Annotated in this window: 105 protein-coding genes and 1 pseudogene (1 of these 106 only partly in view); 43 read left to right on the plus strand and 63 right to left on the minus strand. The window is 71.2% G+C overall.

Annotation, left to right across the window (positions count from 1 at the left end; all coding sequences use genetic code 11):
* The 4 genes and pseudogenes from ACZ4O3_RS15895 to ACZ4O3_RS15910 form a co-directional block, all read right to left on the minus strand.
* Positions 1–285, minus strand: partial view of a dihydrodipicolinate synthase family protein gene (locus tag ACZ4O3_RS15895; RefSeq protein WP_467722536.1) — the 5' end (the start) only. The gene continues 627 nt to the left of window position 1, outside the view; the window shows 285 of its 912 coding nt (coding positions 1–285); it begins with the start codon at positions 283–285; its stop codon lies beyond the left edge, outside the window.
* A complete protein-coding gene (locus tag ACZ4O3_RS15900; protein WP_467722538.1) occupies positions 282–938 on the minus strand; it encodes a GntR family transcriptional regulator in 657 nt (218 codons plus the stop codon). Before ACZ4O3_RS15900 ends, ACZ4O3_RS15895 begins: the two co-directional genes overlap by 4 nt.
* Before the next feature lie 179 nt (positions 939–1,117).
* Positions 1,118–1,859: pseudogene (locus tag ACZ4O3_RS15905) on the minus strand (MBL fold metallo-hydrolase); the annotation flags it as partial.
* A gap of 74 nt (positions 1,860–1,933) precedes the next feature.
* Positions 1,934–2,515, minus strand: coding sequence for a TIGR03086 family metal-binding protein (locus tag ACZ4O3_RS15910; RefSeq protein ID WP_362732880.1), 582 nt, complete (start codon positions 2,513–2,515; stop codon positions 1,934–1,936).
* 165 nt (positions 2,516–2,680) lie between these two features.
* Between ACZ4O3_RS15910 and ACZ4O3_RS15915 the strand changes: the two genes are divergently transcribed.
* Positions 2,681–3,907 (plus strand): MFS transporter, encoded by a 1,227-nt coding sequence (locus ACZ4O3_RS15915; protein ID WP_467722539.1) that lies wholly within the window; start codon positions 2,681–2,683, stop codon positions 3,905–3,907.
* Here the strand turns inward: ACZ4O3_RS15915 and ACZ4O3_RS15920 are convergent.
* Both ACZ4O3_RS15920 and ACZ4O3_RS15925 read right to left on the minus strand, forming a co-directional pair.
* Positions 3,850–5,007 (minus strand): hypothetical protein, encoded by a 1,158-nt coding sequence (locus ACZ4O3_RS15920; RefSeq protein ID WP_467722541.1) that lies wholly within the window; start codon positions 5,005–5,007, stop codon positions 3,850–3,852. The genes ACZ4O3_RS15915 and ACZ4O3_RS15920 overlap by 58 nt on opposite strands.
* A complete protein-coding gene (locus ACZ4O3_RS15925; protein ID WP_362731324.1) occupies positions 5,004–5,945 on the minus strand; it encodes a 5-dehydro-4-deoxyglucarate dehydratase in 942 nt (313 codons plus the stop codon). The genes ACZ4O3_RS15920 and ACZ4O3_RS15925 overlap by 4 nt, the downstream gene beginning before the upstream one ends.
* Before the next feature lie 224 nt (positions 5,946–6,169).
* On the opposite strand from ACZ4O3_RS15925, the gene ACZ4O3_RS15930 reads away from it, so the two are divergent.
* The 7 genes from ACZ4O3_RS15930 (at position 6,170) to ACZ4O3_RS15960 (ending at position 13,522) form a co-directional block, all read left to right on the plus strand.
* Positions 6,170–6,979: an NAD-dependent epimerase/dehydratase family protein gene (locus tag ACZ4O3_RS15930; protein ID WP_467722543.1), complete on the plus strand. Its 810-nt coding sequence runs from the start codon at positions 6,170–6,172 to the stop codon at positions 6,977–6,979.
* Positions 6,980–7,233: 254 nt separating this feature from the next.
* Positions 7,234–8,004 (plus strand): DeoR/GlpR family DNA-binding transcription regulator, encoded by a 771-nt coding sequence (locus ACZ4O3_RS15935; protein ID WP_467722545.1) that lies wholly within the window; start codon positions 7,234–7,236, stop codon positions 8,002–8,004.
* Positions 8,005–8,126: 122 nt separating this feature from the next.
* Positions 8,127–9,497: an ABC transporter substrate-binding protein gene (locus ACZ4O3_RS15940; RefSeq protein WP_467722546.1), complete on the plus strand. Its 1,371-nt coding sequence runs from the start codon at positions 8,127–8,129 to the stop codon at positions 9,495–9,497.
* Positions 9,494–10,435: a carbohydrate ABC transporter permease gene (locus tag ACZ4O3_RS15945; protein ID WP_467722547.1), complete on the plus strand. Its 942-nt coding sequence runs from the start codon at positions 9,494–9,496 to the stop codon at positions 10,433–10,435. Before ACZ4O3_RS15940 ends, ACZ4O3_RS15945 begins: the two co-directional genes overlap by 4 nt.
* The gene (locus ACZ4O3_RS15950; protein WP_362725150.1) at positions 10,432–11,268 is read left to right on the plus strand and encodes a carbohydrate ABC transporter permease; all 837 of its coding nucleotides are present in this window, start codon (positions 10,432–10,434) and stop codon (positions 11,266–11,268) included. Before ACZ4O3_RS15945 ends, ACZ4O3_RS15950 begins: the two co-directional genes overlap by 4 nt.
* Positions 11,265–12,254 (plus strand): zinc-dependent alcohol dehydrogenase family protein, encoded by a 990-nt coding sequence (locus tag ACZ4O3_RS15955; RefSeq protein WP_362725147.1) that lies wholly within the window; start codon positions 11,265–11,267, stop codon positions 12,252–12,254. The genes ACZ4O3_RS15950 and ACZ4O3_RS15955 overlap by 4 nt, the downstream gene beginning before the upstream one ends.
* A 104-nt stretch (positions 12,255–12,358) precedes the next feature.
* Positions 12,359–13,522 (plus strand): TerD family protein, encoded by a 1,164-nt coding sequence (locus ACZ4O3_RS15960; RefSeq protein ID WP_467722549.1) that lies wholly within the window; start codon positions 12,359–12,361, stop codon positions 13,520–13,522.
* A 63-nt stretch (positions 13,523–13,585) separates the two neighbouring features.
* Here ACZ4O3_RS15960 and ACZ4O3_RS15965 read toward each other — a convergent pair whose 3' ends face one another.
* The 3 genes from ACZ4O3_RS15965 to ACZ4O3_RS15975 form a co-directional block, all read right to left on the minus strand.
* Positions 13,586–15,172, minus strand: a complete 1,587-nt coding sequence (locus tag ACZ4O3_RS15965; protein ID WP_362727785.1) for a TROVE domain-containing protein — start codon at positions 15,170–15,172, stop codon at positions 13,586–13,588.
* Positions 15,173–15,622: 450 nt separating this feature from the next.
* Positions 15,623–17,077 (minus strand): alkaline phosphatase PhoX, encoded by a 1,455-nt coding sequence (locus tag ACZ4O3_RS15970; RefSeq protein ID WP_467722551.1) that lies wholly within the window; start codon positions 17,075–17,077, stop codon positions 15,623–15,625.
* A gap of 238 nt (positions 17,078–17,315) precedes the next feature.
* A complete protein-coding gene (locus tag ACZ4O3_RS15975) occupies positions 17,316–18,746 on the minus strand; it encodes a hypothetical protein (protein WP_467722553.1) in 1,431 nt (476 codons plus the stop codon).
* 311 nt (positions 18,747–19,057) lie between these two features.
* On the opposite strand from ACZ4O3_RS15975, the gene ACZ4O3_RS15980 reads away from it, so the two are divergent.
* On the plus strand, positions 19,058–20,884 hold the full coding sequence (locus ACZ4O3_RS15980; RefSeq protein ID WP_467722555.1) for an endonuclease/exonuclease/phosphatase family protein: 1,827 nt from the start codon (positions 19,058–19,060) through the stop codon (positions 20,882–20,884).
* A gap of 10 nt (positions 20,885–20,894) precedes the next feature.
* Here the strand turns inward: ACZ4O3_RS15980 and ACZ4O3_RS15985 are convergent, their stop codons facing one another.
* The 3 genes from ACZ4O3_RS15985 to ACZ4O3_RS15995 form a co-directional block, all read right to left on the minus strand.
* Entirely contained in the window at positions 20,895–21,632 is a 738-nt protein-coding gene (locus ACZ4O3_RS15985) for an SRPBCC family protein (protein ID WP_362723343.1), read from the minus strand.
* A gap of 17 nt (positions 21,633–21,649) precedes the next feature.
* Positions 21,650–22,288: an ArsR/SmtB family transcription factor gene (locus tag ACZ4O3_RS15990; protein WP_467722557.1), complete on the minus strand. Its 639-nt coding sequence runs from the start codon at positions 22,286–22,288 to the stop codon at positions 21,650–21,652.
* A gap of 86 nt (positions 22,289–22,374) precedes the next feature.
* Positions 22,375–22,857, minus strand: a complete 483-nt coding sequence (locus ACZ4O3_RS15995) for a DUF3618 domain-containing protein (protein WP_467722559.1) — start codon at positions 22,855–22,857, stop codon at positions 22,375–22,377.
* Between the two features lie 208 nt (positions 22,858–23,065).
* Here ACZ4O3_RS15995 and dapA point away from each other — a divergent pair, with 208 nt between their 5' ends.
* Complete coding sequence (dapA, locus tag ACZ4O3_RS16000) at positions 23,066–23,986, plus strand: 4-hydroxy-tetrahydrodipicolinate synthase (RefSeq protein WP_467722561.1); 921 nt, start codon at positions 23,066–23,068, stop codon at positions 23,984–23,986.
* Here the strand turns inward: dapA and ACZ4O3_RS16005 are convergent, their stop codons facing one another.
* The gene (locus ACZ4O3_RS16005) at positions 23,987–25,204 is read right to left on the minus strand and encodes a WD40 repeat domain-containing protein (protein ID WP_467722563.1); all 1,218 of its coding nucleotides are present in this window, start codon (positions 25,202–25,204) and stop codon (positions 23,987–23,989) included.
* Positions 25,201–25,761 (minus strand): SigE family RNA polymerase sigma factor, encoded by a 561-nt coding sequence (locus tag ACZ4O3_RS16010; RefSeq protein ID WP_467722842.1) that lies wholly within the window; start codon positions 25,759–25,761, stop codon positions 25,201–25,203. The genes ACZ4O3_RS16005 and ACZ4O3_RS16010 overlap by 4 nt, the downstream gene beginning before the upstream one ends.
* A gap of 141 nt (positions 25,762–25,902) precedes the next feature.
* Between ACZ4O3_RS16010 and ACZ4O3_RS16015 the strand changes: the two genes are divergently transcribed.
* Positions 25,903–26,412 (plus strand): hypothetical protein, encoded by a 510-nt coding sequence (locus tag ACZ4O3_RS16015; protein ID WP_362723753.1) that lies wholly within the window; start codon positions 25,903–25,905, stop codon positions 26,410–26,412.
* Between the two features lie 49 nt (positions 26,413–26,461).
* Here the strand turns inward: ACZ4O3_RS16015 and dapD are convergent, their stop codons facing one another.
* The 7 genes from dapD to ACZ4O3_RS16050 form a co-directional block, all read right to left on the minus strand.
* Positions 26,462–27,451 (minus strand): 2,3,4,5-tetrahydropyridine-2,6-dicarboxylate N-succinyltransferase, encoded by a 990-nt coding sequence (gene dapD, locus ACZ4O3_RS16020; protein ID WP_362723750.1) that lies wholly within the window; start codon positions 27,449–27,451, stop codon positions 26,462–26,464.
* A 132-nt stretch (positions 27,452–27,583) separates the two neighbouring features.
* A complete protein-coding gene (locus tag ACZ4O3_RS16025; RefSeq protein ID WP_362723747.1) occupies positions 27,584–27,766 on the minus strand; it encodes a hypothetical protein in 183 nt (60 codons plus the stop codon).
* A 559-nt stretch (positions 27,767–28,325) separates the two neighbouring features.
* Positions 28,326–28,472: a hypothetical protein gene (locus tag ACZ4O3_RS16030; protein WP_467722566.1), complete on the minus strand. Its 147-nt coding sequence runs from the start codon at positions 28,470–28,472 to the stop codon at positions 28,326–28,328.
* Positions 28,460–29,062, minus strand: coding sequence for an RNA polymerase sigma factor (locus ACZ4O3_RS16035; RefSeq protein WP_467722567.1), 603 nt, complete (start codon positions 29,060–29,062; stop codon positions 28,460–28,462). Before ACZ4O3_RS16035 ends, ACZ4O3_RS16030 begins: the two co-directional genes overlap by 13 nt.
* Positions 29,063–29,132: 70 nt before the next feature.
* Entirely contained in the window at positions 29,133–29,669 is a 537-nt protein-coding gene (locus tag ACZ4O3_RS16040) for a TetR/AcrR family transcriptional regulator (protein WP_384988110.1), read from the minus strand.
* Entirely contained in the window at positions 29,669–29,989 is a 321-nt protein-coding gene (locus ACZ4O3_RS16045) for a DMT family transporter (protein WP_362721396.1), read from the minus strand. The genes ACZ4O3_RS16040 and ACZ4O3_RS16045 overlap by 1 nt, the downstream gene beginning before the upstream one ends.
* A gap of 442 nt (positions 29,990–30,431) precedes the next feature.
* The gene (locus tag ACZ4O3_RS16050) at positions 30,432–30,647 is read right to left on the minus strand and encodes a hypothetical protein (protein WP_467722568.1); all 216 of its coding nucleotides are present in this window, start codon (positions 30,645–30,647) and stop codon (positions 30,432–30,434) included.
* Positions 30,648–30,774: 127 nt separating this feature from the next.
* Between ACZ4O3_RS16050 and ACZ4O3_RS16055 the strand changes: the two genes are divergently transcribed.
* The gene (locus ACZ4O3_RS16055; RefSeq protein WP_467722570.1) at positions 30,775–31,143 is read left to right on the plus strand and encodes an AbfB domain-containing protein; all 369 of its coding nucleotides are present in this window, start codon (positions 30,775–30,777) and stop codon (positions 31,141–31,143) included.
* A 55-nt stretch (positions 31,144–31,198) separates the two neighbouring features.
* Here the strand turns inward: ACZ4O3_RS16055 and ACZ4O3_RS16060 are convergent, their stop codons facing one another.
* Genes ACZ4O3_RS16060 through ACZ4O3_RS16095 form a run of 8 tightly spaced genes read right to left on the minus strand, consistent with a single transcriptional unit; the run spans position 31,199 to position 37,765 of the window.
* Positions 31,199–31,531 (minus strand): metal-sulfur cluster assembly factor, encoded by a 333-nt coding sequence (locus tag ACZ4O3_RS16060; protein ID WP_037743875.1) that lies wholly within the window; start codon positions 31,529–31,531, stop codon positions 31,199–31,201.
* Positions 31,528–31,998, minus strand: a complete 471-nt coding sequence (sufU, locus tag ACZ4O3_RS16065; protein ID WP_362721405.1) for a Fe-S cluster assembly sulfur transfer protein SufU — start codon at positions 31,996–31,998, stop codon at positions 31,528–31,530. Before sufU ends, ACZ4O3_RS16060 begins: the two co-directional genes overlap by 4 nt.
* A gap of 18 nt (positions 31,999–32,016) precedes the next feature.
* Positions 32,017–33,273, minus strand: coding sequence for a cysteine desulfurase (locus ACZ4O3_RS16070; RefSeq protein ID WP_362721408.1), 1,257 nt, complete (start codon positions 33,271–33,273; stop codon positions 32,017–32,019).
* On the minus strand, positions 33,270–34,034 hold the full coding sequence (gene sufC, locus ACZ4O3_RS16075) for a Fe-S cluster assembly ATPase SufC (RefSeq protein ID WP_467722571.1): 765 nt from the start codon (positions 34,032–34,034) through the stop codon (positions 33,270–33,272). The genes ACZ4O3_RS16070 and sufC overlap by 4 nt, the downstream gene beginning before the upstream one ends.
* Before the next feature lie 8 nt (positions 34,035–34,042).
* Positions 34,043–34,372 carry a non-heme iron oxygenase ferredoxin subunit gene (locus ACZ4O3_RS16080; RefSeq protein WP_351326261.1) on the minus strand — a complete coding sequence of 110 codons (330 nt, stop codon included), beginning with the start codon at positions 34,370–34,372 and terminating at the stop codon, positions 34,043–34,045.
* Positions 34,369–35,553 (minus strand): Fe-S cluster assembly protein SufD, encoded by a 1,185-nt coding sequence (gene sufD / locus ACZ4O3_RS16085; protein ID WP_362721414.1) that lies wholly within the window; start codon positions 35,551–35,553, stop codon positions 34,369–34,371. Before sufD ends, ACZ4O3_RS16080 begins: the two co-directional genes overlap by 4 nt.
* A gap of 59 nt (positions 35,554–35,612) precedes the next feature.
* Positions 35,613–37,034: a Fe-S cluster assembly protein SufB gene (sufB, locus tag ACZ4O3_RS16090; protein WP_467722573.1), complete on the minus strand. Its 1,422-nt coding sequence runs from the start codon at positions 37,032–37,034 to the stop codon at positions 35,613–35,615.
* Entirely contained in the window at positions 37,031–37,765 is a 735-nt protein-coding gene (locus ACZ4O3_RS16095; RefSeq protein WP_362721417.1) for a helix-turn-helix transcriptional regulator, read from the minus strand. Before ACZ4O3_RS16095 ends, sufB begins: the two co-directional genes overlap by 4 nt.
* A 172-nt stretch (positions 37,766–37,937) precedes the next feature.
* Between ACZ4O3_RS16095 and ACZ4O3_RS16100 the strand changes: the two genes are divergently transcribed.
* From ACZ4O3_RS16100 to ACZ4O3_RS16115, 4 genes are all read left to right on the plus strand, one after another.
* Positions 37,938–38,741, plus strand: a complete 804-nt coding sequence (locus tag ACZ4O3_RS16100) for an AAC(3) family N-acetyltransferase (RefSeq protein WP_384988099.1) — start codon at positions 37,938–37,940, stop codon at positions 38,739–38,741.
* A 46-nt stretch (positions 38,742–38,787) separates the two neighbouring features.
* Positions 38,788–39,711 carry an ABC transporter ATP-binding protein gene (locus tag ACZ4O3_RS16105; protein ID WP_384988097.1) on the plus strand — a complete coding sequence of 308 codons (924 nt, stop codon included), beginning with the start codon at positions 38,788–38,790 and terminating at the stop codon, positions 39,709–39,711.
* Positions 39,708–40,478 carry an ABC transporter permease gene (locus ACZ4O3_RS16110; protein ID WP_467722576.1) on the plus strand — a complete coding sequence of 257 codons (771 nt, stop codon included), beginning with the start codon at positions 39,708–39,710 and terminating at the stop codon, positions 40,476–40,478. Before ACZ4O3_RS16105 ends, ACZ4O3_RS16110 begins: the two co-directional genes overlap by 4 nt.
* Positions 40,479–40,693: 215 nt before the next feature.
* On the plus strand, positions 40,694–41,716 hold the full coding sequence (locus ACZ4O3_RS16115) for a COX15/CtaA family protein (protein ID WP_362729420.1): 1,023 nt from the start codon (positions 40,694–40,696) through the stop codon (positions 41,714–41,716).
* Here ACZ4O3_RS16115 and ACZ4O3_RS16120 read toward each other — a convergent pair.
* The 4 genes from ACZ4O3_RS16120 to ACZ4O3_RS16135 all read right to left on the minus strand — a co-directional run bounded on the left by ACZ4O3_RS16120 (position 41,665) and on the right by ACZ4O3_RS16135 (position 45,057).
* Positions 41,665–42,408 (minus strand): nucleotidyltransferase, encoded by a 744-nt coding sequence (locus ACZ4O3_RS16120; RefSeq protein WP_467722578.1) that lies wholly within the window; start codon positions 42,406–42,408, stop codon positions 41,665–41,667. The genes ACZ4O3_RS16115 and ACZ4O3_RS16120 overlap by 52 nt on opposite strands.
* A gap of 18 nt (positions 42,409–42,426) precedes the next feature.
* On the minus strand, positions 42,427–43,533 hold the full coding sequence (locus tag ACZ4O3_RS16125; protein ID WP_467722580.1) for an amidohydrolase family protein: 1,107 nt from the start codon (positions 43,531–43,533) through the stop codon (positions 42,427–42,429).
* A gap of 173 nt (positions 43,534–43,706) precedes the next feature.
* The gene (locus tag ACZ4O3_RS16130; protein WP_467722582.1) at positions 43,707–44,045 is read right to left on the minus strand and encodes a hypothetical protein; all 339 of its coding nucleotides are present in this window, start codon (positions 44,043–44,045) and stop codon (positions 43,707–43,709) included.
* Between the two features lie 58 nt (positions 44,046–44,103).
* Complete coding sequence (locus tag ACZ4O3_RS16135; protein WP_467722844.1) at positions 44,104–45,057, minus strand: heme o synthase; 954 nt, start codon at positions 45,055–45,057, stop codon at positions 44,104–44,106.
* A gap of 379 nt (positions 45,058–45,436) precedes the next feature.
* On the opposite strand from ACZ4O3_RS16135, the gene tkt reads away from it, so the two are divergent.
* The 5 genes from tkt to pgl are packed head-to-tail and all read left to right on the plus strand — an operon-like array spanning position 45,437 to position 52,101.
* A complete protein-coding gene (gene tkt, locus ACZ4O3_RS16140) occupies positions 45,437–47,524 on the plus strand; it encodes a transketolase (protein ID WP_467722584.1) in 2,088 nt (695 codons plus the stop codon).
* Positions 47,525–47,557: 33 nt separating this feature from the next.
* Positions 47,558–48,676, plus strand: coding sequence for a transaldolase (gene tal / locus ACZ4O3_RS16145; RefSeq protein WP_362720268.1), 1,119 nt, complete (start codon positions 47,558–47,560; stop codon positions 48,674–48,676).
* A 1-nt stretch (position 48,677) separates the two neighbouring features.
* Entirely contained in the window at positions 48,678–50,201 is a 1,524-nt protein-coding gene (gene zwf, locus ACZ4O3_RS16150) for a glucose-6-phosphate dehydrogenase (protein ID WP_384988081.1), read from the plus strand.
* A complete protein-coding gene (opcA, locus tag ACZ4O3_RS16155) occupies positions 50,198–51,322 on the plus strand; it encodes a glucose-6-phosphate dehydrogenase assembly protein OpcA (protein WP_362720273.1) in 1,125 nt (374 codons plus the stop codon). Before zwf ends, opcA begins: the two co-directional genes overlap by 4 nt.
* On the plus strand, positions 51,319–52,101 hold the full coding sequence (gene pgl, locus ACZ4O3_RS16160; protein ID WP_467722587.1) for a 6-phosphogluconolactonase: 783 nt from the start codon (positions 51,319–51,321) through the stop codon (positions 52,099–52,101). Before opcA ends, pgl begins: the two co-directional genes overlap by 4 nt.
* Before the next feature lie 78 nt (positions 52,102–52,179).
* On the opposite strand, the gene pgi is transcribed toward pgl, so the two are convergent.
* The 12 genes from pgi to uvrC form a co-directional block, all read right to left on the minus strand.
* Positions 52,180–53,832 (minus strand): glucose-6-phosphate isomerase, encoded by a 1,653-nt coding sequence (pgi, locus tag ACZ4O3_RS16165; protein WP_467722588.1) that lies wholly within the window; start codon positions 53,830–53,832, stop codon positions 52,180–52,182.
* Positions 53,833–53,904: 72 nt separating this feature from the next.
* The gene (locus ACZ4O3_RS16170; RefSeq protein ID WP_467722590.1) at positions 53,905–55,164 is read right to left on the minus strand and encodes an MFS transporter; all 1,260 of its coding nucleotides are present in this window, start codon (positions 55,162–55,164) and stop codon (positions 53,905–53,907) included.
* A gap of 121 nt (positions 55,165–55,285) precedes the next feature.
* Positions 55,286–55,621: an RNA polymerase-binding protein RbpA gene (locus tag ACZ4O3_RS16175; protein ID WP_003976875.1), complete on the minus strand. Its 336-nt coding sequence runs from the start codon at positions 55,619–55,621 to the stop codon at positions 55,286–55,288.
* Positions 55,622–55,831: 210 nt separating this feature from the next.
* Positions 55,832–56,068, minus strand: coding sequence for a preprotein translocase subunit SecG (gene secG / locus ACZ4O3_RS16180; protein WP_351694907.1), 237 nt, complete (start codon positions 56,066–56,068; stop codon positions 55,832–55,834).
* A gap of 94 nt (positions 56,069–56,162) precedes the next feature.
* On the minus strand, positions 56,163–56,918 hold the full coding sequence (gene tpiA, locus ACZ4O3_RS16185) for a triose-phosphate isomerase (RefSeq protein WP_362722272.1): 756 nt from the start codon (positions 56,916–56,918) through the stop codon (positions 56,163–56,165).
* A 41-nt stretch (positions 56,919–56,959) separates the two neighbouring features.
* Complete coding sequence (locus ACZ4O3_RS16190; protein WP_362722266.1) at positions 56,960–58,171, minus strand: phosphoglycerate kinase; 1,212 nt, start codon at positions 58,169–58,171, stop codon at positions 56,960–56,962.
* A gap of 151 nt (positions 58,172–58,322) precedes the next feature.
* A complete protein-coding gene (gene gap / locus ACZ4O3_RS16195) occupies positions 58,323–59,333 on the minus strand; it encodes a type I glyceraldehyde-3-phosphate dehydrogenase (RefSeq protein ID WP_467722592.1) in 1,011 nt (336 codons plus the stop codon).
* A 274-nt stretch (positions 59,334–59,607) separates the two neighbouring features.
* Positions 59,608–62,562, minus strand: a complete 2,955-nt coding sequence (locus ACZ4O3_RS16200) for a M14 family metallopeptidase (protein ID WP_467722593.1) — start codon at positions 62,560–62,562, stop codon at positions 59,608–59,610.
* 167 nt (positions 62,563–62,729) lie between these two features.
* Positions 62,730–63,719 (minus strand): DNA-binding protein WhiA, encoded by a 990-nt coding sequence (gene whiA, locus ACZ4O3_RS16205; protein ID WP_360481844.1) that lies wholly within the window; start codon positions 63,717–63,719, stop codon positions 62,730–62,732.
* Positions 63,710–64,777: a gluconeogenesis factor YvcK family protein gene (locus ACZ4O3_RS16210; RefSeq protein ID WP_362720347.1), complete on the minus strand. Its 1,068-nt coding sequence runs from the start codon at positions 64,775–64,777 to the stop codon at positions 63,710–63,712. The genes whiA and ACZ4O3_RS16210 overlap by 10 nt, the downstream gene beginning before the upstream one ends.
* Positions 64,774–65,820, minus strand: a complete 1,047-nt coding sequence (gene rapZ, locus ACZ4O3_RS16215; protein WP_362720344.1) for an RNase adapter RapZ — start codon at positions 65,818–65,820, stop codon at positions 64,774–64,776. Before rapZ ends, ACZ4O3_RS16210 begins: the two co-directional genes overlap by 4 nt.
* Complete coding sequence (uvrC, locus tag ACZ4O3_RS16220; RefSeq protein ID WP_362720341.1) at positions 65,817–67,973, minus strand: excinuclease ABC subunit UvrC; 2,157 nt, start codon at positions 67,971–67,973, stop codon at positions 65,817–65,819. Before uvrC ends, rapZ begins: the two co-directional genes overlap by 4 nt.
* A gap of 741 nt (positions 67,974–68,714) precedes the next feature.
* Here uvrC and ACZ4O3_RS16225 point away from each other — a divergent pair.
* Complete coding sequence (locus ACZ4O3_RS16225) at positions 68,715–69,662, plus strand: hypothetical protein (RefSeq protein WP_362720338.1); 948 nt, start codon at positions 68,715–68,717, stop codon at positions 69,660–69,662.
* A 26-nt stretch (positions 69,663–69,688) separates the two neighbouring features.
* Here the strand turns inward: ACZ4O3_RS16225 and ACZ4O3_RS16230 are convergent, their stop codons facing one another.
* Complete coding sequence (locus ACZ4O3_RS16230; RefSeq protein ID WP_384988062.1) at positions 69,689–70,120, minus strand: Rieske (2Fe-2S) protein; 432 nt, start codon at positions 70,118–70,120, stop codon at positions 69,689–69,691.
* A gap of 26 nt (positions 70,121–70,146) precedes the next feature.
* Between ACZ4O3_RS16230 and ACZ4O3_RS16235 the strand changes: the two genes are divergently transcribed.
* The 3 genes from ACZ4O3_RS16235 (at position 70,147) to ACZ4O3_RS16245 (ending at position 72,611) form a co-directional block, all read left to right on the plus strand.
* Positions 70,147–70,326: a hypothetical protein gene (locus tag ACZ4O3_RS16235; RefSeq protein ID WP_467722596.1), complete on the plus strand. Its 180-nt coding sequence runs from the start codon at positions 70,147–70,149 to the stop codon at positions 70,324–70,326.
* A 186-nt stretch (positions 70,327–70,512) separates the two neighbouring features.
* Positions 70,513–71,703 carry a LacI family DNA-binding transcriptional regulator gene (locus ACZ4O3_RS16240; protein ID WP_467722597.1) on the plus strand — a complete coding sequence of 397 codons (1,191 nt, stop codon included), beginning with the start codon at positions 70,513–70,515 and terminating at the stop codon, positions 71,701–71,703.
* Positions 71,700–72,611 carry a carbohydrate kinase family protein gene (locus tag ACZ4O3_RS16245; RefSeq protein WP_362720331.1) on the plus strand — a complete coding sequence of 304 codons (912 nt, stop codon included), beginning with the start codon at positions 71,700–71,702 and terminating at the stop codon, positions 72,609–72,611. The genes ACZ4O3_RS16240 and ACZ4O3_RS16245 overlap by 4 nt, the downstream gene beginning before the upstream one ends.
* A 206-nt stretch (positions 72,612–72,817) precedes the next feature.
* Here the strand turns inward: ACZ4O3_RS16245 and uvrA are convergent, their stop codons facing one another.
* A complete protein-coding gene (uvrA, locus tag ACZ4O3_RS16250; RefSeq protein ID WP_467722598.1) occupies positions 72,818–75,847 on the minus strand; it encodes an excinuclease ABC subunit UvrA in 3,030 nt (1,009 codons plus the stop codon).
* 224 nt (positions 75,848–76,071) lie between these two features.
* Here uvrA and ACZ4O3_RS16255 point away from each other — a divergent pair, with 224 nt between their 5' ends.
* The 5 genes from ACZ4O3_RS16255 (at position 76,072) to ACZ4O3_RS16275 (ending at position 80,463) form a co-directional block, all read left to right on the plus strand.
* Entirely contained in the window at positions 76,072–76,758 is a 687-nt protein-coding gene (locus ACZ4O3_RS16255) for a maleylpyruvate isomerase family mycothiol-dependent enzyme (RefSeq protein WP_362727508.1), read from the plus strand.
* A 44-nt stretch (positions 76,759–76,802) separates the two neighbouring features.
* Positions 76,803–77,459, plus strand: a complete 657-nt coding sequence (locus tag ACZ4O3_RS16260; protein ID WP_362727506.1) for an MBL fold metallo-hydrolase — start codon at positions 76,803–76,805, stop codon at positions 77,457–77,459.
* 453 nt (positions 77,460–77,912) lie between these two features.
* Entirely contained in the window at positions 77,913–78,797 is an 885-nt protein-coding gene (locus tag ACZ4O3_RS16265; RefSeq protein WP_362732870.1) for an ABC transporter substrate-binding protein, read from the plus strand.
* Positions 78,794–79,714 carry an amino acid ABC transporter permease gene (locus ACZ4O3_RS16270; RefSeq protein WP_467722600.1) on the plus strand — a complete coding sequence of 307 codons (921 nt, stop codon included), beginning with the start codon at positions 78,794–78,796 and terminating at the stop codon, positions 79,712–79,714. The genes ACZ4O3_RS16265 and ACZ4O3_RS16270 overlap by 4 nt, the downstream gene beginning before the upstream one ends.
* On the plus strand, positions 79,711–80,463 hold the full coding sequence (locus ACZ4O3_RS16275) for an amino acid ABC transporter ATP-binding protein (protein ID WP_362731055.1): 753 nt from the start codon (positions 79,711–79,713) through the stop codon (positions 80,461–80,463). The genes ACZ4O3_RS16270 and ACZ4O3_RS16275 overlap by 4 nt, the downstream gene beginning before the upstream one ends.
* Before the next feature lie 4 nt (positions 80,464–80,467).
* On the opposite strand, the gene aroQ is transcribed toward ACZ4O3_RS16275, so the two are convergent.
* Positions 80,468–80,941, minus strand: a complete 474-nt coding sequence (aroQ, locus tag ACZ4O3_RS16280) for a type II 3-dehydroquinate dehydratase (protein ID WP_362731057.1) — start codon at positions 80,939–80,941, stop codon at positions 80,468–80,470.
* Positions 80,942–81,080: 139 nt separating this feature from the next.
* Between aroQ and ACZ4O3_RS16285 the strand changes: the two genes are divergently transcribed.
* Positions 81,081–82,385: an MFS transporter gene (locus ACZ4O3_RS16285; RefSeq protein WP_467722602.1), complete on the plus strand. Its 1,305-nt coding sequence runs from the start codon at positions 81,081–81,083 to the stop codon at positions 82,383–82,385.
* A gap of 9 nt (positions 82,386–82,394) precedes the next feature.
* Here the strand turns inward: ACZ4O3_RS16285 and ACZ4O3_RS16290 are convergent, their stop codons facing one another.
* The 6 genes from ACZ4O3_RS16290 to ACZ4O3_RS16315 all read right to left on the minus strand — a co-directional run bounded on the left by ACZ4O3_RS16290 (position 82,395) and on the right by ACZ4O3_RS16315 (position 90,906).
* Positions 82,395–83,495, minus strand: a complete 1,101-nt coding sequence (locus ACZ4O3_RS16290) for a calcium:cation antiporter (RefSeq protein ID WP_362719120.1) — start codon at positions 83,493–83,495, stop codon at positions 82,395–82,397.
* Between the two features lie 381 nt (positions 83,496–83,876).
* The gene (locus ACZ4O3_RS16295; protein ID WP_362719114.1) at positions 83,877–84,875 is read right to left on the minus strand and encodes a TerC/Alx family metal homeostasis membrane protein; all 999 of its coding nucleotides are present in this window, start codon (positions 84,873–84,875) and stop codon (positions 83,877–83,879) included.
* A gap of 222 nt (positions 84,876–85,097) precedes the next feature.
* Positions 85,098–87,059: a TerD family protein gene (locus tag ACZ4O3_RS16300; RefSeq protein WP_467722604.1), complete on the minus strand. Its 1,962-nt coding sequence runs from the start codon at positions 87,057–87,059 to the stop codon at positions 85,098–85,100.
* 55 nt (positions 87,060–87,114) lie between these two features.
* Positions 87,115–87,693, minus strand: a complete 579-nt coding sequence (locus tag ACZ4O3_RS16305) for a TerD family protein (protein ID WP_362714946.1) — start codon at positions 87,691–87,693, stop codon at positions 87,115–87,117.
* A 158-nt stretch (positions 87,694–87,851) separates the two neighbouring features.
* The gene (uvrB, locus tag ACZ4O3_RS16310) at positions 87,852–89,999 is read right to left on the minus strand and encodes an excinuclease ABC subunit UvrB (protein ID WP_362714949.1); all 2,148 of its coding nucleotides are present in this window, start codon (positions 89,997–89,999) and stop codon (positions 87,852–87,854) included.
* Between the two features lie 40 nt (positions 90,000–90,039).
* A complete protein-coding gene (locus tag ACZ4O3_RS16315) occupies positions 90,040–90,906 on the minus strand; it encodes an MHYT domain-containing protein (protein WP_467722606.1) in 867 nt (288 codons plus the stop codon).
* Between the two features lie 276 nt (positions 90,907–91,182).
* Here ACZ4O3_RS16315 and ACZ4O3_RS16320 point away from each other — a divergent pair, with 276 nt between their 5' ends.
* Positions 91,183–92,052, plus strand: coding sequence for a glycerophosphodiester phosphodiesterase (locus ACZ4O3_RS16320; protein ID WP_362714955.1), 870 nt, complete (start codon positions 91,183–91,185; stop codon positions 92,050–92,052).
* Between the two features lie 49 nt (positions 92,053–92,101).
* The gene (locus ACZ4O3_RS16325; protein ID WP_467722608.1) at positions 92,102–92,656 is read left to right on the plus strand and encodes a methylated-DNA--[protein]-cysteine S-methyltransferase; all 555 of its coding nucleotides are present in this window, start codon (positions 92,102–92,104) and stop codon (positions 92,654–92,656) included.
* A 22-nt stretch (positions 92,657–92,678) separates the two neighbouring features.
* Here ACZ4O3_RS16325 and ACZ4O3_RS16330 read toward each other — a convergent pair whose 3' ends face one another.
* Positions 92,679–93,098 (minus strand): VOC family protein, encoded by a 420-nt coding sequence (locus ACZ4O3_RS16330; RefSeq protein ID WP_467722610.1) that lies wholly within the window; start codon positions 93,096–93,098, stop codon positions 92,679–92,681.
* 99 nt (positions 93,099–93,197) lie between these two features.
* Here ACZ4O3_RS16330 and ACZ4O3_RS16335 point away from each other — a divergent pair, with 99 nt between their 5' ends.
* Both ACZ4O3_RS16335 and ACZ4O3_RS16340 read left to right on the plus strand, forming a co-directional pair.
* On the plus strand, positions 93,198–94,106 hold the full coding sequence (locus ACZ4O3_RS16335; protein ID WP_362731940.1) for a pseudouridine-5'-phosphate glycosidase: 909 nt from the start codon (positions 93,198–93,200) through the stop codon (positions 94,104–94,106).
* The gene (locus tag ACZ4O3_RS16340) at positions 94,103–95,017 is read left to right on the plus strand and encodes a carbohydrate kinase family protein (protein WP_467722612.1); all 915 of its coding nucleotides are present in this window, start codon (positions 94,103–94,105) and stop codon (positions 95,015–95,017) included. Before ACZ4O3_RS16335 ends, ACZ4O3_RS16340 begins: the two co-directional genes overlap by 4 nt.
* Positions 95,018–95,080: 63 nt before the next feature.
* Here ACZ4O3_RS16340 and ACZ4O3_RS16345 read toward each other — a convergent pair whose 3' ends face one another.
* The gene (locus ACZ4O3_RS16345; RefSeq protein ID WP_467722614.1) at positions 95,081–95,875 is read right to left on the minus strand and encodes a methyltransferase domain-containing protein; all 795 of its coding nucleotides are present in this window, start codon (positions 95,873–95,875) and stop codon (positions 95,081–95,083) included.
* A 289-nt stretch (positions 95,876–96,164) separates the two neighbouring features.
* Between ACZ4O3_RS16345 and ACZ4O3_RS16350 the strand changes: the two genes are divergently transcribed.
* On the plus strand, positions 96,165–97,292 hold the full coding sequence (locus ACZ4O3_RS16350) for a magnesium and cobalt transport protein CorA (RefSeq protein WP_362731568.1): 1,128 nt from the start codon (positions 96,165–96,167) through the stop codon (positions 97,290–97,292).
* 119 nt (positions 97,293–97,411) lie between these two features.
* Here the strand turns inward: ACZ4O3_RS16350 and ACZ4O3_RS16355 are convergent, their stop codons facing one another.
* Positions 97,412–98,044 carry a nucleoside/nucleotide kinase family protein gene (locus ACZ4O3_RS16355; protein WP_362729822.1) on the minus strand — a complete coding sequence of 211 codons (633 nt, stop codon included), beginning with the start codon at positions 98,042–98,044 and terminating at the stop codon, positions 97,412–97,414.
* A gap of 159 nt (positions 98,045–98,203) precedes the next feature.
* On the opposite strand from ACZ4O3_RS16355, the gene ACZ4O3_RS16360 reads away from it, so the two are divergent.
* From ACZ4O3_RS16360 to ACZ4O3_RS16370, 3 genes are all read left to right on the plus strand, one after another.
* Positions 98,204–98,905 carry a DUF2293 domain-containing protein gene (locus tag ACZ4O3_RS16360; RefSeq protein ID WP_467722616.1) on the plus strand — a complete coding sequence of 234 codons (702 nt, stop codon included), beginning with the start codon at positions 98,204–98,206 and terminating at the stop codon, positions 98,903–98,905.
* Positions 98,906–99,049: 144 nt separating this feature from the next.
* Positions 99,050–99,529 (plus strand): anthrone oxygenase family protein, encoded by a 480-nt coding sequence (locus ACZ4O3_RS16365; RefSeq protein WP_467722846.1) that lies wholly within the window; start codon positions 99,050–99,052, stop codon positions 99,527–99,529.
* 253 nt (positions 99,530–99,782) lie between these two features.
* Positions 99,783–101,270 (plus strand): glutamate synthase subunit beta, encoded by a 1,488-nt coding sequence (locus ACZ4O3_RS16370; protein ID WP_362726564.1) that lies wholly within the window; start codon positions 99,783–99,785, stop codon positions 101,268–101,270.
* A 168-nt stretch (positions 101,271–101,438) separates the two neighbouring features.
* Here the strand turns inward: ACZ4O3_RS16370 and ACZ4O3_RS16375 are convergent, their stop codons facing one another.
* The 3 genes from ACZ4O3_RS16375 to ACZ4O3_RS16385 form a co-directional block, all read right to left on the minus strand.
* The gene (locus ACZ4O3_RS16375) at positions 101,439–102,221 is read right to left on the minus strand and encodes an SAM-dependent methyltransferase (RefSeq protein WP_467722618.1); all 783 of its coding nucleotides are present in this window, start codon (positions 102,219–102,221) and stop codon (positions 101,439–101,441) included.
* A gap of 84 nt (positions 102,222–102,305) precedes the next feature.
* On the minus strand, positions 102,306–102,581 hold the full coding sequence (locus ACZ4O3_RS16380; protein WP_362726559.1) for a DUF397 domain-containing protein: 276 nt from the start codon (positions 102,579–102,581) through the stop codon (positions 102,306–102,308).
* Complete coding sequence (locus tag ACZ4O3_RS16385; protein ID WP_384988012.1) at positions 102,582–103,442, minus strand: helix-turn-helix domain-containing protein; 861 nt, start codon at positions 103,440–103,442, stop codon at positions 102,582–102,584.
* Between the two features lie 378 nt (positions 103,443–103,820).
* Here ACZ4O3_RS16385 and ACZ4O3_RS16390 point away from each other — a divergent pair, with 378 nt between their 5' ends.
* From ACZ4O3_RS16390 to ACZ4O3_RS16400, 3 genes are all read left to right on the plus strand, one after another.
* Positions 103,821–104,519: an ATP-binding protein gene (locus tag ACZ4O3_RS16390; RefSeq protein ID WP_467722620.1), complete on the plus strand. Its 699-nt coding sequence runs from the start codon at positions 103,821–103,823 to the stop codon at positions 104,517–104,519.
* The gene (locus ACZ4O3_RS16395) at positions 104,516–104,950 is read left to right on the plus strand and encodes a hypothetical protein (protein WP_467722622.1); all 435 of its coding nucleotides are present in this window, start codon (positions 104,516–104,518) and stop codon (positions 104,948–104,950) included. Before ACZ4O3_RS16390 ends, ACZ4O3_RS16395 begins: the two co-directional genes overlap by 4 nt.
* Positions 104,951–105,390: 440 nt before the next feature.
* A complete protein-coding gene (locus ACZ4O3_RS16400) occupies positions 105,391–107,259 on the plus strand; it encodes an ABC transporter ATP-binding protein (RefSeq protein WP_467722848.1) in 1,869 nt (622 codons plus the stop codon).
* 137 nt (positions 107,260–107,396) lie between these two features.
* Here ACZ4O3_RS16400 and ACZ4O3_RS16405 read toward each other — a convergent pair whose 3' ends face one another.
* Entirely contained in the window at positions 107,397–107,576 is a 180-nt protein-coding gene (locus tag ACZ4O3_RS16405; RefSeq protein ID WP_362721692.1) for a hypothetical protein, read from the minus strand.
* Positions 107,577–107,730: 154 nt separating this feature from the next.
* A complete protein-coding gene (locus ACZ4O3_RS16410; protein ID WP_467722623.1) occupies positions 107,731–108,375 on the minus strand; it encodes a DUF899 domain-containing protein in 645 nt (214 codons plus the stop codon).
* Positions 108,376–108,650: 275 nt separating this feature from the next.
* Between ACZ4O3_RS16410 and ACZ4O3_RS16415 the strand changes: the two genes are divergently transcribed.
* On the plus strand, positions 108,651–109,535 hold the full coding sequence (locus ACZ4O3_RS16415; RefSeq protein ID WP_467722625.1) for an endonuclease/exonuclease/phosphatase family protein: 885 nt from the start codon (positions 108,651–108,653) through the stop codon (positions 109,533–109,535).
* Here ACZ4O3_RS16415 and ACZ4O3_RS16420 read toward each other — a convergent pair.
* Positions 109,452–111,500 (minus strand): FUSC family protein, encoded by a 2,049-nt coding sequence (locus tag ACZ4O3_RS16420; RefSeq protein ID WP_467722626.1) that lies wholly within the window; start codon positions 111,498–111,500, stop codon positions 109,452–109,454. The genes ACZ4O3_RS16415 and ACZ4O3_RS16420 overlap by 84 nt on opposite strands.
* Positions 111,501–111,775 lie beyond the last annotated feature (275 nt).

The raw sequence follows: 111,775 nt of genomic DNA on the forward strand, positions 1-111,775 counted from the left end.
GGCGGTCGGCACGTCGTGACCCACCCCGACGAGGATCACGGCCCGCTCCCCGGCCTCCTCGACGGTCAGCTCGGTGACCAGACGCCGTTCCTCGGGGGTGAGGGCGTAGAACTCGCCGGTGTTGCCGTTGGGGGTGAGCGTGCGGATCCCGCCGTCGAGGAGGCGGCGCAGCAGGGCCCGGTGCGCGTCCTGGTCGAGGCTGCCGTCCGGGGCGAAGGGGGTCACCGGGATGGCCACCACGTCGGCCAGGGCCGCCCGTCGGGTCTCCAACGCCACGCTGTTCATGCCTGTCCCTCCGTTGCCCGGGCTTCGGGGTACGCGCGCTCGACGAAGGACGCGATGTGGTCGCGCAGGGCACCGGCGGCGCCGTCGGCGTCGCCCGCCACGGCCAGCCGCAGGATCTCGCGGTGCTCACCGGCCTCCTGTTCCCAGGAGGGGGAGGCGGCCCAGGCGACGGCGGAGACGAGGGCGGCCTGGTCACGGACCTCGTCGAGCATCCGGCCGAGCAGCGGGTTGCCGCACTGGAGGTAGAGGGCGCGGTGGAAGTCCCGGTTGGCGAGGGAGCGTTCGGCGGTGTCGGTCGCGTGGTCGGCCCGGGTGAGGGCCGCGCGGGCGGCGTCCAGGGAGGCGCCCTGGCGGACGGCCCGGTGCAGCGCCTCGGGTTCGAGCAGGAGCCGTACGTCGTAGACCTCGCGTGCCATGTCCGCGTCCACCATGCGTACCGTGACGCCCTTGTACTGGCTCATCACGACCAGTCCGGTCCCCGCGAGGGTCTTGAGCGCCTCCCGCACGGGGGTCTTCGACACCCCGAACTGCGTGGCCAGCTCGGTCTCCACCAGGGGCTGACCCGGCGTCAGCCGCCCGGTGAGGATGCGGTGCTTGATCGCGTCCAGCACATACTGCGTCCGGGACGGAATCGGTATGGGCACAGAGGTCATGCGCGCCTCTCGGGGTCACCGGCCGGCTCCGGCGAGCCGATCCGACGTATCTGATCTCGCGTATCACGTCTCATATATGACGTACGAAGTACGACGCGGATGAAGGTAGGAGGACTTCCGTGGTCCGTCAATGCTTCTGACAGAGACCTCCTGCCGGACGAGCCCCGGGTTCGGAGACCCCGGGCCTCGCCCTCCCGGGCCACGCCGGTGGGCCGTCCCGACACCGCGCCCGCCCGTGCCGCCGCCTCCCGGGTCGGCGTCGGCCCCACGTGCGTCACCAGCAGCTCCCGCACGCCGGCCTCCCGGGCGATCCGCCCCGCGTCCTCGGGGGTCAGATGCACACGTTCGCCCTCGCGATGCTCGTCGAGATCGGCCTCGCCCAGGAAGACGTCCGCGCGGGCGGCCGGCCCGGTCAGCGCGTCGCAGGGCCCGCTGTCCCCGGAGTACGCCAGCACACTCCCCCTGGCACTCGGCGCGCAGGCCGTAGGCCTCGGCGCCGTGGGCCACCGCCCGCGCGGCGAGCCGCAGGTTCCAGTGCTGGACCATGTGGCCGTCGTACAGCGGCCGGAAGTCCAGCACTCCGTCCAGGAAGCCCAGGTCCGGCCGGCCGAGGAAGCCGGCCGGCCGCTGCGCGCAGGCCTGCGGCGCGTACACCGGGCTCGGCGCGGCCGGCGTCATCCCGCCGAAGGCGTACGCGTAGGCCGCGGCCAGCAGATCCGCACAGGGGTTCGCGTGCAGGTGCGAGATCCACATCGCCGTGAGCCGGGCCGGATCCGTGTGCTGCTGCAATTCCGCGAACGTCCCCGTCCCGGCGTCGACCCACACCTCCGCGCCCCCGCCCCGCAGCAGACAGCCGGAGCACGGGCGGCCGGGCCGGGGGTGCGGAGAGGCGGTGCCGAGGACGGTGAGGCTCAGCGCCACGGCCAGGCCCGTACGGATCCGGCACCCCGCCCGCTCACGGTTCGAGTGGATCTACGGCTTTGGGCCCGGTACCGTCACGGCTTCCAGCCGGGGTCCCGGCCGCTCAGCCCGACCGTCCGCGCCAGCAGCGGCGCGCTCTCCGGCACCGCAACCAGCGGGCCGAAGGGGCCCCGGTCGGCCTGCGCAGCCGCCCGCAGGAAGCCGTACGCCGCCTCCAGCGCCGCCGGGTCCGGGGTGTACTCCTGCCCGGTGGCCCGGGCCAGGTCCCAGCCGTGGACGACCAGTTCGTCGGCGGCGACGGCCGCGGCCACCTCCCCCGGCAGGTCGATCCCGCCCGCCCGGGTCATCCCGCCCCACGCGGACGGCTCCCGCCAGGCCCGCGCCAGGGCGTCGAGCGCCTCGGGCAGCTCCCGCCGCCACCCCGGGTCCAGTCCCGGCAGGCCCGCTGAGCGGCTGCCGTCGGTCGAGGCCCCGAGGTCCTTGCGGGCCGCGTCCCGGAAGGCCACGGACAGGCCCGCCACATGGCCCAGCAGATGGCGGACCGCGTACTCCGGACACGGGGTGGCCCCCGTGAGCTGCTCGTCCGTCACCCGTTCCGCGAGCCTCGCCACGATCCTCGCCTGCGGGCCGAGGTCGATCATGGTGCTTCCGGTCATTCCCGCCGCCTCCCAGTTCCGTTCCGGTGATCCCCGTCGGGGGGGGGTGGACCTCACCGCGGCCGCGAACTCATCGCTGCGCCCGCGGCCGGGCGGATTTCCGCCGTCCTTCTAGGGCACCTTCCCGATCCCCGCGCCCCGGCCTTAGACCCACGATGACCAGGCATGACCACCTCCTGGGCCGTCACCCGGCTGCTCCGTGACCGCAATGCCGGCCTCTGTCTGGCCGGTGTCGTGGTGTCCGGCTTCGGCACCTCGGCGCTCTGGCTGGTGTCGGGCGTCTGGGTCAAGGACCTCACCGGCTCCGACGGCCTCGCCGCCCTGTGCACCGCCGCGCTGTGGGCGCCCACCGTGCTCGGCCCCGCTCTCGGCACCCTCGCCGACCGGGTCCGCCGCAAACCCCTGCTCGTCCGCCTGAACCTCGTCCTCGCCGCTCTCCTGCTCCCCCTCTGGACGGTCGGCTCGCCCGGCTCCGTCTGGCTCCTCTTCACCGTCCTGGTCCTGTACGGCGCGGCGGGCGTCGTCGAGGACGCGGCCGGCTCCGCCCTGGTCGCCGCCGCCGTCGACCCTGCCCTCCGCGGTGACTTCAACGGGCTGCGGACGACCGCCCGCGAGGGCATGAAGCTGGTCGCCCCGCTGACCGGCGCCGCGCTCTACACGGCGTACGGCGGGCCGGCCGTGGCGCTGCTGGACGCCGGCACCTTCGTGCTGGCGGCGGGCGTGTGCGCGCTGCTGCGGGTGCGGGAGGAGCGCCCGCGGCCGGCCACCGGGAGCCGGCGGCGGGAGACCGCCGAGGGCGTCCGGCTGGTGTGGGGCCACCCGGCGCTGCGTCCGCTGGTGCGGGCGGGCGGCGCCACGATGTGTCTCGCCTCGCTCGGCAGCAGCCTGAACTACGCGGTGGTGGACGCACTCGGCCACGCCCCCGCCTGGACGGGCGTGATGTACACCGTCCAGGGCGCCGGCTCGGTCGCGGTCGGGCTGGTCTCCGGGCCCGCCCTGCGGCGGCTCGGAGAGCGCCGGTTCGCGGCGTACGGCATCGCGCTGACGGGGGTCGCGGTGGCCGCGCGGGCGGTGCCCTGCGACGCGGTGGTGCTGGCGTGCAGCGCGGTGGGCGGGCTCGGCCTGCCGTGTGTGCTGATCGCCGCCCACACCGCCGTACAGCGCGAGATCCCGGCGGCGGCGCTGGGCCGGGCCACCGCGACCGCCGACACCTTGATGTTCACGCCGAACGTGATCGGCCTGGCCGTCGGGGCCGCCCTCGTGGAACTCGTCGACCACCGGCCGCTGTTGGTGGTCCTCGGCGGCGCGCTGCTGGCCACCGCCCGGTCACTGGCTCAGCGCAGCGCCTCCCGCACCGCCGCCAGGTCCGAGTCGGACGCCAGCCCGGCGTGATACAGCCGCACTTCGCTCGCGCCCAGCGCATGCGCCCGGGCCGCGTCGGCCGCCAGTGTGCCGGGGCTGCCGCCCATCCCGGAGACCACCGTGAAGTTGGCGGCCAGGACGGTGTGCTCGCCCGCGTGCTCCGCGAAGGGCGCCAGCAGGGCCGTACCGCCCGCGCAGGGCACCACGACACCGTCCGCGACCGTCAGCACGTGGGCGGGGTCCACGCCCGCGTTGGCTCCGCAGTGGTAGGCCACCGGGTCGGCGTGCAGCAGGACCTGGAAGCCCTCGGGGGCCGCCGCGCGCACCGCGGCCACGGCCGCCTCCTGGAGCGTGCGGGCCTGCCCGTCGCGCCACGCGCGGGTGGCCGCCGCCACCGGTTCACCGAGCAGCTTCTCGACCGTCGGCCACCCGCCGTCGTCCGCGGCGCCCCGCCACAACGGCTCCAGGGCCTCACGGACGGCCGCGGCCAACTCGTCCGCGTCCAGACCCTGTTCGCCGTACCCGGCCCGGCAGGCCGGGCAGAAGCAGAGCGCCATCAGGTACTGGCCGGCGTCTGCCAGGCCGACCCCGGCGGTCTTGTCGTGGGCGTGCAGATGCTGCAGGCCGTACCAGCCGAGGGACTCCAGCTCGGTGCCGGCCGCGCCCGGGCGGACGGCGGCCTCGGCGGCGAGGCCGGTCAGGTAGGCGCGCGTCGCCGGCTGGGCGATGCAGGGCGCCCAGGGGTAGCGGTCGCCGTAGGCGTTGACGACCGAGGTGTCCGGGTGCTCGGCGCCCAGCCGGGAGCTGTGGGCGAGGACCACCCAGGTGTGGACGTCGAGGCCGGCGCCGGCCAGGGCTTCGGCGGCTTCCCCGTAGGCGTCGCCGGGGGCCCAGTCTCCCGCCGGGCAGGGGCGCAGCCGACGGCCCGCCCAGTGGTCGCCCGACGGGTAGTAGACGGCCGCGTACTCGGCGGTGACGATGCGGTGGCGCGGGTGCCGGGGGGTCAGCGCGCGGGTCGAGTGGTAGGCCGAGGCGAGGGTCACCTGGCGCACGCCGAGCGCGGCGATCCGTTCCGGGGCCCCGGGATCCCCGTTCACGTCCCAGGGGTAGACGAACGCCGACGCCTTCACGCGCCCGCCTCCAGCAGCGCGTACCCGCGCTCGATCAGCTGGGCGAGCTGCTTCACGTGGTCCTCGCCGGGTTCGTGCAGCGGGGGCCGGACCTCGCCGACGTCCAGGCCCCGCAGCCGTACGCCCGCCTTCACCAGGGAGACGGCGTAGCCCCGGCCCTGGGCGCGCAGTTCGACGAACGGGCGGTAGAAGCCGTCCAGCAGGCGCTCCACCGTCGGCCGGTCCCCCTCGCGCAGGGCGGTGTGGAAGGCGAGGCCGATCTCGGGGACGAAGCAGAAGACGGCCGAGGAGTAGAGGGAGATACCGATGGCCTGGTAGGCGAGCTGGGTCTGTTCGGCGGTGGGCAGGCCGTTGAAGTAGAGGAAGTCGCCGGGGACCTCGGTGCGCACGGCGCTGACGACGCGCTGCATCAGGTCCAGGTCGCCGAGGCCGTCCTTGAAGCCCATGATGCCTTCGGTGCGGGCGAGTTCGACGACCGTGGGCGGGGTGAACACCGCGTTGTCGCGCTGGTAGACGATCACCGGGAGACCGGTCGCCGCCGCCACCTCCCGGTAGTGCCGCAGCAGGCCCTCCTGGCCGGCGACCACCAGGTAGGGGGGCATGGCGAGCAGGCCGTCGGCGCCGGCGTCCGCGGCGAGACGCGCGTAGCGCACGGCGAGCGCGGTGCCGTAGCCCGCGCCCGCGATCACCGGTACCCGGCCCTCGGTGGCCGCCACGGCCTCGCCCACGCAGGCCTCGAACTCCTCGGGCAGCAGCGCGTGGAACTCCCCGGTGCCGCAGCACGCGAACACGGCCGCGGCACCGGCCTCGACGCCCCGGCGCACATGCTCGCGGTAGACGTCGAGGTCGAGGGAACCGTCGGCGCCGTAGGCCGTGACGGGGAAGAAGAGCGGCCCGCGCGGGTCACGGAGCCGCGCGGCGAGAGGGACTGGCGTCACGGGCGCTCCCTGTTGATGCATGTGTCTGATCAGCGTCCATATTCATGAACGCGACCACGTTACGATTCCCCATTGGCGGCGGTCAAGCCGTGAAACGGGCAACACGAAGGCGGATTACCGCACTCCACGGCACACTTGACCCAGTACGCCCCCGCTCCCTAGCGTGTCCATGGATGTGAATGCCACCCATGTACGCGATCGGTGTCGAATCAAGGAGACCGCGGATGCCCACTCCCCGCACGCTACTGCTCACCGGCGCCGCAGGCGGGCTCGGCACCCTGATGCGGTCCCTGCTCCCGGCGTACGGCTACGAACTGCGGCTCTTCGACATCCGCCCGATCGACGGCGAGCCGGACGCGATCACCGCCGACCTCGGCGACCGGGACGCGCTGCGGGAAGCGGTGCGGGGCGTGGACGCGGTCCTCCATCTCGCGGGGATCTCCCTGGAGGCGCCCTTCGAGAAGATCCTCCGCTCCAACATCGAGGGCACCTACCACCTGTACGAGGCCGCCCGTGAGGCAGGTGTGCCGCGCGTCGTCTTCGCCTCCTCCAACCACGCCGTCGGCTACACCCCGGCCCCGCGCGCGGGCGACCCGCTGATCCCGGTCGACACCCCTCGCCGCCCCGACACCTTCTACGGCCTGTCCAAGTCCTTCGGGGAGGATCTCGCCCAGCTCTACTGGGACCGGCACGGCCTGGAGACCGTCTCCGTCCGCATCGGCTCCTGCTTCGCCGAGCCTGCCGACGTGCGCATGCTCTCGGTGTGGATGAGCCCGGCCGACGGCGCCCGCCTCTTCCACGCGGCCCTGACCGCCGAGGAGGTCGGCCACACCGTCGTCTACGGCTCCTCCGCCAACACCCGTCTGTGGTGGGACCTCACCGGCGCCCGGGCCCTCGGCTACGAGCCGCGCGACGACTCCGAGCGGTTCGCGGAGAAGCTGATCGCCGAGCACGGCGAGCTGGACCCGGAGAACCCGGCCCACACCCATCTGGGCGGCCGGTTCGTCAACGACCCGCCCATCTGGCCCTACTGACGGCGTACGGGATGCCGGACACGGCGGCGGGCGGGCACCGAACGGGCCCGCCCGCCGCCGCATTCGGGCACCGGTCATGCCCGATCTCACGTCCCGCACAGCAGCGCCCCAGGTCCGAGACGGGCACGCCCCGGCACAACCGGGCACATGCGGGCAGCATCGGGTTGGCAACAGGCCTGGTCAGCGACGTGCGCCGGAGGTACAACTTCCCCCATGGCCCGAACGGGCAGTTCCACAGGGAGGTGGGTGCCGGCATGAGCACCAGGACGGCGGAAGAGCGCCAGCGCGAGATCGTGCGGGCCGCCCGGACCACCGGTTCCGTGGACGTCACCGCGCTCGCCGCCGAACTGGGCGTGGCCAGGGAGACCATCCGGCGCGACCTGCGCGCCCTGGAGGACCACGGGCTGGTGCGGCGCACCCACGGCGGCGCCTACCCGGTGGAGAGCGCCGGTTTCGAGACCACACTCGCGTTCCGGTCGACCAGCCACGTCCCGGAGAAGCGCCGGATCGCCTCCGCCGCCGCCGAACTGCTGGGCGACGCGGAGACCGTCTTCGTCGACGAGGGCTTCACCCCCCAGCTCATCGCCGAGGCGCTGCCCACGGACCGGCCGCTGACCGTGGTCACCGCGTCCCTGCCGGTGGCGGGCGCGCTCGCGGAGTCCGAGAACGCCTCCGTCCTGCTGCTCGGCGGCCGGGTCCGCTCCGGCACCCTCGCCACCGTCGACCACTGGACGACGAAGATGCTCGCCGGCTTCGTCATCGACCTGGCCTACATCGGCGCCAACGGCATCTCCCGCGACCACGGCCTGACCACGCCCGACCCGGCGGTCAGCGAGGTGAAGGCGCAGGCGATCCGGGCCGCGCGCCGCACCGTGTTCGCCGGCGTGCACACCAAGTTCGGAGCGGTCAGCTTCTGCCGGTTCGCGGAGATCGCCGAGCTGGAGACCATCGTCACCAGCACCCTGCTGCCCGCCTCCGAGGCCCACCGCTACTCGCTCCAGGGCCCGCAGGTCCTCCGCGTCTGACACCGAGCCGACCGAACCGTCCGTCCGACCACAGCCCCCCAACGGCACCCGCCCGCCCCGGTGCGCCCCTTATGTACCCATAAGTCCTTCAGATCTCCCCATCAGTTCTCCAGGAGTACCCCATGCGAACCCAGAGCCGACGAACGCCCCGCGCCCTGTTTGCGGTGGCCGCCGCAGGAACGCTGACCACCTCGCTGCTCGCCGGCTGCTCGGGCGCCGGCGCCGGCGGCGGTTCCTCCGCCCACTCCATCAATGTCCTGATGGTGAACAACCCGCAGATGGTGGAGCTGCAGAAGCTCACCGAGGCCGGCTTCACCAAGGACACCGGGATCAAGGTCAACTTCACCGTGCTGCCCGAGAACGACGTCCGCGACAAGATCAGCCAGGACTTCGCCAACCAGGCCGGCCAGTACGACGTCGCCACCCTCTCCAACTACGAGATCCCGATCTACGCCAAGAACGGCTGGCTGGAGCCGATCGACTCGTACGTCGAGAAGGACACCGCCTTCGACCAGCAGGACATCCTCAAGCCGATGCGGCAGGCCCTCACCGCGGCGGACGGCAAGCTCTACGGCGAACCCTTCTACGGCGAGTCGTCCTTCCTGATGTACCGCAAGGACGTCTTCCAGAAGAAGGGGCTGACCATGCCGGCCCATCCCACCTGGCAGCAGGTCGCCGACCTGGCCGCCAAGGCGGACGGCGCGGAACCGGGGATGAAGGGCATCTGTCTGCGCGGGCTGCCCGGCTGGGGCGAGATGCTGGCGCCGCTGACCACGGTCGTCAACACCATGGGCGGCACCTGGTTCGACAAGGACTGGAAGGCCCGGCTGGACGCCCCGGAGTTCAAGAAGGCCACGCAGTTCTACGTCGACCTGGTCCGGCAGCACGGTGAGGCCGGCGCCGCGCAGTCCGGCTTCGCCGAGTGCCTGAACGACACGACCCAGGGCAAGACCGCGATGTGGTACGACGCCACCTCCGGCGCGGGTTCGCTGGAGGCCGCCGGCTCCCCGGTGAAGGGCAAGATGGGCTACGTCCCGGCGCCGGTCGACAAGACCGACAGTTCCGGCTGGCTCTACACCTGGGCGTGGGGCATCCAGAAGGCCTCCAAGAACCCCGACGACGCCTGGAAGTTCATCTCGTGGGCGTCGAGCAGGGACTACGAGAAGCTCGTCGGCGAGAAGGCGGGCTGGGCCAACGTGCCGGCCGGCAAGCGCACCTCGACGTACGACATCCCGCAGTACCGCAAGGAGGCGGCCGCCTTCGCGGACGTCACCCGGGACGCCATCGCCGGTGCCAAGCCCAACGACCCGGGTGTGCAGCCGCGGCCCGCGCCCGGCATCCAGTTCGTCGACATCCCCGAGTTCACCGACCTGGGCACCAAGGTCTCCCAGGAGATCAGCTCCGCCGTCGCCGGCCAGCAGTCCGTGGACGACGCGCTGAAGAAGGCCCAGAAGCTCGCCGAGGCCGTCGGCAAGAAGTACGAGGGATCATGACCGCCACCGCCTCCCCCCGGGTCGCCGCCGCCTGCGCGCGGCCGGCGCCCCGGCCCCCGTCCGACCGTCTGCGGGCCTGGGCCACCCGGGCGCCGCTGCTGCCCGCGCTGGTCTTCATGATCGTGGTGACCCAGCTGCCGTTCGTGGCGACCGTGGTGATCTCGTTCTTCGACTGGAACGCGCTCTACCCGAAGGACCGCCACTTCACCGGTGTCGACAACTACCGCCAGGTCCTGACCGACCCGGACCTGCGCCATTCGGTGTGGACGACGGTCCTGCTGACGGTCACCGTGGTGCTGGTCAGCCTGGTCCTGGGCCTGGTGGTGGCGCTGCTGCTGAACCGCAGGTTCCGGGGCCGCGGCGTGGTCCGCACCCTGATGATCGCGCCGTTCCTGATCGTCCCGGTCGCGGCCGCGCTGCTGTGGAAGCACGTCCTCTACAACCCCGAGTACGGCCTGCTCAACGGCCTGCTGCACTACGTCGGCGGCCCCCAGCCGGACTGGATCTCGGACAACCCGCTGCTCGCGGTCGAAGCCGCACTGGTGTGGCAGTGGACGCCGTTCATGATGCTGATCCTGCTGGCCGGACTGCAGAGCCGCGACCAGCAGCAGCTGGAGGCGGCCCGGGTGGACGGCGCGAGCGACTGGCAGGTCTTCCGCTACCTGACCCTCCCGCATCTGCGCCGGTACCTCGAACTCGGCGGCCTGCTGGGCTCGATCTACATCGTGCAGAACTTCGACGCGGTCTTCACGATCACCTCCGGCGGCCTGGGCACCGCCAACCTCCCTTACACCGTCTACCAGAGCTTCTACCAGGCCCACGAGAACGGCCTCGCCTCGGCCGCCGGCGTCGTGGTGGTCATCGGCTCGATCATCATCGCGACCTTCGCCCTGCGTGTGGTGTCGTCGCTGTTCCGCGAGGAGGTGGCGCGCGCATGAACACCGCCCTGAACGTCGTACGACGAGGCGGACTCGGGCTGCTCGCGTGGCTGACCGGGATCGTGTTCTTCCTGCCCATCGCCTGGATGGCGCTGACGTCCTTCCACTCCGAGTCGGACGCGGCGGCCAACCCGCCGTCCTTCACCGCCGCCCTCACCCTGGACAGCTACCGCGAGTTCTTCGGCGTCGGCGGTGGCGCGAGCCCGTGGCCCGCACTGATCAACTCGGCGATGGCGTCGGTGGTCTCGACGCTCTTCGTCCTGTTGCTGGCCTTCCCCGCGGCGTACGCGCTGTCGATCCGGCGGGTCAGGAAGTGGACGGACGTCCTGTTCTTCTTCCTCTCCACGAAGATGCTGCCGGCCGTGGCGGGCCTGCTGCCGATCTACCTCTTCGCGAAGAACGCCGGGATGCTCGACAACATCTGGCTCCTGGTCATCCTCTACACCTCCATGAACCTCCCGATCGCGGTGTGGATGATGCAGTCCTTCCTCGCCGAGGTCCCGGTCGAGGTCGTCGAGGCCGCGCGGGTGGACGGGGCCCGGCTGCCGACGATCCTCGCGCGCGTGGTCGCCCCCATCTCCCTCCCGGGCGTCGCCGCCACCGCGCTGATCTGCTTCATCTTCAGCTGGAACGAACTGCTCTTCGCACGCGTGCTGACGGGCGTGGTCGCCGAGACCGCCCCCGTCTTCCTGACCGGCTTCATCACCAGCCAGGGCCTGTTCCTGGCGAAGGTGTGCGCCGCGTCGCTCGTCGTCTCCCTGCCGGTGCTCGCCGCAGGGTTCACCGCCCAGGACAAACTGGTCCAGGGCCTGTCGTTGGGAGCCGTGAAATGAAGGCCGCCGTCATCGAGTCCGTGGGCCGTGCCGTCGTCACCGAGGTCCCGGACCCGACCCCCGGCCCCCGCGAGGTCGTGGTGGAAGTGGCCGCGTGCGGGCTGTGCGGCACCGACCTGCACATCCTCCAGGGCGAGTTCGCCCCCAAGCTGCCGATCGTGCCCGGCCACGAGTTCGCCGGCGAGGTGGTCGGCGTCGGCACCCAGGTGACCGAGGTGGCGGTCGGCGACCGGGTCGCGGTCGACCCGTCCCTGTACTGCCACGAGTGCCGGTACTGCCGGGACGGCCACAACAACCTCTGCGAACGCTGGGCCGCCATCGGCGTGACCGTGCCGGGGGGCGCCGCGCAGTACGCGCTCGCCCCGGTCGCCAACTGCGTGAAGCTCCCCGAGCACGTCCGCACCCAGGACGCGGCCCTGGTCGAGCCGCTGTCCTGCGCGGTACGCGGCTACGACGTGCTCAACTCCCGCCTGGGCGCGCACGTCCTGATCTACGGCTCCGGGACCATGGGCCTGATGATGCTGGAACTCGCCAAGCGGACCGGCGCGGCGAGCATCGACGTGGTCGACCTGAACCCGGCCCGGCTGGAGACCGCCCGCGCGCTGGGCGTCTCGGCGTCCGCCGCGAACGCCGACGAACTGGACCGGCCGCGGGGCTGGGACGTGGTGATCGACGCGACCGGCAACGCGGCGGCGATCCAGGACGGCCTGGAGCGGGTCGCGAAGGCCGGCACCTTCCTCCAGTTCGGCGTCGCCGACTACGCGACCCGGGTGACGATCGACCCGTACCGCATCTACAACCAGGAGATCACCATCACCGGCTCCATGGCCGTCCTGCACAGCTTCGAGCGCGCGGCGGAGCTGTTCGCGAACGGAGTCCTGGACCCGGAGGTCTTCATCAGCGACCGCCTGCCGCTGGACAGCTATCCGCAGGCGCTGGAGCAGTTCGCGGCGGGGGTGGGCCGGAAGATCGTCGTCGTCCCCTGAGCCGGATCGCGGGCTTGCCTGGGCCGATCGGGGGACACCGGGAGGGCCGCCCGACGGTAAGGGAACGGTAAAGCGGTGTTGTTCGTTCACGCGGCATGACAGCTATGACCCCTGGCTCGAACATCCCTCTTCCCGTCTCCCGGGTGGCGGTGGACGTCGCCGCCCCGGTGCGGCTCGACGTGTCGGGCCTGCTGCTCACCGGCGACGGCAAGGTGCGCTCCGACGACGACTTCATCTTCTACAACCAGCCCGCCGGCCCGGGTGTGACGTACCGCTCCGGCGGCGGTACGTCCCCGGACGCGATCACCGTCGACACGTCGGCCGTGCCTCCCGGCATCGAGAAGATCGTCGTCACCGCGAGCCCCGACGCCGCAGGTCAGACCTTCCAGGGCATCGAGCCGACGGCGACCATCCGCAACGCGGACGACGGCTCGGTGCTGGGCACGTTCACGCCTCCGCGGCTGGGCACCGAGACGGCCCTGGTGGTCGTCGAGATCTACCTGCGCAACGGCGCGTGGAAGGCCCGCGCGGTCGGCCAGGGGTACGCCGACGGCCTGGCCGGCATCGCGACGGACTTCGGCGTGACGGTGGAGGAACCGGCGGCGGCCCCGGCCCCGCAGCCCACCGCTCCCCCGGTCGTGGCCCCGCCCGTCCCCGCAGCACCGCCCGCGCCGCCCGCGCCGGGCGCCGGGAAGATCAACCTCGACAAGGGCAGGGTCAGCCTCCAGAAGAACCAGACCGTGTCCCTGGTCAAGGGCGGCAGCCCGCTGCTCTCCCTGGTCCACATGGGCCTGGGCTGGGAGCCGGCGTACCGCGGCAAGGACATCGACCTGGACGCCTCGGTCATCGCCTACGGTCCGCAGCGCGACCACGTCGACAGCTGCTACTTCGGCAAGCTGTCCATCCTCGGCGGCGCCATCAAGCACTCCGGCGACAACCTCACCGGTGAGGGCGGCGGCGACGACGAGGTGATCGTGGTCGACCTCGGCCGGATCCCCCCGCAGGTCACCGGCCTGGTCTTCACCGTCAACTCCTTCTCCGGCCAGAAGTTCACGGAGGTCGCCAAGGCCTACTGCCGGCTCCTGGACGCCGCGACCGGCGAGGAACTGGTCCGCTTCGACCTCACCAGCGCGGAGGCGCAGACCGGCGTGATGATGGCCAAGCTGGTCCGCCAGTTCTCCGGCGAGTGGGACATGACGGCACTGGGCGAGTTCGTGAAGGCCCGGACGGTACGGAACATGGTGAAGCCCGGCGCGCAGGCGCTGTAGCGGGCAGGGGTGTGGCCCGCATCCCCCGTGCGGGTGCGGGCCACGCTCATGGGCCGACGACGGTCAGGCGGCCGTCGCCCACGGCCAGTCGGCGTCCCGGGCGGACTCCAGCAGCGGCACCATCCGGAAGGACGCGTCCGAAAGACCCCCGAAGGTGTGCCGGCCGGCGCTGCCCGACGGGCCGTGGCCGACCCGGTAGCCGGCCAGGTTCCAGGTGTAGACCGGGATGTGCGCCGGGACCTGCCGGGTGGGGTCGCCGTCCCGGTGGTGCGCGTACTGCTCGTCGGTGACGATCAGCACCCGGTCCTGCCCCCGGTAGTGGGAGCGGATCGCCGAGGTGGTGTCGGTACCGCCCAGCGAGCCGAACCGGCCGAGGACCCTCAGCACCGACTCGCCCCTGCCGAACGCCAGCCGCCTGCTCGTGGTACCGAACTCGACGAGGTCCGCGTCCGCCGCCCGCAGCGCGAGCGCCGTACCGAAGATCGCCGCCGCGTCGGCCCGGTTGAGCCGCGAGCGGTCGGACAGCGGGCCCCACATCGAGCCGGACCGGTCGACCAGCACCAGTGTCCGCCCCGGCAGCGCGGGCACGTTGGCCAGCGAGTGGCCGAGCGCCCGCTCCAGCGGACAGGACCAGCGCAGCGACGGGGCGTGCCGGTAGGCGGCGAGGTACCGGAACGGGAACTGCCGCGAGCGCGCCACCTCTGCCGGGTCACTGATCCGGGCCGCGACCTGGGCGGCCACCTCGTCGCAGACTCCCGCCTCGTCGAAGTTCCGCAGGTTGCGCACGAGCGCCATGGCCCCCATGGACGGGATGACCGCCTCCCAGGCCGCCCGGTCCATCGGTCCCTGGAGCCAGCCGGCCAGCGCCTCCCAGGTGATCCCGGCCGCCGCGAGCCGCTCGGCGCCACCGGGCTCGGTGACGACCGCGCGCCGCCGTGCGACGGGCAGCGCCATCAGTTCGCGGTGCGCGGCGAGCACCGGGCTCGACGCGGGCGGTACGGCCGTGTCCGGGTGGTGCCGCCGGTCCAGCGCGTACCGGAACAGCTCGCCCTGCCACGGCTTGTCCGGGTCCGGCGCCGCGTGCACCAGGTTCAGGATGTCGCCGAAGCGGTACCCCTTGGCCGCGGTGTCGTACTTGAGCAGCGACTGGCCGTGGTAGAGCCGCCGTACGGCGTCGGCGATCCCCCGCTTGACGGGCTTGGGGACGGCTCGGCCGTAGGTCGCCGTCCAGTAGGCGAGGAACTCGCCGGGCTCGTCGGGCCGCCGCAGCACGGAGGCGACGACCCGCCGGTTCGCGGGGCCCTCGGTGGCGCCCGTGGTCAGGCGTGCGTGCACGTACTCGGCGGCGCCCACGAGGGAGGCGGTCCGCATGCTGCCCTCGCCGCGCAGCCAGCCGAGCAGGCCCGCGGTCCAGGCCGGATCGGTGACGGCGAGCTCACGGACGAGCTTCGCGTACCGGTCGTCGCGGTCGGCACCGTTCTCGTAGAAGGTCTGCTGCGAGACGAGGTTGGCGAGGGCGAGCAGGAAGAGCTCGGAACGCGCGTCCCGCTCCCGGCCGCGGCCGCCCTGGTAGGTACGGAGTACGTTTCCGGTCGAGGTGACCCGCGAAACGGGCTGTGCCCGGGCCGCCTTCGTGTTGAATCGCGCCATGGTGAATCCCCCGAATTCATGGGAGCCCGGGAAAAGGCGCGGCAAGTGGAGGGTGCCCGAGATCAGGATTCGGCGACGGGACGTCGACCTGGCGCGTCTTCCTTTCCGCCACATCGGCCCTGAGCCGACGACGGGATTCGAACCCGCACCCTCTTTCGAGGACCAGGGCCCTGAAGTATCCGCTGCCTGCGCACCGGGCACCCACCACTGGCTGCGCCTCCCGAGTCCAGTGACACACGCACCGGGAGGTGCATGAAGTTCTTGGTGTCCAGAGTTCAAGGCCGGCGGAACCGACGTAGGTGCTCTGGCCCCTGAGCTACACCGGCGCGTTGTACCGGTGGCGGGACTCGAACCCGCGGCCGCCCCATTATGAGTGGAAGTAGGTCCTGCCTTCGCACCTGGACGTTCATCACCTTAGGAGGCGTGCCGCGGGTCGGGCGAGCGAATTAGTCATCCGCGCTTCTGCCGCTTCCAGGGCCCCGTGATCGCGAGCATGATGCCCGGGGTCTGGATGTTCGCGTAGAGGGTCCTGCCGTCGGGCGAGAAGGTGACGCCGGTGAACTCGCTGTATTCCGGTTCCTCTTCGGTGCCGGCGTTCAGTTCGTTGCGGGCGATGGGGTAGGTGCGGCCGCTCTCGGTGGCGCCGAACAGGTGCTGGATCCCCTCGCCGTCCTCGGCGATGACCAGGCCGCCGTACGGGGAGACGGTGATGTTGTCCGGGCCGTCGAAGTCGCCGTCCGCGGACGGGTCGGGGTTGACGCCGATGAGGACCTTCAGGGTGAGGGTGCGGCGCTTGGGGTCGTAGAACCAGACGGCGCCGTCGTGCTGGACGGGGCTCTCCGCGCGGGCGTAGGAGGAGACGATGTACACGCCCCCGTCACCCCACCACATGCCCTCCAGCTTGCGGGCGCGGGTGACCTGGCCGGCGGTGAACTGCTTGCGGACCGAGGTGGTCTTCGCGTCGCGGTCCGGGACCTCGGTCCAGTCGACGCCGTACACGGTGCCGATCTTCGTGGCCCGGGAGAGGTCGTCGACGAACACCCCGCCGGAGTCGAAGCACTTGAAGGCCTGGAGCGTGCCCGCGTCGTCGGCGAGGGTGCGCAGCCGGCCGCGGCCGTGGTGGAAGTGCTCGGGCGGGGTCCAGCGGTAGAGCAGACCGTTCGGGTTGGACGCGTCCTCCGTCAGGTAGAGGTGGCCGCGCTTGGGGTCGACGACGACGGCTTCGTGCGCGTACCGGCCCAGCGCCCTGATCGGCCTGGGGTCGCGGTTGGCCCGGCGGTCCTGGGGGTCGACCTCGAAGACGTAGCCGTGGTCCTTGGTCATGCCGTTGACGCCGGCCCTGTCCTCGGTCTCCTCGCAGGTGAGCCAGGTGCCCCAGGGAGTGTTGCCGCCCGCGCAGTTGGTGGCGGTGCCGGCGATGCCGACCCACTCGGCGACCTTGTCGTGGCGCACCTCCACCACGGTGCAGCCACCGGCGGCCGCCGGGTCGTAGACGAGCCCCTCGGTGAGCGGCACCGGGTGGGTCCAGTTGGCGCGGGGGCCGGCCAGTTCGTGGTTGTTGACGAGGAGGGTGGCGCCGCGCGGGCCGTCGAAGGTGGAGGTGCCGTCGTGGTTGGAGGGGGTGAACTCGCCCGTCTCCAGCCGGGTCCTGCCGCTGTACGTGATGACGCGGTACGTGAAGCCGGCGGGGAGGGCGAGGATGCCGTCGGGGTCGGGGAGCAGCGGTCCGTAGCCGACGCCGCCGTGTCCGTGGCCGTGCCCCGCCTCGGCCGCGCCGGGCGCCTCGGTCTCGGTGGAGGCGAGGGCGTTCGGGGCGGTGGCGAGGGCGCCGACGCTGCCGGCCAGCGCCACTCCGGCACCGGTGATCGCGGTCTTCCTGGCGAAGTCCCTGCGGGTGAGCGACATGGTGTCTCCTGTGACGGTCGTGGGGCCGTGGCGGGTGGCGGACCTCAAGTCGGCGCACACGCTCCCGTCCACACCTGAACTCCGCCTGAACGGAGGGCGACATCGGCTTCGCGTCTTCCACGAATCCGTATGCGCCGTCCCGCGGAACCCAAAAGTCACACCCGGCAGCCCGCCGGGAACCCGCCGCGGACCGTGCCGGCCGTCGGCGACCGCACTCCCTCCCGGCCGCCCGGGGCCGCTACCCCCCTTGCTGCGACCGGGCCTTGAACGCCGCCTTACGGGCCTCCTTGGCGACCTTCTTGTCCGGGTGCAGGCGTCCCATGGCCTCCAGGACGTCAGCCGTGTCCGGGTGCTCGACCCGCCAGGCCTCGGCGAAGAACCCGGCGTGCTGCTGGGCCAATCCCTCGACCAGGGCCTGCAGTTCCTCGGAGTTGCCCTCGGCCGCCAGCTGCGCCGCGACCGTGTCGATGGTCAGCCAGAAGATCATGTCCGGCGAGGGCGCCGGCACGTCGGCGGCGCCGCGTTCGGCCAGCCAGACCCTGGCCAGCCCGCCCAGCTCGGGGTCGCCGAGGACCTCGCGGAGCGCCGGTTCGGCCTCGGCGCCGACCAGCGACAGCGCCTGCTGGCAGCGGAGTCTGCGCAGCGGCGCGCCCGCGTCCTCGCCGCGCGCGGCGGCCAGCAGCTCCCGGGCGGCGGCGAGGGATTCACGCCGGTCCAACCACTGCTCGATCTCGGCCTGCGCGGCCCCCTGCGGATACGCGGCCATCCCGTCGAGCAGGGCGTCCGCGCCCTTGTCGGCGAGTTCCCCGACCGCCGGCGCCTCGAACCCGGCTTCCAGCAGTCGCGTCCGCAGCCCGTACGCGCCGAGCGGGGTGAGCCGCACCATGCCGTACCGGGTGACGTCGCTCTCGTCGACCGGCCCGGCGGCCGGCTCCTCCTCGGCGTCGGCCATGAGCGCCTCGTCGACCGGCTGGTACGCGACGAGTCCGACCGGCTCCAGCATCCGGAACTGGTCGTCGAGCCGCATCATCGCGTCGGAGACCTGTTCGAGCACGTCGTTGGTCGGCTCCCCCATGTCGGTGGGCACGATCATCGACGCGGCGAGCGCGGGCAGCGGCACGGGCGCCTCGCCGGGACCGTCCTCGCTCACCGTCAGCAGGTACAGGTTGCCGAGGACGCCGTCGAGGAATTCCGCCTCCGCCTCGGGGTCCCAGTCGAGTGACGAGAAATCGACCTCGCCGCCCTCGTCGAGCGCGTCGACAATTCCGTCCAGGTCGGGCACGCTCGCGTCACCGATCACGGTCTCCAGCACGGCCAGCCAGACCGCGAGGACGTCGTGCGGCGAGCCCGCGGTGAGCAGCGTCAGCTCCTCCCCGGCCGCCACCGTCCCGGCCTCCTCGTCGACGATCTCGACGAGCCCGGAGTCCAGGGCGATCCGCCAGGCCTCGGCGGCGTACGCGGCGGCGTCGTCCCCGGTGAGCCCGAGCAGCTCGGCCGCGGCCGGGAGCTGCTCCTCGGCCAGTCCGCCACCTGCGTCGACGCGGGTGTCGGGGCCGGCCCAGCGGGCGAGCCGGGCCGCCCGGGAGAGCAGCGGCGTGGCCAGCGCGGCGCGTGCCAGCTCCGCTTCGGGACGCAACCGCAGCGGCGGCAGGGGGGAGCTGTCTGACATCGGGTGGTTCTCCTCGGACGCCTCTACGGTCGTACGACGACATGGACTCCGTACGACGGCCGTACGACCATCGGGACGCCGTACGCCTCAGCCGCTCAGCCTAGACGGATTTCGACCCATGCCGCCCGGTTCATCTCCCGGCCGGGTTGCCCGCATGGCCGAAACCTTGACAACTCCCCTGCGCAGGTACGAGATTGACGCGCGTAGAAATCAGGGGGACAAGTGTTCACTCGTGGTCTACGCGTGTCATGCCCATTTCATGACGCACGCCCCCTCGTCCCGGCACCGTTCATGTCCCCGGAGGGATTTCCTTGCCGAGCAGGTCTTCCGCGCGTCTCGCCGCGCTCGCCGTCGCCGCCGTCTGCAGCGCGGCGTCCACCGTCGCCCTCACCTCGCCGGCCCAGGCCGACGGGCTGCGCATCCATGACGTCCAGGGCGCCACGCGCGTATCGCCGTACGCCGGGCAGAAGGTGACGGACGTTCCCGGCATCGTCACCGCCACGCGCACCTACGGCTCCTCACGGGGTTTCTGGCTCCAGGACCCGGCTCCGGACGCCGACCCGGCCACCAGCGAGGGCGTCTTCGTCTTCACCAGCTCCACCCCGAAGGTCGCGGTGGGCGACTCCGTCACCGTCACCGGCACGGTCTCCGAGTACGTCCCGGGCGGTGCCGCCACCGGCAACCAGTCGCTGACCGAGATCACCAAGCCGACGGTCACCACGGTCTCCACCGGCAACGCGGTCCCCGCACCGGTCGTGATCGACAAGAAGTCGGTGCCGGCCGAGTACACCCCGGCGGGCGACACGGCCGCGGCCGGCTCGGTCAACGGCCTCACCCTCCGGCCCACGAAGTACGCCCTGGACTACTACGAGTCCCTGGAGGGCATGAACGTCCAGGTCCGCGACACCCGCGTGATCACCGCGACCGACCCGTACGCCGAGCTGTGGGTCACGGTCAAGCCGCACGAGAACCGCACGGTCCGCGGCGGCTCGCTGTACCGCTCCTACGACGACCAGAACACCGGCCGCCTCCAGATCCAGTCCCTGGGCGCGACCGCCGGCTTCCCGGTGGCGAACGTCGGCGACACGCTGGCCGGGCCCACGACCGGTCCGATGGACTACAACCAGTTCGGCGGCTACACCCTCGTCGCGAGCGAGCTGGGCGCCCTCAGGAGCGGCGGCCTGCAGCGCGAGACGACGACGAAGCAGTCGAAGAACGAGCTGGCCGTCGCCACGTACAACGTCGAGAACCTCGACCCCTCCGACGGTACCTTCGCCGCCCACGCCGCCGCGATCGTGAACAACCTGCAGTCGCCCGACATCGTGTCCCTGGAGGAGATCCAGGACGACAACGGCGCCACGGACGACGGCACGGTCGCCGCCGACGTGACGGTGAACAAGCTGATCGACGCCATCGTCGCGGCCGGCGGCCCGAGGTACGACTGGCGTTCCATCAACCCGGTCAACGACCAGGACGGCGGCGAGCCCGGCGGCAACATCCGCCAGGTCTTCCTCTTCAACCCCGAGCGGGTGTCCTTCGTCGACCGCGCGGGCGGCGACTCCACCACCGCGGTCGGCGTCACCGAGGTGCACGGCCAGGCGCGGCTGACCGCCTCGCCGGGCCGCATCGCCCCGGCGGACTCCGCCTGGACCGCCAGCCGCAAGCCGCTGGCCGGCGAATTCGCCTTCCGCGGCAGGACCGTCTTCGTGATCGCCAACCATCTGAACTCCAAGGGCGGCGACCAGGGCCTGACCTCGCAGTACCAGCCGGTGGCCCGGAGCTCGGAGGTCCAGCGCCACGCGCAGGCGACGCTGGTCAACGCGTTCGTCAAGAGCATCCTGGACGTCCAGAAGGACGCGAACGTCATCGCGCTCGGTGACATGAACGACTTCGACTTCTCCGGCACCACCAAGATCCTGGAGAGCCACGGCGCGCTCTGGTCGGCGATCCGGTCGCTGCCGACGAAGGAGCGCTACACCTACGACTACCAGGGCAACGAGCAGGTCCTGGACCAGATCCTGATCAGCAAGGAGATCCGCCGGGGCGGCGACTTCGCGTACGACAGCGTGCACGTCAACTCGGAGTTCCACGACCAGATCAGCGACCACGACCCGCAGGTGCTGCGCTTCCGCCCCTGACGACCGCGGTTCAGGACTGGCTGAACACCCCCTTCAGCCAGTCCTGCCAGGCGCTCCCGTTCGCCTCGGCGTCGGCGTCCGGTGCGAAGTCGTGGATGCTGATGCCGACCGGGGCGCCCCAGTGGTTGCGCCCGAAGAACCGGACGAGGGCGTCGTCGGTGCGCAGCCCGATGAAGTACGGGTTGCGGTAGTCGACCACCGCCTCCAGAGTCCGCCCGCCGGGCCCCCGGACACTCGCCTTCGCGCCCTCGGCCAGGTCGTCCGGCAGGCCGAGCGCGCGGCCCACGGCCTCGAAGGCGTCCGGCGCCTGGGCCGCCCGCCCCCCGTCGAGCTGCGCGAAGGTGACCGGGCGGGGCGCGAAGTGGACCAGGTACTCGCGCAGGGTGTGCAGATAGAAGTCGGTGTGCCGGCTCGCACCGTCGTACTGGTTGTCCCAGTCGTCGGTGAAGATCCCGCTGTGGACGTAGCGCACCCAGGCCCGGCGGCCGCCGTCCCGCGGCTCGATCACGTGCTCCAGCTGGTTGGCGCTCTGCGTCGGGAACCCGACGTCCTCACTGCGGACGATCAGGTGGTGCGGCGGCTCGTAGGCGGTCACGGTCGAGCCGAAGGCCGCCGCGCCGCCCACCCGGGGCTCGGGCGGATCCATCGGCCACAGGTAGGCGCCGGAGCCGTTGGTGATCGCCTCCCACACCTCCTGGGGCGTGGCGTCGACCTCGAACTCGCGGGCGATCTCGAATTCCTTGGACATGTCTGGGCTCCTGCTGCCTACTGATCCGGTTCGGGGGTGGCCGTGGGCCGGTCCACGGCCACGGGGTGCGGGTCGGCCTTGACCGTGGGGTGGAGGGCGACGACGATCCGGTGGTCCCGGCCGCCCTCCGTGCCGGGTGCGTCGTACTTGCGGATGAGCGCGCTCACGCCCGCCGTCAGCTCCTGCACGAACGCCGCGCGGTCTGCGGCGGAGGCGAAGCGCACCTCGCCGTCCAGCGCGTAGGTCGCCAGCCGCCTGCGGGCCTTGGCGGCACCACTGATCAGGGTGCCGACGTCGCGCACCAGACGGGCGCCGACCGCGAGCAGCCAGCGCGCGGAGAGCTGGTCGCGGAAGCGGTCCGGGTCCGGCTGTACGGCGGGCAGGGCGGCCGGCGAGATGACGTACGACGCGGCGGTCGCGCGCATCAGCCGCTCGGTGACATTGCCCTTGCGCCGCTCGCCCGCCAACTCGACCAGGCCGTGCCGTTCCAGCGTCTTGAGGTGGTAGTTCACCTTCTGCCTGGGCAGCCCGACCCGGCCGGCCAGCATCGCGGCCGACGCGGGCGCGCCGGCCAGTTCGGCGAGCAGCCTGGCCCGTACAGGGTCCAGCGACACCGCCGCGGCCTCGGGGTCCTCGATCACGGTCACGTCCAACATGACTCCACCCTCCCACCGAAAACTTTTCTTGTCCAGACGGATCTGGTTTTCGGTGAGAGGGCGGAGAGAGAGCCGCCGAGCCGCCCTCAGCGGCGTCGGGCCCGGCTCATCACGCCGGCCACGACGGCACCGGCGACGGCGAGGGCGGCGCCCGCGATCAGCATCGGACGGGAGGAGCTCCGGGTCGACCGCAGGGCGCCGCGCGCGGACCGCGGGAGGTGCTCCTCCGCTGCGCGGCCCGCCTCGACGGCCTTCTCGGAGGCCACGTGGCCGGCCCGCTCCGCCTGCTCCTGGACGACGTGTCCGGCCCGCAGCGCCCGCTCCAGCAGCACGTGCCGCGCCTTCGTCAACTGCTCCTGGGTACTGTGGCCGCCCTTCGCCGCCCGGTCCTGGGCGTGGTGGCCGGCCCGGGTGGCACCCGCGCGCAACTGGACGGTCAGCGCACCGGCCTTGTCCTTGAGGTCGGCCGCGCGGGCCTGGGTACGCCCCCTGAGGTCGGCCTTCGCCGCCAACGCACCCGCGGAGTCGGCGAGTCGGGCCCCCGTTCCGTGTGCGGTCCTCTTCGTCATGGCTACTGCCTCTCCTGGTCTCGTCGGCGTCCGCTCGTACCTGCGGACCTTCCGGGTACCCGGATCGCCGACGGTCAGGCGGGGCGGGCGGCACGGCCGGCCCGCGCACGCAACGACTTAGCGTTCCTAAGACGTACAGCACAGAAGAATTAAGTGGAGCTAAGCCATCGCGCTGCCGAGACTAACCCCCATGACACCCATGACACCCATGACACCCGTCACGAACCCACCCGGCACCGCCGGCCCGCGCCGTCCCTTCGGCCGCACCCTCTGTGCGATGGTCACGCCGTTCACCGGCACCGGCACGCTGGACCTCGACGGCGCCCGGCGGCTGGCCGCACGGCTGGCCGCGGACGGCTGTGACGGCCTGGTGCTCAACGGCACCACCGGCGAGTCGCCGACCACCACGGACGCCGAGAAGAGCGAGCTCATCTCAGCCGTCCGGGAGGCGGTCGGCGAGGGGGTGGTGCTGGTGGCGGGCGTGGGCACCGCGGACACCCGGCACACCGTGGAGCTCACGCGCGCGGCCGAGAAGGCGGGCGCGGACGGCGTGCTGGTGGTGTCGCCGTACTACAGCAGGCCGCCGCAGGACGCGCTGGAGGCGCACTTCCTGGAGGTGGCGGGGGCGAGCGGGCTGCCGGTGATGCTGTACGACATCCCCGGCCGCACCGGCACCCGCATCGAACCGGAGACGCTGGTCCGGCTCGCCGCGCACCCCGCGATCGTGGCGGTGAAGGACTGCTCTTACGACTTCCTCGGCACCCAGAAGGTGCTGGCGCGCACGGAACTGGCCTACTACGCGGGCTGCGACGAGCACATCCTCGCCCTGTACGCGGTGGGCGGCGCGGGCTGTGTCAGCACGGTCGCGAACGTGGTGCCGGACCGGGTCGCCGCGATCCTCGACGCGTTCGACGCCGGTGACACCGCCCGCGCCGCCGAACTGCAGCGGCGGGCCGTGCCGTTGATCGAGGCGATGACGGCCGCGGGCCTGCCGGGCACGGTCACCTCGAAGGCGCTGCTCAACGCGCTCGGCCGGCCGGCGGGCCCGGTACGGGCACCGCTGCGGTCCGCCGGCCCGGAGGCGGCCGACGGACTGCGGGCGGTGTACGAGGAGTTCGCGGCCGGCTGATCAGCGGCGGGCGAAGACGGGCTGCCAGGCCTTCAGGTCGTCGTACATCTCCTTCTGGACACCGCTCAACGGCACGGTCCTGTCGCTGCCGATCGTCACCAGCACGAGCCGGGCGCGGTACGGCTCGTCCAGGCCACTGGCCCGCTCCCAGGCGATGAGCCGCCGGTCGTCGGCCCAGGCGAGCAGGTGGCCGCCGCGGACCTTGGTGATCTCCTTGCCGGTGCGGGCATCGCGGATCGAGGAGTACGACTTCCCGGGGGCGACCTCCCTGGTCAGACCGAGCGCGGCGAGCCGCCCGTTCGGCGACAGCCGTGCCTCGACGTCCGTCCGCAGGTACCGCTCGTCCGCCGGCGCGGCGATCCTGCCGCCGTCGAGGCCGTAGAACTGCTGCTTCCCGTCCCGGTCCCCGATGACCTGGGCGTACACCTGGCCGCCGGTGCGGCTGTAGGAGAAGTCCGCGCGCGGGAGGGTGTCGCTGCCGGACGCGACACCCGTCCAGGTGCCCTCGCCGGAGGCCACGTCGATGTCGTAGAAGCCCGTCCGGCCGGACGTGGTGAACGCCGGCCCCCAGCCCCAGCCGCCCTTGAAGTTCCGGACCTTGGCGCGCGCGTCGGGGTTCGCGTCGTACGTCGTCGCCAGCAGCCTGGTCCCGTCCTGCGAGAAGGCCAGTCCGCCGACCCCGTGCCCGACCGGGATCCACCGCTCGACCTTCCTCGTCGCGAGGTCGAGCAGGCCGATCCGGCGCACGGGCAGGGTCTGCTCGAGCACGGCGGCCGACCGCAGGCCCGGCGCGACCGCGACGAAGGCCCACCGGGGGTCCTTCACGTAGGTGCCGGTCGCCTGGTCGAGCAGCCGGTACGTGCGCACGCCCACACCCTTGTCGTCCGTCAGCGGCACGGTCCGCCAGGTGTAGTACGCGGCGAGCGCCGTCCGCCCCGCCGCGATGAACTCGCGCGGCGGCGACTGGTCCGGGTGCCCGGTGATCCCGTCCCGCTGCACGACCCCGGACGGACGCACGTCGCTCTTCCCGGAGTCCAGCAGCGGCACCGCCACCGCGACCGCGACCACGGCGGCCGTCGCGGCGGCCACGGAGGCGAGCCTGCGGGTGCGGCGGCGCCGGCGGACGGCCAGCACCCGGTCGGCGAAGCCCGGTCCCGGGGGCGGCTGTTTAACGGCCAGCTCCCGCAGGGAGTCCCGCACGAGTTCCTCGACGTTCACGGCCGCACCTCCACGGGCGAGTAGTCACGGGACGGCGGCTGCGCGCGGCCGGGGTCCGGGTCGAGGGCGGCCAGTTCGGGTGCAAGGGTGCGCAGCCGGGCCAGGGAGCGGTGGGTGGTGGACCGTACGGTGCCGACGGAGCAGCCGAGCAGCCGGGCCACGTCGGCCTCCGGCAGGTCCTCGAAGTAGCGGAGCACCAGCACGGTGCGCTGGCGAGCGGTGAGCCGGGCCAGGGCCGCGCGCAGTACGAGCCGCAGTTCGGCGGTGGACGCGGCGTCGGGGGCCGACGGGCTCTCCGGGGGTTCGGCGACGCTGAGTTCACGCCGCCGCCACTTCAGGCGCCAGCGGCTGATCTGCTGCCGGTAGAGGATCTGCCGTACATAGGCCTCGGGTTCGTCGATCCGCCGCCAGCGGCCGGCCGCCTTGATCAGCGCGTTCTGCAGCAGGTCCTCGGCCGCGTGCCGGTCGCCGCCGGTCAGCAGCACGGCGGTTCTCAGCAGCGCCGGGGACCGGCCGTCCACGAACTCCCGGAAGCTCTCGCCCAGTTCCGCATCCATCGTCACCTTCTCTTCCCCCGGGCCCACCTCGTGTCCGGGCCCCGCACCCGTGGTGACGCGTGCGGAGCGGCCCCGCTATGCCTGTCCGGCGCGGATTTTATTCACCGGTGTCACGGCCGCCCGCTGCCCTACGTTGTCCCCATGAGCCGCCCCCTGTTGTTCCTGGACGTCGACGGCCCCCTCAACCCGTACGCGGCACAGCCGGAGCGGCGCCCGGAGGGCTACACGACGGTCCGGGCGACCGTCCGCCCCGGGCGTCCGCTGCGGGTGTGGCTGAACCCGTCCCACGGCCCGGCACTCATCGCCCTCGGCTACGACCTGTGCTGGGCGACCACCTGGATGGCCGAGGCGAACCACTGGATCGCCCCGGTCGTGGGCCTGCCCGAGCTGCCGTACGTCGACTTCGGCAAGGAACTGCTGGCGCATCGGCCCGACGGGGTGCACTGGAAGACGGCGGCGATCCTCGCGTACGCCGGGGGCCGGCCGTTCGCCTGGGTGGACGACGAGCAGACCCCGGCGGACACCCGCTACGTCCACGCCCACCACCCCGGGCCGGCCCTGCTCCACCACGTCGATCCCCGTGTCGGCCTGCGGGCGGGCGACTTCACCGCGCTGACGGAGTACCGGAATTCCCTCCCCCACGACGGCTGAGCGCCCCTCCGGTCCCCCGGAAGGACGCTCGGCCCGGCGAGGGCTTCCGTCAGTTGTGGCTGTGCAGGATCTCGTTCAGGCCGTCCCAGACCGCGTTGTTCGGGCGGGCCTCGACGCTGCCGGTGACCGAGTTGCGGCGGAAGAGGATGTTGGAGGCGCCGCTCAGTTCGCGGGCCTTGACGATCTGGCCGTCGGGCATGGTGACCCGGGTCCCGGCCGTGACGTACAGGCCGGCCTCGACCACGCACTCGTCGCCGAGGGCGATGCCGACGCCCGCCTCGGCGCCGACCAGGCAGCGCTCGCCGATGGCGATGATCACGTTGCCGCCGCCGGACAGAGTGCCCATGGTGGACGCGCCGCCGCCGATGTCGGAGCCGTTGCCGACCACGACACCGGCCGAGATGCGGCCCTCGACCATCGAGGTGCCGAGCGTGCCGGCGTTGAAGTTGACGAAGCCCTCGTGCATGACGGTCGTGCCCTCGGCGAGGTGCGCGCCGAGGCGGACCCGGTCGGCGTCGGCGATGCGCACGCCCTTGGGGACGACGTAGTCCGTCATCCGCGGGAACTTGTCGATCGAGGTCACCTGGAGGTGCAGGCCCTCGGCGCGGGCGTTCAGCCGGACCGTCTCGATCTCGTCGACGGCGACCGGGCCGAGGGAGGTCCAGGCGACGTTGGCGAGGAAGCCGAACTGGCCGTCCAGGCTCAGGCCGTGCGGCTTGACCAGACGGTGCGAGAGCAGGTGCAGACGCAGGTAGACGTCGTGCGCGTCGATCGGCTTCTCGTCGATCGAGGCGATGACCGTACGGACCGCGACGACCTCGACGTTGCGGCGGGGGTCCGGGCCGACCGCCTTGGCCGCGCCCTCGCCGAGGAGTTCCACGGCCTGCTCGGCGGAGAGCGTCTCGGTGCCGGCCGGGCCGGGCTCGGCGACCAGCGCGGGGGCGGGGAACCAGGTGTCGAGAACGGTGCCGTCGGCGGCGACGGTGGCGAGCCCGGCGGCCACGGCGCCGGTGGGACGAAGAGCAGTCGTGTCGGTCATGAGGGCAACCTAACCGGCCGGGGGCCGGGGAGGCGAACCAGCGTGCGGGGCGTCTCGGCGGCCGGGCCGTGAAGACCGGCCGGGCGGCCCGCACTCCCCTGCGGTGCGGGCCGCCCGGGAGCGCGGGTGGGGTCAGGAACACTCGCCGGCCTTGTCCACCACCGCCGTCGTGACCAGTTCGTCGGTGCCGGCGACCTTGCCGTCCACGAACCGGCGCCGGCCCACGACGTGGTAGGTCCGCGGGTCGATCAGCGTCTGTTTCACCAGACTGGGCCTGAGCTCGGCCTTGTTCCGGGGCAGTTCCGGGTCGTCCACGGCGAGACAGTTGGTCAGGGCGACGGCTTGCGGCCGGTGACCGTGTCGACCAGGTGGTCGGTGACGTTCCCCTTGACCGGCAGCGCGAGCGCGCGGTACAGCGAGGCCAGCGCCGCGGGCGGCATGGGTCTGTAACCGAGGAGGACGCTGATCTCCCTGTACGTCCCACGCCTGGCCCCCGGGCCCCTTCATTCCGTCGTCGCTGACGGCGTTCCAGTCACGGAGTGCCCGCAGCGTCCCCTCGCCGTCGGCCGGTCTGGTGTCGCCGGCCGCCGGGTGACAGGCCTGTGGTTCGCCGTTGCACCGGACCAAGCGCTCACTCGTCCGTCCGTCGGGGACCGGCACCACGTTCGTGGAGATCCACTGCTTCCCGGTGGGCTCGGTGCCCGCAGGCTGCTTGTCCAGCGCGTCGGCGGCCCGTTCCAGGAAGTGGTGCGCGCTCAGCCCCTTCGGGTCGATGTCCGGCGCCGCGGGCCGCACCCTGCGTCCCGTGCCGCCCCCGCCCACCAGCAGGGCCGCGGTGAGGCAACGGCGGTCACCGCGGCGACGACCGCGACGATCACGACTCCGGTCGCCACCGGCCGTTTCGCCGCCGTTCCCGGGCCCCTGCCGCGTCGGCCAGCCGGGCGCGTCCCGCCGCCAGCCGGGCCCGGACCGGTACCGGCGTGGGGGCGCGCAGGGCGCGCACCTCGGTCATCTCGTCCATCGCTGGAGCACCTCCACGGTGTCGACCACGAACGCCGGATCGGCGCCCAGCGCCGTACGTACCTTGCGCCGGGCCCGGTTGAGCCGGGAGCGGACCGGGCCGACCGGGATGTCCGGCGCCTCGGCGACCTCCTGGTAGGCGAGGTCGGCCCGGGCGGCGGGCAGCAGGACGTGCCGGTCGCCCGCCGACGGCGCGGCCGGCGCGCCGGCGAGCGGGCCCTGCGCGTCGATCCGGTTGTCCGCGTGCTCGACCCAGGTCTCGCTCCAGGACGCGGCGACGGGGTCGTTGCCGGTGCGGGCCAGCGCCCTGAGCGCCCGCGCCCCGGTCCGGCGTTGCTTGCCGATCAGGTTGCCCGCGATGCCGTCCAGCCACGGGCGCGCGAGGTCGTAGCGGGAGCGGATCCGGAAGATGTCCGCGGTGGTGTTGATGTCGTCGGCCGCGGTGTTGCCGAGCCTGCGTGCCGCGGACCGGTGGATGTCGGGCGCGTGGCGATCGTAGAGCCCGGCGGAGAGCTCCGGTTGTTCCAGTGACTGGGCGACGGTCTCCGCGTCGTGCCCCGCCTGTGCCGTGGCCGGCGGCGGTCCGCCCACGAGGGCTCTCCCTGATGCGTCGGTGCGTGCGGGTCGCCGGGAAGGGGGCGGCGGACGCGTTCCGTCCGGCTCAGGGAATCACGCGGCCCAGCACCTCTCGCGCGTACCGCTCGTCGTAGGGGGTCCCGGTCAGCAGCACCTGGAGGCAGATCCCGTCCATCAGCGCGACCAGTGCCCGCGCGGTGACCGGGTCGGTGCGCCGGGCCAGCCGTTCGGCCAGGTCGTCGGCCCACTCGGCGGCGACCGGTCGCAGCGCCGGGCGTCGCAGGGCGGCGAGGTAGAGCTCGTACTCCAGCTCCACGGCGGTACGGTCCCCGCTCAGCCAGTCGCCGAGGATCCGGGCGAGGGCGGTGACGAGATCCGCCGCGGGGTCGTCCAGGCCGCCGTACGCGGCGACCACCTTGGCGAAGCCCTCGTTGGCCTGCCGCAGCGCGGCGACCATCAGTTCGTCGAGGGTCGTGAAGTGGTACGTCGTGGAGCCGAGCGGCACGTCCGCGGCGGCTGCGACGGAGCGGTGGGAGAGCCCGGCGAGCCCTTTCTCCCCCACCACGCGGATCGCCGCCTCGATGATCCGCTGCCTGCGGTCGGGATCGTAACGGCGTGGCATCAGTGCGCGCCTCCCAGGTTGAGGACCACCACTCCACAGACGATGAGCACGATCCCGGCGACCTTGACCAGGCTCAGCCCTTCCCCGAACAGCAGCAGGCCGAGCACGGCGATGGCCGCGGTGCCCACGCCGGACCAGATCGCGTACGCCGTGCCGATCGACACGGTCTTCAGCGTCGCGGCCAGCAGCAGGAACGACAGGAGGTATCCCAGTGCCGTCACGAGCGAGGGCCAGAGCCTGCTGAAGCCCTCGCTGTACTTCAACGCCGTCGTCGCGGCGACCTCGGCGGCTATGGCGCCGGCGAGCGTCAGGTATCCCATGTGTACGAGTGTACGCACCGTTGTGTACGGCCGTACACAACACCCGTGTCGCGCTGCGGGCACGGGTGCGCATCGGGATCCGCGGCCGAACTCCCCCACGTCACGCAAAGATGTTCAACTCTCATAGAAACCGCTCACTGAAACGACTCCCCGCGGCCGCGCGACTCCACTAGTGTGTGCACCTCGGTGACCCACCGTCACTTCACACTCCATCCACACCACCCTCACACCCCCGGCCGCCGCTGCCCTGGCGCCGCTGGAGGAAAAAGCGCATGCCACAAACCACCCCCCAACCCCCGCCGCACCCCTCCTGGGAGAACGGCTGGGTCCCCGACACCTCCCGGTCTCCCGGGACCCGGAGGCTCTGGCTGGCCGGCACGCTGGCGATAGCCACGGTCGTCGCCTGCGTCACCGCGACAGCCGTCGGCCACCACCCATCTGATCAGACGTCAGCCGCCCCGTCGGCCGGCGCGGCCCTCGACCACGGCCCCGGGCTGCTCTCCTTCGCCTCGCCGACGGCGCCGGGACCGGCCGTACCCGGCAAGGACAAGTCGAGCATGCCGACGACCTCGCCGACCGTGTCCGCCTCCGCCACGGCGTCGGCCACGGCACCCGGCACCACCGCGAAGACCTCGCCGTCCAGCACGAAGCCGACCAAGTCCGCCCCTTCTAAGGGAAGTTCGGGCGGTCCAGGCGGCTCGGGCGGGTCCGGCGGCGGGTCCGCACCGCAGTCCCCCACCCTCAGGTCGGTCCGCTCGGTCAACTACCCGGACCGCTACTGGCATGTGAGCGACGGTTACGTGAAGCTCGACCCGGTCGGCGGCTCGGAGTCCCGCGGGGACTCCACGTTCACCGTCGTCAACGGCCTCGCGAACAGCTCCTGCTACTCGTTCCGGACGTCCGACGGGAAGTACCTGCGCCACCGCGACTTCGTGCTGCGCGCCGACCGCAGCGACGGCTCGCCCCTCTTCCGCCAGGACGCCACCTTCTGCGCCCGTACCTCGGCCTACTCCGGCGCGGTCCTGCTGGAGTCGGTGAACTACCCGGGCCGTTTCCTGCGCCACCAGAACTTCCAGCTGAAACTGGTCTCCTACCAGAACAGCGACCTCTACCGAGCGGACTCGGCGTTCCGCCTGGTGGATCCCCTGTCGTGAAGCACGCGAAAGCGGCGGCACCAGACCGGTGCCGCCGCTTTCGTGTGTGCGGGTCTCAGACGTTGAACCCGAGCGCCCTCAGCTGCTCGCGGCCGTCGTCGGTGATCTTGTCGGGGCCCCACGGGGGCATCCAGACCCAGTTGATGCGCAGTTCGTTGACGAGGCCGTCCGTGGCGGACTTGGCCTGGTCCTCGATCACGTCCGTCAGCGGGCAGGCCGCCGAGGTCAGGGTCATGTCGATCGTCGCGATGTTCGCGTCGTCGATGTGGATGCCGTAGATCAGGCCGAGGTTGACCACGTCGATGCCCAGCTCGGGGTCGACGACGTCGTACAGGGCCTCGCGGAGTTCCTCCTCGGAGGCCGGCTTCATCTCAACGGTCTCGCTCATGCCGTCTTCCTTTCGGCGTCGGCCGCGCCGCCCAGCGCCTGAGCCGTCGCGTCCTTCCACGCCATCCAGCTCAGGAGGGCGCACTTGACCCGGGCCGGGTACTTGGAGACACCGGCGAACGCGACCGCGTCCTCCAGCACCTCCTCCATCGAGTCATCGGGTTCGAGCTTGCCCTTGGACTGCATCAGCTCCAGGAAGGTCGCCTGGATCCGCTGCGCGTCGGCCAGCTCCTTGCCGACCAGCAGGTCGTTCAGTACGGAGGCGCTCGCCTGGCTGATCGAGCAGCCCTGGCCCTCGTACGAAACGTCCTCGATCGTCGTGCCGTCGTACTTCACGCGGAGGGTGATCTCGTCGCCGCACGTCGGGTTCACATGGTGCACCTCGGCGTCGCCATCCCTGAGACCACGCCCGTGCGGGTGCTTGTAGTGGTCCAGGATGACTTCCTGGTACATCGAGTCCAGCTTCACGGTCTCAGTTCACGCCCTTCAGCCGAAGAAGTTCCGTACGTGCTCCAGCCCCTCGACCAGTGCGTCGATCTCGGCCGGCGTGGAGTACAGATAGAACGACGCTCGCGTGGTCGCAGGAATTCCGTACCGCAGGCAGACCGGACGCGCGCAGTGGTGGCCGACCCGGACCGCGATGCCCTGCTCGTCGAGGACCTGGCCCACGTCGTGCGGGTGGATGTCGCCGAGGGTGAAGGAGATCGCGGCGCCCCGGTCCTCGGCCGTGGTGGGGCCGATGATCCTCAGATCGGGGACCTCGGCGAGCCGCCGCACCGCGTAGTCGGTGAGTGCGTGCTCATGGGCGAGGACCTTGTCCATGCCGATGGCGTTCAGGTAGTCGATGGCCGCGCCGAGACCGACCGCCTGGGCGATCGGAGGGGTGCCCGCCTCGAACTTGTGCGGAGCGGGAGCGTAGGTCGACGAGTGCATCGACACGGTCTCGATCATCTCGCCGCCGCCGAGGAACGGAGGCAGGTCCTCCAGGAGTTCCTGGCGGCCCCACAGGACACCGATGCCGGTCGGGCCGCACATCTTGTGGCCGGTGAAGGCGACGAAGTCGGCCTGCAGGGCCTGGACGTCGAGAGGCATGTGAGGTGCGGCCTGGGACGCGTCGATGCAGACCAGCGCGCCGACCTCCTGGGCGCGGCGGACTATCGCCTCGACCGGGTTGACGGTGCCCAGGATGTTCGACACCAGCACGAAGGAGACGATCTTCGTCTTCTCGGTGATGATCTCGTTGATGCCGGACAGGTCGAGGCGGCCGTCGTCGGTGAGGCCGAACCACTTCAGCTTCGCGCCCGTGCGCTGCGCGAGCAGCTGCCACGGCACGATGTTGGAGTGGTGCTCCATCTCCGTGATGACGATCTCGGTCTCGTGGTCCACCCGGTAGGGCTCGTCGGCCCAGCCGAGCATGTTCGCCACGAGGTTCAGGGACTCGGAGGCGTTCTTCGTGAAGATCACCTCGTCGCGGCTGGGCGCGTTGATGAACTCCGCGACCTTGTCACGCGCACCCTCGTACAGCGCCGTGGCCTCCTCGGCGAGCACATGCACACCGCGGTGGACGTTGGCGTTGTGACGCTCGTAGTACTCGCTCAGGGCGTCCAGCACCTGGCGCGGCTTCTGCGAGGTCGCCGCGTTGTCCAGGTAGACGAGCTTCCGGTCGTCGTGGACCAGTCGGTCCAGGACGGGGAAGTCCTTGCGGATCGCCTCGGTGTCGAGGAGGCCCGGCAGCTGTGTCACGCGGATGCGCCGCCCTTCGTGTATGCCTCGTAGCCCTCGTTCTCCAGCTTGTCGGCGAGTTCGGCGCCGCCGGACTCGACGATCCGGCCGCCGGAGAAGACATGGACGTAGTCGGGCTTGATGTAGCGCAGGATGCGCGTGTAGTGCGTGATCAGCAGGGTGCCGACCTCACCGGTCTCGCGGACGCGGTTGACACCCTCGGAGACGATGCGAAGGGCGTCGACGTCGAGGCCCGAGTCCGTCTCGTCGAGAATCGCGATCTTCGGCTTGAGCAGTTCGAGCTGAAGGATCTCGTGGCGCTTCTTCTCACCGCCGGAGAAGCCCTCGTTGACGTTGCGCTCGGCGAAGGACTGGTCCATGTTCAGGCGCTCCATGGCCTCCTTGACCTCCTTCACCCAGGTGCGCAGCTTGGGGGCCTCGCCGCGGATGGCGGTGGCGGAGGTGCGCAGGAAGTTGGAGACCGACACGCCGGGGACCTCGACCGGGTACTGCATCGCCAGGAACAGGCCCGCGCGGGCGCGCTCGTCGACGGACATCTCCAGGACGTCCTCGCCGTCGAGGGTGACGGTGCCGTCGGTGATCGTGTACTTCGGGTGACCCGCGAGCGAGTAGGCGAGGGTCGACTTGCCGGAGCCGTTGGGGCCCATGATGGCGTGCGTCTCGCCCTGCTTCACGGTCAGGTCGACGCCCTTGAGGATCTCCTTCGTGGCGTTGTCGGCCTCGACGGTGACGTGCAGGTCTCGGATTTCAAGCGTTGCCATGGATAGCCTCAGGACTCCTGGGTGAGGGAGACGAGCACGTCGTCCCCTTCGATCTTTACGGGGTATACGGGGACGGGGCGGGTGGCCGGGAGGCCGGACGGCTTGCCGGTGCGCAGGTCGAAGCTGGAGCCGTGCAGCCAGCACTCGATCTGGCAGTCCTCCACCTCGCCCTCGGAGAGCGAGACGTTGGCGTGGGAGCAGATGTCGTAGATCGCGAACACCTCTCCCTCGGTGCGGACGACCGAGACCGGCGTGCCGTCGAGTTCCACCCGCTTCGGGGTGTCGTCCTCCAGCTCGCTCAGGCCGCAGGCGCGTACGAACGCTGTCGGGGCTGTCATGCGACCGCGGCCTCCAGCTCCTCCTCGATCTTGGCGAGCAGCCGCTCCTCGATGTCCGGGACACCGATCTGCTGGACCAGCTCGGCGAAGAAGCCGCGGACCACCAGGCGGCGGGCCTCGTGCTCCGGGATGCCGCGCGCCATCAGGTAGAAGAGCTGCTCGTCGTCGAAACGGCCGGTGGCGGAGGCGTGGCCGGCGCCGACGATCTCGCCCGTCTCGATCTCCAGGTTCGGCACCGAGTCGACGCGCGCGCCGTCCGTGAGGACCAGGTTGCGGTTCATCTCGTAGGTGTCGGTGCCCTCGGCCTTGGCCTCGATGAGGACGTCGCCGATCCAGACCGCGTGTGCCTGCTCGCCCTGGAGCGCGCCCTTGTAGGCCACGTTCGACTTGCAGTGCGGGGTGTTGTGGTCGACGAGCAGCCGGTGCTCCTGGTGCTGGCCCGCGTCGGTGAAGTACAGACCGAACAGCTCGGCCTCACCGCCGGTGCCGGCGTAGGCGACGCGCGGGTGCAGGCGTACGACGTCGCCGCCGAAGGTGACCACGAACGACTTGAAGGTGGCGTCCCGGCCGATCAGCGCGTTGTGCTGGCCGACGTGCACGGCCTTGTCGTCCCAGTCCTGGACGGAGATGACGGTCAGCTTGGCGCCGTCGCCCAGCAGGTAGTCGACGTTGGCGGCGAGCACGGCGTCACCCGTGTGGTCGATGACGACGACGGCCTCGGCGAAGGCTCCCAGCTCGATCACCTGGTGGCCGTAGGCGACCCCGCCCTCACCGTGCACGGCGATGCGGATCGGGTCGGTGAGGACGGTCTCCTTGGGGACCGTGACCACACCGGCCTGCTCGAACGCGGAGTAGGCCTGGGCGGCGACGCGGTCCACGGGGGTACCGGCCCGGCCGAGCCGGGGGTCGTCGCGGCCGACCAGCTCGACGGTGACGCCCTCGGGGGCCTCGACGGCGACCTTGACGCCCTCACCGGTCGCGACGGCGGTGCCGTCGTGCAGACCGCGCAGGCGCTCCAGCGGGGTGAACCGCCACTCCTCCTCGCGGCCGTGCGGGACCGGGAAGTCCGCCACGTCGAAGGAGGGCGGCGCGCTCGTGCGCGTGGCGACGGTCGACTCGGCGGCGACCGCGATCGAGCCGGCGGTGGTGGAGCCCACCGGTGTGTACTGAGCCTCAGCCATGGCTGTCGTAGTGCTCGCTTTCCGTTCCGTAAGTGGCTTGCGGGGAGGGGGCGGTGGGGTCAGCCGACCGCGCCTTCCATCTGCAGCTCGATCAGCCGGTTGAGCTCCAGCGCGTACTCCATCGGCAGTTCCTTCGCGATGGGCTCGACGAAGCCGCGCACGATCATGGCCATCGCCTCGAACTCGGAGAGACCGCGGCTCATCAGGTAGAAGAGCTGGTCCTCGGAGACCTTGGAGACGGTCGCCTCGTGGCCCATGGACACGTCGTCCTCGCGGACGTCGACGTACGGGTAGGTGTCCGAGCGGGAGATGGTGTCGACGAGCAGCGCGTCGCACAGCACGTTCGACTTGGACCCGGCCGCGCCCTCGCCGATCTCGACCAGGCCGCGGTAGGAGGTACGGCCGCCGCCGCGCGCGACCGACTTCGAGACGATGTTGGACGACGTGTTCGGCGCCATGTGGACCATCTTGGAGCCGGCGTCCTGGTGCTGCCCCTCGCCCGCGAAGGCGATGGAGAGGGTCTCGCCCTTGGCGTGCTCGCCCATCAGGTAGACGGCCGGGTACTTCATCGTCACCTTGGAGCCGATGTTGCCGTCGATCCACTCCATGGTCGCGCCCTCGTAGGCGACGGCGCGCTTGGTGACCAGGTTGTAGACGTTGTTCGACCAGTTCTGGATGGTCGTGTAGCGGCAGCGGGCGTTCTTCTTGACGATGATCTCGACGACCGCGGAGTGCAGCGAGTCCGACTTGTAGATCGGGGCGGTGCAGCCCTCGACGTAGTGCACGTAGGCACCCTCGTCGACGATGATCAGGGTCCGCTCGAACTGGCCCATGTTCTCGGTGTTGATCCGGAAGTAGGCCTGGAGCGGGATCTCGACGTGCACGCCCTTCGGCACGTAGATGAAGGAGCCGCCCGACCACACCGCGGTGTTCAGGGAGGCGAACTTGTTGTCACCGACCGGGATGACCGTGCCGAAGTACTCCTTGAAGAGCTCCGGGTGCTCCTTCAGCGCGGTGTCGGTGTCCAGGAAGATGACGCCCTGCTCCTCCAGGTCCTCGCGGATCTGGTGGTAGACGACCTCGGACTCGTACTGGGCGGCGACACCGGCGACCAGGCGCTGCTTCTCCGCCTCCGGGATGCCCAGCTTGTCGTAGGTGTTCTTGATGTCCTCGGGCAGGTCCTCCCAGGAGTCCGCCTGCTTCTCCGTGGAGCGCACGAAGTACTTGATGTTGTCGAAGTCGATCCCCGACAGGTCGGAACCCCAGTTCGGCATCGGCTTCTTCTCGAAGAGGCGCAGGCCCTTGAGGCGGAGCTTGGTCATCCACTCCGGCTCGGACTTCTTCGCGGAGATGTCCCGGACGACATCCTCGTTGATGCCGCGCTTGGCGGAGGCGCCGGCGGTGTCGGAGTCGGCCCAGCCGTATTCGTACTTGCCCAGGCCCTCGAGTTCGGGGTGGGCAGTCTCCGTGGGGAGAGTCATGCGGGGTTCCTCCCGGCCGTGCTAGCAGATGCGTCAGTGGAAATCTTGGGGATGAACGTCGTGCAGACGCCGTCGCCGTGCGCGATGGTCGCCAGCCGCTGGACGTGCGTTCCGAGCAGTTCGGCGAAGATCTCCGTCTCCGCCTCGCACAGCTGGGGGAACTGCTCCGCGACATGGGCGACCGGGCAGTGGTGCTGGCACAGCTGTTCGCCGACCGGTGCGGTGCGCGCCGTTGCAGCGTACCCGTCCCGGCTCAGGGCCTTGGCCAGCGCTTCCGTGCGGTCGTCGGGGCTCACGGCCTCGATCGCCTTGCGGTAGGCGCTCGCCTGCGCGGCGATCCTGGCCCGCGCGAAGGCGGCGACGGCGTCCTGACCGCCTCCCTGCTCGGCGATCCAGCGCAGCGCGTCGGCGGCGAGGGTGTCGTAGGACTGGTCGAAGGCGTCGCGGCCGCAGTCGGTGAGGACGAAGACCTTGGCGGGGCGGCCACGCGTCCGCGCTCCGTACACCCGCTGCTCGCGAGGCTCCACGACATCGTCGGCGACCAGGGCGTCCAGGTGCCGGCGTACGGCCGCCGGGGTCAGGCCCAGGCGTCCGGCCAACTCGGTGACGGTCGACGGCCCGTGGTCCAGGATCGACCGCGCGACCCGGTTGCGCGTCGAGCGCTCACCGGTCGCGAGTTCCTCCTGCGGGGTCCCCGTGGGGGTCTCCCGAGCCTCGCCGACGTTTTTCACAACGCCATTGTTGCGTAATTCCTCAGAGCCAGGCAAGCGGCGTCCGGACCGCCGGACGGTGCCCTGCGTCACTTAGGCATACCTAATCTGACCTGCGCAAACGATCTCCGACCGATCACCCCCCAGGCAATCCGGTGGCGTCCGGCGGCCCCGTCCGCAACACTCCACACTCATGCCCACACCCCCTCCGACCGGCCCTCTTGTCACCCGGGACACCCTCGCGAAGCAGCTTCGGCAGCTCGGTGTCGAGGCCGGCGAAACCCTCCTCGTGCACACCTCGCTCAGCTCCCTCGGATGGGTCAACGGCGGAGCCGTTGCGGTCGTCGAAAGTCTTCTCGACGCGCTCGGTCCGGACGGCACCCTGGTGGTCCCCACCCAGACCGGCGACCTCTCGGACCCGGCGGTCTGGCGCGACCCGCCCGTCCCCGAGGAGTGGTGGGCGGACATCCGGGCGACCATGCCGGCGTACGACCCCCGGATCACCCCGGCGCGCGGGGTCGGCGTGCTCCCGGAGACCGTGCGGACCTGGCCGGGCGCTCTGCGCAGCGCACATCCGCAGACCTCCTTCGCCGCCGTCGGCCCCCGGGCGGCCGAGATCGTCGGCGGCCACGCCGCCGACTGCCGGCTCGGCGAGCGGAGCCCGCTGGGCCGCCTGGAGGCACTGGACGCACGTGTGCTGATGCTCGGCACCGGCTATGCCACCTGCACCGCCTTCCACCTCGCCGAGTACCGGATACCGTCACCCCGCGTCCGGGTCGGCCGGCCCGCCGCGGGCGGCGGCTGGGAGGTGGTGACCGAGGTGTCGATCACCTCCGACCGCTTCGACGAACTGGGTCACGACTTCGAACGCGACCGGCCCGCCGTCGTCCGCGCGACGGTCGGCGCGGCCGCGGCCCGGCTCTTCCCGGTGCGTGAGGCGGTGGCCTATGCCGAGCGATGGCTGGCCGTGCACCGACCCCGTGAGGAGGAGATCTAGTACCCGGCCGTCCGGGTGACGGCTGCCGTACCTAGACTCTGTCTCCATGCGAAGTGAGCCCGTGGTCCAGGTGCGGGACCTGGTGAAGCGGTACGGTACGAAATCCGCCGTGGACGGCCTCGACCTGGTGGCCCGCCCGGGGGTGACCGCCGTGCTCGGCCCCAACGGAGCGGGCAAGACGACGACGATCGAGACCTGCGAGGGGTACCGCCGACCGGATTCCGGGTCGGTGCGCGTCCTGGGCCTCGATCCCGTGCGCCAGTCCGCCGAGCTGCGCCCCAGAGTGGGCGTGATGCTCCAGTCCGGCGGTGTCTACTCGGGCGCCCGCGCGGACGAGATGCTGCGGCACGTGGCCAGGCTGCACGCGCAGCCGCTGGACGTGGACGCGCTGATCGAGCGGCTGGGCCTCGGCGGCTGCGGCCGTACCTCCTACCGCCGGCTCTCCGGTGGCCAGCAGCAGCGCCTCGCGCTCGCCATGGCCGTGGTCGGCCGCCCGGAACTGGTCTTCCTCGACGAGCCGACCGCCGGCCTCGACCCGCAGGCCCGCCGGGCCACCTGGGACCTGGTGCGGGACCTGCGCACCGACGGCGTCTCGGTGATCCTCACCACCCACCACATGGACGAGGCCGAGCAGCTCGCCGACGACGTCGCCGTCATCGACGCCGGACGGGTGATCGCCCAGGGCTCCCCCGAGGAGCTGTGCAAGGGCGGCGCCGAGAACACCCTGCGCTTCTCCGGCCGCCCCGGTCTCGACGTCGGCTCGCTGCTCAAGGCGCTGCCCGCCGACTCCTCGGCCGCCGAGCTGACCCCGGGCTCCTACCGGGTCATGGGCAAGGTCAATCCCCAGCTGCTGGCGACGGTGACCTCGTGGTGCGCCCAGCACGGGGTGATGCCCGACCGCATCTCGGTCGAACGGCACACGCTGGAGGACGTCTTCCTGGAGCTGACCGGCAAGGAGCTGCGCTCATGACCACCGCGACGGGCACCTACACCCCGAAGCCGGGTGCCGCCCCGCTGCCCCGCATGATCGCGACGCAGGCCGCCCTGGAGACCAGGATGCTGCTGCGCAACGGCGAGCAGCTGCTGCTGACGGTCGTGATCCCGACACTGCTGCTCGTCCTGTTCAGCTCGGTGGACATCGTGGACACCGGCGCCGGGAAGTCGGTCGACTTCCTGGCCCCGGGCATCCTCGCCCTCGCGGTGATGTCCACCGCCTTCACCGGCCAGGCGATCGCGACCGGCTTCGAGCGCCGCTACGGCGTCCTGAAGCGGCTCGCCTCCTCGCCGCTGCCCCGCTGGGGCCTGATGGCGGCGAAGACGGCGTCGGTCCTGGTCACCGAGACCCTCCAGGTGATCCTGCTGACGGTGATCGCGCTGGCCCTCGGCTGGTCCCCGCACGGCAGCCCGCTGGCCGTCCTGCTCCTCCTGGTCCTCGGCACGGCCGCGTTCTCCGGCCTCGGGCTGCTGATGGCGGGCACCCTCAAGGCGGAGGCGACGCTCGCGGCCGCCAACCTGGTCTTCCTGCTGCTGCTCGTCGGCGGCGGGGTCATCGTCCCGCTGGACAAGTTCGGCGGCGCCCAGGACGTGCTCGGCCTGCTCCCCGTCTCCGCCCTCTCGGACGGCCTGCGCGACGTCCTGCGCCACGGCGCCGGAATCCCGTGGGGCGACCTGGGGATCCTCGCGGTGTGGGCGGTGCTGGGGCTGGGGGCGGCGGCACGGTTCTTCCGCTGGGAGTGACGAGGGGATGACGCGGTCCGGTCCTGCGCGGCGCGACGGGTGACGCCCTGCTGTCACCCGTACGAATGAGAGGCGCACGCGGCGGGAAGACCACCTCCCGTGTTCGGATCGAAGAGGTGCTCGGCAGCGCGCCGCCGCTCGCGTCACAGCCGGCGGTCGCGCCCGGCGGGGCACCCACGTGAATTCGTGCACAAGCGTCCCCCTACGATGGTCCCGTGCCAAAGCTGACCCTCGCCGATGCCGTAGCGGCCGTGCGCAACCCGCTCGCCTTCATCGCCGGCCGCTGGACCCCGGATCCCCCAACCGTCCGGCGCGCGGCCCTCGCCGCACTCGTGATGTCGGTGGTCATCGTGGTCACCGGCGGCGCGGTCCGGCTCACCGGATCCGGCCTCGGGTGCCCGACCTGGCCCGAGTGCACCGACGGCTCGCTGACCCCGACGACCGCGCTGAGCTACCACAGCGCCATCGAGTTCACGAACCGCATGCTGACCTATGTGCTGTGCGCGGCGGTCGGCTGGGCGATCATCGCCGCCCGCTCCGAGAAGCCGTACCGGCGCGGCCTGACCCGGCTGGGCTGGGCGCAGTTCTGGCTCGTGATGAGCAACGCGGTCCTCGGCGGCATCGTGGTGCTCGTCGGCCTGAACCCGTACACCGTCGCCGCGCACTTCCTGCTGGCGACCGCCCTCATCACGGTCGCCGCCCTGATGTGGCAGCGCACCCGCGAGGGCGACGGCGAGCCGCGTCTGCTGGTCGGCAAGGCCGTGCAGCAGCTGGTGTGGGCCCTGGTGGCCGTGTCGCTGCTGCTCATCGCGGTGGGCACGGTGGTGACCGGGGCCGGCCCGCATCCGGGCGACTCCGGCGAGGTGGAGCGCATCGACGTCAGCTGGGAGGGCGTCGCCGAGCTGCACGCGGTGCTGGCCTGGATCGTGGTGTCGCTGACGTTCGCCCTGTGGTTCTTCCTCAAGGGCGTCGGCGCGCCCCAGGGGCCGCGTGACCGCGTCCGTGACCTGTTCCTGATCCTGCTCGGCCAGGGCGTGATCGGATACGTCCAGTACTTCACGCACCTGCCCACCGTCCTGGTGGGCCTGCACATGTTCGGCTCCTGCCTGGTGTGGATCGGCGTGCTGCGGGTGCTGTTCTCCCTGCGGGAACGCGCCGGCGTGGCGGCCGACCCCGGCCTGCCCGCTCAGTCGTACGACACCGACGCCGTGAGCGCGTCGATCGCCGGCCCCAGGTAGTCCCGGGTCAGCCGGGCCCTGCGCGCCGTCCACTCCTCGGTGGGCGGCGCGGGGGCGCCGTAGCGGCGGCCACGGATGTCCTCGACGACCTCGACGGGCGCCCCGAGCCCCGGCAGCAGGTCCAGCGCCTCGCGTTTGGAGATCAGCCGGCCCTCGCGCGCGGTGACCGTGGCTCGGGCGAACGTGGTCATCCCGACGTCGACCCAGACGTGCCGGGTCCACAGCGGGGCCCTGTCGACGGCGGGCCGCCAGTAGTCCCGCTGGTCGCGGACGACGAAGTCGGCCAGTTCCCGGTCCGAGACCGGTGGCAGCAGCGCCCCGGGCGGCCGCCCCTGCAGCACCCGCCCGCAGGTGTGCAGCTCACGCCGGGCCACCGGGGTGACCGGCCGCCTGAACAACTGCTCGTGCGCCCAGGTCAGGTGGCGACGGGTGGCGTCGTCCGCGGTTCCCGGGGTCAGATAGGTGCAGTGCAGGCCGGCGGCGAGCGGCAGCGCGCGCAGGCGGGCGTGTGCCACGGCGACCCGCCATGCGACGGCCGGGGTCACCGGTCCCGGCAGCACCGCGATCAGGTCCAGGTCGCTGCGGCCCTCCTGGTAGTCACCGGCGGCGAGCGAGCCGTGTGCCCAGGCGGCGACCGGGTCCAGCACCGACAGTTCGCCGACGAACCGGGTCAGTAACGTCTCCGTGTCCATGCGCTCAGTCTGTACAGGTCACTCCAGCCCGTACACCCGTCTCGCGTTGCCCGCCGCGATCAGCTTGGCCACGCGCTGCGCGTCGCCCAGTGACCAGGCGCCCTCGGCGACCCAGCCGCCGAGCACCCGGGCGAGGGAATCGCGGAAGAGGCGGGCGCCGACGACGTGCAGTTCGGGCAGGCCGTGGGCGCCGCTGGAGAAGAGGATCTTGCCGAAGGGGGCCAGTTCCAGGATCTCGGCGAGGATCGTCGCGGCCCGGGCGCCGGTGCGCACCAGGGCCGCGCCCGAGTCGGCGTACACGTGCGGGAAGACGCCGGCCAGGTGGGCGGCGTGCCGGTGGTAGGGATAGCCGTGCAGCAGGACCAGGTCGGTGCCCAGGCCGGCGGTGGCCCGGACGAAGTCGGTCAGCAGGACGGGGTCGGTACGGTCGATCCGGGCGCCGGGCTCGCCGAGGCCCGCGTGCAGCTGGAGCGGGAGACCGGAGGCCACGGCGATCCACAGGAGGTGCCGCAGCACGACCGGGTCGGTCAGCTCGCCGCCGACCCGGCGGCCCGCCAGCCAGCGGCCCGCGGCGCCTCTCACCTCACCGGGTCCGGGCGGCTCGGGGGCCAGGGCGAGGCCGTGCCGCAGTCCGGCGACCGAGGTGAAGGCCACCGCGTTCGCCGCCGCGCCGTGCACCGACTCGGCGAGGTTGGCGAGGAACGACTCGACGGTGCCGGAGGTGTCGGCGACCTGTTCGGCCAGGAGCTCCAGGCGGACGATCTCCCGGGCCTCGGCGGCCCCGGTGGAGGCCATCTCGGCGGTGCCGGTGAGGTCGCCGGGAAGGCCGGTGTCGACGAGGTAGGTGGTGATGCCGGTGCCGCGCAGCAGCCGGCGGGCCGCCTCCAGCACGCCGAGTTCACGGCGTCGGGCCAGGTAGCGGGCGGGCGGGCAGTGCGGCTCCAGGCCGAGGAGCGGGGGGCACCAGCGTCGTACCGCGAAACCGGTCTGGGTGTCGAAGAGGGTGGTGCCGGGGGCCGGAGGGCCTTCGGTGCGGGCGAGCTGGGCCTCGAAGGTGCCCAGGCCCAGCTCGGTGCGGAGCACTCCGTGGCAGTACTGGTCCACCAAGGACGGCGTCTCGATCATCCGGGCTCCCCCGTGGACGGCTACTTGACCGTCTTAACGGGTGAACAGGACTGAGGTCGCGGTCGGAAGTGGGTGGTACCGGTTGCACGGCGGCCGGGGACCACGTGCGGCTGGTCGCGCCCGCGCGGCGGAGCCGCATGTCGACACAGCCCCGCGCCCCCGAAAACAGCCGGTCAGCCGCCGATCTGGATACCGGCCATGCGCTTCCACTCGTACGGGCCCGTCGTCACCTTCGCCGCGAACTCGCCGTCGAAGGACTCGTGGACGGTGATGCCGGCCTTCTCGACCGCCTGCCGGGCGATCTCGGTGCTCGGGGCCACCAGGTCGCCCCAGCCGCCGTCCTCGCCGACGAGGACGATGCGGGCGCCGCGTTCGCCGATGTGGGCCACCTGGCCCTCGGCACCGCCGTGGGCCTTGGCGAAGCCGCCGATCTGCCTGGCGAGGCGCGCGACCCTGCGCTCGGCCCTCTGGTCCGCCTTCTGGTCCGCCTCAACCTGCTGCGTGTCTGCCATGGACAGGATGCTACTCACGAGTAGATCGACTGGCGAGGGCAGGGCCGTGTGACCTGTGTCAGCGCAGGAAGGGGTCGACCGCCACCGCCACGAACAGCAGCGACACGTAGGTGATGGACCAGTGGAACAGGCGCATCTCCTTGAGCTTGCCGCCCGTCACCTCGGACTTCGCGCGGTTCTGGAGCGCGTGCGCCTCCCAGAGCCACCAGCCGCCCGCGGACAGCGCGACCGCCGTGTAGAACCAGCCCGTGTAGCCGAGCGGCGTCAGCAGCAGCGAGACCACGACCATCACCCAGCTGTAGATGACGATCTGCTTGGCGACCACCTTGTTGGAGGCGATGACCGGGAGCATGGGCACGCCCACGCGCGCGTAGTCGTCCTTCACCTTCATGGACAGCGGCCAGTAGTGCGGCGGCGTCCAGAAGAAGATGACCAGGAAGAGGATGAGCGGCGCCCAGGAGAGCGAGTCCGTCACCGCCGACCAGCCGATCAGTACCGGCATGCAGCCGGCGATGCCGCCCCACACGATGTTCTGCGAGGTACGGCGCTTGAGGATCATCGTATAGACGACGACGTAGAAGAGGAGCGCTCCGAGTGACAGCCAGGCGCTCAGCCAGTTGACGGTGAAACCGAACAACAGGGTGGAGACGACTGCCAGGGTGACACCGAAGGCGAGGCACTCGCGCGGGCTGACCATGCCGGTCACCAGGGGCCGCTGCGAGGTGCGGTCCATCAGCGCGTCGATGTCCCGGTCGATGTACATGTTGAGCGCGTTGGCGCCGCCCGCGGAGAGATAACCGCCGACGCAGGTGAGCAGGACCAGCATCATGTCCGGCACGCCGCGCTGCGCCAGGAACATCACCGGAACGGTGGTGATGAGCAGCAGCTCGATGATCCGTGGCTTGGTCAGCGCCACGAAAGCTTTGACACGGGCCCCGATCGGCCGGTGACTCGGGCTCTCGCTCGCACCGAGTACCCCCGCTGGACGGGATTCGACGGCCGTCACGCACACCCCTGACAGAGACATCCCAGCAAGCCTCCCCGTGTGAAGTCCCGGTAAAGGCTCGCGCGTACCACGCCACTTTAGACGTTGCCCATACCCCGGCCTTCGCGGGGGTGGGGTCGTGTTGGCGCACGACTCGGGAGAGCCGTGGGGCAGCTCGGTTGAGCAGTCAGATGAGCGGCTCCGTATTCATGTGCCGAACGCCTTCCCGGCCAGTCGGGAGGCGGATCCCCGCAAGGCCCGGCAGTCTGGAAACACTCGAAAAAACGCACGTCCTTACGGGGGTAGGCTCGACAGCGGCCGGTGGGCACCCAGTGCACCGGCAGCCGGTGCGGGCACGTGCCCGTGGACCGGTAACCGAACATGTGGAGAGGAGCCCTGACCCAGGGTGAGCACCAAGCCGACCACCACAGACCTCGACTGGACCGAGTTGGACCAGCGGGCCGTCGACACCGCCCGCGTCCTGGCCGCCGACGCCGTACAGAAGGTCGGCAACGGCCATCCGGGTACGGCGATGAGCCTGGCGCCGGCCGCGTACACCCTCTTCCAGAAGGTGATGCGGCACGACCCGTCCGATCCCGACTGGGTGGGCCGCGACCGCTTCGTGCTGTCCGCCGGTCACTCGTCGCTGACCCTCTACACACAGCTCTACCTGGCCGGCTTCGGCCTGGAGCTGGAGGACCTGGAGTCCTTCCGCACCTGGGGCTCGAAGACCCCGGGCCACCCGGAGTACGGCCACACCAAGGGCGTGGAGACCACCACCGGCCCGCTCGGCCAGGGTGTCGCCAACGCGGTGGGCATGGCCATGGCCGCCCGCTACGAGCGCGGCCTGTTCGACCCGGACGCGCCGCAGGGCGAGTCCCCCTTCGACCACTTCATCTACTGCATCGCCGGTGACGGCTGCCTCCAGGAGGGCATCTCCGCCGAGGCGTCCTCGATGGCCGGCCACCAGAAGCTCGGCAATCTGGTCCTGCTGTGGGACGACAACCACATCTCGATCGAGGGCGACACCGAGACGGCCGTCTCCGAGGACACCGTCAAGCGCTTCGAGGCCTACGGCTGGCACGTCCAGCGCGTCGCCCCGCAGCCAAACGGTGACCTGGACCCGCACGCCCTCTACAACGCGATCGAAGCCGCGAAGAAGGTGACGGACAAGCCGTCCTTCATCGCGATGCGCTCGATCATCGCCTGGCCGGCCCCGCACGCCCAGAACACCGAGGCCGCCCACGGCTCGGCGCTCGGCGAGGACGAGGTCGCGGCCACCAAGCGTGTCCTCGGCTTCGACCCGGAGAAGCACTTCGACGTCGCCGAGGAGGTCATCGCCCACACCCGGCAGGCCGGCGAGCGCGGTGCCGCGGCGAAGGCCGAGTGGGAGAAGGCGTTCCAGGTGTGGCGCGACGGCAACGCCGAGCGGGCCGCCGACTTCGACCGCATCGCCGCGGGCGAGCTGCCCAAGGGCTGGGAGGAGAAGATCCCGGTCTTCGAGCCCGGCAAGGGCGTCGCCACCCGCGCCGCCTCCGGCAAGGTGCTCCAGGCGCTGGGCGCGGTCATCCCCGAGCTGTGGGGCGGCTCCGCCGACCTCGCCGGGTCGAACAACACGACCATCGACAAGGACAGCTCGTTCCTGCCGGCGGACAACCCGCTGCCGGGCGCGAACCCCTATGGCCGCACCATCCACTTCGGTATCCGCGAGCACTCCATGGCCGCGGAGATGAACGGCATCACCCTGCACGGCAACACCCGTGTCTACGGCGGTACGTTCCTCGTCTTCTCCGACTACATGCGCAACTCCGTACGGCTGTCGGCGCTGATGCACCTGCCGGTGACGTACGTGTGGACCCACGACTCCATCGGTCTCGGCGAGGACGGCCCCACCCACCAGCCGGTCGAGCACCTCGCCTCGCTGCGCGCCATCCCCGGCCTGAACGTGGTCCGCCCGGCGGACGCCAACGAGACCGCGATCGCCTGGCGCGAGATCCTCAGGCGCTACACCAAGGTCTTCGGCAAGGGCGCTCCGCACGGTCTGGCGCTGACCCGCCAGGGCGTGCCGGTGTACGAGTCCAACGAGGACACGGTCAAGGGCGGTTACGTCCTCTTCGAGGCGTCGAACGGCGCCCCCGAGGTCATCCTGATCGCCACCGGCTCCGAGGTGCACGTCGCCGTCGAGGCGCGCGAGCAGCTGGAGGCCGACGGCGTACCCACCCGGGTCGTCTCCATGCCCTGCGTGGAGTGGTTCGAGGAGCAGGACCAGGGGTACCGGGACAGCGTCCTGCCGCCGTCCGTCCGGGCGCGGGTGTCGGTCGAGGCGGGCATCGGCCTCACCTGGCACAAGTACGTCGGGGACGCCGGCCGCATCGTTTCCCTGGAGCACTTCGGTGCTTCCGCGGACGGCAAGGTGCTCTTCCGCGAGTTCGGCTTCACCGCCGAGAACGTGGCCGCCAAGGCCCGGGAATCCCTCGCCGTCGCCCAGCGCTGACGCTCATATACGACACGTAGGAGATGTAATTCCATGACAGACGCACTCAAGCGCCTCTCCGAAGAAGGCGTCGCGATCTGGCTGGACGACCTGTCGCGCAAGCGGATCACGTCCGGCAATCTCGCCGAGCTGATCGACCAGCAGCACGTCGTGGGCGTCACCACCAACCCGACGATCTTCCAGAAGGCGATCTCTTCCGGTGACGGCTACGAGCAGCAGGTCTCGGACCTCGCCGCCCGCAAGGTCACCGTCGAAGAGGCGATCCGCATGATCACCACGGCGGACGTCCGCGACGCCGCCGACATCCTGCGCCCGGTCTTCGACGCGACCGACGGCCAGGACGGCCGGGTGTCCATCGAGGTGGACCCCCGCCTGGCGCACAACACCAAGGCGACGGTCGCCGAGGCCAGGCAGCTGGCCTGGCTGGTGGACCGCCCCAACACGCTCATCAAGATCCCGGCCACCAGGGCGGGCCTGCCGGCGATCACCGAGGTCATCGGCCTCGGCATCAGCGTCAACGTCACGCTGATCTTCTCGCTGGAGCGCTACCGCGAGGTCATGGACGCCTACCTCTCCGGCCTGGAGAAGGCCAAGGAGCGCGGCCTGGACCTCTCGCTCATCCGTTCGGTGGCGTCCTTCTTCGTGTCCCGGGTGGACACCGAGATCGACAAGCGCCTGAACGACCTGGGCACCGACGAGGCCAAGGCGCTGCGCGGCAAGTCCGCCGTCGCCAACGCCCGGCTCGCGTACCAGGCGTACGAGGAGGTCTTCTCGACCTCCCGCTGGGCCGCGCTGGAGAGCGCGGGCGCCCGCAAGCAGCGCCCGCTGTGGGCCTCCACCGGCGTCAAGGACCCGGCGTACAAGGACACCCTGTACGTCGACGACCTGGTCGCGCCGAACACGGTCAACACCATGCCGGAGGCCACCCTCCTCGCGGTCGAGGACCACGGCGGCATCACCGGCGACACGATCACCGGCACCTACGAGCAGGCCCGCGCCGACCTCGACGCCGTCGAGCGGCTGGGCATCTCGTACGACGACGTGGTCCAGGTTCTGGAGGACGAGGGCGTCGAGAAGTTCGAGGCCTCCTGGAACGACCTGCTCAAGTCGACCCAGGCGGAGCTGGAGCGCCTGGCCCCCTCGGAGGGCTAAATTGTCGAGCAGCAACCCGCTGCGTGACCCCGCAGACCGACGGCTCCCGCGTATCGCGGGACCGTCGGGTCTGGTGATCTTCGGCGTCACGGGCGACCTCTCCCGCAAGAAGCTCATGCCCGCGGTCTACGACCTCGCCAACCGTGGTCTGCTGCCGCCGGGCTTCTCCCTGGTCGGCTTCGCCCGCCGCGAGTGGGCCCACGAGGACTTCGCCGCCGAGGTCCACGACGCCGTCAAGGAACACGCCCGCACCCCGTTCCGCGAGGAGGTCTGGCAGCAGCTCATCCAGGGGATGCGCTTCGTCCAGGGCACCTTCGACGACGACGACGCCTTCGAGCGGCTCCGCTCCACCATCGAGGAGCTGGACAAGGCGCAGGGCACCGGCGGCAACTTCGCCTTCTACCTGTCCGTCCCGCCGCGCTCCTTCCCGGTGGTCATCCAGCAGCTGAAGAAGCACGGGCTCGCGGACCAGGGCGGCGGTTCCTGGCGGCGCGCGGTCATCGAGAAGCCCTTCGGCCACGACCTGAAGTCGGCCGAGGAGCTCAACAAGGTCGTGCACGAGGTGTTCGAACCGGACCAGGTGTTCCGGATCGACCACTACCTCGGCAAGGAGACCGTCCAGAACATCCTGGCACTGCGCTTCGCCAACACCATGTTCGAGCCGATCTGGAACCGGTCCTTCGTGGACCACGTCCAGATCACCATGGCCGAGGACATCGGCATCGGCGGCCGCGCCGGCTACTACGACGGCATCGGCGCCGCCCGTGACGTCATCCAGAACCACCTGCTCCAGCTGATGGCCCTGACCGCGATGGAGGAGCCCGCCTCCTTCGACGCGGACGCGCTGGCCGCCGAGAAGGAGAAGGTGCTCGGCGCGGTCCGGCTCCCCGACGACCTGGGCAAGCACACCGTGCGCGGCCAGTACGCGGCCGGCTGGCAGGGCGGCGAGAAGGTCATCGGGTACCTCGAAGAGGACGGCATCGACGGCAAGTCGAAGACCGACACCTACGCCGCCGTCAAGGTCGGGATCGACAACCGCCGCTGGGCGGGCGTCCCCTTCTACCTGCGCACCGGCAAGCGGCTCGGCCGCCGGGTCACCGAGATCGCGGTGGTCTTCCAGCGCGCCCCGCACTCCCCCTTCGACCACACGGCGACGGAGGAGCTGGGCCAGAACGCGATCGTCATCCGCGTCCAGCCCGACGAGGGCATCACGGTCCGCTTCGGCTCCAAGGTGCCGGGCACCTCGATGGAGATCCGGGACGTGTCGATGGACTTCGCCTACGGCGAGTCGTTCACCGAGTCGTCCCCGGAGGCCTACGAGCGGCTGATCCTGGACGTCCTGCTCGGCGACGCCAACCTCTTCCCGCGCACGGAGGAGGTCGAGCTGTCCTGGAAGATCCTCGACCCGATCGAGCAGTACTGGGACCAGCACGGCAGGCCCGCGCAGTACAAGTCGGGCACCTGGGGTCCCGTCGAGGCCGACGAGATGCTCGCACGAGACGGACGGAGCTGGCGCCGGCCATGAAGATAGACCTCACGGACACCACGGCCGGCAAGGTCAACAAGGCGCTGGTGCAGGGCCGCCGGGCCATCGGCACACCCGCCGTCGGCATGGTGCTCACCCTCGTCATCGTCACCGACGAGGAGAACGCGTACGACGCCCTCAAGGCCGCCGAGGAGGCCTCGCACGAGCACCCCTCGCGCACCCTGGTCGTCATCAAGCGCGTCTCCCGCTCCCCCCGCGACCGCACGGCGTCCCGTCTGGACGCCGAGGTGCGGGTGGGCGCGGACGCCGGCTCCGGCGAGACGGTGCTGCTGCGGCTGCACGGCGAGGTCGCCGACCACGCCGACTCGGTCGTGCTGCCGCTGATGCTGCCGGACGCGCCGGTCGTCGTGTGGTGGCCGGTCAACGCCCCGCTCGACCCGGCGAAGGACCCGCTGGGCGCCCTCGCCCAGCGCCGGGTCACCGACACCTACTCCTCCGAACAGCCGGTACGGGAGCTGTCCGCCCGCGCGGACAGCTACACCCCCGGCGACACGGACCTGTCCTGGACCCGGATCACGCCCTGGCGCTCGATGCTGGCGGCGGCCCTGGACCAGGTGGTCTGCGAGGTCAAGGCCGTCGAGGTGGAGGGCGAGGAGTTCAACCCGAGCTGTGAGCTGCTGGCGATGTGGCTCGCGGACCGGCTGGACGTCCCCGTCAAGCGCTCCCTCTCGTCGGGCCCGGGCCTGACCGCGGTCCGGATGGAGACCAGCGCGGGAGCGATCGCGCTGGACCGCGCGGACGGTGCCCTCGCCACCCTGTCCATCGACGGTCAGCCGGACCGGGCGGTGGCGCTGAAGCGGCGGGAGACGGCCGAGCTCATCGCGGAGGAACTACGGCGGCTCGACCCGGACGACACGTACGCGTCGGCGCTGCGCTTCGGTGTGGAGCGGTTGAACGCGTCGGCGTCGGCGGCCACGGAAGCGGCCCCCGAGGCGCCGGCGGCGTCGGCCGCGCAGGCGGCTCCGGCTCCGGAGCCGTCGGCCAAAGGAGAACCGGTCCCCGGCACGGCAGCAGCCCCCGAAGCCGCTGCCGAGGCTCCCACGACAGAAGCGGCGCCGCAGGAACGGCCGCCGCTGACGAAGAGGGCGAAGGCGACATGAGCACTCCCCAGCTGGTCGTGCATCACGACAAGGAGCTGATGGCGCAGGCCGCCGCGGCCCGCCTGATCACGAAGATCGTGGATGCCCAGGCCTCCCGGGGCGAGGCGTCCGTGGTCCTCACCGGCGGCCGCAACGGCAACGGCCTGCTCGCGGCTCTCGCGGCGGCTCCGGCCCGGGACGCCATCGACTGGAGTCGGCTCGACCTGTGGTGGGGCGACGAGCGGTTCCTGCCCGAGGGCGACCCCGAGCGCAATGACACCCAGGCCCGCGAGGCCCTGCTCGACCAGGTCCCGGTGGACCCGAAGCGCGTGCACGCCATGCCCGCGTCGGACGGCCCCTGGGGCACGGACGTGGACGCGGCGGCCGAGGCCTACGCGGCGGAGCTGGCCCGCGCGGCCGGCCCCGAGAACCATGGCGCGGTGCCCACCTTCGACGTCCTGATGCTGGGCGTCGGTCCGGACACGCACGTGGCCTCGCTCTTCCCGGAGCTGCCCGGCGTCCGGGAGACGGAACGCACGGTGGTGGGAGTCCACGGCTCCCCGAAGCCCCCGCCGACCCGCGTCTCCCTCACCCTCCCCGCCATCCGCTCGGCCCGCGAGGTCTGGCTGCTGGCGGCGGGCGAGGACAAGGCCGAGGCCGTCGCCATCGCCCTGTCGGGCGCGGGCGAGATCCAGGCCCCGGCAGCTGGCGCCCGGGGGCGCCAGCGCACCCTCTGGCTCCTGGACGCGGCAGCCGCCTCCCAGCTGCCACGGTCGCTGTATCCGCCGGCTTCGCCCTGAGAGCTCCTCGCGAAGAGCCCGTACGGTCCGTCGCGACCGTACGGGCTCTTGCGTTTTTGGGCTGTTCCGGACTACGGACTAACGCCCGCGCAGCTCCCGGTACTTGGCCACCAGAGCCGTCGTCGACGGGTCGAGGCCGGGCACCTCGGCGCCCTCCGTCAGCGCCGGTTCCACGCGCTTGGCGAGGACCTTGCCGAGCTCCACTCCCCACTGGTCGAAGGAGTCGATGTTCCAGACGGCGCCCTGGACGAACACCTTGTGCTCGTAGAGGGCGACGAGCTGGCCGAGGACCGACGGGGTCAGTTCACGGGCGAGGACGGTGGTCGTCGGGCGGTTGCCCTTGAAGGTCTTGTGCGGCACCAGTTCCTCGGGCACCCCCTCCGCGCGGACCTCCTCGGCGGTCTTGCCGAAGGCGAGCGCCTGCGTCTGGGCGAAGAAGTTCGCCATCAACAGGTCGTGCTGCGCCTTGAGTTCACCGCTGAGCTCGGCGACCGGCTCGGCGAAGCCGATGAAGTCCGCCGGGATCAGCTTGGTGCCCTGGTGGATCAACTGGTAGTAGGCGTGCTGCCCGTTGGTGCCGGGCGTGCCCCAGACGACCGGGCCGGTGGTCCACTCGACCTCCTTGCCGTCCCTCGCCACGTGCTTGCCGTTGGACTCCATGTCCAGCTGCTGGAGGTACGCGGTGAACTTCGACAGGTAGTGGCTGTACGGGAGCACCGCGTGCGTCTGGGCGTCGTGGAAGTTGTCGTACCAGATGCCCAGAAGCCCCAGCAGAAGCGGGACGTTGGACTCGGCGGGGGCGGTGCGGAAGTGCTCGTCGACCAGGTGGAAGCCGTCGAGCATCTCGCGGAAGCGGTCCGGGCCGATGGCGATCATCAGCGAGAGCCCGATCGCGGAGTCGTACGAGTAACGGCCGCCGACCCAGTCCCAGAACCCGAACATGTTCTCCGTGTCGATGCCGAACTCGGCGACCTTCTCGGAGTTGGTCGACAGGGCCACGAAGTGCTTGGCCACGGCGTCCTGGCCGGCCTTCAGCTCGCCGAGCAGCCAGTTGCGGGCCGAGGTCGCGTTGGTGATCGTCTCGATCGTCGTGAACGTCTTGGAGGCGATGATGAACAGCGTCTCCGCCGCGTCCAGGTCGCGGGTCGCCTCGTGCAGGTCGGCGCCGTCGACGTTGGACACGAAGCGGACCGTCAGGCCGCGGTCGGTGAAGCTGCGCAGCACCTCGTAGGCCATCGCGGGACCGAGGTCGGAACCGCCGATGCCGATGTTGACCACGTTCTTGATGCGTTTGCCGGTGTGGCCGGTCCAGGCACCGGAGCGGACCCGGTCGGCGAAACCGCTCATCTTGTCCAGGACCGCGTGCACCTGCGGTACGACGTTCTCGCCGTCGACCTCGATCACCGCGTCACGCGGGGCGCGCAGCGCCGTGTGCAGCACCGCGCGGTTCTCGGTCACGTTGATCTTCTCGCCGCGGAACATGGCGTCCCGCAGGCCGAAGACGTCGGTGGCGGCGGCCAGCTCGCGCAGCAGCCGCAGCGTCTCGTCGTTGACCAGGTGCTTCGAGTAGTCGATGTGGAGATCACCGACCTGGAGGGTGTAGCCCGTGCCGCGCGCCGGGTCGGCCGCGAACAGGTCTCGCAGATGGGTGTCGGCGAGCTCCTCCCGGTGCTTGGCGAGCGCGGTCCACTCGGGCGTCTGGTTGAGCCTGGTACGGCCGTCTGCGTTCATGTGCGACTTCAGCCTTCTTCCTTGCACCTGTCCTGTTGCGTCCCTGCCCCGCTGCCGTTCCAACCTAATTGATCAGCGTGGGACGCGGCCTGTCGTCGCGCCGTCCCGTGGCGCAACAACAGGTACGTCCGGCTTGCGCACGGGTATCAGCGAGGTGACGGCCAGAGCGAACAGGACAGCGGCGAGCAGCGCGGGCCCGTTCAGGCCGTACGCCCCGGCGACCACTCCGCCGAGGAGCGCGCCGAGCGGCGCGCCGGACGTGGAACAGGTACGGAAGGCGGCGGCGATCCGGCCGGTCATCGACTCGGGGGCGCGTTGCTGCATCAGCGTGACCTGGTTGACGTTCCACACCATGTTCATCGCGCCGAGCAGCAGCATGCCGGCCACCAGCGCACCGAGATGCCGGACCGTGCCCATGAGCAGCAGCGACGACGCCTGGACGGTCCCGGCGGCCAGCAGGGCCCGCACCCGGCCGGTGCGGCGGGCGATGCGCTGGGCGAGGAGGCCGCCGGTGATACTGCCCGCCGAGTAGGCGGTCATGGCCGCGGCGTATCCCGCCGTACCGGCGTGCAGCCAGCGCGTGACGTGCAGCACCAGGGTGGCGATCAGGGCGCCCATGCCGATGTTGCAGAGCAGGGTGGCGACGCAGGTGGCGCGCAGGGCGCGGTCCTGCCACAGGGCGCGCAGGCCCTCGCCGATCTCGGTGCGCAGGGTGCTGCCGGCCGGGCGTGGCGCCCGCTCCGGCGGCGGTGTCCGCAGGGAGGCGACCAGGAGGGCGGCCGCCAGGTAGGTGGTCGAGTCGGCGGCGAAGGGCAGGAACGCACCGCCGGCCAGGAGCAGCGGAACCAGCGGGGCGCCGAGCAGACCGCCCGCGATCTGCTGTCCGGTCATCAGCCGGGCGTTGGCCCCGCCCAGGGTCCGCCGGTCGACCAGGGAGGGCAGCAGGGCCGTGGAGGCGTTGTCGAAGAGCGTCTGGAGCGTGGTCAGTGCGAAGGCGAGCAGGAGCAGCAACGGGACCGAGGCGTGGCCAAGTCCCACGGCGAGCGCGAAGGAGGCGACCAGCAGCCCTCGTACGGTGTCGACGGCCCACATCGCGCGCCGCTGGTCGACCCGGTCCGCGACGGCGCCGCCGAGCAACCCGAACAGCAGCCACGGCACATAGCCACAGGCGGTCACCGACGCGACGGCGAGGGGGTCGTCGGTCAGGCGCGCGGCCAGCAGGGGCAGCGCGGACGTCCGTAACGCGTCCCCGAACCGGGAGACCACGGCGGCCGTCCACAGCCGTCCGAATCCCCCGCGCCACGCGGGCGCCCACTCCTCCGCCGTCATCATCGCCCCCCTTCACGATTCGCCGATGTGCAAACCGTAGAGGACACCACTGACAACGGTCCGGTGCCCGGCCGCGAAGGCCACTCCGGCCAGGCACCCTCGGGCACCCGGCCGGTCTCAACTCCTAGATCTCGCCCCGCAGTTTGGCGAGCGCCTCGGCGAGGATCGCCTCGCCGTCCGCGTCGCTGCGCCGCTCCCGCACATACGCGAGGTGCGTCTTGTACGGCTCGGTGCGCGGCGGGTCCGGCGGGTTGTCCCGGTCCTGACCGGCCGGGAAGCCACAGCGCGGACAGTCCCAGGTCTCGGGCACCTGCGCGTCGCTGGCGAAGCTCGGCTGCGTCTCGTGCCCGTTGGAGCACCAGAAGGAGATGCGCAGACGCGGCGCGGACTCGCCGCGCTCGGCCTCGCCCATCGGCCCCGCCCCGACCCGGCTACCTCGGATCGCGTTGCCACTTGCCACGGTCGTAACTCCCTGCGTGATGGTGCCGCGAAGCGAGTCGGCGTGTCGCTTCGTTGCGAGCGCCTCAGTCTACGTAAGGCCCAACGCGCGTCCAGTGTTGGGAGTTACCGTCCCCGCACCTAGACGCAAGCCCCATGATAGGCCGCGCTCAGGTGCGCGTACCGAACATGGGGCCTTACGTGCGGATTGTGCGTGTGTGCGAGTCGCGGATCAGCTGTTCGTCTTCATCAGCATGCCAAGGACGATGATGCACGCGAACCACAGCAGACCGACCACCACGGTGATCCGGTCCAGGTTCCGCTCGGCGACCGAGGAGCCGCCGACGGAGGACTGCATGCCGCCACCGAACATGTCGGAGAGACCGCCGCCCTTGCCCTTGTGCATCAGCACCAGCAGCATCATCAGCAGGCTGAAGACGATCAGGGCGATCGAGAACCCCAAAACCACGGCTGGACCAACTTCCTCGGATACGGATGGACTGCGGGGCACAGCTACAGAGCTGTGCCCCGCAAGGGTACGACGGATCCCGCTTACCGCATACTCACTGGTCGCGGAAGCGCACGATCTTGACGAACTCGTCGGCGTCCAGCGAGGCACCGCCCACCAGTGCACCGTCGATGTCGGCCTGCGCCATGATCTCGGCCACGTTGCCGGCCTTGACGGAGCCGCCGTACTGGATGCGGACCTGGTCGGCCAGCTCCTGGCCGTACAGCTCGGCGAGCTTGCCGCGAATCGCGGAGCACACCTCCTGGGCGTCCCCGGCGCCGCAGACCTTGCCGGTGCCGATGGCCCACACGGGCTCGTAGGCGATCACGACGGACTCGGCCTGCTCGGCCGGGACGTCCTTCAGACCGCCCTCGACCTGGGCGAGGGTGTGGGAGACGTGGTTGCCCGCCTCACGGACCTCCAGCTCCTCGCCGACGCACAGGATCGGGGTCAGACCGTGCTTGTAGGCGGTCTTGACCTTGGCGTTCACGACCTCGTCGGTCTCGGCGTGGTACTGCCGGCGCTCGGAGTGGCCGATGGCCACGTACGTGCACTTCAGCTTGGCCAGCATCGGCCCGGAGATCTCGCCGGTGTACGCGCCGGAGTCGTGCGCCGACAGGTCCTGGGCACCGTACTTGATCTTGAGCTTGTCGCCGTCGACCAGGGTCTGCACGGACCGCAGGTCGGTGAAGGGCGGCAGGACGGCGACCTCGACGGCCTCGTAGTCCTTGTCGGCCAGGGCGAAGGCGAGCTTCTGGACGTGCGCGATGGCCTCGAGGTGGTTGAGGTTCATCTTCCAGTTGCCCGCCATGATCGGCGTGCGCCCAGAAGAAATAGATTCAGCCATGTAGGTCAGTCCTCCAGTGCGGCGAGGCCGGGGAGCGTCTTGCCCTCGAGGTATTCGAGGGAGGCGCCGCCACCGGTCGAGATGTGTCCGAACGCGTTCTCGTCGAAGCCGAGGATGCGCACGGCGGCTGCGGAGTCACCGCCGCCGACGACGGTGAAGCCCTTGGACTCGACGAGAGCCTGGGCGACCGCCCGGGTGCCGGCGGCGTAGTCGGGGTGCTCGAAGACGCCCATGGGGCCGTTCCAGAAGACGGTGGCGGCGTCGGCGAGCTTCGAGGCGTACAGCCTGCCGGTCTCCGGGCCGATGTCCAGGCCCATCTGGCCGGCCGGCATGGCGTCCGCGGCGACCGTCTCGGGGTGGGACGGAGCCTTGCCCGACAGGTCCGGGAACTCGGGAGCCACCAGGGTGTCGACGGGCAGGACGATCTCCACGCCGGTCTTCTCGGCGCGCTCCAGGTACTCGGTGACGGTGGCGAGCTGGTCCTCCTGGAGGAGGGAGCTGCCGACCTCGTACCCCTTGGCCTTCAGGAAGGTGTAGACCATGCCGCCGCCGACCAGGATGCGGTCGGCCTTGCCGAGCAGTTCGTCGATGACGGCGAGCTTGTCGGAGACCTTGGCGCCGCCGAGCACCACCACGTACGGGCGCTGGACGTCCTCGGTGAGCTTCTTCAGGACGCCGACCTCGGTGGCGATCAGGTAGCCGGCGTAGTGCGGCAGCCGGGCCGGGAGGTCGTAGACGGAGGCGTGCTTGCGGTGCACGGCGCCGAAGCCGTCGCCGACGTAGACGTCCGCGAGGGCGGCCAGCTGGTCGGCGAACTCGCCGCGCTCGGTGTCGTCCTTCGAGGTCTCACCCGCGTTGAAGCGAAGGTTCTCGATGACGGCGACCTGGCCGGGCTGCAGGCCGTTCACCGCGTCGTGGGCGGCGGGGCCGACGGTGTCCTGGGCGAAGGCGACCGGGGCGCCGAGGAGTTCGGCGAGCCGCTCGGCGGCCTGGAGCAGGGAGAACTTGGGGTCCGGGGCACCCTTGGGGCGGCCCAGGTGGGAGGCGACGACCACCTTGGCGCCCGCGTCGGCCAGCGCCTTGACGGTGGGCAGGACGGCACGGATACGGCCGTCGTCGGTGATGAGGCCGTCGGACATCGGCACGTTGAGGTCGGCGCGGACGAAGACCCGCTTGCCGTCGACCCCTTCGGCGAGGAGTTCGTCGATCGTCTTCATGGGTTGGAAACTCCTACAGGAGGGCTCTTGGTCGTACGAGGGCTGATCGAACCGTAGACGCCGGATCGATCCTTACGTGCGTCAGGGCCCGGGCGGCGCGACCGTGCGCTGCCCGAGCCCTGCTACCGCATCGCGGTGCCTGCTTGGCCGATCAGAGCTGGTTGCCGACGAAGACCGTGAGGTCGACGAGGCGGTTGGAGTAGCCCCACTCGTTGTCGTACCAGCCGAGGATCTTCACCGTGTTGCCCTCCTGGACCATGGTCAGGGAGGAGTCGAAGGTGCAGGAGGCCGGGTCGCCGACGATGTCCGAGGAGACGATCTCGTCCTCGGTGTACGCCAGGTAGCCGCTCAGGTCGCCGTCCTCGGAGGCCTTCTTGAACGCGGCGTTGACCTCGTCCTTGGTGACCTCGCGCTGCAGCGTCACGACCAGGTCGGTGGCCGAGCCGGTCGGGACCGGGACGCGCATCGCGATGCCGTCGAGCTTGCCCTTGAGCTGCGGCAGGACCAGGGCGGTGGCCTTCGCGGCACCGGTGGTGGTCGGGATGATGTTCTCGGCGGCGGCACGCGCGCGACGCAGGTCCTTGTGCGGGAAGTCCAGGATCCGCTGGTCGTTCGTGTAGGCGTGCACCGTCGTCATCAGGCCCTTGACGATGCCGAAGCTCTCGTCGAGGACCTTCGCCATCGGCGCCACGCAGTTGGTGGTGCAGGAGGCGTTGGAGATGACGTGGTGGTTCGCCGGGTCGTACTTGTCCTGGTTGACGCCCATCACGATGGTGATGTCCTCGTCCTTGGCCGGAGCCGAGATGAGGACCTTCTTCGCCCCGCCCGCGATGTGCTTGGCGGCGTCTTCCTTCTTGGTGAAGATGCCGGTCGACTCGATGACGATGTCGACGCCCAGCTCGCCCCACGGGATGTCCGAGGGGTTGCGCTCGGACAGGACCTTGATGGTGTGGCCGTCGACCGTGATGGTGTCGGCGGTGTGCGAGACCTCGGCCTTGAGACGCCCAAGGATCGTGTCGTACTTGAGCAGGTGGGCGGTGGTCGCGGTGTCACCCAGGTCGTTGACAGCCACGATCTCGATGTCAGCACCCTGCTCCAGCAGCGCGCGGAAGTAGTTGCGACCAATACGGCCGAAGCCGTTGATGCCTACGCGGATCGTCACGAACCGATCTCCTCGTTGGTACGCCGGCCATGCGGTGCCGGCGAGCTGTATTTGGGATGTCCCCGACCACCCACGACCCTACCTCCCTGAGGCTCCCGAGGTGACATCCAGATGCCCCATACACGGCGAGGCGGTCCGTACCCGCCAGTAGGGGTACGGACCGTCCCGGAACGATGGTCGGATCACACCGTTTTGTCAGGGAATGCCGACCGCGTTTCAGCCCATTGTCACTCGTTCGTGAGCGGGTCGGCTCACATGTCGAATGCCGTCGGGGTCAGTTGTCGAGTGCCGTCAACGCCTTCTTCACCAAGGCGGCACGATCGGCGGCCGAGGTGACCTGTTCCAGGCCGAAACCGAGCAGCACGGTGCGGTCGGTGGTGACGGCTCCATAGGTCTTGAACAGGGCCCCGGTGCGCTCCCAGTCCTTCAGGACGGCCGGGCTGCCGGCGGGCGGTCCGCTGACGGTCCAGGGGCCGAGGGAGGTTTCGAAGCCCTCGGTCTCGGTGGCCGTGGAGCCGGTCAGGAGCGCGGCGTCGTCGACGAGGACGCCGTGTCCGCCGCTGCTCGGGTCGGTGATGTAGCCGATGGAGACCTGCACGGTCCGCCCGGCGTAGGCGCTCAGGTCGAACTTCACGGACTGCCAGCCGGCGGAGCTGCCGGTGAGGCTGTGCCAGGAGCCGGTGCTGCCGCTCGCGGTGCACCGGCCGTCCGCGATGGTCAGGTAGTGCTTGAGCCAGGGGTGCTCGGCGATCAGGAACCCGGCCCCGCACTCGCTCGGCACGGTGTCCTTGGTGGCACCGCCCGCCTCGGGCAGGGTCGTCCAGTCGTCGGCGCCCACGGTGTGCGCCTCGACCACCGCGTGGTCGTAGCCGGGCTCGGTGTCCCAGAGCAGCCGGGCGCTCAGGGCCGGCTGGTCGGCCGCGGTGACACCGGTGAGGTCGACGGTGCGGGTGAGGCGCTTGTAGGCGTCGTCGGTGTGGACCGCGGCGGCCATGTACGACCCCGAGTACGGCCCGTACGGGTTGACGGTCCCGGCGAACTGGCCCGCGCCCGCACTGGCGAACTGCGGGTAGGTGTCGGCGGAGAGCTCGTCGGAGGTGACCGCGTAGGTCCCGGCCCTGTCCAGCGGGTTGGCGGAGGTGCCGCTGAGGGCGCCGCCGGAGCCGTTCAGCGCGCCGGAGCCGGTGAAGCCGGTGGCGCCGGGGGTCGAGGTGCGGGAGTAGGCGCCCAGGTAGTACTGGCTGAAGTCGTTGGACGGGGTGCCGTCGCCGAGGTTCACGCTGCCGCCGGCCAGCTCGCCCGCCTCGATCAGCTTGCCGCCCTCGTTGAGGTAGGCGCGCAGCTGGAGCTGGGTGTCGTTGCCGGGGCCGCTCGTCCCCGAGTAGTGGACGACCGTCCTGAAGTGCTTCAGCACGCCGAGCGCGTCGGGCGCGCCCTGGGTGGCGACGTCCCAGACGACCGCCTTGTGTCCGGCCGCCTTCAGCGCGTCGACGTAGGTCTGCGCCTGGGTGGCCTTGGCGCCCTCCTCGGCGACCACCAGGGTGTCGGCCTTTTGCCGCTCGGCGACGGTGTAGGTGAAGTGCGCGCTGGAGACCCTCTTGCCGCTCTTCGTCTCCCCGGTGAACCACACCTCGACCTTGTCGCCCGGGTCGCCGTCCTTCACCTTGGCCCGGTACTCGTCGAAGTAGAGGTTGTCGTCACCGCCGTAGGTGTCGCCGCCCTTCCATGCCTTCAGCGTCCTGTCCACCGCGCGGCCGCCGTTGACGCGGTACCTGACCTCCTTGTCGCGGATCGCCTTGCGGACGACGACGGAGACCTCCTGGTCGGCGCCGCGCGAGTACGAGGTGGAGAACGCGGCCGGGGTGAAGTCCGCGGCGCTCAGACCGACCGAGGAGACCGGCTGGTCGGGGTGGGCGGCGGTCTCGGCGACGGAGAGTGCGAACGGGATGTTCTTCGCGAACTCGTCCTGGATCAGCGTCTCGTCGTCCGGGAAGTTGAACACCGACTGGCAGTCGGCGGCGTTCCAGGCGTCGTTCGGGTCGATGTCCGAGGCCGTCTGGCAGGTCGACATCTCGGGGGTGAACATCGCCATCCCGTTGACGTTCGACGCGTGGCCGTCCGCCTCTCCGTTGGTGGTGTACAGCTCCGAGGAGACCTGCGAGTGGTAGCCGGGGATCGCCGGGTTGTCCGGGGTGCCGGCCAGCGCCTTGTAGAGGACGTCGTCCGGGGTCGGGGTGGCCACCTGCCAGCCGACCCCGTAGAGGAGGAGTTCGGCGGCCGAGTGGTAGTTGATGCCGTACGTGAACCCGACCCGCTTCTCGAAGTTGTCCAGCGCCTTGGTCTCGGGCTCGGACTCGGGGCTCGCGCCGCGGTAGGTCTCACTGGTGGGGTTGGGCGACGAGCCCTCGTCGTCGTAGCCCCACTTGTAGCCGAAGTTGCGGTTGAGGTCGACGCCGTCCCCCGTGCTGATGACACCGTCGCCGTTGACGTCCCGCAGGTTCTTGCGCCACAGGCGGGTGTCGGAGTTCTGGAAGGTGTAGTCGTAACCGTCGGGGTTGGCGGACGGCACGAACCACAGCTCGGTCGAGTCGACGATCTTCTTGATGCGCTTGTCGGTGCCGTAGTTGTCCAGGTAGTAGTGCATCAGCCGGCGGGTCATCTCCGGCGTGATCCACTCGCGGGCGTGCTGGTTGGACACGTACAGCACGGCGGGCTTGGAACCGTCCTTGGAGCTCTTCGCGCCCTTGGTCAGTTTGAGCGCGAGGACGTCCTGGCCGGAGACCGTCTTGCCGATGGACTCGACCTTGGTGAGGCCGGGGTTGGCCTGCGCGGTCCGCAGGATCTCCTCCTTGAGCCCGCCGCTGCCGCTGTACGGGCGGAACACGCCCTGGGAGGCGTCCGCCACCCGCGTCTCCGCCTTGGCCGACAGCGTGTGCTCGGTGAGCTCGACGCCCTGCTTCTCCAGGGTCCGGGCCTGCCCGCCGGTGAGATAGAGCTCGACTTCGGTCTTGCCGGATCCGGTGACCTGGTCGCCGAGTTCATGGCCGTCCTGGCCGGCCTTGAGCAGCAGGGGAATCTGCTTCTTGGTGACGTCGGCGCGGAAGACCTTGACCTCGTCGGGGTCGGGCTTCGCCGAACCCCCGGTCTGCGCCTGCGCCATGGGTGCGAGTGCGGCTCCGCCGATCAGGAGCGCGCCGACAGCGAGGATCGATCTCGCTCTGTGTCTCATGAACCCCCCTAGCAGTGGTCCGCCACGGCGGCGAACCCCTGCCAGGCTCATGACACTCCATGATCGAGTCAAGGGCACCTCACGGATAGTTCACGGTGGCCTAAAAGAGACGCAAATCCCGGTGCCAGCGACCGCTTGGGCCGCCGGCACGGGGTGCTGACGGTGACTCAGCCTGCGAGGTTGTCGGCCATCTCCTCACTGAGGTTGGCCTCGGTGCCCGGGATGCCCAGATCGGACGCACGCTTGTCGGCCATCGCCAGCAGCCGGCGGATCCGGCCCGCGACGGCGTCCTTGGTGAGCGGCGGGTCGGCGAGCGCGCCCAGCTCCTCCAGGGAGGCCTGCTTGTGCTCCATCCGCAGCCGGCCGGCCGCCGCGAGGTGCTCGGGCACCTCGTCGGCGAGGATCTCCAGGGCCCGCTGGACCCGGGCACCGGCCGCGACGGCCGCGCGCGCGGAGCGGCGCAGGTTGGCGTCGTCGAAGTTGGCGAGGCGGTTCGCGGTGGCCCGCACCTCGCGGCGCATCCGGCGCTCCTCCCAGGCCAGCACGGACTCGTGCGCGCCGAGGCGGGTCAGCAGGGCGCCGATCGCGTCACCGTCCCGGACCACCACCCGGTCCACCCCGCGCACCTCACGGGCCTTCGCGGCGATGGACAGTCTGCGGGCCGCGCCGACCAGCGCGAGCGCGGCCTCCGGACCGGGGCAGGTCACCTCCAGGGAGGACGACCGGCCGGGCTCGGTCAGCGAGCCGTGCGCCAGGAAGGCTCCGCGCCAGGCCGCCTCCGCGTCGCAGGTCGCCCCGGAGACCACCTGCGGGGGCAGGCCCCGGATCGGGCGGCCCCGTCCGTCCACGAGCCCGGTCTGCCGGGCCAGCTGATCACCGCCCGCGACCACACGCACCACATAGCGCGAGCCGCGGCGCAGCCCGCCGGGTGCCATCACGATCAGCTCGGAGCTGTGACCGAAGATCTCCAGGATGTCCCGCTTGAGGCGCCGGGCCGCCATCGCGGTGTCCAGCTCCGCCTCGATCACGATGCGCCCGCTCACCAGGTGGAGGCCGCCCGCGAACCGCAGAATGGCGGAGACCTCCGCCTTCCGGCAGCAGGTCCGGGTGACGGGTAGCCGGGAGATCTCGTCCTTCACCGCTGCCGTCATCGCCATGGGCCGATCCTTCCATGCATCCGAAAAATACGGTCGTACGCGGCGGCCAACAGCTCCGGATCATGCCGGGGTGATCCGTCGGTCCGGGCCACGGGGCCCAGCTCGACCGCGGCTCCCAGCCGCTTGGCGGCTTCGGTGAGCGAGTCACGGTCGGGCACGGCGGCCTCGTCGGCCAGCACCACGTCCAGGGCGAGTTTAGGGGCGTGTCGCCCCAAAACCTCCAAATGACGCTGCGGTGAGAAGCCTTCGGTTTCACCCGGCTGCGGCGCGAGGTTCAGCGAGAGGACCTTACGGGCCTTCGTCTCGGTGAGCGCGTCGAGGAGATCGGGGACCAGCAGGTGCGGGATCACCGAGGAGAACCAGGACCCCGGGCCCAGCACCACCCAGTCCGCGTCCCGGACCGCCGCGACTGCCTCCGGCACGGCCGGCGGGTCGTGCGGCACCAGGTGCACGGACTGCACCTCGCCGGGCGTCAGGGCCACCGTGGCCTGCCCCCGGACGATGTCCACCTCCTCCGGCCGCTCCGGATCATGCCCCTTGACCAGGGCCTGCAGCTCCAGCGGAACGGCGGACATGGGCAGCACCCGCCCGTGCGCGCCGAGCAGCTTGCCGACCAGGTCCAGGGCCTGGACGTGGTCCCCGAGCTGTTCCCACAGGGCGACGATCAGCAGATTGCCGACCGCGTGCTCGTGCAGGTCGCCCTTGGACTGGAAGCGGTGCTGGATGACCCGGGCCCAGGTCTGGCCCCAGTCGTCGTCACCGCACAGCGCGGCCAGAGCCTTGCGCAGATCACCCGGAGGAAGCACGCCGAGTTCGTCACGAAGGCGCCCGCTGGAGCCACCGTCGTCGGCCACGGTGACGACGGCGGTGAGGTCGCCGGTGATCCGGCGCAGCGCGGCGAGCGAGGCGGACAGACCCATGCCACCGCCCAGCGCGACCACCTTGGGCTGGGTACCGCGGCGGCGCGGCCGGGCGCCGCGGGCCTCGACGGGGCGGCCCGAGCGGGACTCGGGCACGACCCGGCGCAGCCTGGTCAGCCGTGGAGAGCGTCCGGTCACTCGCGCCCCATGTCCCGGTGCACGACTACGGTCTCCACTCCCTCGGCGGCCAGACGGGCGGCCAGTTTCTCGGAGACGGCGACCGAGCGGTGCTTGCCGCCCGTGCAGCCGATGGCGATGGTCACATAACGCTTGCCCTCGCGCCGGTACCCGGTCGCGATCAGCCGCAGCAGCTCGGCGTACCGGTCGAGGAACTCCTTGGCGCCCGGCTGGTTGAAGACGTACGCCGACACCTCTTCGTTGAGGCCGGTGTACGGGCGCAGCTCCGGCACCCAGTGCGGGTTGGGCAGGAACCGCATGTCGGCGACCAGGTCGGCGTCGACGGGCAGGCCGTACTTGAAGCCGAACGACATCACGGTGGCCCGCAGCTCGGGCTCTTCCTCGCCGGCGAACTGGGCGTCCATCTTGGCGCGCAGCTCGTGCACGTTGAGGCTGGAGGTGTCGATCACCAGGTCCGCGTCGCCGCGCAGCTCGCGCAGCAGCTCGCGCTCGGCGGCGATGCCGTCCACGATCCGGCCGTCGCCCTGGAGGGGGTGCGGACGGCGCACCGACTCGAAGCGGCGGACCAGCGCGTCGTCCGAGGACTCCAGGAAGACGATCCGGCGGGTCACGGCCCGGCTGTCGAGGTCGGCGAGGGACTCGCGCAGATTGTCGAAGAAGCGCCGGCCGCGCACGTCGACGACGACCGCGATCCGGGCCACGTTGCCCTGCGAGCGGGCACCCAGCTCGACCATGGTGGGGATGAGGGCCGGCGGGAGGTTGTCCACGACGAACCAGCCGAGGTCCTCCAGACACTTGGCCGCCGTCGAACGGCCCGCTCCCGACATGCCGGAGATGATCACCAGCTCGGGGATGGCCGCCTCGGGCACCCCCGCCGGTGTGGCATCCGTACTCACTTCTGCTCCGTTTTCCTGGACCGTTTCCGCCTCCGCTTGCTGCGGCTGATCCTGGCCCGCCTCGTCGGGCGTCTCCTTGGACGCGCCCTGCGTTTCGCTGAACGCCGGATCTCGTCGGGCTGTGTGCTCTGCGTCGCGCTCGGTCATCTCTCCTGCCCCCGATCGTCCGGGGCACCCGCGGGTACGGGCTCCCCCGAGGCGTCCGCCGTCGTCTCGGGCACCTCGTCTTCCCTGTCATCCATGATCTCTCCGGTCGCCGTGTTCACGGCAGGCGCGGCCGGGGCCGCCTGGGCGAGGGCCACGGCGATGGTCTCGGCCGTCTTGCGGCCTATCCCGGGCACCTCCTGGATCTGCTCGATTGTGGCGGACCGCAGCTTCTTCACCGAGCCGAAATGCTTGATCAACGCCTGTTTGCGGGCCTCACCGAGCCCCGGTACGTCGTCCAGCGGACCGGAGCGGAAACGCTTGGCGCGCTTGGTGCGCTGGTAGGTGATGGCGAAGCGGTGCGCCTCGTCACGGACGCGCTGGAGCAGGTAGAGACCCTCACTGCTGCGGGGCAGGACCACGGGGTCGTCGTCCTCGGGAAGCCAGACCTCTTCGAGACGCTTGGCGAGGCCGCAGACGGCGATGTCGTCGATGCCCAGCTCGTCGAGCGCCCGCTTGGCCGCGGCGACCTGGGGCTGGCCACCGTCGACGACCACGAGCTGGGGTGGGTAGGCGAACTTCCTGGGCCGGCCGTCGTCATCCTTGAATCCGTTGACCGGGCCGTTGGCGTCGTCACCGTCGGTGCTGGAGACGGGGATGGTACGGGCGACCGGGGGCGTACCCGGGTCCGTGAGCGTGTCGGCGTCCGGGAGGGGGCTTACCGAGCCGTCTTCTTCCGACCATTCGCCGGTCCTCTCCTTCTCGGCAAGGTAGCGGCGGAAGCGGCGGGTGATCACCTCGTGCATGGAGCGCACGTCGTCCTGGCCGGCGAAGCCCTTGATCTGGAAGCGGCGGTACTCGCTCTTGCGCTGCAGACCGTCCTCGAAGACGACCATGGAGGCCACGACGTCGTCGCCCTGCAGGTGCGAGATGTCGTAGCACTCGATGCGCAGCGGAGCACTGTCCAGGTCCAGGGCGTCGGCGATCTCCTCTAGGGCCCGAGAGCGGGTGGTGAGGTCGGAGGCACGCTTCGTCTTGTGCAGGGCGAGCGCCTGCTGGGCGTTGCGCTGCACTGTCTCCATCAGTGCCTTCTTGTCGCCGCGCTGCGGGATGCGCAGCGAGACGTTCGACCCGCGGCGGCCGGCGAGCCACTCCTGGACCGGCTCGACCGGCTCGGGCAGGGCCGGAACCAGCACCTCCTTGGGAACGGCGTCCCCGGTCTCCTCGCCGTAGAGCTGCTGGAGGGCGTGCTCGACGAGCGCCGCTGTCGTCACGTCCTCCACCTTGTCCGTCACCCAGCCGCGCTGACCGCGCACGCGCCCGCCACGCACGTGGAAGATCTGGAGGGCCGCCTCCAGCTCGTCCTCGGCGACCGCGATCAGGTCGGCGTCGGTCGCGTCCGCGAGCACGACCGCGTTCTTCTCCATGGCCTTCTTCAGGGCCTCGATGTCGTCGCGCAGGCGGGCGGCCCGCTCGTACTCCATCTCCTCGGCGGCCTCCATCATCTGCTTCTCCAGGCGGCGGAGGTAGGTGCCGGTACGGCCCGCCATGAAGTCGCAGAAATCCTCGGCGAGGTCGCGGTGGTCCTCCGGGGAGATCCGGTCGACGCAGGGTGCGGAGCACTTGCCGATGTAGCCGAGCAGGCAGGGGCGGCCGGTGCGGGTGGCGTTCTTGAACACCCCGGCGGAGCAGGTGCGCACCGGAAACACGCGCAGCAGCAGGTCGACGGTGTCCCTGATCGCCCACGCGTGGCCGTACGGCCCGAAGTAGCGCACGCCCTTCTTCTTGTGACCGCGCATCACCTGGACGCGCGGGAACTCCTCGTTCATCGTCACCGCGAGGTACGGGTAGCTCTTGTCGTCGCGGTACTTGACGTTGAACCGGGGGTCGTACTCCTTGATCCAGGAGTACTCCAGCTGGAGCGCCTCGACCTCCGTGGACACCACGGTCCACTCCACGGACGCCGCGGTGGTGACCATCGTCCGGGTACGGGGGTGCAGGCTCGCCAGGTCCTGGAAGTAGTTCGCCAGACGCTGGCGCAGGCTCTTCGCCTTTCCGACGTAGATCACCCGGCGGTGCTCGTCACGGAACCTGTACACCCCGGGAGTGTCCGGGATCTGTCCCGGCTTGGGGCGGTAGCTGGAGGGGTCGGCCATGTCTCACACCCTACTGGCGCACACCGACACCGCGACGAGCCTGTGGACAACCCCGGAAGGGCCGGCGGACCTGCGAGTCGGCGGAGCAGCGGACCATCGAGTCGGCGGACCCGCGGACCGGCTGCCCCCGGCGGGGAGACGGCTCGGATCAGCGGGGCCGGCTGCACCGGCGGGATGACGGGACCGGCTGGACCGGCTGGATGACGGGACCCACGGGATGGGGCGGAACGGCAGGACCACTAGGACTGGCGGACCGCGAGGACCGGCGCGACCGGCGGTGGCAGCCGCAGCAGCTCCGCGAAGCGGATCTCGGAATCGGCCACCTCGGTGGCAACGCGAGCCGTCCGGACGCCTCGGCCAGGCGCACCCCGTCCACGCCCGCCCCGTGCCCGGCACAAAACCTCCGCCCCGGTCACGACGGACCTTGCGCGGCTTCCTCCTCAAATCGGTGCCCTGCGTGCGCGCCCGCCTCGATCCCCCGGACAGCCGCGGCACCCACTCCCCCGCATGATCCGTCCGGCGCCGGGGTCACGCCTCGGCCAGGTGGGCGCCTTCGGCCGGCCGAAGGTGTTGTCGGGGATTGGTCAACACGCTTCAATGCGGGGGAACTCGGGGCCGTGAGCAGCGGCCTGCGGACGCGGCGTACCCAAGTGCGGCCGCCCCGACGCCGCCGGGGTGGCCCCGGACCCGCGCCAACGGCCTGACCAGCCGTGGTGAACCCCAAGAGAAAGGCCCTCCTGCATGCGGCACGGCACACAGCACGCGGACGTCGCCACCGCGGAACTGGACTCGGCCCTGCGCGGCGGCCCCTTCCATGTGGCCCTGCGCGCCGCGATCGCCGCCCGGGGGCTGCCGCTCCAGCGCGTGCAGCATCACCTCTCGCGCTACGGGGTCAAAGTGGGCGTGACCAGCCTGAGCTACTGGCAGCAGGGAGCCCGTCGCCCGCAGCGCCCGGAGTCATTGCGCGCCGTCCGCGCGCTGGAGGAGATACTCCAGCTCCCGGAGGAGTCCCTGATCCGGCTGCTCGCCGACGCCGACCAGGGTCCCGCCGTACGCCGCCCCGCCGCCCGCTCCTACCGCTCCCTGATCGAGGCCTCCGACGCCCTGGACCGACTGCAGTCCGAGCTCGGCTGGTCCCTCGACGGCGGTCTGCACACCCTGGGACACCACGAGCGCGTGCGGATCGGCGCCCACCGCGAGCTGGCAGCCCGTGAGTCGCAGCACATCGTGCGCGCCCACCGGGACGGCGTCGACCGCTTCGTGGCCGTCCACCACGGCGACCCCGGCTGCACCCCGCAGCACATGAACGTGCGCGCGCTGGAGAACTGCCGTACCGGACGCGTCCGTTCGGACCCGGAGACCGGTCTGCTCGTCGCCGAACTGCTCTTCGGCACCCGCCTGCGCTCCGGCGACACCTTTCTCTTCCGCTACGCCGTGGAGGACGGCACGGCGGGCGTCTCCCGCGAGTACACCCGCGACTTCGGCTTTCCCGGCGGCCAGTACACCCTTCAGGTACGTTTCACCGCCGACGCGCTGCCGACGCACTGCCACCGGTTCGCCCAGCACTCCGCGGCGGCCCCGCGCAGTGGCCGACAGGCCCTCCCGCTGAGCGGGCTGCACCGCTCCGTCCACCTGGTCGAGCCCCGGGTACGGCCGGGCCTGCTGGGGATCGGCTGGGACTGGGAATGAGCCGGCGCTGAACCAGCCGCCCGGCCTCAGGCGCCCGGCCCCGCCACGATCCGACCGTTGGCCGCCTTGACCGGCAGTTCGTTCAGCGGCTCGGTGGCCGGCGACTGCACCACCTTTCCGGTCACGGCGTCGAACTCGCTGCCGTGGCACGGGCAGATCAGCGTCGTGCCCTGGAGTTTGTTGATCGGGCACCCCGCGTGCGTGCAGATCGTGCTGTACGCCTTCAGGGTGCCGTCGGCGGACCGGCTGACGACGACGTTCTGGTCCCGGTAGAGCTTCGCGCCGCCCTTGGCGACCTCGCTCTCGGCCCCCAGGTCCACCGGAGCGGTCGGCGTCGCGTCCGCGGTGGCTCCGCCACCGGGAGCCGAGCAGGCGGCCAGCCCGAGCCCGGCGACCGGCGTGACCGCCGCTCCCCGCAGGACGGTACGGCGGCTGGCGGAGGGACGAGCGGCAGGCATCGGGGCTCCAGGCGGGGTGGGGTGGGGTGGGGTCGCAGCGGCATGTGGGGCCGGTGGCGGTGGCGGTGGCGGTGGCGGTGGCGGTGGCGGTGGCGGTGGCGGTGGCGGTGGCGGTGGCGGTGGCGGTGGCGGTGGCGGTGGCGGTGGCACGATACCTGGGCGGATCATCCCGCTTCGGGGCGGGTCGGGGTGCGGGGCCGTCATAGGTGAGTTTGGGGCATCCGCAGCCGATGGCATGTCCTCGTGCGAGTTCATTCGAATGGACGTAAACGCTTGCGCAAGCGTTTACGCGTCGGTCTCGGATGGAGTAACTTCCCGGCCGAGGCCATCGGCAGCGCGGGAGGAAGCCGAGGAGCCTCAGCCGAACGCGGGATGCGGAGAAGGGAAGCCCTGTGCCCACCATGGCCGACGTCGCCCGTAGCGCCGGAGTCTCCGTGGCGACCGTCTCCCATGTGCTGAACGAGACCCGTCCGGTGCTGCCCCACACCCGTCAGGCGGTGCTCGACGCCATCGAGGAACTGGGCTACACGCCCAACACCCTCGCCCGCTCCCTGGTGACCTCCCGCACCCGGTCCATCGGGCTCGCGGTGTCCGCGATCAGTAACCCCTACTTCACGGAGATCCTCCAGGGCGTCGAGGCCGCTGCCCTGGCACACGGCTACAGCCTGCTCATCGCCGATCCGCACGACGACCCCGCGCACGAACGCAAGGTCGTCCAGCTTCTGCACGAGCGCCGCGTCGACGGCATGATCGTCGCCCCCTCCGCCGAACCGCGTGAACTCCTCGCCTACCTCGACCGGCACGCCGTACCGACCGTCCTCCTCGACCGGGTGATCGACGATCGCGCGGACGGCAGCCCGCGCTTCGACCAGGTCTGCGCCGAGAACACCGGGCCGACGGCCCGGCTGGTCACCCATCTGGCCGGTCTCGGGCACCGCCGGATCGGCCTGGTCGCCGGGCTGTCCGGACTCAGCACCACCAGTGAACGGATCACCGGCTACCGGCAGGGGCTCGCCGCCGCCGGGCTGCCCCTCGACGACGGTCTGGTCGTCCCGGGCAACTCCGAGTCCGCCGGAGCAGAGCGGGCCACCGCCGCTCTGATGTCACACGCCACACCACCCACGGCACTCGTCACCGCCAACAACGCGATGACCATCGGCGCCCTGCGCGCTCTGCGCGAGCACGGCCTCTCGGTGCCGCACGACATCGCCCTGTGCTGCTTCGACGACTTCGCCTGGGCCGATCTGTTCTCGCCCCGCCTCACCGCCATCGCCCAGCCCAGCAGAGAGATCGGCGCCGAGGCGGTCCGGGTGCTCCTGGAACGCCTGGCCGCACCCGACCGGGCCGCCAGGACCGTGCGGCTTCCGTGCGCCTTCGTCCACCGGTCGTCGTGCGGCTGCCCCGAGGAGAACGGCGCGGCGGCGGCCGCGAGGAGCCGACCCGCCTGGTCGACGGACTCTCGTCAGCGGTCCGCCCGCTCCCGGCCGGCCCCGCCGTCCGGGCAGCCAGATCATCCCCAGCATCCCGGGTGCTCCGGGCACCACGAGCACTCCGGGTGTCCAGAGGAAGGAACCCTCTCGTGATCGTCGTCGCCGGTGAGGCACTGATCGACCTGGTACCGCAGGGCGCGGGCGCCCTCGCGCCCCTGCAGCCGGCGCTCGGCGGCGGCCCCTACAACACGGCCGTGGCCCTCGGCCGCCTCGGCTCCCCCACCTCGTTCTGCTCCCGCACCTCGCACGACGCCTTCGGCGAGGCTCTCCTGGACGGGCTGCGACGCGCGGGAGTCGACGTCTCCCTCGTGGAACGCGGCACGGAACCGACCACCCTCGCGGCCGCCACGGTCGACGCACAGGGATCCGCCTCCTACTCCTTCTATGTCGACGGCACCGCGGACCGTCTGTTCACGGCACCCGCCGCTCTCCCCGCCACGACTCGTGCCGTCTCCTTCGGCACGCTCTCACTCGTCCTGGAGCCGGGTGCGAGCGCCTACGAGGAGCTGATGCGGGGTGCGGCCGCGATGGGTCTGTTCACCGCCCTCGACCCGAACATCCGGGCAGGCCTGATCACGGATCCGGATGCCTACCGGGCACGCTTCAAGAGCTGGCTGCCCTCGGTGACTCTCCTCAAGCTCTCGGAGGAGGACGCGCTCTGGCTGGGCGGCACCCCGCGCGAGTGGCTGGCGTCGGGCCCCTCGGCAGTGGTGATCACCCACGGCGGTGACGGCCTCAGTGCTTTCACCCCCGACGGCACCGTGTACGCCGTTCCCGGTGAGGAGGTCGGCGTCGTGGACACGATCGGTGCCGGCGACACCGTGAACGCGGCTCTGCTGCATGGACTCGCCGCCCAGGACGCGCTGTCCGCCGAGGCCTTGGCGGGGCTCGGCGCGAACGGCTGGACCAGGCTGTTGCGGTTCGCGGCGCGGGCGGCCGCGATCACCTGCTCCCGGGCGGGTGCGGAGCCGCCGTACGCATCCGAACTCGGCGACCTGTAGGGGACGTTCGGATCTCCTTCGCCGATTCACCGGGTGCCCTCATGCCGCTGATTGCGTAGCTTCAGCTGCTTCCGCTGTTGATGAGTCAAGGTTCGTCGTAGCCGCGGGAATCCGGCGGCTGACGAGGGAACGAGCGGCGCCCCGCGGGAAGTTCCCACGGGGCGCCGCACTTTTCTGGATTTGTCACGACCTGGCGCCCGAGGGTCTCAGGCCTTGCGGGCCCGGGTCGTCTTCTTCGCGGGCGCCGTCTTCCTCGTGGCCCCGGCCGCCTTCTTCGTGGCCGTGTTGTTGGCGGTCGAGGCGGTCGCCGTCTTCTTCGTCGCCGACCTGGCCGCGACCGTCTTCTTCGCCGCCGTCTTGCGCGGGGCCTTCACCGAGCTCGCGTCGCTGATGCGATCGGCGCCGAGGATCTCGCGCAGGAACTTGCCGGTGTGGCTGGCCGGGACGGCGGCAACCTCCTCGGGCGTGCCCTCCGCGACCACGAGCCCGCCGCCGGCACCGCCTTCCGGACCCATGTCGACGACCCAGTCCGCGGTCTTGATGACATCGAGGTTGTGCTCGATGACGATGACCGTGTTGCCCTTCTCGACGAGGCCGGCGAGCACCTTCAGCAGCTTGCTGATGTCCTCGAAGTGCAGACCGGTGGTCGGCTCGTCCAGGACGTAGACCGTACGCCCGGTGGAGCGCTTCTGCAGCTCGCTGGCGAGCTTCACGCGCTGTGCCTCACCGCCGGACAGCGTGGTTGCGGACTGGCCGAGACGGACGTAGCCGAGACCGACGTCGTGCAGCGTCGTGAGGTGCCGGTTGATCGCCGGGACGGCCTCGAAGAAGTGCATGGCTTCTTCGATGGGCATGTTCAGGACCTCGGAGATGGACTTGCCCTTGTAGTGGACCTCCAGCGTCTCCCGGTTGTACCGGGCTCCGTGGCAGACCTCGCACGGGACGTAGACGTCCGGGAGGAAGTTCATCTCGATCTTGATGGTGCCGTCGCCCGCGCAGTTCTCGCAGCGACCGCCCTTGACGTTGAAGGAGAAGCGGCCCGGCAGGTAGCCGCGGACCTTCGCCTCGGTGGTCTCGGCGAACAGCTTGCGGACGTGGTCGAAGACACCCGTGTACGTCGCCGGGTTCGATCGCGGGGTGCGGCCGATGGGCGACTGGTCGACGTGCACGACCTTGTCGACGAGGTCGTCGCCGTCGACCCGCGTGTGTCTGCCTGGGACGTTGCGCGCACCGTTCAGCTCACGCGCCAGGTGCGTGTACAGGATGTCGTTGACCAGCGTCGACTTGCCGGAGCCGGACACGCCCGTGACGGCCGTGAACACGCCCAGCGGGAAGGACACGTCGATGTCCTGGAGGTTGTTCTCGCGGGCGCCGTGCACCGTGAGCCGGCGGGTGGGGTCCTGCGGGCGGCGGATGTCGGGCAGCGGGATCGCCTTCTTGCCGGACAGGTACTGACCGGTCTGCGACTCCTCGTTGGCCAGCAGTTCCTTGAGGGAGCCGCTGTGCACGACCTTGCCGCCATGCTCGCCGGCGCCGGGGCCGATGTCGACGACCCAGTCGGCGACCTTGATGGTGTCCTCGTCGTGCTCGACGACGATGAGCGTGTTGCCCATGTCGCGGAGCCGGACCAGGGTCTCGATCAGCCGGTGGTTGTCGCGCTGGTGCAGGCCGATCGACGGTTCGTCGAGGACGTACAGGACGCCGACGAGACCGGAGCCGATCTGCGTGGCCAGGCGGATGCGCTGGGCCTCGCCACCGGAGAGCGTGCCGGCCGCGCGGTTCAGCGAGAGATAGTCCAGGCCGACGTCGACCAGGAACCGCAGCCGCTCGTTGACCTCCTTCAGGACACGCTCGGCGATCTTCTTGTCGCGCGCGTTGAGCTTGAGCTCCCCCAGGAACTCGGCGCAATCGCTGATGGACATCGCCGAGACCTCGGCGATCGACTTGTCCATGATCGTGACGGCGAGGACGATCGGCTTCAGGCGCGTGCCCTGGCAGGTCGGGCAGGGCACCTCGCGCATGTAGCCCTCGAAACGCTCACGGCTGGCGTCGCTCTCGGCTTCGCTGTGCCGGCGCTTGACGAAGGGCACCGCGCCCTCGAAGGGGGTGGTGTACACGCGCTCGCGGCCGTACCGGTTGCGGTAGCGGACCTCGATCTGTGTCTTGTGGCCGTAGAGCAGGGCCTTCCTGGCGCGCTGCGGCAGGCCGGCGAAGGGGATGTCGGTGCGGAATCCCAGCGCGTCCGCGAGGGCGCCGATCAGGCGGCCGAAGTAGTCCTTCGTGTGCCCGTGCGACCAGGGATGGATGGCGCCCTCGTCGAGGGACTTGTCCTCGTCCGGGACGATCAGCTCCGGGTCGACCTCCATGCGCGTACCGATGCCGGTGCACTCGGGGCAGGCGCCGAAGGGCGAGTTGAAGGAGAAGGAGCGGGGCTCCAGCTCCTCGAAGGACAGGTCGTCGTACGGGCAGTACAGGTGCTCCGAGTACATGCGCTCGCGCTCGGGGTCGTCCTCGGGGAGGTCGACGAAATCGAGCACGACCATGCCGCCGGACAGTCCCAGCGCGGTCTCCACGGAGTCCGTGAGGCGGCGCTTGGCGGTGTCCTTCACCGTGAGGCGGTCGACGACCACCTCGATGGTGTGCTTCTCCTGCTTCTTCAGTGTCGGCGGTTCGGAGAGCTGGACGGTCTCGCCGTCCACGCGTGCGCGGGAGTAGCCCTTGGTCTGGAGGTCGGCGAACAGGTCGACGAACTCGCCCTTTCGCTCGCGCACCAGCGGCGAGAGCACCTGGAAGCGGCTGCCCTCCGGCAGTTCCAGCACCTTGTCGACGATGGCCTGCGGCGACTGGCGGGAGATCGGGCGACCGCACTCGGGGCAGTGCGGCTTGCCGATGCGCGCGAAGAGCAGACGCAGGTAGTCGTAGACCTCGGTGATGGTGCCGACCGTCGAGCGCGGGTTGCGCGAGGTCGACTTCTGGTCGATGGACACCGCCGGGGACAGGCCCTCGATGAAGTCCACGTCCGGCTTGTCCATCTGCCCGAGGAACTGGCGCGCGTACGAGGAGAGCGACTCCACGTAGCGACGCTGGCCCTCGGCGAAGATCGTGTCGAAGGCGAGGGAGGACTTGCCCGACCCGGACAGCCCCGTGAAGACGATGAGCGAGTCACGAGGCAGGTCGAGCGAGACATTCTTCAGATTGTGCTCGCGCGCGCCACGGACGATGAGACGGTCGGCCACAGCCGGTCCGCACCTTTCTTGAGAGAAGTGGCAGGGGCAGGGCCCCGTGCTTCTTCAGACTAGGGGGAGCCACTGACAACGCCGGTTGGATTCCTGGATGCGTAAACAATCCCGGACCATCCAGCATGCCCGACCCCGCCACCGACGATATAGCACGCGCATTCGAATTACGGACCAAGCGCGAAACCTTCACCCGATGGAGTGGCGGAGCTAGTGTCGGCCCCATGATTGATCACGCTCATGACCTGGCGTCTGTACGGGAAGCGACGGACCGGCTCCTCACCGCAGTCGCCGAACTGGACAACGCGTCCGTGGCGCGACCGTCACGGCTGCCCGGTTGGACGGTCGGTCACGTCCTGGCCCACCTCGCCCGCAACGCGGACGCGCTCACGAACGTCCTCGACGGACGTCCCATGTACGTCTCCGGCGAGGCCCGGAACGCCGACATCGCGCGCGACGCCCCGCGCCCGCTCGACGCCCAGCTCGCCGACCTGCGCGAGAGCGACGCCCGTTTCCGCGTGCGCGGAGCCGCCCCAGCGGACTGGACGCGCACGGTGGAGCTGCGCAACGGGGTCACCGACAGTGCGGCGCGGGTGCCGTTCCGGCGCTGGGCCGAGGTCGAGCTGCACCATGTCGACCTGGGGATCGGGTACGAGCTGGAGGATGTTCCGGCGGACTTCACGGAACGGGAGATCGACTTCCTCGCGGACCGCTTTCTCGCGCATCCCGACGTTCCCGCGACGAGGATCACGGACGGCACGCGCGCGTGGCGCACCGGACGGCAGGCCCCCCGGCCGGAGGTCACCGTCACCGGACGGCCCGCGGACCTGCTGGGCTGGCTCGCCGGGCGGCGTGCCGGGACCGCCCTGGAGGTACTCGGCGGGACGCTGCCCGCGCTTCCTCCGCTGTAGCGCACGTCACCTCGACGGCCACTCCCCGCTATAGGCTGAGCGTCATGACGTACAGCGGAGAGGTCACGGTCGGCGGACCGGCGGACGTGCACGAGCTCAAGGACCTGATGATCACCAAGATCGCGGTCGGGCCCATGAACAACAACGCCTATCTGCTGCGCTGTCGCGCCACGGACGAGCAGCTGCTGATCGACGCGGCCAACGACGCGGAGACGCTCCTCGGCACGATCGGTGACGACGGCATCGCGTCCGTCGTCACCACGCACCAGCACGGCGACCACTGGCAGGCGCTGGCCGAGGTCGTCGCCGCCACCGGCGCACGGACGTACGCGGGCCGCGAGGACGCCTCCGGCATCCCGGTCACGACCGACGTCGCCGTCGACGACGGCGACGTCATCCGGGTCGGCCAGGTCGAGTTGACCGCCCGCCATCTCGTCGGTCACACCCCCGGCTCCATCGCCCTGGTCTACGACGACCCGCACGGCCACCCGCACGTCTTCACCGGGGACTGCCTCTTCCCCGGCGGTGTCGGCAACACGCGCAAGGACGCGAAGGCCTTCGCGAGCCTGATCCGTGATGTCGAGACGAAGATCTTCGACGCGCTCCCGGACGAGACCTGGGTGTATCCGGGGCACGGCAACGACACCACGCTGGGCACCGAGCGCCCGCACCTTCCGGAGTGGCACGCACGCGGGTGGTGAACCCTGGGCCTGAGCCGTCCAAGTGAACCGCGTGTACGAGGTGCGGGGTTGAAGTGCGCGGCCCGGCGTAGGGGCCCCGGCGCGCTCGGCGTGCGGTTCACAACTCCCGCCCGGCGCACGCCCCTTCACCCGCGCCCCGCGCACACAACCTCACACGCCCCGCGCGGGGCCGACGCGCGCCCCGTGTGAACGGTTCGCACGCGCCGGGGTGCAGCGCACGCTCCCCTCGCGCGTCGCCGCGCGGTCAACTGGTGACGGCCCCGCACAGGATGACGGCTCCTGCGCGGTACGGGCCGCCGGTCATCATTCCCCGCCCTCGACCGGCGGCCCTGGCGGGGTCGCCCCGCAACCCGCAGCGGGCACCGTTCACACGACCGCAACACCGGTTCCCAGCATGCGGACAGGTAACCCTTTGACCTGGACATACGCGGCGTTCGCTGTCACTCTCCGGCCATGCATCCTGCCCCGAGCGCACTGCGCAGCGCTGTCGCCGCCGCCACCATAGCCCTGCTCGCCACCGCTGTCGGCTGCGCTCCGCAGCCGGAGGAGAAGGCGTCCGGCGGATCTTCCTCGTCGGACCGAACCACCTGCGCCAGGGGTAAGTTGACGACCCGGACCTCCGGCAAGCTGACGATCGCGACGGACGAACCGGCCTACGAGCCGTGGTTCAAGGACGACAAGCCGGCCGACGGCGAGGGGTTCGAGTCAGCGGTCGCGTACGCCGTCGCGAAGCAACTGGGTTATGACAAGAGTGCGGTCGTCTGGCAGAGCGTGCCGTTCAACAAGGCGTTCGCGCCCGGTGCGAAGACCTTCGACTTCGACATCAACCAGGTGTCCATCAGCGCCGAGCGCAAGAAGGCCGTGGACTTCTCGTCGGGTTACTACGACGTCCGTCAGGCGGTCATCGCGCTCAAGGGCAGCAAGGCCGCGAAGGCGACGGGTATCGCGGATCTGAAGGGGCTGAAGCTGGGAGCCCAGGTCGGCACCACCAGCCTCGAGTACATCACCGACGTGGTGAAGCCGTCGCAGCAGCCCGCCGTGTACGCCAAGAACGACCAGGCCAAGTCGGCGCTGAAGAACGGCCAGGTGGACGCGATCGTGGTCGACCTGCCGACCGCCTTCTACATCACCTCGGCCGAGGTGACGAACGCGGAGGTCGTCGGCCAGTTCGAGAACCAGGGCCGCGCGCCCGAGCAGTTCGGTCTGGTCCTCGACAAGGGCAGCGCGCTCACCTCGTGCGTCACGAGCGCGGTGGACGCCCTGCGGCGGGACGGCACACTGGCGAAGATCGAGCAGCAGTGGCTGTCCGACGCGGTCGACGCCCCGGTGCTCAAGTGACCGTCACCGAGGACGGGCCCGGACGGGAGGGCGCGGACGGCACGAGCGGCATGTCCGCGCACGCGGACGACGGCTACACGCCCTCCGAACGGCGGCTGGAGCGGGAGCGCCACAGGCGGGTCCGCGCCCGGCGCGCCACCGCGATCGCCGCCCTCTCGACGCTGGTCACGGCGGCCGTGCTCTACCTGGTCGTCGTGAACGCGCCCGGCTGGCCGCGCACCAGGGAGACGTTCTTCAACGGGCAGTACGCGCGCGAGGCGTTGCCGAAGGTCCTCGAAGGGCTGTGGCTGAACGTCCGGCTGCTGCTCGTCTGCGGCGCCGCCGTACTCGTCCTCGGCATGCTGATCGCCATCGCGCGTACGCTGCGCGGGCCGGTGTTCTTCCCGCTGCGTGCGCTCGCAGCGGCGTACACCGACTTCTTCCGCGGGCTGCCGCTGCTGATCAACCTGATGATCGTGGTGCTGGGCGTCCCGGCGCTGCGCCTCCAGGGCGTGACGGTCGATCCGGTGCTGCTGGGCGGTACCGCGCTGACGCTGACGTACTCCGCCTATGTGGCCGAGGTGTTCCGCGCCGGCATCGAGTCCGTTCACCCCTCGCAGCGCGCGGCGGCCCGCTCCCTCGGCCTCAGCAACCGGCAGGCACTGCGCCACGTCGTGCTTCCGCAGGCGGTACGGCGTCAGGTTCCGCCGCTGCTGAACGACCTGGTGTCGCTCCAGAAGGACACCGGTCTCGTGTCGATCGGCGGCGCGATCGACGCCGTACGGGCGGCGGACATCATCGTGGGCCGCAGTCTCAACTACACGCCGTACATCGTCGCCGGGCTGGTCTTCGTGGCGCTGACCATCCCGATGACCCGCTTCACGGACTGGGTGACGGCACGGATGGACCGGCAGCGGGCCCAGGGAGGATCCATATGAACGACGCACCTGTCCTGCGCATGGAGTCTGTCCGCAAGACATTCGGCGGTTCGGTGGTGCTGCGCGACGTGGACCTGGCGGTCGCCCCGCACACGGTGACCGCGCTGATCGGGGCGTCCGGCTCCGGCAAGTCGACGCTGCTGCGCTGTGCCAACCTCCTCGAGGAGATAGACGACGGCGCGATCTGGCTGGACGGCGAGGAGATCACCGCTCCGCGCGCGGACCGGGACGCGGTACGCCGCCGCATCGGCGTGGTCTTCCAGTCGTACAACCTCTTCCCGCACATGACCGTGCTGGACAACATCACCCTGGCACCGCGCCGGGTGCACGGCGTCTCCCGCGCGGAGGCCGAGGAACGGGCCCGGGAGCTCCTGGAGCGCCTCGGACTGGGTGACAGGACGGGCGCCTACCCGGACCGGCTGAGCGGCGGTCAGCAGCAGCGGGTGGCGATCGTGCGCGCCCTGGCGGTACGGCCCCGGCTGCTGCTGCTCGACGAGGTCACCGCCGCCCTCGACCCGGAGCTGGTCGGCGAGGTACTCGCCGTGGTCCGCGGCCTGAAGGACGAGGGCATGACCATGGTGCTGGCGACGCACGAGATGGGCTTCGCACGGGACGTCGCCGACCAGGTCTGCTTCCTCGACGGCGGTGTCGTGCTCGAACGCGGCAGCCCCGAGCAGGTGTTCGGCGATCCGCGGCAGGAGCGCACCCGGCGCTTCCTGCGGCGGATCGTGGAGGCCGGACGGCTCTGAGGCGTCAGGCGTCGGCGGTGGCCGCGCCGGCCAGCGCCGCCACCCGCTCGACGCCGAACACATAGCCCTGCACACCGCATCCGGCGATCACCCCGTCGGCACGCAGGGAGACATAGGAGTGGTGCCGGAACGACTCGCGCTTGTGGATGTTGGAGATGTGGACCTCCAACACGGGCATCCCGTCGCAGGTGTTGAGGGCATCCAGGATGGCGACCGAGGTGTGCGAGTAGGCGCCCGGGTTGATGACGATCCCGCAGTGGTTCAGGCGCGCCTCGTGGATCCAGTCGACCAGTTCGCCCTCGTGGTTGGACTGCCGGAAGTCCACGGTGCCGCCGTGCGCGGCCGCCGCCTTGACGCAGAGGGCCTCGACGTCGGCGAGCGTGTCGGAGCCGTAGATCTCGGGCTGACGCTGGCCGAGCAGGTTCAGGTTGGGCCCGTTGAGGATCATGATCGGGGCGTTGGCCAGGGTGCGGGGCACGCTTCCTCCGGTCCGTTCGGACGATGAGCGGCCCTGGGCGGACCGCGGGTCAGACCGGTTTATCACGGTGCGCCGAGGCGCCCGCGAAGGGCGCCGTGCGCCCCCGTAACGGACGGTCACCCTGGGTAGTTGACGCGGCATGCGCGATGTACGCACCGTAAGGGTTCCCTCGATGCTGCGGCTGGCGGCCGCCTCGCTCGCCGGGACCGCCATCGAGTTCTACGACTTCTTCGTCTACGGCACAGCCGCGGCGCTCGTCCTGGGGCCGCTGTTCTTCCCGACGTTCTCACCGCTCGCGGGGACGCTGGCGGCTTTCGGTACGTTCGGCGTGGGGTTCGTGGCCCGCCCGCTGGGCTCGGTGCTGTTCGGGCATATCGGAGACCGGCGCGGCCGGCGTCCGGTCCTGGTCTCGTCCCTGCTGCTGACCGGCGCCTCGACGGTCGCGGTCGGCTGCCTGCCGGCGTACGGCACGATCGGCGTCGCCGCGCCTGTGCTGCTGCTCGTGCTGCGCTTCCTGCAGGGGCTGGGACTCGGCGGGGAGTGGGGCGGGGCGGTGCTGCTCGCCGCGGAGCACGCGCCGCCCGGGCGGCGCGCCCTGTGGTCCAGCTTTCCTCAGATCGGCCCTGCCGTCGGGTTTCTGCTCGCCAACGGCGTGATGCTGGCGCTGTCCGCGTCGCTGTCCGAAGCGCAGTTCGCGCAGTGGGGCTGGCGGGTGCCGTTCTGGGCGGCGGGGGCGCTGGCGCTGAGCGGGCTGTGGCTGCGTTCGTCGCTGGCCGAGAGCCCGAGGTTCCTGGAGCTCGACGACCACGCGCGCGTGCCGATCGCCGAGGCCGTACGCCATCACTGGCGGACGGTGCTGCTGACGGCAGGGGCACTCGCGGTCGGGTACGCGGTGTTCTACGCGGTGACCACCTGGTCGCTGGCGTACGGGACGGAACGGCTCGGGGTGAGCCGTACCGTCATGCTCGTCTGCATCATGGCCGCCGTGGTGGTGAAGGGCTCGCTCACGCCGGTGATGGCCCTGCTCGGCGACCGCTACGGACGACGGCCGCTGTGTCTCGCGGGGTGCACGGCCTCGGCGCTGTGGATGTTCCCGATGGTCGCGCTGCTGGCGACCGGTGAACCCCTGCTGATGTTCCTCGGGTTCACGGGCGCGCTGATCGCCTTCATCGCCATGTTCGCGGTCGTCGCCGCCTATCTGCCGGAGCTCTACGAGCCCCGGGTGCGCTGCACCGGTGCCGCTGTCGGCTACAACCTCGGCGGGGTGCTCGGGGGCGCGCTCACTCCGATCGTCGCGACAGCGCTGGCGGAGCACAGCGGGCGCGTGCCGTGGGCCGTGGGGACCTATCTGACGGCGATCGCGCTGCTGAGCCTCGGCTGCTTCGCACTGCTGCCGGAGACGCGCCCGGTGCCGGTGGCGGCGGCCGAGCCGGTCACCGGCTGAGTGCGGCGTCTACGGGTTGATCGCCAGCTCCAGGTAGGCGGCGAACAGCACCAGGTGGACGCCGCCCTGGAGCGGCGTGGCCCGGCCCGGCACGACCGTGAGGGAGCTGACCACCACGGTGAGCGCGAGCAGCAGCATGTGGGTCGCGCCGAGACCGAGGAGCAGCGGGCCGGTGAGCCAGATGGAGGCGAGCGCGACGGCCGGTATGGTCAGGCCGATGCTGGCCATGGCCGAGCCCAGCGCCAGGTTGAGGCTGGTCTGCACGCGGTCGCGGCGGGCGGCGCGCAGGGCGGCGATGGTCTCGGGGAGCAGCACCAGCAGGGCGATGATCACACCGACGACGGCTTGGTGCAGTCCGGCCGCCTGCACACCGGACTCGATGGTCGGTGACACGCCCTTGGCCAGACCGACGACGCCGACGAGGGCGAGGCCCAGCAGTCCGAGGCTGATCCAGGCGGTGAGCGCGGAGGGGGCATCGGCGTGGTCGTCGCCGTCGATCACCTCGCCCTGCCTGGTGATCGGAAGGAAGTAGTCGCGGTGCCGCACGGTCTGGGTGGCGACGAACAGGCCGTACAGGATCAGTGAGGACAGGGCCGCGAAGGTCAGCTGTACTCCGGAGAACTCCGGACCCGGTTTGCTGGTGGTGAAGGTCGGCAGGACCAGGCTGAGTGTGGCCAGGGTGGCCACGGTGGCGAGGGCGGCGCCGGTGCCCTCGGGGTTGAAGACCGCGGTGCCGTGGCGCAAGGAGGCGACGAGGAGACAGACGCCGACGATGCCGTTGCAAGTGATCATCACGGCGGCGAAGACGGTGTCCCGGGCCAGGGTGGAGCTCTTGTCACCGCCGTCGACCATGAGGGTGACGATCAGGGCCACCTCGATGATCGTGACGGCGATGGCGAGGACCAGGGAGCCGAAGGGTTCGCCGACACGGTGGGCGACGACCTCGGCATGGTGGACGGCGGCGAGGACGGATCCGGCGAGTACCACGGTCACCAGTGCGACGACCGCGCCCGACAGATCGCGGCCCCAGGTGAACAGGAGCAGGACGACCGCGAGCACCGGCACGAGGAACGTCCACTGGGTGGTGAGCGACCTGAGCCGAATGATCATGCAGCGATGGTGACAGAGGCGTACTGGGTTCGCATTCCGGTCCTTTCGGGTACCGGGGGCCTGCCGCCGGCGCGGTACGGCCCCAGTTGAACTCGATCACGCCCAGGTAGCGGCCCGGCCGGCTCCGGTCCCTGAGGATCAGTCGGCGCATCGGGCTGTTCTCGCCGCCGGCGTGCTGGCTGCCCAACTCGTCGGCGAGGGCCCTCATCTCGTCGATGCGGTCGGTCTCGAAGTCGACGATCTGGGCGAATGTCACGGTTGCCTCCACCAGGTGGCGGCACTCCCGGTCGGGGACACTCCGCCACCCGGCGAAGCACCGGGAGCGGTGGGTCGGCAATGCGCTGCGCACCGCTCCACGGGGTGGTCCTACGTCCGACGTGGTCAGACGTCGACACTGTCCTTCGGAGCGCCTTCGCTCCGGCCCCGCGCCGCCTCGGCCGCCTGCTTCCCGGAGGCCCTCAGGCTGGTGATCGTGGTGACGATCAGAACCGCGCAGATCACGCCGAGCGAGACCGGGATGCTGATCTCCGGGACGTGCACACCGGACTCGTGCAGAGCGTGCAGCACGAGCTTCACACCGATGAAGCCGAGGATGATCGACAGACCGTACGACAGATGGACCAGCTTCCTCAGCAGTCCGCCGATGAGGAAGTACAGCTGCCGCAGACCCATCAGCGCGAAGGCGTTGGCCGTGAAGACGATGTACGGGTCCTGCGTGAGACCGAAGATCGCAGGGATGGAGTCCAGCGCGAACAGGACGTCGGTCGAACCGATCGCAAGCATCACGACCAGCATCGGGGTCATGACCCGCTTGCCGTTCTGCTGGATCCACAGCTTGGTGCCGTGGTACCGGTCGGCCACGCCGAACCTGCGCTCCGCGGCCTTGAGCAGTTTGTTCTCCTCGAACTCCTCTTCCTCCTCGTCGGCGCGGGCCTCCTGGATCAGCTTCCAGGCGGTCCAGATGAGGAAGGCGCCGAACAGGAAGAACACCCACGAGAAGCTGGCGAGGATCGCGGCGCCCGCGGCGATGAAGATCGCCCGCAGGACCAGGGCTATGAGGACGCCGACCAGCAGCACCCGCTGCTGGTACTGCGAGGGCACGGCGAACTTCGCCATGATCAGGACGAAGACGAAGAGGTTGTCGACGCTCAGCGACTTCTCGGTGATGTAGCCCGCGAAGAACTCACCGGCGGGCCGGCCGCCACCGAAGAGGAACAGGCCGATGCCGAAGAGTCCGGCCAGGGCGATCCAGACGACGGTCCAGATCCCGGCTTCCTTGATGGACACGTCGTGAGGTTTGCGGCCGATGAAGAAGTCGGCCCCGATGAGGGCTGCCAGCCCCAAGATGGTGAGGACCCAAAGGGTCACGGACACATCCACTGCGCCTCCGGTTTGTGAATGGCAAAGGGTCAGCGTTGTCGCTGCCGGAGGTCTCTTCCACCCGAGACGGGCCGACGCCCCGGGATCCGGTCGGATCCGTATTGACGGGTACGCCGCAGCAGACAGGGAGTACTCCCCTCCGTGAGGAAAACAGTACCCCAATCACCAAGGATTGGTAAAGCGCCAGGTAAAGGGGAGGGCGAATTGGCTGGTCAGAGGACTTTACATACGCTTGGTACAAGCGATCGCGACCTGGCGGAGCACGTGCTGGAGCACCTGGCTGCCGGGAGGCACACGGCAGGGCTCGTACGTCCAGGCATGCCCCACCCACGGGTCGGCCAGGTGGTCGTCCGGCACCGGCGTGAGTCGCATCAGTGAACGCCACAGTGGATCGAGCAACGGTCCGTAGGCGGCGGCGTCCTCGCGGTCGGCGACCAGCAGGAGATGGACACCGGCGTCCGGACCTTCATCCGCGAGATACCTCAGCTGCGTGACGGCTCGTTCGTCGAAACCGTGCGGGAACTCGTTGACGATCAGCAGGTGCCGTGAGGTGTCCAGGCCGGGCGGCAGGGCGTCCGCCGCGCCACCGCGTACGGCCATCCGCACCAGGTCGACGCGCTCGGTCAGCCGGCCCAGCACCTCCGCCACCCCGGCCGCGCCGGTCGCGGGCGGCCCGGCCAGTACGCCGGCTCCCGTCAGCGAGGCGAGTGCGGCGGCGCCCGAACCGGCCGGATCGATGACCTGCACGCCGAACTCACCGGCCGGGTGCACGGCGAGCAGCCGGGCCGCGAGCGCCACCGCCGTGTCCAGAGCAAGGTGCCTCAGCTCACCGGCGTCGGGAAAGCCGCCGTCGGGAGTCGAGGTGAGGCCGCTGTCCATCCACAGACCCCGCTCCAGCGGCAACCGGACCAGCAGCGGAATGCGCAGCGGATCGCTCTCGGCGAGGTGGAGGTCGCCCAGGCGCACGGCCATCGGCATGTCCGTCGGTACCCGGTAGGCGTGCCAGACAGGGTTGTCCCACCGTGCGTACGCCGGTGGCAGGGCGGGCTCGACGACCTCGGACTCGGCGGTGAGCTGGGTCAGGTCGCGGTCGAGGACCGCCTGGGCCTGGTCGACCAGTTGAGCCCGCCGGGCGCGGGCCGCCTCGCGTGCGGCGTCGCCCGCCGAGCCCAGGCGGTTACGCGGGTCGGCGAGGACCTGGTCGAGATCCTTCTCCATCCGGGACTCGGCGAAGTCGACGGCGCTGCGGTAGGCGGCGGTGGAGCGGGCCAGGTCCTCGAACATGCCCCAGACCTGGTTGTACAGCCGCTCGTCCATGGACCAGCCGACCGCATCGCCCGCGACGGGCGGCACGGGTCCGTCGGCCGGAGCCGGCGGAGCCGGGGTGGGCGCCTCCGGGACCGTGGGCACGGACTGCCGGCGGCGCTTGGGATGCGTGTGGTCGACGGGGCCGTCGGCGGGTGCCGCAGCCTCGGCGGCAGCGCGTTCCTCTGGTGCCGGGGACCGCCCGCCGGCGGGGGCCTGGACGTCGTACGGGGACCCTGCGACGGTGCCGGACGCGTCCGGACCGGCGACGGAGGCGGCCGTGGGGCGGGAGCGGCCGGTGTCCGCGGGCACCGGGACCGCCCGGGCCACGCCGCGTGCCACCGCCTCCTCGATATCGCGGGCGAGCTCGGCGGCCTGCGGCAGACCCTGGTCGGTCAGGAGCGCGGTGAGGCCCTGCGCGTAACCCTGGCCCACCGCGCGGATCTTCCAGGCGCCCTGGCGGCGGTAGAGCTCCAGGGCCACGACCGCCGACTCGGCGTCCAGGCCGGCGAGGGTGTAGCCGGCGATCTCGGTGCCGTCGAGACTGGTGACGGCGGCGCGCGGCGCGGCGACCGCGCCGAAGCGGAGCGGGCCGCCGGGTGCGGCGGGCAGGGCGATCAGGACGCTGACCCGGTGCACGGTCTCGGGCAGGGCGTCGAGGTCGACGGCGAGCCGGTGTTCGGCGGCCGCCTGCCTGGGGACCTCGATCCCGGGCAGCGTGGGTGCGCCCGGGTGGGCCACCCCGTCGGCGTCCCGTACCCGGCCGGTGTCATCGGTGAGGGTGGCCCCTGCAACGACCGGCACGTCGGCCGAGATCCGGATCTCGATCCGGTTCCGCGGAAGCGGATGGTTCTGCCCGCGCGTCAATTCGGCCGACATCGCCCGTGTCCCCCTGTGTGTCGTGTCGTCGTGCGCCGCGGGCCGCGGGGCGCTCCTAGAGGACCGGCAGGATCGTGGGCACCAGGTCCTGGAAGGTACGGCCCTTGGCCGGCACACCCAGGGCCGTCAGCGTCCAGCCCGAGCCGGACCGGTGCACCTTCGCCATGATCTGGGCGGTGTACTCGCCGCCGCCGTCGAGCGTGTAGCGCGCGAGTTCCTGGCCGTTGGTCTCGTCGACCAGCCGGCAGAAGGCGTTCTGCACTTCCTGGAAGGTCTGGCCGGTGAAGGAGTTGACGGTGAAGACGATCTGGTCGATGTGGACCGGGACGCGCGCGAGGTCGACGAGGATGGCCTCGTCGTCGCCGCCGTGTCCCGCGCCGCCGACGAGGTTGTCGCCCGTGTGCCGGACGGAGCCGTCGTCGCTCACCAGGTGACGGAAGAACACGACGTCGACGGGCTGCTTGTCGGCGAACAGCACTGCCGAGGCGTCCAGGTCGATCTCCCGGGTGCGCGAACCGAACAGCCCGCGGCGGGGTGCCGCCTTCCAACCAAGACCCATGCGGACCGCGCTCAGGGAGCCGCCGTCCTTCTTCTCCAGGCTGATGGCCTGACCCTTGGTCATGTTGACGGTCACGGCTGCTGTCCCCTCGTCGGATGTCCCCGGTTGCCGCGGAGTGCGCGGTTGTCCAAAACCCTATGCAGCGCCGCTGACAGTGCCGAACCCCGGTCCGCGGTTTGTGTCGGTGTTGCAACACTTCGCGTCCTTACCGGGGTCCGGCGGCGACCCGGTGGTCAGGCCAGGCCCGCCTCCCTCATCTGGCGCAGTTCCTTCTTCATCTCGGAGACCTCGTCACGCAGCCGGGCCGCGATCTCGAACTGCAGATCCGCGGCGGCGGCACGCATACGCTCCGTCATCTCCTCGATCTGCTCAGCGAGTTCGGCCGCCGGACGGTCGGTCGGCACCGTTTCCTTCGCCTTGCCCTTGGCGGCCTTGCCCGCCTTCGCCCCCTTCGCCGCCTTGCCGCCCAGGGCCGGAACGGGTGCCTTGGCCGCCTTGCCGTCCTTCTGCCCCCGGTAGCCCGTGCCGAGCAGCTGTTCGGTGTCGACCTCTTCGCGGGCGATCTGCGCGACGATGTCGTTGATCTTCTTGCGCAGCGGCTGCGGGTCGATGCCGTTGGCCGTGTTGTAGGCGACCTGCTTCTCCCGGCGGCGGTTGGTCTCGTCGATGGCCCGCTCCATCGCCGGGGTGATCTTGTCGGCGTACATGTGGACCTGGCCGGAGACATTGCGCGCGGCGCGGCCGATGGTCTGGATGAGCGAGGTGCCGGAGCGCAGGAAGCCTTCCTTGTCGGCGTCGAGGATGGCCACCAGGGACACCTCGGGCAGGTCGAGGCCCTCACGCAGCAGGTTGATGCCGACCAGGACGTCGTACTCGCCGGAGCGCAGCTCGCGCAGCAGCTCGACGCGGCGCAGGGTGTCGACGTCGCTGTGCAGATAGCGCACCTGGATGCCGAGTTCGAGGAAGTAGTCGGTGAGGTCCTCGGCCATCTTCTTGGTGAGGGTGGTGACCAGGACCCGCTCGTCCTTCTCGGTGCGCTTGCGGATCTCGTGCACCAGGTCGTCGATCTGGCCCTCGGTGGGCTTGACGACGACCTCCGGGTCGACGAGGCCGGTGGGGCGGATGATCTGTTCGACGACGCCGTCCCCGCGCGACAGCTCATAGGTGCCGGGGGTGGCCGACAGGTACACGGCCTGCCCGATGCGCTCCTGGAACTCCTCCCACTTCAGGGGGCGGTTGTCCAGGGCGGAGGGCAGCCGGAAACCGTGGTCCACGAGGGTGCGCTTACGGGAGGCGTCGCCCTCGTACATGGCGCCGATCTGCGGCACGGTGACATGCGACTCGTCGATGACGAGGAGGAAGTCGTCCGGGAAGTAGTCGAGCAGGGTGTTGGGCGGCGAGCCGGGCGAACGGCCGTCGAAGTGCATCGAGTAGTTCTCCACGCCGGAACAGGTGCCGATCTGGCGGAGCATCTCGATGTCGTACGTGGTGCGCATGCGCAGCCGCTGGGCCTCCAGGAGCTTGCCCTGCTTCTCCAGCTCCGCGAGGCGCTCCGCCATCTCCTTCTCGATGTCGTTGACGGCCCGCTCCAGGCGCTCGGGACCCGCGATGTAGTGGGAGGCCGGGAAGACGTACAGCTGCTGGTCGTCGCTGATGATCTCGCCGGTGAGCGGGTGCAGCGTGGACAGCGCCTCGATCTCGTCGCCGAACATCTCGATGCGGACGGCGAGCTCCTCGTAGACCGGGAAGATCTCGATGGTGTCACCGCGGACGCGGAAGGTGCCCCGGGTGAACGCCATGTCGTTGCGCGTGTACTGGATGTCGACGAAACGGCGCAGCAGGAGGTCGCGGTCGATCTCGTCTCCGACCCGCAGCGGGACCATCCGGTCGACGTACTCCTGCGGTGTGCCGAGGCCGTAGATGCAGGACACGGAGGCGACCACGATGACGTCGCGGCGGGTGAGCAGCGAGTTGGTGGCGGAGTGGCGCAGTCGCTCGACCTCCTCGTTGATCGAGGAGTCCTTCTCGATGTAGGTGTCCGACTGCGGGACGTACGCCTCGGGCTGGTAGTAGTCGTAGTACGAGACGAAGTACTCGACCGCGTTGTTCGGGAGGAGCTCGCGGAACTCGTTGGCCAGCTGGGCGGCCAGGGTCTTGTTCGGCGCCATCACCAGGGTGGGGCGCTGGAGCTTCTCGATCATCCACGCGGTGGTGGCGGACTTGCCGGTGCCGGTCGCGCCGAGAAGGACGACGTCCTTCTCACCGGCCTCGACGCGCTTGGCCAGGTCGGCGATGGCCGCCGGCTGGTCGCCGCTGGGCTGGTACGGGCTGACGACCTCGAAAGGCGCCACCGTGCGTTCGATGTGGGAAACGGGCCGCATGGCATCAACCGTACGACCCCACACTGACAACCGGCTCTGATCAGCGAATCTGCGGGGTGCGGGAGCTGCGGTGGCCCTGCTGGCGGCTGATGCGCAGCTGCGGGCGGCGGCTCGGGTGGTGGGTCACCTCGTCGGCCGGGACACCCGGCTTGCGCTCGACGCGGAGCCGCTCGGGCCTGCCGATGATCATCATGGGGTCGAGGACGACGACCACGGCGGCGAGGCAGAGGAAGGCCAGCGGGCCGATCAGCATGGGGGCGAGCAAGGAGGCGGGCGAGTCACCGGGGGGCGTGCCACCGGTGTGGTGGAGGTGCACGGTCATGGCGGCCATGCCGGTGTAGTGCATACCGCTGACGGCCAGTCCCATCACGAGGCTCGCGCCGACGCTCCACAGGAAGCCGCGGACCCGCCCGGCCGCCCACAGCGCCGAGGTGGCTGCCACGACCCCTATCAGGACCGACGCGACCATGGTGAGCGTGTCGTACTCCAGGGTCCCGTTGAGGCGCAGGCCGGCCATGCCGAGGTAGTGCATCGAGGCGATGCCCAGGCCCGTGATCGTGCCGCCCGTGAAGAGCGCGGTTCCGGTGGCACCCCGGTAGCCGACTATGAAGATCCCGACACTCACCATGACGATGGCGAGGCCGAGGCTCGCAAAAGTGATCGTCTTGTCGTAGTGGACCGGCGTCTCCTTGACGCTGAACCCCATCATGGCGACGAAGTGCATGGTCCATATGCCGGAGCCGATCGCGGCCGACCCCAGGGCGAGCCAGGCGGGCCGCCAGGACTGTGCCACCAGCATCGCGCGGGTCGTGCAGCGCAGCCCGAGGGCACCGCCGAGGCAGGCCATCACGTAGGCCACCAGCGGGGTGACGACCCCGTAGCTGAATCCGTCGACCGTGCCCTGCATACGTGGCTGCCCTTCACCCTTTGCGTCCCGGAATATTTGATATGCGCCCCGTCCCAGGACCGCCCGAGCGGTCAGGGTTGACGCAGAGAGTATGACCCGCACCGGAATGGTCGAACGATTTTCCGGCAAAGAAACACGGCCTTGCCGCACTTGTGAGGCATCAGTGAGCGGACTTGGGTAAGTCCGTTCAATCTGTGGCCGTCCCGCACCCGGCCACCGTTGACTCCTTGCTGTCAGTCTTGTGCTGTACGTATTCGGCCGACATGAGGAGGACGCATGCACGCGCGTGCCGTCGCCGCCACGACCACTGCGCTGCTGGGCACGGCGGCCCTGCTCAGTCCCGTGCCCGCCGCCGGGGCCGGCGACGCCCGCGAGCCCACGGTGCTGGCGCACCGGGGTGCCTCCGCCTACGCGCCGGAGAACACGCTGCCCGCCGTCGACAAGGCGGCCGCGCTGGGCTTCACCTGGGTCGAGAACGACGTGCAGCGCACCAGGGACGGCCGGCTGGTGGTCCTCCACGACGACAGCCTCGCGCGCACCACGAACGTCGAACAGGTCTTCCCCGGCCGGGCGCCGTGGAAGGTGAAGGACTTCACCGCCGCGGAGATCGCCCGGCTGGACGCGGGCAGCTGGTTCTCGTCCTCCTGCACAGGCACGCGCGTGCCCACGCTCACGCAGTACATGCGAAGGATCGAGCACAACCACGAGAAACTGCTCCTGGAGATCAAGAACCCGGAGCTGTATCCCGGCATCGAGCGGCAGATCGTCGACCTGCTGGGGAACGAGGGCTGGCTGGACGGCCGTCACCTGGACCGGATCGTCGTGCAGAGTTTCAGCGCGGAGAGCCTGCGCGTCGTGCACGGTCTCAGGCCCGCGGTGACGACCGGCTACCTCGGCACACCGCCCGTGTCGGCCCTGCGCCGGTACGCGGGATTCACGGACCTGGTCAACCCCTCGGTGGACTCCATTTCCGCCGGTTACGTCTCCTCCGTGCACTCGTTCGACGGTCCGCACGGCAGGCCCCTGCGCGTCTTCACCTGGACGGTGAACGACGCGGCCACCACCTGGAAGGCCGTCGGCTACGGCGTCGACGGGATCATCACCAACAAGCCTGACGTGGTGCGGGCCGCGCTGCGCGCGGGCTGAGCGGAACGGGCGGACCGGGTTGTCGGTGGCGGGTCGTACGGTGGGTCGCATGGACAGCGAAGGGCAGTACGGGCAGCGGGTGGTGTGGGCCGTCGTGGGCACCGATATCGGTCCGCTGCTGTTGGCGGCGACCCGTGAGGGCCTGGTCACCGTGGTGTTCCACGCCACGGACGCGGTGCGAGAGCGGACTCTGGAGCGGCTGGCGGCCCGGCTGGGCGCCGAGCCCGTCGAGGACGCGGCGGCGCCGGTGCTGGTGGAGGCGGTACGTCAGCTGCGGGCGTACTTCGCGGGCGAGCGGCAGGACTTCGAGCTGCCGCTGGACTGGTCGCTGATCTCCGGCTTCAACCGTCAGGTGCTGCGCGAACTGGCCGCCGGCGTGCCCTACGGCAGCGTGGTCGGATATGGCGACCTGGCCGGGCGGGTCGGACAGCCCGGCGCGGCGCAGGCGGTGGGCGCGGCGATGGGCGCCAATCCGCTGCCGGTGGTCGTGCCGTGTCACCGGGTGGTGGAGAGCGACGGCGGCATCGGCGGGTTCGGCGGCGGCCTGGAGACCAAACGGAAGCTGCTCGCCCTGGAGGGCGTCCTGCCCGAGCCGCTGTTCTGAGGCGCCCCGGCGCAAGGGGCGCTCAGGCGTGGTGCCGCACCTCGACGACATTGCCGTCCGGATCGCGGAAGTAGAAGTTGCGCGGGGCCTTGCCCCGGGCACCGAAGGAGTCGTGGCGGATGCCGGTCATGGGGACCGTGTGTTCGGCCAGGCGGGCGCGCAGCGCGTCGAACGCGTCGGACGGCAGGGACAGACAGATGTGGTTCAGCGGCTGGCCGGCCGAGCCGGGGTGTGCCGGCATGCGGTCGGCGAGGGTGTGCGGCGCAAGGTCGAGGACCGTCTCCTCGTTGACACCTACCGAGGGGAGGGGCGCCTCTCCCGCGGTGAACTCGGCCGGCCTCAGCGGCTCCAGGCCGAGCGTCCGCTCGTAGAAGCCGGCCGCGGCGGCCGGATCGGCGGCCCAGACGACGACATGGTCCAGGCGTGCCGTGTGATGCGTCATGCGTCTGAGGCTGGTGGCGTCACGCACAGCCCGCAAGCGTTTATCCGGGTGTGCCGCCCGCCAGGGATGAGGGAAGACCGACGGACAGGAGGCAGGCGCGTGGTGCTGATGGTGTCGGATGAGGTCCGGGAGGCGCTCGGCGCGGGCCGGGCAGTGGTGGCCCTGGAGTCCACGATCATCGCGCATGGGCTGCCCCGCCCGCGCAATCTTCAGGTGGCGCTGGAACTGGAGGAGGCGGTACGACGCGAGGGTGCGGTACCCGCGACCATCGCGGTGCTGGACGGGCGGCCCCGAGTCGGTCTGGCCAAGGACCAGCTGGAGCGGGTCGCCAACGAGGGCGGGATCCGCAAGCTGGGCCACCGCGACCTGCCGCTCGCCGTGGCGGCGGGGGTGAGCGGGGCGACCACCGTGTCGGCGACGGCACAGCTGGCGGCGCTGGCCGGCATCCGGGTGTTCGCGACGGGCGGTCTCGGCGGGGTGCACCGGCAGTGGACGGTGACCCAGGACGAGTCCGCCGATCTGGGTCTGCTGGCACGCACCAGGATCACCGTGGTGTGCGCGGGCGTGAAGTCGATCCTCGACGTGCCGGCGACCCTGCAGCGTCTGGAGACCCTGGGGGTGGCGGTGGCCGGCTACGGCACGGACCGTTTCCCCGGCTTCTACCTGTCCGACTCCGGGCACCCGGTCGACTGGACGCTGCAGACCCCGGCGCAGGTCGCCGAGGTCATGCGGGCGCAGGACGCCCTGCAGGCGGCGGACACGGCGCTCATCGTCGCGAACCCGGTTCCCGAGGCGGAGCAGCTCGATCCCGCACTGCACGCGCGGGTGCTCGCCGAAGCGCTGCGCGCGTGCGACGGGGAGGGGGTCACCGGTCAGGGGGTCACGCCTTTCCTGCTCGACTATCTGGTCAGGCACACGGACGGCGCCTCGCTGGAGGCCAACCTGGCGGCCGTGCGCGGCAACGTACGGCTGGCGGCCCGGATCGCGTCGGCGTGGACCAGGCGGTGACGACTGCCGAAGAGGGCGCCCTGCTGGTCGTCGGGGACGTCGTCACGGATGTCGTCGCCCGGCACCGGGGGCCGCTCGCGACCGGTACGGACACGGTGGCCGTGATCCGGACCGTGCCCGGCGGGGCGGGTGCGAACGTGGCCTGCTGGGCCGCCCGTTCGGGCTGTGCGGAGGTGCGGCTGCTGGGGCGGGTCGGCGTGGACGCCGCCGAGTGGCACCGGCGGGAACTGGTCGCGGCAGGGGTGCGGCCACGCCTCGTGGTGGATCCCGAGGCCGCGACGGGTACGGTCATCTGCCTGGTCGACAACGGCCACTCGGCCGAGCGCACTTTTCTCACGGACAGCGGGGCGTCGCTGCGACTGGAGCCCACCGACTGGTCGGACGCGCTGCTCGACGGGGTGGCCCGGCTGCATCTGTCGGGTTACCTGCTGTTCTCGGAGTCGAGCCGGGCACTGGCGGCGGTGGCACTGGCGGCGGCCCGCGCGCGTGGCGTGCCGGTGAGCCTGGATCCTGCGTCGGCGGGGTTCCTCGTGGCGATGGGCGTGGAGAGCTTCCTGGCGCTCGTCGAGGGGGTGGACATCCTGTTGCCGAGCCGGGACGAGGCCTGTCTGCTGACAGGGCTGTCCGATCCGGCCGAGGCGGCGGTGGAGTTGAGCCGCCGCGTGCCGCTGGTGGTGGCCAAGGCGGGGGCGGACGGCGCGCTGGTCGCCCGGGCGGGTGGCGTCCTGGCGCAGGTCCCGGCCGAACCGGCGACGCCCCGGGACACCACGGGCGCCGGTGACGCCTTCACCGGGGCGTTCCTCGCCGCGCTGGTCGCAGGTGCGGATCCCCGGCGGGCGGCGGAGCGGGGCTGCCGGGCGGGCGCACTGGCGGTGGAACGCGTGGGCGCCAGACCGCCCGTCCACGGCTGACACGGCACCGCGGCCGAAGGCGGCGGACCGGCGCCCTGCCCGGCGGGCCCACTCCCGGCGGGTCTACTTCTTGACGCCCCACGCCGAGATCATCGGGGCGGTGGCGAGGTCCATGGTGCCCGCCGCCACGTTGGCGAGGTGCTGGTCGATCTCCTCGTCGGTGGCCAGACCCGCGGTGACGAGCCGGCCGCGGATCTGGCGGACCGTCGCGGACTCCAGGGCGGTGCAGGCCGGCGAGGCGATGGGGAAGTAGGCCTCGGCCGCCACCTGGTGCAGTCCGGCCTCGCGGAGCAGCCGCGGGAGTTTGCGCCCGTACGACAGGTCGGCGCCGCGTTCGGCGAGGAGCTTGCGGAAGCCCTGGCGCAGGCGGTTGGCGAGCCGCTGCTCGGGTCCGTACTCGTAGGGGCAGGTCAGGGGCTGGAGAGCGGGGTCGGCGTCCTCGATCAGCAATCGTCCGCCGGGGCGCAGTGCCTTGATCATGGAGCGCAACGCATGTTCCCGGTCCGGAACATGGACCAGCACCAGCCGGGCGTGCACCAGATCGAAGTCCTCCCCCGGCGGCTCCTCAGTGCCGACGTCGTGGGTGCGGACCTCGACCGGTGCGTGGGCAACCGTGGCGAGCAGCGAGGTGTCGATGTCGGTGGCGACGACCTGGCCCGCCGGTCCGACCTGGCCCGCCAGCCAGGACACCACGGAGGTGCCGCCGGCCCCGACCTCCCAGCACCGCCGGCCCGCTCCGGTACCCAGTGCCTCGAGGTGCCGGAAGGTGGTGGGGTCGAAGAGCGCGGCGAAGGCGTCGAAGCGCTGCCGGGCCTCGCTCTGGCGGTTGTCGAGGAGGTATCCGTCGGCTTGTGTCATGGAGCGATGATTCCAGTTGCCCGGGTTGTCGGGACGGTCGGCGCCCGATGGTGCGGTGGACGACTGCCGGTGCGCTCGACGCTCCGGTGCGGGGGGAATACGGCCGCCGGGCGTGGGGAACCCGTGGCCGACCGGCGGGAACAGCCCTCGGGAGCCGGGTTGTCCACAGGCGGGAACCAACCGGAACCCGCCACTCCCCCAGCCTTACCCGTGTTTCACACCGGGCTGGCAGACTTGCCCGGCAGGGCGCGAGAGCGTTGCGCGAGGGGACCCATGCAAGGAGATCCGGATGACGATGGCAGGGAATCTGCGGAAGGTCACGGGGCTGGGCAGGGCCGGCGGCCTGGGCAGGGTGGCGCGGCTGGCCCGGCGGCGGCCCCGCGTCGACCTGAACCATCACGCGCGGTCCCCGCTGGGCTCCTCTGTCGTCAACTGCGTGACGTACGAGGACGGGAAACGGGTCCCCGAATGCGGCGATCTCTACTCGGCGGTGGAACGCGTGCGGAGGAAGGGCGAGGGGTTCGTCTGGCTGGGGCTGCACGAGCCGACGGACAGCGAGTTCGCGGGCATCGCCGAATTGTTCGACCTGCATCCGCTGGCCGTGGAGGACGCGGTCGAGGCCCATCAGCGCCCCAAGGTGGAGCGGTACGGCGAGACGCTGTTCGCGGTCTTCAAGACGGTCTGCTACGTCGAGCACGAGAAGCTGACCGCGACCAGTGAAGTGGTGAACACCGGCGAGATCATGGTGTTCGTCGGTGCGGACTTCGTGATCACGGTGCGGCACGGCCGCCATGGCTCGCTGGGGCCGCTGCGCGAGGAACTGGAGTCGGCACCCAGCCAGCTGGCCAAGGGTCCGGCGGCGGTGCTGCACGCGATCGCTGACCATGTGGTCGACGACTATCTGAACGTCACGGACGCGGTGCAGGCGGACATCGACCAGGTCGAGGCCGACGTGTTCGCGGAGGACGGCGCGCGGGCCGACCCGGGGCGGATCTACCAGATGAAGCGTGAACTCCTGGAGCTGAAGCGGGCGGTGGTGCCGCTGGGCAGGCCGATGGAGGAGCTGACGACGCGCCCGATACGGGTGATCGCCCCCGAGATACAGGCCTACTTCCGGGACGTGCTCGACCATCTGATGCGGGCCAAGGAGCAGATCGCGTCCTTCGACGAACTGCTCAACTCCATTCTTCAGGCGCATCTGGCACAGGTGACGGTCGCCCAGAACGAGGACATGCGGAAGATCACGGCCTGGGCCGCGGTGATCGCCGTGCCGACGATGGTGTGCGGGGTGTACGGCATGAACTTCGATCACATGCCGGAGTTGCACTGGCGGTTCGGCTATCCGCTCGTCATCGGCGTCATATCCCTTGCCTGTCTGGTGCTGTACCGGGGCTTCCGGCGCAACGGCTGGCTCTGAGCATCAGCCTCGGCGGCGCCGAGGACCACGGCCCCGCCGAGCGGCCGCTCAGCGCGGACCGGCCGTTCAGCGCGGGCCACCGGGGGCCGGCGCGGACCACCAGGACCGGCGCGGGATGCTCAGCCGTTCCACGCCGGATGCCGCGGGTCGTCGGCGCGGACCAGCACGTCCGCCACGCCGGCGGGGTCGCTCTCGGCTTCGTAGCGCTCGAAGGCGGGAAGGGTCCAGTGCTCGGACTCGGGGGTACGACGGCGAAGGGCGCCGGGGGACAGCAGGAGGTGAACGGTCAGGTCGAACGGGAACCAGTGCCGCAGCAGCAGCGGTCCGTACACCAACAGCAGCCCACCGGGCGGGAGTTGGATGTAGGGGCTGCGGGTGGCCCGGTCGGTCGCCGGGTCCCACAGGTCGGGCAGGACGCGTCCGGTGCCGCCGGGGTCGAGGGGGCCGAAGACCTCCCGCCACAGGGCGTTGGTGTCGAACCAGCCGCCGTAGTAGGACTCGGCGTCGCGGTGGCCGTGTTCCAGACGCAGTGAGGCGGGGCGCAGGAAACCCTCGGTGCCCACGACGAGCGACGGCAGGCCCCGTAGGCGCAACGCCTCCGCGACGCGCTCCGCGAGGTCCCCGGGCAGGGCGGCCGGGGCTCCGTCCAGGGCGACGCGCGGCCAGGCACTCCCGTCTGCGGGCTTCAGCCCGGCCAGCCGCTCGGCGAGGCGGTCGGCGAGCCGGTCCCAGGTGATCGCTTCGAGTCGCACGGGGTCATGATGCCGCCCGGTCAGGTCGGCGGAGGCGCCGGGGGCGGGGCACCCAGGTGAGGTTCGCCGGGATGTCCGGCGCCCCGGCCTGACCGCGCGCCGTGCGTCCGCCGCCTCGCGGACGTGAGATCCCACGCCAGGAAGGGGAAAGAACCGCATATGACAGGCCTGGTAACTCCCCCTCGTCACGGCGGACTTCTGGTGGTGCAGCCTCTCAGGCACAAGCGGTGTGCGGCCTGCCGGCGAGGGCCGTTGTCGATGCTGGTGCTGGAGGCCGGAGCGCCGCGGTGTCTGGTGTGTACCGATCTCGCGCATCTGGTGTTCCTGCCGCGTGGCGACACCGCGCTGACCCGGCGGTCGCGGGAGGAGAGCGCGCTGTCGGCGGTGGTGGTGCGGTTCAACCGGCGCAGAAGCCGGTACGAACGGCAGGGCGTCCTCGTCGAGGAAGCCGCACTGGCCCGGGCCGAGGCACGGTGTCTGGCCGATGCCGAGGCGCGGCGGCGGCGCCGGGCGCGGGACGCGAAGCGGCGGGCGACGCAGGACGTGCGGTTCACGGAGGCCTTCGCGGCGGAGGTCCTGCGTCTTTTCCCGGGCTGTCCGGTGGAGCGGGCTCGGGCGATCGCGGCGCACGCGTCGGTGCGGGGCAGCGGGCGGGTGGGGCGGACGGCGGACGGGCGGGCGCTCACTGAGGGGGCGGTGGTCTCGGCGGTGGTGGCGGGCGTACGGCATGGGGACACGCCGTACGACCAGCTGCTGATGGGCGGGGTGCCGCGGTACGAGGCGCGGCGGCGGATCGCGAGGACGGTCGAGGCGGTGCTGCGGGAATGGGAGGCCGGGGTGGAGATACGCCTGACCGGGTGACGTCGGGGGGAGACGGACGGAACAGCCGGGCCGCAAGAGGCGCGGCGCGGGAGGCGGGCAGGCAGGCAGCCGGAAGGGGAGGCATGGCGTGGAATCGAATGGCGGCGGTGTCCGGGGCGAGCGACGAGAGCGGGCGTGGTGGAAGTGATCGACGGACCGTATTACGTACTGGTCCTGCTGGCAGTGCTGGGGACCGGGCTGGTGGCGGGGGTGTTCTGCGGGTTCTCGACCTTTGTGATGCGCGGACTGTCGGCGTTGCCGCCGGCACAGGGGGTGGCCGCGATGCACGCGATCAACCGGGCCGCGGTCGCCACCGCCTTCATGCTGGTGTTCGCGGGGGCGGCGGTGCTGTGCGCGATGATCGCGGTGGTGACGTTCGTGGTGTGGCCGGGCGAGGGGAAGACGGAGCTGCTGCTGGGCAGTGCGCTGTATCTTTCGGGTTCGTTCGGGCTGACCCTGGTGGCGAACGTGCCCCGGAACGAGGCGCTGGCCGCGCTGGAGCCGGGCACCCCGGAGGCCGCCTCCTACTGGCCGGCGTATGTGCGCGAGTGGACCCGGTGGAACCATGTCCGCACCCTCGCGTCGGCCGCCGCGTCGGTCATATATGTGCTGGCCCTGTCCTGAGAGAGGCTCGGGGGGATTCCGGCGCCCGCCGCCCACCCGGCAGGCCCGCGCCTGGCCCCCGCCGGGTCCCTGTCGGCACTCGGCTGACCGTCCGCCGGCACTCGGCTGGATCTTTGCCGCCCGGCGGCTGAGGAGGCCCTGGCAGAAGGCGCTGTCAGCCACTCTGCGGGCGCAACCGAGCGGACGTATCGTGGCCGAAAGAGTGCCGCCCGATGGCGCATGACCCGGGCAATCGCACACGAGGAAGTCGACCATGGCCGATCCCAAGGGTTTCATGACCACGCCGCGGGAGGAGTGGCCGCGGCGACCGGTCGAGGAGCGGGTCCGGGACTGGGACGAGGTGTACGTCCCGGGGGCGCTGCTGCCCATCATCAGCAAGCAGGCGGACCGCTGCATGGACTGCGGGGTGCCGTTCTGCCACGACGCGTGTCCGCTGGGCAACCTGATCCCCGAGTGGAACGACCTGGTGTCGCGGGAGGACTGGCGGGCGGCGGCCGACCGGTTGCACGCGACGAACAACTTCCCCGAGTTCACGGGGCGGCTGTGTCCGGCGCCGTGCGAGGCGGGGTGCGTGCTGGCCATCAACCAGCCGGCGGTCACGATCAAGAACGTCGAGTGTGCCATCGGCGACCGGGCGTGGGCGGAGGGTTTCGCCTCGCCGCGCCCACCGGACCGGCTGTCCGGGCGGACCGTGGCGGTGATCGGGTCCGGCCCGACCGGCCTTGCGGCGGCGCAGCAGCTGACCCGGGCCGGCCACACCGTCGCCGTGTACGAGAAGGACGACCGGCTGGGCGGACTGATGCGGTACGGGATCCCCGCGTTCAAGATGGAGAAACACCATCTGGAGCGGCGGCTGGGGCAGATGCGGTCCGAGGGGACGAAGTTCCGTACGTCGGTGACGGTGGGCCGGGACATCGGGGCGACGGAGCTGCGGATGCGGTACGACGCGGTGGTGATCGCGACCGGAGCGACGGCGTGGCGGGAACTCACGGTGCCGGGCCGGGAGCTGGACGGGATACATCAGGCGATGGAGTACCTGCCGCTGTCCAACAGGGTGGGCGAGGGCGATCTGGAGCGGTCACCGTTGTCGGCGGCCGGCAGGCACGTGGTGATCGTGGGCGGCGGTGACACGGGGGCGGACTGTCTGGGGACGGCGGTGCGGGAGCGGGCCGCGTCGGTGACCCAGCTGGACATCTACGCGCAGCCGGGGGCGGAGCGGGACGAGGACGTCGAGCCGTGGCCGACGTATCCGAAGATCTACCGGCTGTCGGCGGCGCACGAGGAGGCGCGGGACCTGGAGACGGCGCCCGACGCGCACGCGGACGCGCGGTTGTTCGCGGCGTCGACGCTGCGGTTCAGCGGCGACGGGAACGGACATGTGCGGTCACTGCACCTGACGGAGGTGGACGCGGCGCGGCGGCCGTTGGAGGGCACCGGCCGGACGCTGCCCGCCGACATGGTGCTGCTCGCCCTCGGCTTCTCGGGGCCCGATCTGGAGGACGGGCTGATCGACCAGTTGGGCGTGGTGACGGAGCCACGCGGGACGATCGCCCGGGACGCGGAGTTCACCACCAACGTGCCCGGTGTGTTCGCCGCCGGGGACGCGGCGCGCGGGCAGTCGCTCATCGTCTGGGCGATCGCGGAGGGGCGGGCGGTGGCGGCGGCGGTCGACCGCTATCTGACGGGGAGTTCGCAGCTCCCGTCGCCGATATCGCCGTACGACCGGCCGATGACGGTATAGGGGACGAGGGAGCCGTAGAGCGGCCGGGTTCCCGGCTCGGCTCGGCTGGGCCGGGTCCGGACGTCGTACGTCTGCCCGTCCGCGACGGGCGGGCCGGCCTGCGCGGGCCCTCCTGCAGGCTGAGCGCCGGCGTATCCGGTGGTGGCCCGGGGTTCGGCCCAGGCGCCGTCACGGCTTGCGTCCCACCGCCGCGTATCCCGGGATCACGCCGTCGTCCTGCCCCGGCACCGGCTCGCCCAGTTCCGGATGCCAGTGGTGGACCACCGAGACGCCGGGATCGGCCAGGTCCAGGCCGTCGAAGAAGCGGCCGAACTCCTCGCGGGAGCGCAACGCCAGGGTGACTCCGGCCGCCTTGAGTTTCGCGGTGGCCGCCGCCGACTCCTGAGGGGTGAAGTCGGCGGTGGCGTGGGTCATGGTCAGGTAGCTGCCGGAGGGCAGTTCGGCGAGCAGGCTGCCGACCAGCTCGTGCGCGCCGTCGGCGTCGGGGACGAAGTGGAGCAGGGCGACGAGCGACAGCGCGACCGGGCGGTCGAGGTCCAGGATCTCGCGCGCGCCGGCGACGATCGCCGCCGGGTCGCGGACGTCGGCCTGGAGGTACTCCGTGGCGCCCTCGGTCGTGCCGCGCAGCAGGGCGGCCGCGTGGACCAGCACGATCGGGTCGTTGTCGCAGTAGACGACCCGGGCGTCGGGCGCGACGCCCTGCGCGACCTGGTGCAGGTTGGGCTCGGTCGGGATGCCCGTGCCGATGTCCAGGAACTGCCGTACGCCCCGCTCGGCCAGCCACCGGGTGGCGCGGTGCATGAAGGCGCGGTTGACCCGGGCCGTCACCGGCACCCGGGGGTCGAGGGCCGGCATCTGCCGGCCCATGTCCTCGTCGACGGGGTAGTTGTCCTTGCCGCCGAGGTACCAGTCGTACATCCGCGCGGGATGGGGCCTGCTGGTGTCGATCACGAGGCACTCCGTAGGCGTTCGACACGGCCGATGATCAATTCAGCACCATTACAAAGGAAGTTGAACAAGACAAATGAAACAGTGTCAGGTGAGCAGGAAGTCGGCCTCCCCCGCTTTGGCGCCCTCGATGAAGGCCGTCATCTCGTCCGTGGTGTAGATCAGCGCCGGTCCGTCGGGGTCGGTCGACTGGCGGACGGCGATCCGGCCGTCGGCCAGCTTCATCGCCTCCAGACAGTTGCCGCCGTTGCCGCCGCTCCACGGCTTGTGCCAGCCCTCACTGCCCAGTTCCCGGGCGGGCATGCCGTTGTAGATCCGGTCGGTGCGGTTCCGTGGCCCGGACTGGGGCTTGATGCGATCCATTCACAGCTCCTTGCGGAGATCCCGGAGGATCTCCTTCGTGCGTTGTGCCGTAGCGGCCTGCGCCGCCATGCGGTCCATGACCTCGAGGTGGGTAGCCACCTCGGTGCGGGCGTCCAGGTAGACGGCGCCGGTCAGGTACTCGCTGTAGACCATGTCCGGGAGTTCGGGCATGGCGAATCGGAACAGCACGAAGGGCCCGTACGTCCCCGGGTGCGGCCCGTCGGCGAACGGGGCGACCTGGAGCGTCACATTGGGCAGCTTCGTGACCTCTAGCAGCCGGTCGATCTGCGCGCGCATCACCTCCGGACCCCCGACCGGGCGGCGCAGGGCGGTCTCGTCCATCACGGCCCAGAAACGTGGGGCGTCATCGCGGGTGAGCAGATCCTGGCGTTGCATGCGAAGGGCGACATGGCGCTCGATCTCCTCCGGCTGGGTCTGGCCGACGGCTCCCGACTTGAGCACCCCGCGCGCGTAGCCCTCGGTCTGCAGCAGCCCGGGCACGAAGTGCGGCTCGTAGGAGCGGATCAGGCTCGCCGCGCCCTCCAGGCTGACGTACATGGAGAACCAGCCCGGCAGGATGTCGTGGAACCGCTGCCACCAGCCGGGCTGGTTGGCCTCCTCGGCGAGCAGGACGAAGATCTCGGCTTCGTCGTCGGTCACCCCGTAGGCCTTCAGGAGCAGTTGGAGGTACGGGATCTTGAGGGCGACCTCGGCCATCTCCATACGGCGGACCGTGGCGGGCGCCACGCGGAGCACACGGGCAGCCTCCTCACGCTTGAGCCCGGCGCGTTCACGCAGGTCAAGGAGGCGCCGGCCGAGGACCACCTGGCCCACGGTCGGCGCGGACCGCGGCTCGCTCACGCTCCACCTCCACGAAGTTCCCTGGCCGGACCGTCACTTGTGTTCACCGGCGGCATGACCGCCGCCACATACAGGTGTCACCCGGCTGCAGGTGCCAGCGGCATGCTGACAGCCCAGCGGCGCCATTCGAAGACTCATTCGAGGATCCGACGGGGCGACCAGACCGGGCAGGGTGACCGAATTGACCGTAATGGCCGGAAACTTCCGGTTGGGTCGCATCGGTCGCACTGGCCGGATCGGTCCGTCGGATCCTCACTCATCCCAACTGGCGCCGCTCGACATGCTGTTGCGAGCAGTGTGCCACGGCGTCCGACCGCGTCACACAGCACTCTGCATTTTTCAGAGTGACTCTTGCCAAGTGTTCACGGCGGGGCGATAGTGGCAAGCGTGATTCCGTCCCCGCCCTTAGGGGCAGACGCCGCCGCGGACCGTCTCGGTCTCGGCGCTGCCGCGGTTGTCGCCCCTGGTGGGGGCGGTGCCGAGCGCCGGTTCCGGTTCGAGCTGGCCGCTCATCCGGGTTCCCCCGCCCAGGCGAGGCACCTGGTGCGTGCCCGGCTGACCGGCTGGTCGGTCTGCGAGGACACCTGCGACACCGCCGTGCTCGTCATATCCGAGTTGGTCACCAACGCGATCGTGCACACCGCGAGCAGTCGGGTCGTGTGCGAACTGCGCGACCACGACGACACGGTGCGCATAGCCGTGCAGGACGAGGGCTGTGCACCGGATGAGCCCCACCCGTCCCCACAGCGTCCGGAGGAGGAGCACGGGAGGGGGTTGCTCCTCGTCGAGGCGCTGTGCCAGGCCTGGGGGGCTCAGGAGCACGGTTCCGGGCTGCTGGTCTGGGCGGAGCTGTCGCGCCGGGCCGATACCGCCCAGGACACCGCCGGGGCACGCAACGACCTGGGGTGGGGCGCTCGCCCCGAGCCGGGCCCGTCGCGTGGCTCGTCCCGCGGAACCACGCGCGACCCCTCGCACGGGCCCGCGCACAGCCCGGTCCACCGTCCCTCGCCCGGTTCCGGGGAAGAGGGGCAGTCGGAGGCGGCGCTGCGCCCGGTGCCAGGGCGGAGGCAGGCATGAACGGCGCCCCCGGTTCGGGCCGGAAGCTGGGCCTGGACACCCTGGTCAGGCTGCAGCGCGGCCGGCCGGCGGCCGCCCCGGGCGGTGACCGGCGACTCCTGGTGCCGGAGGGCATGACGACACCGCTGGGCTGCGACGCCGTGGCGGTACCGGCACGTCTCGGGCCGCTGGTGGTACCCCGGTTGCCGCGGGTGGGCTGCGTGTACGCCGACGGCACGCGCTGGTGGTGGATCGTCCCGTCCGACTCCGACTACGCCCTCAGCTGGCCCGCCCCGGCCCACTACAGCGCGGGAGCCCCGCTCGTCGGCGCCGCCCGGCTGATCCACCGTCCCGAGGGCACGGTGCCGTACACCCCGCCGATACCGCTCTACCTCGCCCTGTGCCGGGTGACGGGGACGACACCGGAGTGGTCACGCCCCCTGAGCGCGTGACCGCCACGCGGTTCCGGCCGGCGGCGGCGCGGGAGGCACTCGCCCGTTCCGAGGCCCGCCGTACGCCGGCGTAGTACCGACCCGCCCGTTCCGACGCCGACTGGACGCCGACGCAGGACCGACCCGCCCGTTCCGAGGCCCGGCGAGGGCTTCGGACCAGGTCTTCTCCGGTCGGCCGGACCGGCCTCCCGTCCTCTCCCGCGGCCCACCCCGTCCTCACCGCCTCACCTCCTCACCGCCTCGCCCCGCACCCCCGGCGCACTCCCCCGTGCCCCGTGAGCCCCGTCGCACGCTCTGCCCGGGGGCCGCCGTGGGCCGCGATAGTGGCCGTTCGTCCACGGCCCTGGGGGAGGAACTCGGTGACGAAGAGGCGGGACACGGCGGCGTCCGAGGTGTCGGAGTCGGAGGAGCTCTTGTTCGGGGGGCCGCTCCGCTACGACATGGGGTGGAACCAGCACCGGGACGCCTTCCTGGAACTTGACCTCCGCGCGATGCTGACCCGCCTTCCCGGCATGCTCATGTCGAGCCTGCGGCTGGCACGCCAGGCCGACGCAGGCGCCGCGCGCGTGGTGCTGGCCGCCCAGTTGGTCATCGGCGTGACCCAGGCCGTGAGTCTGCTGGCCGTCAACAGCGTGCTGGGGCGGCTGATCGGCACCGGCGCCGGCACCATCGAGGAACGGCTGCGCGGTGCCGCCCCGGCCCTGGTGGTCATGGCCGCCGTGATGTTCCTGGCCGCCCTGCTGCGCGCCGCGTCCACCTACGCCACAGGCCGCCTGGAGCCCAAGGTCGAGCGGGTGGCGACCGAGATGTACCTTGAGCGCGCGGCGGCCGTCGAGCTCGCCGCGATCGAGGACCACGCCTTCCACAAGCTGCTGGACACCGCACAGTACGGCGCCTCCTCCGCCCGCCGCATGATCATGTACGGCACGCGGGTGGTGAACGCGATGATCTCGCTGATCGCCGCGGCCGGTGTGCTGACGGTGCTGCATCCGGCCCTGCTGCCGCTACTGGTCACGATGACGGTCCCGAGCGCGTGGGGCGCCCTGACCAACGCCCGGCGCCGCTACGAGTCGTTCCACACCTGGGTGCAGCACGCCCGCGCCGGTCATCTGATCAGCTCGCTGCTCACCGAACCGGAGGCGGCGCCGGAGATCAGGGTGCACGGGGTCGGACCGTTCCTGCTGCGGCACTTCCGGGCGATGTCGGAGACGGCGGAGGCGGAGCAGGCCCGGCTGGCCCGGCTCGCCGCCCGCACCGGCCTGATCGCGGCGGCCTGGACCGGTCTGGCGACGGTCGCCACGTACGCGACGCTGGGCGCGCTGCTGCTGAGCGGGGCGATGGCCCTGTCGGTGGCCGGTACGGCCGTGATCGCGATCCGTACCGGCTCGGCCAGCCTCAACACCCTGGTGCTGGAGGTCAACACGCTGCACGAGGAGGCGCTGTTCGTGGGCGACCTGGAGCGGCTGTACGTCGAGGCCGCCGAGCGGGCCATCCCGACCGGTGGCGACACGCTCCCGGAGGATCCGCGGGAGATCCGCTTCGAGAAGGTCACGTTCAGCTACCCCGGTGACGCGACCCGTCCCGCCCTGGACGACGTCTCCCTCACACTCCCGCTCGGCCGGATCATCGCCCTGGTCGGCGAGAACGGCTCCGGCAAGACCACCCTGGTCAAGCTGCTGGCCGGGCTGTACCAGCCGGACCGGGGCCGGATCCTGTGGGACGGGGTCGACGCGGCGCGGGCCGACCGGCACCGGCTCGCCGAGCGCATCGCGATGGTGGCCCAGGACTTCAAGCGGTGGCCCTTCACCGCCAAGGTCAACGTGGCCGTCGGCCGCTCGTCGGCGCCGCTCACCGAGGAACGGCTGGCCAGGTCGGTCTCGGAGGCGGGCGCCGAGGAGGTGGTCGAGGACCTGCCGCACGGTCTGGAAACCCTGCTGGCCCGCAACTTCAGCGGCGGTCACGAGCTGTCCGGAGGCCAGTGGCAGCGGCTCGGCATCGCACGGGCCGCCTACCGGCGCGGTCGCATCCTGATCGTGGACGAGCCGACGGCCGCCCTGGACGCCCGGGCCGAGCTGGAGGTCTTCGAGAAGATCCGCGCGCTGGCGGGCAGCGGGCAGACCGTCGTGCTGATCACGCACCGTCTGGCGTCGGTCCGCCATGCCGATCTGGTGCACGTCCTCGACCAGGGCCGGGTCGTGGAGTCCGGGACCCCCGACGAACTCCTGGCCAACGGCGGTGTCTACGCGGAGCTGTACGCGCTCCAGGCGGACCAGTTCACGACCAAGGTGCCCGCCCGGAAGGTGAGTTAGCCCCGGCCGGTCCCAGACCGGCCCCGCCCCGAACCGGTCCTCGCCCCCGGACCGACCCGGCCCCGTTCCGGGCCGGTCCCCATCCCCGTCGCCGACCGGCTCGGCCGGCCCCCGATGAGCCCTCGCCCAACCCTCGCCTAGCCCTGGGCTCCGTCTCCGCCGCGGACGATGACCAGGAACGTGTCCGTGGCCAGGTCCATCACGACCTCCGCGGGCATGCCTTCGAGTCGCCGCGCATGCGCGAACTCCTCCGCCGGCCATGATCCGCGCGGTCCGCCTGCGGGAAAGCGTTCGAGCACGGTTCGCCCGTTCACCATCCTGCACCTCCAGAAGTGCGTCGTACTTGTTGGAGTTAACGCTCTGGAGAACACGAATGGCTCGCCCGGTGACGGTACTGAGACACAGCCGACACGTCACCGGCGCGGAGGGTGAGGGTCCGTTGACTTTCGGCCACTTCCGTGACCGCTTGTGTCAGTCCTCGTACTCGTCGTGACAGCGCACCAGGCCGCTGCCCCCGGGCGCCCGGCCGAACGCCGTCAGGTCGAGCAGGGAATTGGTCGAGCCGAGTCCGTCGAGACCGCGGTCGTGGGCGGAGTAGGTGTGGAAGACCCGGTCGTGCTCCCTCAGGAAGCAGCTGATGCCGGGCCGTTCGACCGGTTCGTCGTCGACCACGAGGGTCGCCCCGAAGTCGCGGTTGAAGTCGCTGTGGCACGAGGAGTACCAGGGCAGCGTCCAGCCCATCCGCGCCTTGAACGGCAGGATCCTGGTGAACGGCGCCCGGGACACCGCCGCGAACGAGGTACCGCGCGCCCGCAGATGGGCGAGATGGCCGATCTGGTCCAGGAACGCGGAGCAGTTGGGACAGCCTGCCTCCCACTCCGGCGCGAACATGAAGTGGTAGACGATCAGTTGCGCCCGTCCTTCGAAGAGGTCGAGCAGGGTCGCCTTGCCGTCGCCGCCCTCGAACACGTACTCGAGGTCCACCTCGACCATCGGGAGTCGGCGCCGCTCGGCGTTGAGCACGTCCCGCGCGCGCGTGAGCGCCTCTTCCTTGAGCAGCAACTCCTCGCGCGCGGCACGCCACCGCTCACGCGAGACGATCTCCGGAAGCGACATGGGCCCTCCTGTACGACGGTCGGTTCCGGGTGGTGACCGCCGGGAGGCGGAGAACTCATCGGCGCGGCCGGAGATTTTTTCCGGCGTCACCGTCAGGTGTCGTAGCCCCTGATGCGCCGGCCCTGGCGGCGGCCGGCGGCGAGCGGCGCTCACCGTCTCGACGTAGGGCAGCGTCCTCGCGCCGGGTGAGCCGGACCGCACATCCTGTCCCGGCTCTGTCGTGCACCGGCGAGGGCGAGCACGCCCGCGGCACCATCTCCTGGAAGGAGCCGGGCATGCTCCTCGGCACCTGGAACCTCGAGAACCTCTGCCGACCCGGTAGCCCCTTCGGCCCCAAGGACAAGTCCGCGTACGAGGCCAAGCTCGCCGCCCTCGCCTCTGTGATCGGCGCGCTGGACCCGGCCCTGCTCGGCGTCCAGGAGGTCGGCGACCCCGGCGCCCTGGCGGATCTGGCCGAACTGCTCGGTGCGAACTTGCACGTCGCTCTCTCCGCGCACGCCGACGGCCGGGGAATCCGGGTCGGCTTCCTGGCCCGCACCGAGCTGACCGTGGTCTGCGACACCGCGGCTCTCCCGGCCCAGCTGGACCCGGTGCAGACCGACGACTCGGGGACCACCGTCACCGGGACCGGGCGCGGCTTCCCGGCCGTGACCGTGCAGCCCCCGGCCGGTTCGCTGACGGCGGCGGTGGCCCATCTCAAGTCCAAGCTCCTCAGCTACCCCGGCGATCGTTTCTCCCCGCGCGACGAGGGCGAACGGGCGCGTCACGGCGCGTACGCCCTCTTCCGGCGTGCCGCGGAGGCGGCGGCTCTGCGGGCGCTGGCGGACGAACTGCTGGACGGGCAGGGCAGGTCCAGGGACGTGACGGTGCTCGGGGACCTCAACGACGAGGTGCAGGCGGCCACCACCCAGATCCTGCTCGGCCCGCCCGGCTCGGAGATCGGCACCACCGGCTACGACCGCGCCGACCGGGGCGACGCCTTACGGCTGCGGGACACGGCCCCGCGGATTCCGGCCGGGCAGCTACTCCCGTGTGGACTCCGGCCGCCGCGAGCTGATCGACCACATCCTCGTCAGTCACCACCTGGTCCACCGTCTGGCGGCGGCGGGCACCGGCCTGCCGGGCGCCACCGCGCCGCCGGACCTGCCGTCGGTGGGTGAGGACCCGGCGGAGCGCCGCGGAGTACCGGGGTCGGACCACGCACCGGTGTGGGCGCGGTTCGAGGACTGAGGCGTACGGCGTGGCCGGGGTCGCCCGTGCCACCGGGCCGCGGCCGGCATCCGCAGCACCGTGAGTCCGAGCTTCTGTCCGTCGCGCTCCAGCTCGGCCGCCAGGGCGTCGAGTCGCCGGGCCTGCCGGGGGGTGAGGCGTCCGGTCTCGTCGAGGTGCACGGCGCACGCGGTGGTCGTGTCCACGAGCCCTTCGAGTACGGCAGCCACCGCGTCGGTGCCCTCGGTGTGCCGGGCGAGGGCGGGGAGTTCGGCGGCGGCAAGGGTGATGGCGGTGCGGGCCTCGGCGAGGGTGCGGTAGGCCTCGCGGCGCAGGGCCGGGCGTTCGCCGCGGTCGGCGGACTCACTCAGGACGTGGTCGAGGTAGGCGTGCGCGGCCCGCCCGGCCGCCGCGAGCCGGGCCCGTACCCCGCCGCCCCGTTTCCCGGCCATCGGCAGATGGCCCACGATCAGCACGATCGCGCAGGCCAGCAGGGTCTCGCCGATGCGGCTGAGGGATGCCTGCGGTTCGCCGCCGGCCATGACCAGGGCGAGCACCAGGACGGTGGCGGCGGCGGTCTGGGCGGCGAAGTGCCGGGTGGCCACCGGGAGGACCGCTCCGCAGACGGCGACCAGCGCGACGAGTCCCTCGGGCCGGGGCAGTACGGCGGCGAGGCCCGCGAAGACGAGGGCGCCGAGGACGGTGCCGGCGGCCCGGCACAGCACCCGGGAGGCGAGCGGTCCGAGGTCGGGCTTGACGAGGAAGACGGCGGTGGCGGGCAGCCAGTACCAGTGCTGGTGCTCGCCGTACCAGCGGGCCTGGTGCAGGGCCTGGGCGATGGCGGCGCTGGCCCCGAAGCAGAGGGCGACCCGCAGCCCGTACTCCCGGCCGCCGCTGCCGAACGCGGCCCGCAGGATCTCCTTCGGGCCGCGCCGCCGGGCGGGTGGCCGCTGCCCCGCGCCCTCGGTCTCGGCCCGGTCGAAGGACTCGGCGGCGCGCAGCAGGGCGTCGTCCAGGGCGCGCAGGGCGGGTGCCGACCGGGACGGCGCGGGCAGTGGCCCGGTGGCGGCGTTGCCCCGGACCGCCGCGGCGAGCCGCCGGGGCCCCTCGGCGGCCCGCTCGGACATCCGCTGGTCCGCCCAGGCGAGGGCGGTGGCCGCCTCGGCGAGGGGCAGCGCGGCCGCGTACTGCGCGTACAGCCGGCGCTCGGCGGCGGAAGTGGCGTACCGCCGCAGCCGGGGCCCGGTGAGCGCGTCCTGGGCCTGGTCGAGTGCGGTGCTCAGCGCCTTGCGCCGGCCGAGGGCGGCCTCGCCGCCGACGGCGTCGAGGAGGTCGGCGACGGCGTCGTACACGGCGGCGACGGCGTCGCGTTCCCCGTCGAAGCGGTAGTCGCCGGCGAGGCCGCCGGGGGTGGGCAGGGCGAGCCGCAGCACCAGCAGCCAGCCGGCGCCGGCGAGGAAGGCGAGGGCCCGCTGCCCGCCCGGTTCGGCGACCGGCATCCCGGCGCCGATGGCGGCGGCGACCAGTAGCTGCGTCCCGGCCGCGGAGGCGACCGGCCCGACGGCGCTCGCCCCGCCGGCGACCAGTCCGAGCCCGGTGAGCAGCAGGGTCAGGGGGACGGCGGTGAGGTGTTCGCCGCCGTACGTCCCGGCCAGCAGCCCGACGCCCCCGGCGGCCGCGGGCACCCCGAGCCGGCGTACGGCGGCCCGACGGCTGCCCGGCCGGTCGTTGATCCCGGCGAGCATCGCGGCGATGGCGGCGACCACCCCGAGAGAGGTGTGGTGGAGGACGACCGCGGTGAGCAACAGCGGTCCGGCGGCCATCGCGCCTCTGGTCACGGCGGTCCACGGGACGGGCCCGCGCTGAGCGTGCAGGGCGTGGGCGAGCCAGGGCGGCAGGGCGGCGGGAGGGGACACGGGGCTCCTGTCCGGGCGAGGGCGGGGTGTGCCTTCGGACGACGGTGGCCGGGCTGTCGGCTTCGGTGTTCCCACCGTAGGCCGTGTTCCCGTACGGAAAGGTCCGTCTGTATTTCGCAGGTGTGACAAGTGGGGCGAAGAGCCGTGTTCTTTATGAACGCAATTTCACGGTGAACGGGAACGGGCCCGGGAGCGTAGCCTGCCCCCGGGCCCTGGAGAGCCGCCCATCGTCACACGCCGGCCCACTTGAGAACCCGGGTCAGTCGTGAGGTCGC

Source organism: Streptomyces sp. NPDC026515, from assembly GCF_055567595.1.

Excerpts from the sequence above, each read along its gene's own strand:
- ACZ4O3_RS15900 (WP_467722538.1), bottom strand. The coding sequence starts at position 938 with ATGACCTCTGTGCCCATACCGATTCCGTCCCGGACGCAGTATGTGCTG.
- ACZ4O3_RS15910 (WP_362732880.1), bottom strand. The coding sequence starts at position 2,515 with ATGACCGGAAGCACCATGATCGACCTCGGCCCGCAGGCGAGGATCGTG.
- ACZ4O3_RS15915 (WP_467722539.1), top strand. The coding sequence starts at position 2,681 with ATGACCACCTCCTGGGCCGTCACCCGGCTGCTCCGTGACCGCAATGCC.
- ACZ4O3_RS15930 (WP_467722543.1), top strand. The coding sequence starts at position 6,170 with ATGCCCACTCCCCGCACGCTACTGCTCACCGGCGCCGCAGGCGGGCTC.
- ACZ4O3_RS15935 (WP_467722545.1), top strand. The coding sequence starts at position 7,234 with ATGAGCACCAGGACGGCGGAAGAGCGCCAGCGCGAGATCGTGCGGGCC.
- ACZ4O3_RS15940 (WP_467722546.1), top strand. The coding sequence starts at position 8,127 with ATGCGAACCCAGAGCCGACGAACGCCCCGCGCCCTGTTTGCGGTGGCC.
- ACZ4O3_RS15945 (WP_467722547.1), top strand. The coding sequence starts at position 9,494 with ATGACCGCCACCGCCTCCCCCCGGGTCGCCGCCGCCTGCGCGCGGCCG.
- ACZ4O3_RS15950 (WP_362725150.1), top strand. The coding sequence starts at position 10,432 with ATGAACACCGCCCTGAACGTCGTACGACGAGGCGGACTCGGGCTGCTC.
- ACZ4O3_RS15955 (WP_362725147.1), top strand. The coding sequence starts at position 11,265 with ATGAAGGCCGCCGTCATCGAGTCCGTGGGCCGTGCCGTCGTCACCGAG.
- ACZ4O3_RS15960 (WP_467722549.1), top strand. The coding sequence starts at position 12,359 with ATGACCCCTGGCTCGAACATCCCTCTTCCCGTCTCCCGGGTGGCGGTG.
- ACZ4O3_RS15965 (WP_362727785.1), bottom strand. The coding sequence starts at position 15,172 with ATGGCGCGATTCAACACGAAGGCGGCCCGGGCACAGCCCGTTTCGCGG.
- ACZ4O3_RS15970 (WP_467722551.1), bottom strand. The coding sequence starts at position 17,077 with ATGTCGCTCACCCGCAGGGACTTCGCCAGGAAGACCGCGATCACCGGT.
- ACZ4O3_RS15975 (WP_467722553.1), bottom strand. The coding sequence starts at position 18,746 with ATGTCAGACAGCTCCCCCCTGCCGCCGCTGCGGTTGCGTCCCGAAGCG.
- ACZ4O3_RS15985 (WP_362723343.1), bottom strand. The coding sequence starts at position 21,632 with ATGTCCAAGGAATTCGAGATCGCCCGCGAGTTCGAGGTCGACGCCACG.
- ACZ4O3_RS15990 (WP_467722557.1), bottom strand. The coding sequence starts at position 22,288 with ATGTTGGACGTGACCGTGATCGAGGACCCCGAGGCCGCGGCGGTGTCG.
- ACZ4O3_RS15995 (WP_467722559.1), bottom strand. The coding sequence starts at position 22,857 with ATGACGAAGAGGACCGCACACGGAACGGGGGCCCGACTCGCCGACTCC.
- dapA (WP_467722561.1), top strand. The coding sequence starts at position 23,066 with ATGACACCCGTCACGAACCCACCCGGCACCGCCGGCCCGCGCCGTCCC.
- ACZ4O3_RS16010 (WP_467722842.1), bottom strand. The coding sequence starts at position 25,761 with ATGGATGCGGAACTGGGCGAGAGCTTCCGGGAGTTCGTGGACGGCCGG.
- ACZ4O3_RS16015 (WP_362723753.1), top strand. The coding sequence starts at position 25,903 with ATGAGCCGCCCCCTGTTGTTCCTGGACGTCGACGGCCCCCTCAACCCG.
- dapD (WP_362723750.1), bottom strand. The coding sequence starts at position 27,451 with ATGACCGACACGACTGCTCTTCGTCCCACCGGCGCCGTGGCCGCCGGG.
- ACZ4O3_RS16030 (WP_467722566.1), bottom strand. The coding sequence starts at position 28,472 with ATGGACGAGATGACCGAGGTGCGCGCCCTGCGCGCCCCCACGCCGGTA.
- ACZ4O3_RS16040 (WP_384988110.1), bottom strand. The coding sequence starts at position 29,669 with ATGCCACGCCGTTACGATCCCGACCGCAGGCAGCGGATCATCGAGGCG.
- ACZ4O3_RS16045 (WP_362721396.1), bottom strand. The coding sequence starts at position 29,989 with ATGGGATACCTGACGCTCGCCGGCGCCATAGCCGCCGAGGTCGCCGCG.
- ACZ4O3_RS16060 (WP_037743875.1), bottom strand. The coding sequence starts at position 31,531 with ATGAGCGAGACCGTTGAGATGAAGCCGGCCTCCGAGGAGGAACTCCGC.
- sufC (WP_467722571.1), bottom strand. The coding sequence starts at position 34,034 with ATGGCAACGCTTGAAATCCGAGACCTGCACGTCACCGTCGAGGCCGAC.
- ACZ4O3_RS16080 (WP_351326261.1), bottom strand. The coding sequence starts at position 34,372 with ATGACAGCCCCGACAGCGTTCGTACGCGCCTGCGGCCTGAGCGAGCTG.
- sufD (WP_362721414.1), bottom strand. The coding sequence starts at position 35,553 with ATGGCTGAGGCTCAGTACACACCGGTGGGCTCCACCACCGCCGGCTCG.
- sufB (WP_467722573.1), bottom strand. The coding sequence starts at position 37,034 with ATGACTCTCCCCACGGAGACTGCCCACCCCGAACTCGAGGGCCTGGGC.
- ACZ4O3_RS16100 (WP_384988099.1), top strand. The coding sequence starts at position 37,938 with ATGCCCACACCCCCTCCGACCGGCCCTCTTGTCACCCGGGACACCCTC.
- ACZ4O3_RS16105 (WP_384988097.1), top strand. The coding sequence starts at position 38,788 with ATGCGAAGTGAGCCCGTGGTCCAGGTGCGGGACCTGGTGAAGCGGTAC.
- ACZ4O3_RS16110 (WP_467722576.1), top strand. The coding sequence starts at position 39,708 with ATGACCACCGCGACGGGCACCTACACCCCGAAGCCGGGTGCCGCCCCG.
- ACZ4O3_RS16120 (WP_467722578.1), bottom strand. The coding sequence starts at position 42,408 with ATGGACACGGAGACGTTACTGACCCGGTTCGTCGGCGAACTGTCGGTG.
- ACZ4O3_RS16125 (WP_467722580.1), bottom strand. The coding sequence starts at position 43,533 with ATGATCGAGACGCCGTCCTTGGTGGACCAGTACTGCCACGGAGTGCTC.
- ACZ4O3_RS16130 (WP_467722582.1), bottom strand. The coding sequence starts at position 44,045 with ATGGCAGACACGCAGCAGGTTGAGGCGGACCAGAAGGCGGACCAGAGG.
- tal (WP_362720268.1), top strand. The coding sequence starts at position 47,558 with ATGACAGACGCACTCAAGCGCCTCTCCGAAGAAGGCGTCGCGATCTGG.
- opcA (WP_362720273.1), top strand. The coding sequence starts at position 50,198 with ATGAAGATAGACCTCACGGACACCACGGCCGGCAAGGTCAACAAGGCG.
- pgl (WP_467722587.1), top strand. The coding sequence starts at position 51,319 with ATGAGCACTCCCCAGCTGGTCGTGCATCACGACAAGGAGCTGATGGCG.
- pgi (WP_467722588.1), bottom strand. The coding sequence starts at position 53,832 with ATGAACGCAGACGGCCGTACCAGGCTCAACCAGACGCCCGAGTGGACC.
- ACZ4O3_RS16170 (WP_467722590.1), bottom strand. The coding sequence starts at position 55,164 with ATGATGACGGCGGAGGAGTGGGCGCCCGCGTGGCGCGGGGGATTCGGA.
- tpiA (WP_362722272.1), bottom strand. The coding sequence starts at position 56,918 with ATGGCGGGCAACTGGAAGATGAACCTCAACCACCTCGAGGCCATCGCG.
- ACZ4O3_RS16190 (WP_362722266.1), bottom strand. The coding sequence starts at position 58,171 with ATGAAGACGATCGACGAACTCCTCGCCGAAGGGGTCGACGGCAAGCGG.
- ACZ4O3_RS16200 (WP_467722593.1), bottom strand. The coding sequence starts at position 62,562 with ATGAGACACAGAGCGAGATCGATCCTCGCTGTCGGCGCGCTCCTGATC.
- whiA (WP_360481844.1), bottom strand. The coding sequence starts at position 63,719 with ATGGCGATGACGGCAGCGGTGAAGGACGAGATCTCCCGGCTACCCGTC.
- rapZ (WP_362720344.1), bottom strand. The coding sequence starts at position 65,820 with ATGACCGAGCGCGACGCAGAGCACACAGCCCGACGAGATCCGGCGTTC.
- uvrC (WP_362720341.1), bottom strand. The coding sequence starts at position 67,973 with ATGGCCGACCCCTCCAGCTACCGCCCCAAGCCGGGACAGATCCCGGAC.
- ACZ4O3_RS16225 (WP_362720338.1), top strand. The coding sequence starts at position 68,715 with ATGCGGCACGGCACACAGCACGCGGACGTCGCCACCGCGGAACTGGAC.
- ACZ4O3_RS16230 (WP_384988062.1), bottom strand. The coding sequence starts at position 70,120 with ATGCCTGCCGCTCGTCCCTCCGCCAGCCGCCGTACCGTCCTGCGGGGA.
- ACZ4O3_RS16255 (WP_362727508.1), top strand. The coding sequence starts at position 76,072 with ATGATTGATCACGCTCATGACCTGGCGTCTGTACGGGAAGCGACGGAC.
- ACZ4O3_RS16260 (WP_362727506.1), top strand. The coding sequence starts at position 76,803 with ATGACGTACAGCGGAGAGGTCACGGTCGGCGGACCGGCGGACGTGCAC.
- ACZ4O3_RS16265 (WP_362732870.1), top strand. The coding sequence starts at position 77,913 with ATGCATCCTGCCCCGAGCGCACTGCGCAGCGCTGTCGCCGCCGCCACC.
- ACZ4O3_RS16275 (WP_362731055.1), top strand. The coding sequence starts at position 79,711 with ATGAACGACGCACCTGTCCTGCGCATGGAGTCTGTCCGCAAGACATTC.
- ACZ4O3_RS16285 (WP_467722602.1), top strand. The coding sequence starts at position 81,081 with ATGCGCGATGTACGCACCGTAAGGGTTCCCTCGATGCTGCGGCTGGCG.
- ACZ4O3_RS16290 (WP_362719120.1), bottom strand. The coding sequence starts at position 83,495 with ATGATCATTCGGCTCAGGTCGCTCACCACCCAGTGGACGTTCCTCGTG.
- ACZ4O3_RS16300 (WP_467722604.1), bottom strand. The coding sequence starts at position 87,059 with ATGTCGGCCGAATTGACGCGCGGGCAGAACCATCCGCTTCCGCGGAAC.
- uvrB (WP_362714949.1), bottom strand. The coding sequence starts at position 89,999 with ATGCGGCCCGTTTCCCACATCGAACGCACGGTGGCGCCTTTCGAGGTC.
- ACZ4O3_RS16315 (WP_467722606.1), bottom strand. The coding sequence starts at position 90,906 with ATGCAGGGCACGGTCGACGGATTCAGCTACGGGGTCGTCACCCCGCTG.
- ACZ4O3_RS16320 (WP_362714955.1), top strand. The coding sequence starts at position 91,183 with ATGCACGCGCGTGCCGTCGCCGCCACGACCACTGCGCTGCTGGGCACG.
- ACZ4O3_RS16325 (WP_467722608.1), top strand. The coding sequence starts at position 92,102 with ATGGACAGCGAAGGGCAGTACGGGCAGCGGGTGGTGTGGGCCGTCGTG.
- ACZ4O3_RS16330 (WP_467722610.1), bottom strand. The coding sequence starts at position 93,098 with ATGACGCATCACACGGCACGCCTGGACCATGTCGTCGTCTGGGCCGCC.
- ACZ4O3_RS16345 (WP_467722614.1), bottom strand. The coding sequence starts at position 95,875 with ATGACACAAGCCGACGGATACCTCCTCGACAACCGCCAGAGCGAGGCC.
- ACZ4O3_RS16350 (WP_362731568.1), top strand. The coding sequence starts at position 96,165 with ATGACGATGGCAGGGAATCTGCGGAAGGTCACGGGGCTGGGCAGGGCC.
- ACZ4O3_RS16360 (WP_467722616.1), top strand. The coding sequence starts at position 98,204 with ATGACAGGCCTGGTAACTCCCCCTCGTCACGGCGGACTTCTGGTGGTG.
- ACZ4O3_RS16370 (WP_362726564.1), top strand. The coding sequence starts at position 99,783 with ATGGCCGATCCCAAGGGTTTCATGACCACGCCGCGGGAGGAGTGGCCG.
- ACZ4O3_RS16380 (WP_362726559.1), bottom strand. The coding sequence starts at position 102,581 with ATGGATCGCATCAAGCCCCAGTCCGGGCCACGGAACCGCACCGACCGG.
- ACZ4O3_RS16395 (WP_467722622.1), top strand. The coding sequence starts at position 104,516 with ATGAACGGCGCCCCCGGTTCGGGCCGGAAGCTGGGCCTGGACACCCTG.
- ACZ4O3_RS16400 (WP_467722848.1), top strand. The coding sequence starts at position 105,391 with ATGGGGTGGAACCAGCACCGGGACGCCTTCCTGGAACTTGACCTCCGC.
- ACZ4O3_RS16405 (WP_362721692.1), bottom strand. The coding sequence starts at position 107,576 with ATGGTGAACGGGCGAACCGTGCTCGAACGCTTTCCCGCAGGCGGACCG.
- ACZ4O3_RS16410 (WP_467722623.1), bottom strand. The coding sequence starts at position 108,375 with ATGTCGCTTCCGGAGATCGTCTCGCGTGAGCGGTGGCGTGCCGCGCGC.
- ACZ4O3_RS16415 (WP_467722625.1), top strand. The coding sequence starts at position 108,651 with ATGCTCCTCGGCACCTGGAACCTCGAGAACCTCTGCCGACCCGGTAGC.